The sequence below is a fragment of the Streptomyces sp. NPDC005004 genome (genome assembly GCF_053600675.1).
Genome location: NZ_JBSGAH010000018.1, coordinates 1 through 113,891, shown reverse-complemented (window position 1 = coordinate 113,891; position 113,891 = coordinate 1). Strand labels below are relative to the sequence as shown.

Sequence of the window (113,891 nt, the reverse complement as noted above, 5' to 3'; positions counted from 1 at the left end):
GAGGCGGTGTGGCGGGGTGAGGCCGAGCACGCGGTGAACTTCGCGGGCGGGCTGCACCACGCGATGCCGGGCGGCGCGGCCGGGTTCTGCGTGTACAACGACGCGGCGCTGGCGGTGGCCCGGCTCCTGGAGCTGGGCGCCGAGCGGGTCGCGTACGTGGACGTGGACGTGCATCACGGGGACGGGGTGCAGGCGGCCTTCTGGGAGGACCCCAGGGTGCTGACGATCTCGCTGCACGAGCATCCGCGCACGCTGTTCCCGGCGACGGGCTGGCCGCAGGAGACCGGTGCCGGGGCGGGTGAGGGCGCGGCGGTGAACCTGGCGCTGCCGGCCGGGACCGGGGACGCGGGGTGGCTGCGGGCGTTCCACGCGGTGGTGCCGGAGCTGCTGGCGGACTTCCGGCCGCAGGTGCTGGTCTCGCAGCACGGCGCCGACACGCACTTCGAGGACCCGCTGGCGCATCTCGCGGTGTCGCTGGACGCGCAGCGGGCGGTGCAGGTGGCCTGTCACGAGCTGGCGCACGCGTACGCGGACGGGAAGTGGCTCGCCCTGGGCGGTGGCGGTTACGCGGTGGTGGAGGTCGTACCGCGTTCCTGGACGCATCTGGTGGGGATCGCGGCGGGCCGGGAGATCGATCCGGAGACGGTGATTCCGGAGGGCTGGCGGCAGGAAGTGTACGCGCGGACACGGCAGTTGGGGCCGCAGCGGATGACGGACGGGCGCTGGCCGGTGGGTTACAGGGACTGGTCGGCGGGGTACGACCCGGCCGACCGTCTCGACCAGGCGGTGCTGGCGACTAGGCGGTCCGCCTTTCCGCTGCGAGGGCTGCTGCCGTGATGGGCGGGGGTCGGGCGGGCTCGTCGGCCGTGTCCGGTCTGGGGCGCTCGGCGTTAGGCCGACCGTGCGGTCTTTGGCCGTTCCGGTCGCCGGGGACGCGTTCGTAGGCCACCATCGCTGCCGTGTCGGAAACCGGTGCCCTGCGGGCGCACCTGCTGGCCGCCCGGCTCGCCGGTGAGGTGGCCACCGCGCGCGAGGACAGCCTGCGCCGCTACCGGCTGTTCGCCGCGTGCGACCCGCGCGCGCTGCTCGGGCTCGATCCCGCGCGGTCCTGGGGGCAGCGCGAGGTGCTGGCGCTGATGGCGGAGCGGTGCGGGGTGTCGGCCGACCCGGGGTGTGTCTCGGGCCGGGACGTGATCGACCCGGAGCGGACGCTGGCCGCGCTGGACGCCTTCGCGGGGCGGTTGCGGGCGGCGGTGCGGCGTGGTGTGCCGGTGCTCTTCGGCACCGGGCATCCGGGTGCGCTGCTCGGTTTCTACGCCGGATTGGCGGCGGCGATGTCGGCGGCGGGATGTGTTGTGCTCACCCCGGCGCAGGGTCGTTGTGTCGACATATTGACCCGGTTCGGTCTACGCACGCACCGCCTCGACTACGTACGAGGTGTTGCGTTGGTGCGGGAAGCGGGGGGCGGGCGCCCCGGGCGTGAGCCGGGTGCGCACAGCCATTCCCCGCTGCCGGTTCGGCTCGCGCTGACGGCTCTGGCGGAGGCCGGCGAGCCGTTGCCCGGGCTGGTCGTCGGGGACCACGGATGGGTCTGCGGCGCAGGTCAGCTCGGGTTCGAGGCGATCGGTCTGGCCGACAGCGACGATCCCGCGCCGTTCGTCGGCGAGGCGGAGGGGACGGTGTCCGTCGTCGTTCCGCTTGACGACGCCGTGCGGTCTAGTCACTACCGCCCGCTCACCCGCTACGTACTCAAACGGGCCTGTCTGTCACAGTAGGCCGCCGATGCGTCCACCTCTTCCCCACTCGCATCACCCGCCCCTACATTGGGGAGTGAGCACGCAACGACGAAGAGTCACCGGAAGGGGAAGCCGGTGGCCGTCGAGTGCGGAAGGTTCAGGTGTGTCATGGCAGAGAGGCCTCTGAACGAGGTTCAGTTCCTTACCGTGGCGGAAGTCGCCTCGGTCATGCGAGTCTCGAAGATGACCGTGTACCGGCTGGTGCACAGCGGTCATCTGCCCGCGATCCGGGTGGGGCGGTCCTTCCGCGTCCCGGAGCAGGCGGTCCACGAGTATCTGCGCGAGAGCTATGTGGGGGTGGAAACGGCCTGACGGCGCCCTCGCGATCTTCCCGGAAGACCTCGATTACGACCCTGGCGTCCGGGCGGGTAGGCTGTCCCCTCGTAGGTCGTATGGGCCCATGGCGCCCAGCAACCGAGTCATGAGAAGTGAGCGAGGGTAGTCGTGGGCTCTGTTATCAAGAAGCGGCGCAAGCGGATGGCGAAGAAGAAGCACCGCAAGCTGCTCAAGCGCACGCGCGTTCAGCGTCGCAACAAGAAGTAAGGCGACGCGCCGCGAAAGCGCGGTCGGTGGCCCTTCGTCCCTCTGTGGGCGGAGGGCCACCGGCATGTCCGGAGCCGTTCGGCATGTCCGGTGCCGTGTGGTCATCGTGGCGCAACACCGACCCGATAGGTTGGCCGCACACGGGGAACGCGAGCGGAGAGCCGGGTTTCGCGCGAGGTCGGGAAGGAAGGCGCTGGTCTTGGGGAAGATCGTGCTCGTCACCGGAGTGGCCCGGCAGCTGGGCGGCCGGTTCGTGCGCCGCGTTCAGCGGGACGCCGACGTGGACCGGGTGATCGCGGTCGACGCGGTGCCGCCCGCGCACCATCTCGGCGGTGCCGAGTTCATCCAGGCCGACATCCGGCAGCCGACGATCGCCCGGGTGCTCGCGGAGACCGGCGCGGACACGGTCGTCCACATGGACGTGACCGGCACCGCGCTCGGCGGCGGCAGCCGGGCCACGGTCAAGGAGACCAACGTCATCGGCACCATGCAGTTGCTCGGTGCCTGCCAGAAGTCGCCCACCGTCAAACGGCTCGTGGTGAAGTCCAGCACCAACGTCTACGGCTCCGCCCCGCGCGATCCTGCCGTCTTCACCGAGACCACCCCGGCCAAGTCGCTGCCGAGCGGCGGCTTCGCCAAGGACGCCGTCGAGGTCGAGGGATACGTGCGCGGGTTCGCCCGGCGCCGCCCCGACGTCGCGGTGTGCGTGCTGCGGTTCGCCAACATCCTCGGGCCGACGGCGGACACCCCGCTCGCCTCCTACTTCGCGCTGCCCGTCCTGCCGACGGTGTTCGGCTACGACCCGCGGCTGCAGTTCGTGCACGAGGACGACGTGATCGAGGTGCTGCGGATCGCCTCCCACGAGCCGCGCCGGGGCACGCTCAACAGCGGCACCTTCAACATCGCCGGGGACGGCGTGCTACTGCTCTCCCAGTGCTCGCGCCGGCTCGGGCGGCCCACCGTGCCGCTGCTGCTGCCCGCGGTCACCTGGGCGGGCTCCCTGGTGCGTACGCTCGGTATGACGGACTTCTCGCCGGAGCAGATCCGGCTGCTGACCCACGGCCGGGTGGTGGACACCGGGCAGATGCGCGAGACGCTCGGCTTCGCCCCCAGGTTCACGACCGCGGAGACCTTCGCGGACTTCGCGCGCGGCCAGGGCCCCGGCCTGCTGCCGCCGGAGGCGCTGGCGGGAGCCGTCGACCGGATCGCCGCGCTGACCGCGAGAAGCGGTGGCCCCTTCCCGCAGCCCGGCGCCAACTGAGGAGCGCAGCAACGATGGCGGACGCCAAGGTCATTCCGTTCGACGACGACCGGTCCCGGGGAAGCTCCACAGGCCGCCCGCAGCGGCGCCGGGGCACGAGCGGCCGGCCTGCCGGGGCCGGCGAGAGCGCGCCGGTCCAGCCGCTGCCCACCCGGGCAGTGCCCGAGGAGCCCACCGGGGAACCGGCGGGCGCCCCGCGCGAGGACGACGGCGGGCTCGACCGCCGCATCGCGCGCGGCCTCTCCTTCCTGCGCCGCAGGCTCACCGGGGACTACGAGGTCGACGACTTCGGCTACGACGAGGAGCTGACCGACCAGGTCCTGATGTCGCTGCTGCGGCCGGTGTACGACAACTACTTCCGGGTCGAGGTCAAGGGCATCGAGAACATCCCGGCGGAGGGCGGCGCGCTGATCGTCGCCAACCACTCCGGGACGCTGCCGCTGGACGGCCTGATGATGCAGGTCGCCGTGCACGACCACCATCCGGCCGGGCGCCATCTGCGGCTGCTCGCCGCCGACCTCGTCTTCGTGCTGCCGGTGGTCAACGAGCTGGCCCGCAAGCTCGGTCACACCCTCGCCTGCACCGAGGACGCCGAACGGCTGCTCGGCCAGGGCGAGCTGGTCGGGGTGATGCCGGAGGGCTTCAAGGGCATCGGCAAGCCCTTCGGGGAGCGGTACAAGCTCCAGCGGTTCGGGCGGGGCGGGTTCGTCTCCACCGCGCTGCGGCAGGGGGCGCCGATCATCCCGTGCTCGGTCGTCGGGGCCGAGGAGATCTACCCCATGATCGGCAACGCCAAGACGCTGGCACGGCTGCTCGGCTTCCCGTACTTCCCGCTGACGCCGACCTTCCCCTGGCTCGGCCCGCTCGGCGCGATCCCGCTGCCGACCAAGTGGACCATCCAGTTCGGCGAGCCGATCCCCACGGACGGCTATCCGCCGGAGGCGGCCGAGGACCCGATGCTGATGTTCAACCTCACCGACCAGGTGCGCGAACAGATCCAGCACACGCTGTACAAACTGCTGGTGCAGCGGCGGTCGGTGTTCTTCTGAGGTCGGCGTGCCGCACCCGGGGAAGGGCCGAGCCGCTGGTGCGGCGGCGGTCGGGGTTCTACTGCGTCTCGGCCACGTACGACGGTGGGGCGCCCCCGCTCGGAAAGGGGCGCCCCACCTCGTATCGCATGCGGCTAGTTGGAGTCCTGGCTGTCGATGCCCAGGCCGGGGAGCAGACCCGGCAGGAGCGGGGGCAGGGTGACGTCCGGCTTGGCCGACGGGGACTTCTCGGCGGACGGGGAACCACCTTGCTCGGACCCCGACTTGGGCGGGTCGAGCAGTCCGCCGGTGCTGCCACCGAGCAGGCCCTCGTCGCGGTCGCCGGCCGAGCCGCTGGGGCTGCTGCCGGGGCTCGCGTGCTTGCCCGCCGACGGCGTACTGCCGGGCTTGCTGGGCGCGTCCGGGCGGTGGGAGCCGGAGGAACTGCTCGGGGTGGCGGAGCGCTTCCCGTCCTGCTTGCCGGTGGCCGGAGGCTGCGGGAGCAGCGACTCCAGCGGGGCCACCTCCTGGTCTATGGCGTCGAAGACGGAGGAGACCTGGTCCTTGACGTCCCCGAGCTGCACGGGGAGCTGGTCGCTCAGGGTCGTCCACGCCTCGCGGTGGGAGCGGGAGAAGGACGAGAGGGCCTGGATGGGGCCGAGGGACTGCGGGTCGGCCTCGTAGGCCGCGTGCAGCAGGCGGTGGCCCTCGGTGACGTCCTGGCGCATCCCGGACAGGGTGCGGCGGATCTCGCCGATGGACTCGTGGTCGAGGTGGCCGCCGCGGCCCCGGTCCATCAGCCTGCGGGCCTCGTTGAGCCGGGTGGACGCCTGGTCGAGGTAGGTCTGGCCGCGTTCGCCGTCGCCCTCGCTCAGGTAGTTCAGCCGGAAGTCCTCGATGCCGCGTTTGAGGCCGTACAGATGGTCACCGGGCAGCGCGTCGGAACTGGCGGCGGCCACCCCGCCGAACGCGCTCGCGGTGACACCGAGGCCGAGTCCGCCCGCCGTGAGGCCCTTGGCCAGCCGCGAGCGGGGCCGCAGTCTGCTCAGCGGGCTCGCCCGGTGGGCGCCCCGGCCGGGCGAGCGCTGCTCGGGTACCGACGCGTCCGCCGCTCCGCCCAGGGTGCCCTCCTGGAGCATGGCCTCCATCGCGGCCACCAACTGGGCGCGCTGGACGACCTTGACCTCGGGGTCGAGCTGCGGCTTGGGCAGCGCGCCGAGGCCTCTGGTCAGGGACAGCAACGTTCCCTGCTCGGAGGGGTCCTCGGTCGGCGGTGATCCCGCCCGTGCTGCGGACTGCTCGGCCGCCGTGTCCCGGTCGGACTGCTCCTCCAGGGCCTGGGCGAAGGCGTTCGCCCGCCGGTGCGCCGATACGTTCGCGATCACTGGCGGCACCTCCTCTCGTCATGACGGTCGACTCCTGTATCCCGCACAACGAGCGGCTCGGCACTTCGGTTACGCACGGCGGATGACCGGATCGGAAAGACAACTGACGCTTACAGAACGTGAGTTGATCGGTGTCTATGGTTGCGCAGCGTCAGCGGGCATCGTCCGGGAGGAGCCGGGCGAGGGTGCGTACGGCGCGGTACTGAAGGGTCTTGATGGCGCCCTCGTTCTTTCCCATCACCCGGGCGGTCTCGGCGACCGAGAGGCCCTGGAGGAAGCGGAGCGTGACGCACTCCTGCTGCTGGGGGTTGAGCCGTCGTACGGCGTCGAGGAGGGCGGCGTTGGAGAGGGACTCCAGGACCGAGTCCTCCGGGGAGCGCTCGACCTCGTTGGCGTCGAGCATCTCACCGGTGGTGACCTCCAGGCGGAAGCGGCTGGACTTGAAGTGGTCGGCGACCAGGTTGCGGGCGATCGTCACCAGCCAGGCGCCGAAGTCGCGGCCCTGCCAGGTGAAGGTGCCGATACGGCGCAGCGCGCGGAGGAAGGTCTCGCTGGTGAGGTCCTCGGCGGTGGCCTTGCCGCCCACGCGGTAGTAGATGAACCGGTAGACGGTGTCGCTGTACTGGTCGTACAGCTTGCCGAAGGCTTCCGCCTCGCCCGCCTGGGCGCGCTCGACCAGGTCCATCATGCGGGCGCTGTCGCTGTCCGCGGCGGGGCGGCGGGCGGCGGGCGCGCCGGACGACGCCGTCCGGCCGCGTCTGCCTACGGCGGCGCTGCCCTCGGCCAGTGCGTAGCACGGGCCCAGGGGTGCGCCGGTGGCGAGGGCGGGGACGGTGTGCGCGGTGGGGACGAGGCCGCGCAGCGTCTCTTTGACCGTTGCGACAGTTGCGCGCAGCGTAGCCAGGCCCGAGGCGTCAACCCCGACGTGTGGGTACACGGGACTCCCAGAGGCAGAGCTTCCATCACGTGCAGTGCGGGACCTTTCACCCGTCGTGACGACGGAGGGGTACCGGTTTGCGTCTGAGGAGAATAACGCTTCGTGTAGACCCTGCTACACCCAGTTGTTCAAATCGTCGATTACGTTGCTTCTGTTACCACTTGACGGTCGGCCAGCTTCCGGTTTCTGACCGTTTCCCGACCGAAAACCAGCCGATTCCTGTGAACCTGAGGCGCTTCCGGGGCGGGCACACATAATCGGCCGACTTGAGAAACGATTCAGCGGAAAAGCCCGGTCCTGAAGTGGTCAGGACCGGGCTCTGGGTTCTCGCGCCGGGGGTCGGCGGCTGAGGGGTGGTGGCCGAGGCGGTGGCGACCGCGGGTCAGCGGCGGCGCCGGGTCAGCGCGATGGCCGCCGCCGTGCCGCCCGCCACCGCGCCCACGCCCGCCGCGGCCGGGATGCCGACCTTGGCGGCCTTGCGGCCCGTGCGGTAGTCGCGCAGGCGCCAGTCCTTGTCGCGGGCATGCTTGCGCAGCTTGGCGTCGGGGTTGATGGCGTAGGGGTGACCGACGAGGGAGAGCATCGGGATGTCGTTGTGGCTGTCGCTGTAGGCGGCGCAGCGGGCGAGGTCCAGGCCCTCGGCGACGGCCAGGGCGCGGACCGCTTCCGCCTTGGCCGGGCCGTGGAGGGGCTCGCCCACCAGGCGGCCGGTGTAGACGCCGTCGACGGACTCCGCGACCGTGCCGAGCGCGCCGGTCAGGCCGAGGCGGCGGGCGATGACCTGGGCGATCTCCACCGGGGCCGCCGTCACCAGCCAGACCCGCTGGCCGGCGTCCAGGTGGGCCTGGGCGAGGGCGCGGGTGCCGGGCCAGATGCGGTCGGCCATGTACTCGTCGTAGATCTCCTCGCCGATCGTCTCCAGCTCGGCCACCCGGTGGCCCTTGACGATGGAGAGCGCCGAGTCGCGCGCGTCCTGCATGTGCTCGGGGTCCTCGACCCCGGCCAGCCGGAACCACGCCTGCTGCCAGGCGAACTTGACGAGGTCGCGGGTCTCGAAGAACTTCCGCTTGTACAGGCCGCGCCCGAAGTGGAACAGCGCGGCGCCCTGCATCACGGTGTTGTCGAGGTCGAAGAACGCGGCCGCGCGGTCGTCGCCGAGCACCGGGAACTCCGGCTCGGCGGCCTCGGGTTCCGGCGCGTTCCGGGCGGACTTGCGGGCGGCCTCGGCCGAGGCCTCGCCTGCCAACACGCTCCGCGCCGTGGCGGAGCGCCTACGGGGGGTGAGCCATCCTAGAGCGGCCATGGCGTGAGCATAGCCAGTCCGTGACGCCGCTTCGGAGCCGAGAGGTTCGAAGCGCGTGAACTCCGCGCGACCGCGTTGTTAAGGAGTGTGCGTGAGCGGAGTGAGAATGGGCGGCATGAGTCCCCTCTTCCGCCGCGCGCCCGCGCCCCAGGAGCGCCTGGTCACCCTCATCCGCAAGCCGGGCTGTCACCTCTGCGAGGACGCCCGGCAGGTGATCGAAAAGGTCTGCGGCGACCTCGGCGTGCCGTGGGAGAGCCGGGACATCACCGAGGACCGTGAGTTGTACGACACGTACTGGGAGCAGATCCCCGTCGTCCTCGTCGACGGTGAGCAGCACACCTTCTGGCGCGTGGACGAGAGTCGCCTTCGTAAGGCTCTGACGCGGTAGTCCGCAGGCGTCCCGGAACACCCGGAACGTCGCTTAGGATCGGACGCCTGTTTGGTCTCGGGGGCGGGATTCGCGAGGAGTGTGTAGCTTTGCCCCCAGGTACAGCCCCGGGAAGAGGGCGCGTGACCCCGGTCACGTTGGCCGGGCAAATCGGACACCATCTTTGTGCACACGTTCACAAAGACATAGCCTGCTTTCGACGGGGCGGTCCGGGGACGCATGACCGCCAGCCCCGCTCTACCCGCAGGAGCACCGTGGCAACTGGCCGAACTCACCGACCGGCGACCCGCAGCCGAGGGATTCCCGAGGCCACCGTCGCCCGGCTTCCGCTGTACCTCCGAGCCCTGACCGCGCTGTCCGAGCGTTCGGTCCCCACGGTCTCCTCCGAGGAACTGGCCGCGGCCGCCGGAGTCAACTCCGCCAAGCTGCGCAAGGACTTCTCCTACCTCGGCTCCTACGGCACCCGCGGTGTCGGCTACGACGTCGAGTACCTCGTCTACCAGATCTCCCGCGAGCTGGGCCTCACCCAGGACTGGCCGGTCGTCATCGTCGGCATCGGCAACCTCGGCGCGGCCCTCGCCAACTACGGCGGCTTCGCCTCGCGCGGCTTCCGCGTCGCGGCGTTGATAGACGCCGACCCCGCGATGGCCGGCAAGCCGGTCGCGGGCATCCCGGTGCGGCACACCGACGAACTCGAGCGGATCATCGAGGACAACGGTGTCTCCATCGGCGTGATCGCCACCCCGGCCGGCGCCGCCCAGCAGGTCTGCGACCGGCTCGTGGCCGCCGGGGTCACCTCCATCCTGAACTTCGCGCCGACCGTGCTGACCGTCCCGGACGGCGTCGACGTGCGCAAGGTCGACCTCTCCATCGAGCTGCAGATCCTCGCCTTCCACGAGCAGCGCAAGGCGGGCGAGGAGATCGCCGCGAACGACGGCACGCTCCCCGCTGCCGCCGCGCGCGCCGCCGGGCACTCGGCCGAGCAGGGACCCGACGGGGACGTACCCGCCGTGATGCCCGCATGAGCCTCCTCGTCGTCGGACTGAGCCACCGCAGCGCGCCCGTCAGCGTGCTGGAGCGGGCCGCGCTGAGCACGGACGCCCAGATCAAGCTGGCCCAGGACACGGTCGCCGCCGAACCGGCCGCCGAGGCCGCCGTGCTCGGCACCTGCAACCGCATCGAGCTGTACGCCGACGTGGACAAGTTCCACGCCGGTGTCGCCGAGCTGTCCACGCTGCTCGCCCAGCACTGCGGGGTCGGCCTGGACGAGCTGACGCCGTACCTCTACGTGCACTACGAGGACCGGGCCGTCCACCACCTCTTCTCGGTGGCCTGCGGCCTGGACTCCATGGTCGTCGGCGAGGGCCAGATCCTCGGCCAGATCAAGGACTCCCTCGCCCGCGCCCAGGAGCTGCACACCGCCGGGCGTCTGCTCAACGACCTCTTCCAGCAGGCACTCAGGGTCGGCAAGCGCGCCCACTCCGAGACCGGCATCGACCGCGCCGGGCAGTCCCTGGTCACCTTCGGTCTGGAGCAGCTCTCCGCCGGGCAGGACGTCGAGGCGTGGGCCGAGGGCCGCCGCGCGCTGGTGATCGGCGCCGGTTCGATGTCCTCGCTGGCCGCCGCGACGCTCGCGCGCGCCGGGGTCGCCGAGATCGTCGTCGCCAACCGGACCTTCGAGCGCGCCGAGCGGCTCGCGCAGATCCTCGCCGACGCCGAGGGCGCCACCGCGCGTGCCGTGCGGATGGACGCCGTCTCCGCCGAACTGACACGTGCCGACGTCGTCGTCTCCTGTACCGGCGCCACCGGCCTGGTGCTCACCGCCGACGCGCTCGCCGAGGCCCTGCGGGAGCGCACCGGCGCGGCCGGGGTCGCGGACGGCGGACGTACGCCCGCCGTCGAGGCGCCGCTGCCGCCGGCCACCGCCGGGACCGAGGAGAACTGCCCGCTGGACCTCGCCGCAGTGCAGGGTGCGAGCGGCTTCTCCGTGCACGGCGAGGCCGCCGTGGCCGGGCTCGACGCCGCCGCCCTGGAGCAGCACGCCGCCTGGGTCGCGGGCGGCACCGTGGACCGCCGCGAGCAGGGCACCGGACGCGCGCTCAAGGCCGTCGAGGACACCCGGGCCGAGGCCGGCCTGATCGACGCGCTCGCCCAGCGGGCCGCCACCGTCGGCCGCGTCCCCGAGCACCGCAGGCCCGAGCCCGTCGCGGAGATCCCGCGCCCGGCGCCCGCCGTCTTCCTGCTCGACCTCGCCATGCCCCGCGACATCGACGCGGCCGCGCACCGCCTGGCCGGGGTGCGTCTGGTGGACATCGAGTCGCTGGCCGAGGCATCCGCCGACGCGCCGATGGCGGCCGACGTGGACCAGGTCCGGCGTATCGTCTCCGACGAGGTCGCCGCCTTCGGGGCGGCCCAGCGGGCCCAGCACATCACCCCGACCGTGGTCGCCCTGCGCACCATGGCCGCCGACGTCGTCACCGCCGAGATCGCGCGGCTCGACGGCAGGCTGCCCGGCCTGGACGCCCGCCAGCGCGGCGAGATCCGCCAGGCCGTGCACCGGGTCGTGGACAAGCTGCTGCACGCGCCGACCGTACGGGTCAAGCAGCTCGCGGCCGAACCCGGCGGCGCCGGGTACGCGGACGCGCTGCGCACCCTGTTCGACCTCGACCCCGAGACGGTCGCGGCCGTCTCCCGGGCCGTGGACAACACAGACGAGAAGGACCGACCGGCATGACTGACAACGCACTGAGGCTGGGGACCAGGCGCAGCAAGCTCGCCATGGCCCAGTCCGGGCTGGTGGCCGAGGCCGTGAGCCGGGTGACCGGCCGGCCCGTCGAGCTGGTCGAGATCACCACGTACGGCGACGTCTCCCGCGAGGCGCTCGCGCAGATCGGTGGCACCGGTGTGTTCGTCACCGCGCTGCGCGACGCGCTGGCGCGCGGCGAGGTGGACTTCGCCGTGCACTCGCTCAAGGACCTGCCCACCTCGCAGCCCGAGGAGCTGGCGCTGGCCGCCGTCCCCGCGCGCGAGGACCCGCGTGACGTGATCGTGGCGCGCGACGCGCTGAAGTTCACCGACCTGCCGCGCGGTGCCCGCGTCGGCACCGGTTCGCCGCGCCGCATGGCGCAGTTGAACGCGTACGCCCGCGCCCACGGACTGGACATCGAGACGGTCCCGATCCGCGGCAACATCGACACCCGCGTCGGATACGTGCGCGAGGGACGGCTCGACGCCGTCGTCCTCGCCGCCGCCGGACTCAACCGGATCGGCCGGATCGACGAGGTGACCGACTTCCTGTCGGTCGACACGGTTCTGCCCGCCCCCGGCCAGGGGGCCCTGGCGATCGAGTGTGCCGCGGACAACGCTGCCCTCGTCGCGGCACTCGGCGAGCTCGACGACCCGTCCACGCGGGCCGCCGTCACCGCCGAACGGTCATTGCTCGCCGCCCTGGAGGCCGGCTGCAGCGCCCCTGTGGGCGCGCTGGCCGACCTCCTGGCCGGCGGGTCAACTGTCAAGGAAATGCGCCTGCGCGGCGTCGTCGGTACCACCGACGGCTCGCGGATGGTGCAGTTGTCCACCACCGGTCCCGTGCCCCAGACGCACGAGCAGGCGACGGCGCTCGGTCGCGAGCTCGCCACCGAGATGCTCGCCCAGGGCGCGGCCGGTCTGATGGGGGAGCGAGCACTTTGAGCCCCACCACCCTTCCCGCCGCCCGTCCGGAACACGGTCACGTCACCTTCCTGGGTGCCGGACCCGGAGATCCGGGACTGCTGACTCTGCGCGCCGTGGAGGCGCTCGGGAACGCGGACGTCCTGGTCGCCGAGCCCGATGTGCTCGACATGATCCGGACGCACGCCCGCCCGGGTGTCTCCGTCGTACCGACGGAGGTCTCCTCGGACGCGTCCACGGGCGCGGGCGCACCCCAGTTGACGGTGGTTGACGGCACGTCAACAACCGTTGGGGTCCCGGCCGCTGCCCGGGATGCCGCTCATCTTGTCATGGAGGCCGCGCGTGGCGGCAGGCGGGTCGTGCGTGCGGTTTCCGGTGATCCGGGGCTGGACACGGACGCCGCCGAGGAGATGCTGGCCTGCGCCGCCGCCGGGGTGCCCTTCGAGGTCGTCCCCGGTGTCGCGGCCGCGACCGGTGTGCCCGCGTACGCCGGTGTGCCGCTCCGGGACGCGCAGGGCGCGGACGTGCGCTTCGTGGACGCGCGTACCGCCTCCGCCCGCTGCTGGACCGAGGTCGGTGCCTCGGACGGCACGGTGGTCGTCTCCACCGCGCTGGACTCCGTCGCCGCCGCCGCGGCCGAGCTGGTCTCGGCGGGCCGCAAGCCGGACACCCCGATGACGGTCACCGTCGCCGGTACGACCACCCGGCAGCGGACCTGGTCGGCCACGCTGGGCACGATCGCGCAGACGCTGAAGCAGGCGAAGGTGCTGCCCTCCCCCGAGGGCGGGCGCCCGGTCATAGCCGTGGTGGGTGAGCGTTCCGCCCCCGCCCGCCGCGACCAGCTCTCCTGGTTCGAGTCCAAGCCGCTGTTCGGCTGGAAGGTCCTCGTGCCGCGCACGAAGGAGCAGGCGGCGTCGCTCTCCGACCAGCTCCGCTCCTACGGCGCGGTGCCGCACGAGGTCCCGACCATCGCCGTCGAGCCGCCGCGCACCCCGCAGCAGATGGAGCGCGCGGTCAAGGGCCTGGTCACCGGCCGCTACGAGTGGATCGCGTTCACCTCGGTCAACGCGGTCAAGGCGGTGCGCGAGAAGTTCGAGGAGTACGGGCTCGACGCGCGTGCCTTCGCGGGCATCAAGGTGGCCGCGGTGGGCGAGCAGACCGCGGCCGCGCTCATCGACTTCGGTGTGAAGCCGGACCTGGTGCCGAGCGGCGAGCAGTCGGCGGCGGGGCTTCTCGAGGACTGGCCGCCGTACGACCCGGTCTTCGACCCGATCGACCGTGTCTTCCTGCCGCGCGCCGACATCGCCACCGAGACCCTGGTGGCGGGTCTGATCGAGCTGGGCTGGGAGGTCGACGACGTCACGGCGTACCGCACCGTCCGTGCCTCGCCGCCGCCGCAGGAGACCCGCGAGGCGATCAAGGGCGGCGGTTTCGACGCGGTCCTGTTCACCTCGTCCTCGACCGTCCGCAACCTGGTCGGCATCGCGGGCAAGCCGCACAACGTCACGATCATCGCCTGCATCGGTCCGGCGACGGCCAAGACGGCCGAGGAGCACGGCCTGCGCGTGGACGTGATGGCTCCCGAGCCGTCGGTCCACAAGCTGGCCGAGGCGCTGGCCGCGTTCGGCACCAAGCGGCGTACGGCCGCGCTGGAGGCGGGCGACCCGGTGACGCGGCCGAGCGAGCGGCGGCCGGGTGCGCGGAGGCGTCGTTCGACCACGTGAGGCTGAGCTGAGCTGTGGCGGGGTGTTCCCTTCGGGGGGCACCCCGCCCGCTTTTGCGGACGCCTGAGCCGGCGCGTCCGGTCCCCGTTTCACCAGCGCCCGGAAACCCGTAGGACGGCGGGGCGGGGGCCGGGGCGACGGGAGGTAAAAAGACCAAAGAACCCGGGGAAAGAACCCACCTACCAGGCCAAACCTCGCGTGGATCACTCGGTCGGGTGAAACGGGCCGGAAGGGCTGGCGTGGCGTGGTCGTGGGCGTGCAGGCTCGCCCCGAGGCGCTGACGTGCCCACCTGCTTTGACAAACCCATACATGCTTCGGCCCCCGCCGGGACGGCAATCCCAGTGCGAGGGCCTGACCAAAGAGGAAGCAGAACCTTCCCCATGGCTGAGATGAAGCCTAACTCCGTGCCGCCCCGGATTCATGAGGTTCGGCGTACCGACACCCCATCCGGTGTCACCCACGTACGGGCCGCCCACCCGGACCGGTTCACGGTCGTCGGAAACCACCTGGTCCAGCACCCCGTGCTGTCGCTGACCGCCATCGGCCTCGCGGCGCACATCCTGTCGCTGCCGGAGGGCGCCCCCGTGGACATCCGCAGCCTCGCCGAGCGTTTCCCCGAGGGGCGGGACCGGATCGCCTTCGCCCTGCGGGAGCTGGAGACGCACGGGTATCTGCGGCGGGTGCGCGAGCGTACGGAGAGCGGGCGGATCGTGACGCGTACGTACGCGCATCACCTGCCGGTCCAGGTGCCCGCCGTGCCTGTCGTTCCCGCCGTGCCTGCCGTTCCCGGCCGCGTCGCGGCGGCGCGGGCCCGCGGGCCGGTGCTCCGGCCTTCCCGGCACGAGCCGAGTGCGTCACGGGAGGACGACCAAGGCGCCGACCGGGCGGAACCGCCGCCCGAACGGGTGAGTGCCGGGCCCCCGGTGCCGCCGCCCGTGCCACCTGTGCCACCTGTGTCCGAGGCACCCGTCACGGCGGCCGCGCCGCCCGCCTCCGCGCGGAGGACCGCACGGACGGCGCCTCCCCGGACGCCTGCCGTGGACACCCCGCCCGGCCCCCGCCACGACAAGGCAGTCATGCTCCTCGCGAGCCTGCGCCGCACCGACGACCGGCTCACCCTGTCCGGCAGCGACGTGTACCGGCTCGCGCCCGCCGTCACCGCCTGGTTCGACGTCGGAGCGAGCGCCGCCACCGTGCACCACACCCTGACGGCGAGACTGCCGACGGCCCTGGAGAGCCCGGCGGCGCTGGTCGCCTACCGTCTCCGCAGTCAGCTCCCGTTGCCGCTTCCGGCGTCCGCCGTGTCCGCTCCCACGGGCGTCAGAGCCTTGGCGCGTCCCCATCCCCTCCAGGAATGCGAGGGCGGTTGCGATCGTGTGTTCCGGGCCCCGGAGCCCGGGCGGTGCAGGGACTGCCGTGCGTCCGGGGCGGACGCGGCCTGAGCCGGAGCGCCGCCTCAGCGCGGATTGGCCTCCAGCGCCTCGGGCAGCTCGGTGACCCCGTCGTCCGCCAGGAAGTGGCCCGCGCCGGGGACCACGCGGGCCGTGGTGCCGAGGAGGGCGGCGAGGCGGTCGGTGTGGGGGGTGGGGACCAGGGGGTCGGCGTCGGAGCGGAGGAGCGTGAGGCGGTCGATGTGGGCGGGGAGGGGGGTGGGGTCGCAGCCGCCGGCGATGTACGAGTCCAGTTCGGGTATCGCGGGGAGCGGGGTCACGAAGCCGGAGACGAGAACCAGGGTGCCCAGTCGCCAGTCGCCGCGCAGGGTGCTCAGGTGGCGTAGGACGGTGAGGCAGCCGAGGCTGTGGGCGACGACCGTGGTGTGGGCGTCGGGGGTACCGATGGCCGCGCCCGCGGCGGCCGTCCACCGGTCGGGGTCGGGATTGTCCGTGTCCGGGAGGGCGGGGACCGTCGTGGGGACGCCGTGCTCCTCCAGGCGCTGGGCGAGCCAGGGGAACCAGTGGTCCTTCGGGGTCGCGCCGTAGCCGTGGATGATCGTGGCGCGGGGATGCGTTGCCGGTGTCGTCATGGTCGAGGACGGTACGGGTTCACGCTGGTGTGAAGGTCAAGGCGAGGGAGGGGGCGTGCTGATCGGGGAGCTGGCGGCGCGGACCGGGGTGAGCGCGCGCTCGCTGCGGCACTACGAGGAACAGGGGCTACTGGCGCCGGGACGCGACAGCGGGGGCTACCGGCGGTACACCGAGTCCGATGTCGTACGGGTGCTGCGGATCCGGGCGATGGTCCGGGCGGGCGTGGGGACGGCGACCGTGCGGCGTTATCTCGACTGCGTGCGGGACGGCACGGACGGGGCGCGGCTGGAGATGTGTCCCGGTCTGCGGGCGGAGCTGGACGCGGTGGCGGGGCGGCTGGACGCACGGGAGGCGGAGGTCCGGGAGACGCGGGTGAGGCTGGAGCGGCTGGTGGGGGACGGGTGAGGGGCGCCCCCGAGGGCGCGGCTCGGCGGTGCTCGCAGCGGTCGCGCGTCCGACATCGCGTCGGCAAAGGCGGGGGTCCGGCGGGCGTAGCGTAGGGGATATGTCGAAGTACGGTTCCTTTCCCGGTACGCGTCCGCGGCGCCTGCGGACCTCGCCCGTCATGCGGCGGATGGTCGCGGAGACGCGACTGCATCCGGCCGACTTCATCCTCCCCGCGTTCATCCGCGAGGGCGTGAGCGAGCCGGTGGCGATCGAGGCGATGCCCGGGGTCGTGCAGCACACGCGGGACAGCCTGAAGAAGGCCGCGCTGGAGGCCGTCGAGGCGGGGATCTCCGGGATCATGCTGTTCGGCGTGCCGGAGGACGCGAAGAAGGACGCGCTCGGCACGGCCGGCACCGACCCGGACGGCATCCTGCAGGTCGCCCTGCGCGACGTACGCGCCGAGGTCGGCGACGACCTCATGATCATGTCCGACCTGTGCCTGGACGAGTTCACCGACCACGGCCACTGCGGTGTGCTGGACGCCGAGGGCCGCGTCGACAACGACGCCACCCTGGAGCGGTACGCCGAGATGGCCCAGGTCCAGGCCGACGCGGGCGCCCACATCGTCGGCCCGAGCGGCATGATGGACGGCCAGATCGGCGTCATCCGCGACGCGCTGGACCAGATCGGCCGCGAGGACGTGGCGATCCTCGCGTACACCGCCAAGTACTCCTCCGCCTTCTACGGCCCCTTCCGCGAGGCCGTCGCCTCCTCGCTCCAGGGCGACCGCAAGGCGTACCAGCAGGACCCGGCGAACCTGCGCGAGTCCCTCCGTGAGCTGGAGCTGGACCTCGCCGAGGGCGCGGACATGGTCATGGTCAAGCCGGCCGGTCCGTACCTGGACGTGCTCGCGAAGGTCGCGGACGCGGTGGACGTGCCGGTAGCCGCCTACCAGATCTCCGGCGAGTACTCGATGATCGAGGCCGCCGCCGAGAAGGGCTGGCTGGACCGCGACCGCGCCATCTTCGAGACCCTGACGGGGATCAAGCGGGCGGGGGCGCGGAACATCCTGACGTACTGGGCGGTCGAGGTGGCGCAGAAGCTGCGCTGATGCCTGCGGGGGTCAGTCCGTCGGCGGGTACGGCCACAGCGCGTCGCAGGAGCCCCATTTCGTGCTGTCCTTCACGCGGCACTGCAGGACGCCCGCGCTGGTGAAAGCGGCGGTGGGTGAGAACTTGGCGCCTCCGAGGTTCAGGGAGGCGCCGGGATCGGAGGTCTCCAGCGCGTAGGCGAGGGCCTGGAAGTTCGTCTGACGCTTCAGGTTCGGGACGGAACACAGTCCGAGGCTGCTGTACCAGGTCTTCCCGGGGTCGATCCTGATGTCGTGGGTCGTGTAGCCGCCGCCGGGGCAGTCCTGGGCCGTGCCGTACTGGTACTTGACCGTCATGCCGACGGTGATCTGACTCGTGCCGACGTTCTTCAGCATGACGCCGAACGCCGCGTCGGTGCCGGTGACTTGAGTGCAGGCGCTCGCCTCGAGGTTCGATCCCGCCGGCGAGCCCCGCCACTGTCCGCAATAGACGTGCCCTGCCGTGTACGGGGTGCTGGGCGTCATGCGCCGCGGGGCGGCCTTCGGCTTGTCCGTCCGCGGCGCGGCGGCGTCCTCGGCCTTCGGCGCGCCGGTGGTCTTCTTCGCCGTGGCGGACGGCGAGGACGAGGTGCTCGCGGAGGTGCTCGCGGTGGTGGGGCTCTGGGAGGAGGCGGCCGCGGCTTCCGGCTTCGTACCCGCTCCGCCGCTCACGGCGACATAGGCCAGCGCTCCGACGGCGGCGAGGCCCACGACCGTGAGACCGATCGAGCGGCCGCCGAAGTGCATGTGCTTGGCCTGGTAGGCGTTGCCGCCGATCTGGGCGCCGCCGGAGATCTCGTTGCTGGTGCGGTCGGAGGACGGGGAGGGCGCGGGCACGGTCAGTTGTCCCTGCCCAGCAGGGAGCGGAGGGAGAAGCCGCCGCCCTTGAGGCTGACGTTCTGCCCCTGGACGACGGCGCCGTGGACCGTGCTGCCGGACACCTGGTTGCTGTGCACGAGCTGCGTCACCTGCCCGGCGTTCTGGTTCCCCGCCGACTCCTTCAGCCAGTCCCGCAGGTCCTCGGCGAAGTCGGGGTCGCTCTGGATGTGCCGGTCCAGGGCGGCGACCAGCGGGGCGGGGTCGGCCGACGCGTCGTCGAGGGCCGACAGCGCGGCCTCGTCCCGGCGGAACCGGTGCCGGATCATGCCGAGCAGCGACTCCAGCGCCCTGGCTCCGACGGCGTCCAGCGCGCCCTGGCCTACGGCCGCGGCCACCGACTGTGCGAGCGCCCCGTCCATGCTCCCCCTCCAATGGTGTTGCCGTGCAAGCGACTTGGCCTGTGCCGTCACTCGTCGCGAGATGTCTGTTGTCAGACGCGGTGTCAGATGATGGCAGAAGCGGGGGACTTCCGGCGACCACCTGTGAACCGAGTTGACGCGCCAACTGGTTGACACTGCCGTACCGGTTCGGTCACAGGTTCCGGTGCCTCCCGTGCGGGGGTTGTGAACCGCGCTCACATCGTCTACCCAGGGAGCTTCGCGTTTCCTTGACCCCGACGAGAGTGAGCCCGTGTCCACCGCCCCGCCCCCCGAACGGCCCGACGAGTCCGGCCAGTCCGACGAGCCCGCGGCCATATCCGACGATCAGTGGGACACGTTCCTGCGCGAGACGGTCGAGGGCGGCGGGCCGCCCGCGCCGAAGGAGCCGTCGGCCCGGGCGCGGATGGTGGCGCGGCGGTTGCGCGAGGAGGGGGAGCGGGAGGCCGCCGCCGACCGGCGGTTCGGCCGTCGCCGCAAGGCGGCTCAGCCGGCGGAGCCGCCGGGCTGGCGTACCGGGCCCGCCGTGGGGGAGAAGCGGGGGACACGGCGCAGGCCGCTCTGGTCGGTGCTGGGGGTGCTGCTGGCCGTGGCGGTCTGCCTGGTCGCCGTACGGCCCTCCCTGCTCCTCGACCACATCCCCGGGGTCCGCTCGGCCGCCGATGACGCGCCGCCGTCCAGTGACGCCCCGGGCGCCGTCTCCGGGACGGCGACGCTCGACCACCCCTTCCGGGGGTCACCCGCGCTGATGTGGGACGAGGGCGCGGACGCGATCAAGTTGCCGTCCGCGAAGCCGGTCGCGGGCGTCAGCGAGGCCGATGTGGCGCTCGCGCTGCGGCTCACCAAGGAGTACCTCGTCGACACGAACCTCGACCCGGAGGTTCTGCGCGGCGGGCAGCCCGACAAGGCGCTGGCGCTTCTCGATCCCAAGCAGCCGGGGACGCTCGAGAAGCTCCGGCGCTCGCTGCGTGACCCGGACGCCGAGCACGACCCCGTCCAATACGTCAGCCGCTTCGACTCCGCGCGGGTGCGGCTCGTCGGTGACGTGGTCAAGGTGCGTGGCCACATGTCCTTCGCGGAGGGGCGCGCCGGCGAGGTGAAGGTCCACGCGGACTACACCTTCGTCTACCCGCTCGTACGGCGTGGTTCCGACGACGACCGCGTGGCCCGCTCCATCGTCCGCCGCGATGTGACGATGGAACTGCACGACCCGGCCAGGTGGGCTGCCGCGAAGGGCAAGCTGGCGGTCGGCTCGGTATCGGCGAACACCTACAACAACGAGTGCGGCGTCTCCGACGGCTACCTCCACCCGCTCTTCCCCGGCGACACCCCCGCCGGGACCCCGGCGAGCGGTGATCCCGAGGACCCGTACGACCGCAGCGAGGCCCTGGACAGCTCACGCGACGGCGTCTGCGGGCGGCTCGCGCGCTCCTGAGGCGCGTGCGGGGCGGCCGGCGGTCCTACGGACCACATGCCGGCCGCTGTGGCGTCCAGCACGAGGGTCCAGGTCGGGGTCGAAGTCCTCCGCGATGCCGAAGGGCAGCTCCTACTCCTCGGACGAGGGGATGCCCACTTCGGTGCCGCCTCTCCGCCGTGCGGTCACCACATGCCATCGAGGATTTCCTCGAGCATGATGTTCCACTCCGACTCCTCGTTTTCGAGCGGTGTGGGGTCGAAGCTCGTTACGGCTTCACGAAACCGGTGTACCACCGCTTCCAAGTCGATGCCCGGGCCCCGGGCGTCCAGCAGCTTGCGGAACTCGGTGAGGCAGAAGGCGAGCGACTCCACATCGTGATGCAGGAGCACACTGTCCTCGTCGCCCTCCATATAGGCGTGGACTTCCCCGGACTCCGGATCGATGGCGAGAAGTGTGGTGCGGAGGTAGCCAAGAACCGGCCAGTGGCGGCGCTCGGGGGGGCAGTCGAACTCGTCACCATCGAGGGCGAACAGAGGCCCCAGCTCGATGGGGTCCGGTTCTTCGACGCCTGCATCGGCACGCACCAGGAAGACGCGGTCGCTGGGTAGGCCGACGGTACTGAGGAACGTGGCGGTCCCGGGCTCGAGATCCGAGCCGACGTACTGGGGGAAGTAGACGATGCGGGCCAGCCCGTGTACCCGCACGAGTTCATCGCCGGTCACTGTGTTGTTCATGGTGCCGCGTCTCACTTCTTGCCGTGGGCCAACTTGAGCTTGTCGATGTAGGTGTTGTGCTGGTCGTTCTTGGTCTTCTGGTCGCTCTGGTCGTAGTCAGCCGCATGACTGACGGAGAAATCCGAGCCCCAGAAATAGGAGAGCCACTTGTTGCATCTCGGGTTCAATTGGCATGGCTCCCTCTCCGTGAAGACTTCCTTCAGCCCGGACTTGGCTCCCGCGTTCAGCAGCGGATGGCCGATGTTGCGTTCGGAGTGGAACCTGTCGTCGCTGTAACCGACCAGTATGGACTCGACGCCGCTCTTGGGGTCGAGGTAACGTCCGGCGGCGTAGTTGCCGGCTCCGTAGTCGTCCCGTGCCAGCCGGGCGAGCTGTGTGGCCTGGGCGAGGTCGCTCTCGGACGGATCGACCCTGGTGGAGCGGACGGTCCCCTTGTGCCCTCTGCCCGTGCGCCATTTCCGTAGATCCTGCTGAGTCTGCGGGCGCCAGACAGTACCGTCCGGCTGGATGATGCTGCTCAGGTTGTGATGGTCGCCCGCAGTGAGCCCCTTTGGGTCGACCTTGCCACCGGGCAGGAGCTTGTCGACCGACCCATCCGAATTGAGGATGTACGTCCGTGATGCGGCTCCGCCTTCGCCGTGATCCGTCTTGATCCGCTTCACCCGGTCCTCGACGTCGAGATCCGTCCCCTTGTGCAGGCGGGACGTCGCCTTGACGCGTTCCGGGATGGTGTCCCGGAGGTGTTTGCCGACCTTGACCATGGCTTTTTCGCAGCCGGTCAGGGCGCCGTGGAGCATGGCGTCGAACGGCTGGGTGAAGGCGTCGCGGCCTCGGGTGCGGCCGAAGGCGCCCCTCGCGCGACCGAGGGGGGAGATGCCGGCCAGGCGCAGTTCGCTGCCGTGCGTGGAGAGCCGGCCCGCCCCGTGCTCGAACTCCTCGTGGTCGATGAAGAGGTCGGCGCCCGAGGAACCTCCGCCGGAGGAGGCGAGGTCGAGGCCCGTGTCGCCGCCCGCCGAGGCCAGCTTCATGCCGTGGTGGCCGTGGGCGTTGTCGCCGCCGCCGTCGCCGGTGGGGACGGGCGGGAGAGAGAAGGCGTCGTCCACCATGTTCAGGACCGCGTCCTCGATCATCGCCTCCAGCTTGGCGTTGACCGGTTCGGTGACGCGGGCGATCAGTTCGTCGACGATCCGGTCGACCGCCTCGTCGATGAGGCGTTTGATCACTTGCCGCATCGCCGTGACCTCGGCGGCGCCGATGAGGGCGGACAGGCCGCCCGTGACGACCGCCAGGCCGGCCGAAATGCCCAAAGAGCCCGCCATGACGACGAGTTCGGCCTCGGCCTTGGTCTTCATCCCGAAGATGATGTCCGCGACGACGTCGCACGCGTCGGCGAACAGCCGGGCCAGCTCAGGGATCTTGTCGAGGTGGCCGGCCTTGACCTGGTTCCAGTGTTTCTCCATCGAGTCGACGGCCCAGCCGTGCGAGGAGGCCAGGATGCGCTCCACCGACTTGTGCGCGTCCGCCCCGTGCCCCTCGAACTTGTCGGCGAAGTCCCGCATGGCGTCGGCCATTTCGCGGTAGTCGTCCTCGTCGACGTTCGGGAAGTTGATGCCGATGAAGTCCAGTACGTCGTCCAGCCAGCCAGGCAGCGTGTAGCCCATCCCCGCGACGCCCCCTCATCCCCGTGACGCACTCTCCGTATGCGAAAACCCTAGCGAACTAAGGCAGTTGGGTCGCAAGGGCGTACGGGGTGTTCATGGCGGGGCTGTGACAACCCGCACGGTTCCATCACCGTGCGGGCACAGGCCGTTCAGCGGGGGCGCAGCGCGATCAGCGACTCGTCCGTGCCGACCACGAGCAGACCGGACCCCGTCACCGCCAACGCCCTTACCGCCAGGCCCGGATGGAACACGCGAGGCGGTCCGTCCGAGTCCAGCGTGTGGTGTTCCACCAGCCCGTCGGACCAGGCGACGGCCAGGACCGGGCCGTCCGGTGTGACTCCTGCGGCCAGGGCCGTCACCGGGCAGGGGCGGGCGGCCAGGGGCGTGCCGAGAGGCTCCGCCCGCGGGCCCCAGGCCCGGACCCGGCCGTCCAGGCCGCCGCTGTAGAGGAGGGGGATCGCCCGGCCCTCGGCCTCGGGAGGAACCGGCAGGTCCAGCGCCGCCAGGGCGGTCACCGGTCCCTCGTGCAGCACGGCATCGCGTACGGCGTCGCCCTCCAGGAAGGCGTGCACCTCCCCCGACGCGTCCCCCGTCGCCAGGACCCTCCCGGAAGCCGCCAGTGCCGTGCCCGGATGCTCCCTGAGCCGGGCGTTCACTCGTTCCAGCAGCCCTTCCAGCGGAGCCGGACCGTCGTCCAGCAACGCCTCCAGGCCCCCGCGCTCGCGGACCGCGCCCACCCGCAGGCGCACGGTGCCCTCGGCGTCCAGGCCCAGCACCTCGCCCTCGGGACCGGCGGCGAGAGCCTGGAGGCGGTCGGCGGAGCGTGGCAGGCGGCCGACCGGGGTCGCGCCCGCCTCGGCGAGCACACGGACCGTGCCCTGGTGGTCGGCGACCAGAAGCTGTCCGTCCCGCACCGACAGCGCCCGCGCCGGGCCCGGCCACGGCGGGCGCACGTCGTGGCGCACCCGGCGCCATGCCACCCGCCATCCGGAGCCGCCTGCCAGCGCCGCGAGGGTGTCCGGATGACGCGGGTCGGCCCCGTCGCCCAGGGCGGTGAGGAGGGTCAGGGCCCGCGCCGCGGGATCTCGCGCGTCCGTCAGGGACAGACCCGCCCGCAGCCATGCCTCCCTCAGGCCGCCGTGAGTCTCACCGGAACGTTCGAAGAGCCTCGTCACGTGCCACGGATCGGCCGCGCAGACCGCCGCCGGGTCGTCCAAGTCGACTACTGGAAGCGGGACTTCCGACTCGGAGACCGACTGGCCCGGCGTCCGCTGTGCCGCCCACTCGGCGTACCGTCCAGGGTCCGTCCACTGGTCCTCGTCCAGATTCATCACCGCGGCCCCGGTGGCCCGCAGCCGCGCACCCGCTTCCGGACGCGTCTCCACCACCAGGCGTATGTGGTCCACATCCGCGAGGGTCAGGGCGAGTTCGCTCACCGTCTCCGGGTCCTCCGCTGCGTGCAGGTCCGGCAGCACGAGCACCGTACGGCGCCTGTCCGCGGCCAGCGCGGCCACCAGCTCGCCCGGAGTGCGCGCCGCCATCGAAAGTTGCCGCGCCAGCGTCCAGGTTGCCGTCAGCGCTGACTGCCCGGCCAGCGGTGCGAACCCGTGCACCCGCCGTACCGACCGGGTGTCCGGGCGCGTGCCGTGGCCCACCAGCCAGGCCAGCAACGTCGATTTGCCGCAGCCCGCGCCGCCCGTGACCAGGCACAGCCTCGGCGCGGCCGGGTCCGCCAACCAGGACAGCAGGGCGGCGGCGGCCGGTTCGCGGCCTGCCGCCGGGCGGGACCAGCGGTCCATCGTGCGCTCCCCCTCCCGCGCCGGAGTCAGCCGCGTCCGCCGTGCTCCGCCGCGTACATGATCAGTTCCTTGAGGCCGTCCTCGCGGGACTCGGCGGTGTCGCCGTAGTCGAAGCTGTGCGTGAACTCCGCGTGCGGGAAGGTGGCCTGCAGCCAGACCGCACAGTAGTGGCCCGGCATCATGCAGGGCTCCAACTCGCAGTAAACACGGCGGACTTGGTCCGGGGTGACGCCCTGGGCGTGCAGGGTGTGCCAGACCAGTTCCTCGGGGTGGGGCAGGCCCGGTCCGGTCGAGTCGGTGGCGATCTGCTTGGCGCCGGAGGCGTCGACGTACTCGAAGGCGGCGGAGAAGGGGAAGTTGAGGGTGTGGCGCACGTCGTCCAGCACCTTCGGCCACCAGCTCTCGCGCTCCGCGAAGGCGCCGGGGTCGATCTGCCGCAGCTCGGCGTCGAGTTCGCGGAACGCGGCGGCGGCCACGGGGAGACTCGTCGAGGCGGCGATCACCGGGAGCCTGCGGTCGAGCGCGGCCAGGGCGGCGTCGAACTCCGGGACGCCGGAACTGACGAACATGTCGTCCTCGCCGACTTCGAGGAACACCGCCTGGACCGCGCCGTCCGGCCGCACGCACAGGTGCGCCAGCGGGTCCGTGCCGATCCGCAGCCAGTCCTCCTGCCCGGCGGGCGCGCGCAGCCCCTGGTGCCCGGCGAACATCCCCAGGGTCAGCCCGTCGGTGTCGCCCGCCGCCGTGAAGTACGGCGCCACGTGCACCGGAACCCCGGTGTCCGTCAGCGCCCCACGGGCCGCCTCGGGCAGCCGTATCCCGTACGAACCGGGGATCTGGAACCGGCGCATCCCGTCCGGGCCGAAGTGCTCCGTGGACGGGTCGGGAACGCGCTCGGGCATCGGGCACCTCTCGGTCGGTGGGGAGCGGTCACTCCCCACCGACCTTAAGGGGTCCGGCGTCAGAGCTTCTCGGGCGTGCGGATGCCGAGAAGGGCCATGCCCTGGTGGAGGGTGCGGGCCGTGACGTCGCACAGGAAGAGGCGGTTCTCCACCTGGGCCGGCGTCTCGGCCTTCAGGACCGGGCACTTGTCGTAGAAGGCGGTGTACAGGGAGGCGAGCTGGTACAGGTACGCGGCCAGCTTGTGCGGGGCGTACTCCGCTGCCGCCTCCGCGGCGACCTCGCCGAAGGAGTCGGCGTGCAGACCCAGCGCCCGCTCGGTCTCGGTCAGTTCCAGCTCGGGGTGGGCCACCGGGCGGACCTCGCCCGCCTTGCGCAGGATGGACTGGATACGGGCGTACGCGTACTGGAGGTACACCGAGGTGTCGCCGTTGAGCGAGACCATCTGGTCCAGGTCGAACTTGTAGTCCCGGTTCGCCGAGGTCGACAGGTCCGCGTACTTCACCGCGCCGATGCCCACCTGGGCGCCGCGCTCGGCGATCTCCTCCTCGGAGAGGTCCTGCGCCTTCTCGCGCACGACCGCCGCCGCGCGCTCCACCGCCTCGTCCAGCAGATCCACCAGCCGCACCGTCTCGCCTTCACGCGTCTTGAACGGCTTGCCGTCCTTGCCGAGGACCGTGCCGAAGGCGAGCTGGACCGCGTGGACGTCGTCGCCGAGCCAGCCGGCGCGGCGGGCGGTCTCGAAGACCATCTTGAAGTGGAGGGCCTGGCGGGCGTCCACCACGTAGAGGAGGGTGTTCGCCTTGAGGTTGAAGACGCGGTCGCGGATCGCCGAGAGGTCGGTGGCCGCATAGCCGTAGCCGCCGTCGGACTTCTGGACGATCAGCGGGACGGGCTGGCCGTCGGGGCCCTTGACGTCGTCGAAGAACACGCAGAGCGCGCCCTCGGAGCGGACCGCGACGCCGGACTCCTCCAGGAGGCGGCAGGTCTCGGCCAGCATGTCGTTGTAGCCGGACTCGCCGACCACGTCCGCGTCGTGGATCTCCATGTCCAGCTTGTCGAAGACGGAGTAGAAGTAGATCTTCGACTCGTCGACGAACCGCTGCCACATGGCCAGCGTCGCGGGGTCGCCCGCCTGGAGGTCGACCACCCGGCGGCGGGCCCGCGTCTTGAACTCCTCGTCGGAGTCGAAGAGCACCCGGGCCGCCTTGTAGAGGCGGTTCAGGTTGGACATGGCCTCCTCGCCGGAGACCTCGGTGACCTCGGAGTCCGCGGACTCCTTGTGGTCCAGCTCGTGCGGGTGCTCCTCCAGGTACTGGATGAGCATGCCGAACTGGGTGCCCCAGTCGCCGATGTGGTGGCGGCGTACCACCTTCTCGCCGGTGAACTCCAGCAGCCGGACGACGGAGTCGCCGATGACCGCCGAGCGCAGATGGCCGACGTGCATCTCCTTGGCCACGTTCGGCTGGGCGTAGTCGATCACCGTGGTGCCCGGGTGGGCGGCGAGCGGGACACCGAGGCGGCCCGTGTCGTCCGCGTACCGCGCGGCCAGGTTCTTCGTGATCGCGCCGTCCGCCACGGAGATGTTGAGGAAGCCGGGGCCCGAGACCTCGACGTCCGCGATCACGTCACCCGTGGCGACCCGGGAGACGACCTCGGTCGCCAGCTCGCGCGGGTTCGCCTTCGCCTTCTTGGCGAGCGCCAGGATCCCGTTGGCCTGGTAGTCGGCCCGGTCGCTTCGTCGCAGCAGCGGGTCCGCACCGGCGGCCTCCGGCAGGGCGGCCGAGAGGGCGGAGGCGAGATGCTGCTGGACGGCGTCGCTGAGGGACGTGACCGAGGCCATAGGTAAGGGTGCCGTTCTCCTCGTGGGAATGGATGGTCCCGGCCAGTATCCCACGGGGCGTAAAGCCGTTTTTTCGTGCGCGTGGCCGTCTGGGATTATGAGAGGAGGCCGACGGACGAGCGACCGCCGGACCAACAACACTCCGAACTGAAGGACGTGCCGATCGTGGCTCAGAGCACCGAGACCACCGACTGGGTCTCCCGTTTCGCGGATGACGTCATCCAGGAGTCGGAGCGTCGGGCTCCGGGCAAACCGGTCGTCGTCGCCTCGGGGCTCTCCCCCTCCGGCCCGATCCACCTGGGCAACCTGCGCGAGGTCATGACCCCGCACCTGGTCGCGGACGAGATCCGCCGCCGCGGGTACCAGGTCCGCCACCTGATCTCCTGGGACGACTACGACCGCTACCGCAAGGTGCCGGCCGGCATCGCGGGTGTCGACGAGTCCTGGGCCGAGCACATCGGCAAGCCGCTGACCTCGGTCCCGGCGCCGCAGGGCTCCTCGTTCCCGAACTGGGCCGAGCACTTCAAGGCCGCCATGGTCGAGGCGCTCGCCGAGCTGGGCGTGGAGTTCGACGGGATCAGCCAGACCGCGCAGTACACCTCGGGCGTCTACCGCGAGCAGATCCTGCACGCGATGAAGCACCGCGGTGACATCGACGCGATCCTCGCCCAGTACCGCACGAAGAAGGCGCCGGGCAAGAAGCCGCAGCAGAAGGCGGTCGACGAGGCCGAGCTGGAGGCCGAGGAGGGTTCCGGCGCCGCCGCCGAGGACGACGGCAGCTCCGGCTCCGCCGGGTACTTCCCGTACAAGCCGTACTGCGGCCAGTGCGGCAAGGACCTCACCACCGTCACCTCCTACGACGACGACACCACCGAGCTGGCCTACACCTGCACCGCGTGCGGCTTCGCCGAGACCGTCCGGCTGAGCGAGTTCAACCGCGGCAAGCTGGTCTGGAAGGTCGACTGGCCGATGCGCTGGGCCTACGAGGGCGTGATCTTCGAGCCCTCCGGTGTCGACCACTCCTCGCCGGGCTCCTCCTTCCAGGTCGGCGGCCAGATCGTCGGGATCTTCGACGGCGAGCAGCCCATCGGCCCGATGTACGCGTTCGTCGGCATCTCCGGCATGGCCAAGATGTCGTCCTCGCGCGGTGGCGTGCCCACCCCGGGCGACGCGCTGAAGATCATGGAGCCGCAGCTCCTGCGCTGGCTGTACGCACGCCGCCGCCCCAACCAGTCCTTCAAGATCGCCTTCGACCAGGAGATCCAGCGCCTCTACGACGAGTGGGACAAGCTCGCCGGAAAGGTCCAGGACGGCTCCGCGCTCCCGGGTGACGTCGCCGCGTACACCCGCGCGGTGGGCACCGCCGCCGGTGAGCTGCCGAAGACCCCGCGCCCGCTGCCGTACCGCACGCTGGCCTCGGTCGCGGACATCACCGCGGGTCACCAGGACCAGGCGCTGCGCATCCTGTCCGAGCTGGACCCGGCGAACCCGATCACCGACCTCGCCGACGCCCGCCCCCGGTACGACAAGGCCGAGGCGTGGATCAACACCTACGTCCCCGCCGACCAGCGCACCATCGTGCGCGAGGAGCCGGACGCCGAGCTGCTGAAGTCGCTGGACGAGGAGGGCCGCGAGTCGCTGCGCCTGCTGGTCGACGGGCTCGCGGACAACTGGTCCCTGGACGGCCTGACCCACCTGGTCTACGGCGTCCCGAAGGTGCGCGCCGGCTTCTCCGCCGACGCCACCGCCAAGGAGCTGCCGCCGGAGATCAAGACCGCCCAGCGGACCTTCTTCGCCCTGCTGTACCACCTGCTGGTCGGCCGCGACACCGGCCCGCGTCTGCCCACCCTGCTGCTGGCCGTGGGCCAGGACCGGGTGCGGGCGCTGCTCGGGGAGTAGACCGCGTCGTTACGCGAAGAGGGGGCGCCCGGTGTCGTACCGGGCGCCCCCTCCGCGTATGCCTGTCGCGGGTCAGGCGATGTGGTCCTCTTCCATCTCCTTCATGTGACGCTGCTGGAAGCGCTCGGCCAGCACCTTCGCGTCACCGGAGTCGATGGCCAGGCCGTAGGTGGCCTGTATGTCGTCGGCCAGCATCGGGCCCGTCGGGTAACTGCCGTCTATCGACTGCCGGAAGACCTGGTACAGGTCCTCCTCGTCCGGCTCGGGCACGCCGCCGCCCTCGCCCAGCTCACGGGTGCGGTTCGGGCCGACCGGGATCGGGAAGCTGCCCGTCTCCTCCGGGGAGGGCTGCTGGAACTGCTCCTGCGGCTGCTCCTCGTACCACTCCTCGTACTGCTCGTCGGGCACGTACTGGGGGTCGGGGACCGGCTCGAAGGACGGGTCGTAGCCGCCCTGGTACTCGACCTCGCCCGGCGCCTTCCCCTGGAACCAGGGGCTCTGCTCGTCGCCCTCGGGGCCCATGGGGGCGCCCTGCGGCTGCTGGAACTGCCCGACGGGCGACTGCTGTCGGGGCGGCGCCTGGTCCGGGCCCGGGCCCATCGCGGCCGCCTGGGGCGCCACAGCCGCCTGGAGCTCGACCCGCTGGGACAGCGCCGGCACCGGCGGAGCCATCGTCACCGCCTCGATGCCCGCCGCCGCGAGGCCCGAAGGTGCGGTCTCCGCGAGGGGGACGCCGTAGCGGGCCAGGCGCAGCGGCATCAGGGACTCCACGGGCGCCTTGCGGCGCCAGGCGCGGCCGAAGCGGGAGCGCAGACGCGCCTGGTAGACGAGACGTTCCTGCTCCAGCTTGATGACCTGCTCGTAGGAGCGCAGCTCCCACAGCTTCATCCGCCGCCACAGCAGGAACGTCGGCACCGGGGAGAGCAGCCAGCGCGTGATGCGCACGCCCTCCATGTGCTTGTCCGCCGTGATGTCCGCGATCCGGCCGACCGCGTGCCGCGCCGCCTCCACGGAGACCACGAACAGGATCGGGATCACCGCGTGCATCCCGACGCCCAGCGGGTCCGGCCACGCGGCCGCGCCGTTGAAGGCGATGGTGGCCGCGGTGAGCAGCCAGGCCGTCTGGCGCAGCATCGGGAAGGGGATGCGCATCCAGGTCAGCAGCAGGTCGAGCGCGAGCAGCACGCAGATGCCCGCGTCGATGCCGACCGGGAACACATAGGAGAAGTTCCCGAAGCCCTTCTTGAGGGCCAGTGCGCGGACGGCCGCGTACGAACCGGCGAAGCCGATACCGGCGATGATCAAGGCGCCGGCCACGACCACGCCGATGAGTACGCGGTGCATCCGAGTCAGCTGAAGTGGCGCGGCCACTCGTACTCCCCTCCCGTTACGTGTTGTTGCGCGCAACAGGGTGGCACACGTGTACGCCGAACGTGGTGCCGGTCAGTTCTTCTCGTCGTCCTTCGCGGACGCCGAGGCGCTGGGGGAGGCGGACTTGGAAGCCTTGCCGGAGGGCGAGGCGGACGCCTTTCCGGACGGCTTCTTCGACGGGGAGGTGGAGGATTCGTCGCCCGAACCCGCCGCCTGACCACGGCCGTTGGCGGCGGAGACGGAGGCGATGACTTCCTTCGCGGCCTTCTCGGCGTCCTTCGTCAGGTCGTCGGCGTCCGGCGTCTTCTCGCCCGCCAGGCCCGCGCCGTTGTAGTCGAGCGTGACGACCACATTCTGGACTCGGGCGACCACCGTCTGCTGCTTGAAGGCGCCTTCCTTCTTCTTCAGGTCGTAGCGCACCGCCGTCGCCTCGTCGCCCGTGCCGGTCACCGGCTGCGACTTGGTGCCCTTGGCGCCCGAGACGTGCTGGGCGTCGGTGAGCTGCTGGGTGTAGTACGAGTGCGCCTGGTCGTTGCCGCTGCCGCGGGCCGCGTCGGAGTCGAAGCGCAGCAGGGAGACGCTCAGCCAGCGGAACTGCGAGCCCTTGACGCCGTTGTCGTCCAGGCTGGTCCACGAGCAGGAGGAGCGGGCGGCGGTGTCGTCGCTCTTGCCCTTCTTGCCGGACTTGGACTTCGGCACCAGGTCGCCCAGCGTCTTCTTCGCCAGCACGCCGCAGGGGTCGGGGAGCTTCTGGTACGCGGCCGGGGCGACCGTCGGGGAGGCGTCCGGCGAGGACTTGCCCGCCGTGTCACCGCCCGCGGTCCGCTGGGCGGCCGGGGTGTCCTTGTTCGCGGAGTCGCCGGAGTCCGACGAGCATCCCGCGGTGATCAGCACCGCGGGCACCGCGGCCGCGCACACCAGAACGCGGCTCAGGCGCCCGGCTCGGAGGTGGGCACGGTCGTCTCGCTGTACGGCTCGCTGCATGGTTCCTTCACTCATGACGCTCGGTGTTCGTGCGGGTTCCTGCGGGGTCACCGTACGCGGTGAAGGAGACGTGTGTTTCCGGTTCGCGCGGTGCGCGAAGTGACGGAAGGGTCGGGCGAGGGGGCGTCAGCCGTCCAGCTTGTCGGCCAGTTGAGAGGCCAGATCCCGGGCCCTGTCCTGCATTTCCTTGCTGTCCGGGACCGCTCCGACGACCATCGGCTGCTCCTCGTACTCAAGGGTGACGACGACGTTGGACGTGCGGAACACCACAGTCACGGTGCGCGGTTCGGACGTCGAGCCGGAGGTCGGGAGCTGGTCGTCGAGGTACGCCTCGTCGCCGAGGTCGGGCAGCGTGCGGGGGCGCAGATCGGCGGCGTCGGCGGCGGTCTCCGAGGGGTCGGCGCTTGCGCTCGCGTTTGGGCTCGCCGTGGCGCTGGGGTCGGCGGAGGGGGAGGCGGGTTCGCCGCCCGGGGTGCCGGGGGCGGGGAGATGGGCGGCCTTCTCCATGCCCTGGAACAGCTTGCGGGCCTCGTTGTCGTCGCTGACCGCGTTGTCGAACGACACCACGCGCTCGAAGTCCACCGAGAGGCGGTCGGTCGCGGTGGTGGATTCCACCTTCCAGTGGCAGCCCACCTTGCGGTCGGTGTCGTAGGTCAGCTCCGGCACGCCCCGGTACGCCTTGTCACGCTGGTCGGGGTCGGTGATCTGGCGGATGCCCGGCAGCATCGTGGCGAGGGTGTCGTGGCCGACGGCGCCGCAGGGCTCGGGCAGATTCCGGTACTTGCCGGGCTGGGCGGCGACGGTGGCGGTGCTCGCGTCGCCCGGGTTGGCGTCGTCGGCCGGACTCGCTCCGTCCGAGCCGCTCGTGCAGCCTGTCAGCAGCGCCGCGAGGAGGGCGGCGGTACCGATGACATGGGCCTTCCGCTGCACGGTCGGGCTCCTCTCGACGGGGATGCGGGGCGCGGTGCGCGCGCCGGTGCTCCAGTGTCCCCGCTGGTTATTCGCTTGCCGCGGCGGGGCGCCTGCTGGACACAATGTGTATCGCACGCACCACCGCGGACGCCGGTCCCTTGTCCCTTTTCCCTGACCCTGGCGCCGCTTTTGCGTTCTGCGCCTTTTGAGGCTTTTTCCGTCACCGGGGGAACGAGGAAGAGATGTCGTACGTCGAGATACCGGGCGCCCGTGTGCCCGTCCGCATGTGGGCCGACCCCGCCACCGTCGAGGACGGCGCCCTGCGCCAGCTCCAGAACGTGGCCACGCTCCCCTGGGTGCGCGGACTCGCCGTCATGCCGGACGTCCACTACGGCAAGGGCGCGACGGTCGGCTCGGTCATCGCGATGCGGGACGCGGTGTGTCCGGCGGCGGTGGGGGTGGACATCGGGTGCGGGATGTCGGCGGTGCGGACGTCGCTGACGGCGAACGATCTGCCGGGGGATCTGGCGCGGCTCAGGTCGCGGATCGAGCAGATGATTCCGGTGGGGCGGGGGATGCACGAGGACCCTGTCGAGCCCGGACAGTTCCACGGTCTGGCGACGGCCGGGTGGGCGGAGTTCTGGGGGCGCTTCGACGGGGTCGCCGGAGCGGTGAAGTTCCGTGAGGAGCGCGCCCACAAGCAGATGGGAACGCTAGGCAGCGGCAACCACATGATCGAAGTCTGTCTCGACCAGTCGGATTCGGTCTGGCTCATGCTCCACTCCGGCTCCCGCAACATCGGCAAGGAACTGGCCGAACACCACATCGGCGTCGCGCAGAAACTCCCGCACAACCAGGGCCTGGTGGACCGCGACCTGGCCGTCTTCGTCGCGGACACCCCGCAGATGGCGGCCTACCGCAACGACCTGTTCTGGGCGCAGGAGTACGCCAAGTACAACCGCACGCTCATGATGGCGCTCCTCAAGGACGTCATCCGCAAGGAGTTCAAGAAGGCGAAGCCCGTCTTCGAGCCGGAGATCTCCTGCCACCACAACTACGTGGCGGAGGAGCGGTACGACGGCATGGACCTGCTGGTCACCCGTAAGGGCGCGATCCGGGCCGGTTCCGGCGAGTACGGCATCATCCCCGGCTCCATGGGGACGAGTTCGTACATCGTGAAGGGCCTCGGCAACGAGAAGGCCTTCAACTCCGCCTCCCACGGCGCCGGCCGCCGCATGAGCCGCGGCGCCGCCAAGCGCCACTTCACGCTCAAGGACCTCGAGTACCAGACCCGCGGCGTGGAATGCCGCAAGGACTCCGGCGTCCTGGACGAGATCCCCGGCGCCTACAAGAACATCGACCAGGTGATGGAGCAGCAGCGCGACCTGGTCGAAGTGGTGGCGAAGCTCAAGCAGTTCGTCTGCGTGAAGGGCTGAACTCCGCGCCAAGGCGGCCTACTTGGCGTGCCTGACCGCGTAGATCATGACGAACGCGAACACGTGGATGCCGAAGAGGAAGTACGCCAGGAAGTACCAGACCTGGCGTTCGTCCTTGGTCTCCTGGGCGAGGCGGCGTTGTTCGGGGGAGTCGTCGTCGGCCGGCATCACAGTTCCCGGTGGACCTTGGTGTTGGATGCCTGGGCGCGGGGGCGGAGGACCAGGAGGTCCACGTTGACGTGGCTGGGGCGGGTGACCGCCCAGGTGATCGTCTCGGCCACGTCGTCGGCGGTGAGGGGGGCGGCGACGCCCTCGTAGACCTTGGCGGCCTTGGCGGCGTCGCCGTCGAAGCGGGTCAGGGCGAACTCGTCGGTCTTGACCATGCCGGGGGCGATCTCCACGACGCGGACCGGCTTGCCGACGATCTCCAGGCGGAGGGTCTCGGCGAGGACGTGCTCACCGTGCTTGGCGGCGACGTAGCCCGCGCCGCCCTCGTACGTGCCGAGCCCGGCGGTGGAGGAGACGACGACCACCACGCCGTCGCCGCCGGCCTCCAGCTTGGGGAGCAGGGCCTGGGTGACGTTCAGGGTGCCGATGACGTTCGTCTCGTACATCGTGCGCCAGTGCTCCGGGTCGCCGGTCGCCACCGGGTCCGCGCCGAGCGCGCCGCCCGCGTTGTTGACCAGCACGCCGATCGTGCGGAAGGCGGTGGCGAACTCGTCCACCGCCGCGCGGTCCGTCACGTCCAGCGGGTACGCCGTCGCCGCGTGGCCGGCAGCGTTCAGCTCCTCCGCGAGCGCCTCGATGCGGTCCTTGCGGCGCGCGGTGAGGACGACCCGGTACCCGGCCTCGGCCAGGCTGCGGGCGGTGGCCGCGCCGATCCCGCTGCTCGCGCCCGTGACGACGGCGATACGGGCGGCGGCGGACGGGGCTGCGGGGGCCATGGGCTGCTCCTGTGCGGTCAAGGGGACACGGGGTCATGGAATCGGGGCGCTGCCCGTCCAGCGTAGGCGAGCGGGGGCGGCGGCTCTCCGGGGGTCGCGTGCTGGTGGCCGCCCCGCTCCTCAGCCACCGTTCCTCGGCGCCCACATGATCAGCGCCATCCCCGCCAGACACACCAGCGCGCCCGCGAGGTCCCACCGGTCGGGGCGGTAGCCGTCCGCGACCACGCCCCACAGGATCGACCCCGCCACGAAGATGCCGCCGTACGCGGCCAGGATGCGGCCGAAGTGGGCGTCCGGCTGGAAGGTGGCGACGAAGCCGTACGCGCCGAGGGCCAGGACCCCGCCCGCCATCCACAGCCAGCCGCGGTGCTCGCGCACGCCCTGCCAGACCAGCCACGCGCCGCCGATCTCGAAGAGCGCGGCGACGACGAAGAGGGCGGCGGAGCGGAGGATCAGCATGGGGGCAGGGTGTCATCCCCCCTCCGGGGTGTTCACCTGATGGACGGCGCCTGTCCTGCCGCTTGCGTGGCATACATCCCCTGGGCCCCGGTACGACCGCGCGCCACGGCCCCTCGGTACGGCAGCGGTACGGCAGCGGGCTGGAAGGGGTGAGCGGCGTGGGCGTGCGGGCCAGGACGTGGGTGCTGCTGGGTGTGTGCGGGGGCGCGGCGCTGGGCTTCGGGGGGACGGCGGGGGCGGCGGAGAGCGGTTTCCCGGCGGCGAGGGTGCCCGGGACCGCCGTGTCCGCGGGAAGTGCGGCGAGTGCGGCGCGATCCGGCAGTGCGCCGGTCATGGCATCCCGGACCGCCCTCCGTTCCGTCACGGCATCCCGCCCCACCTCCCGCTCCGCCACGCCACCCCACGCCGATCTCTCCTTTCACGGGCACGCCGCTCTCGCCGGGAATCGGGTCGAGGTCCGGCTCACTCCCCGGGACGCGGGTCCTTCTGCCGTGCCGGACGCGAGTGTGCGGTTGCGGTGGTCGGTGGCGTTGGCGGACCGGCAGGTGCTTCCGGCGGCCTGTGCGCGGACCGGGGCGCGGACCGTCGTGTGCGGGACCGGCGCGCTGGCCGTGGGCCGGACCGGGCGTGCCCTCACGCTGTCCCTCGCCCTGCGCCGGGCGGCCTCGGAGGTCACCCTGGAGGTGGAGCCCGCCTGGAACGGCGGCGTGAGCGACCCGGACCGCTCGAACGACCGCCTGAAGGTGCTGGTCCTGGACACGGGGGACGCGTACGCGTTCTGAGCGGCCGCAGCCGACGGACAGCACCTACAGGAGGTCCACATGGCCGGGAACGACCCCGCCCGGGCCGGGCTGCTGGCGGAGCTGGACGCGGTGTCCCGGCGGTACATCGCCTCGTACGCCCTGTTCAGCCAGGCCGTCGCCGACCGGATCGGGCTGCACCCCACCGACCTCCAGTGCCTGAACCTGCTCACCCTGGAGCCGGAGCCGGTCACCACCGGACGGGTCGCGGAGCTGACCGGGCTCACCACCGGGTCGGCCACCCGCCTGGTCGACCGGCTGGAGCGGGCCGGATACGTCGTACGGGGGCGGGACGAGGCGGACCGGCGCCGGGTCCTCGTGGTGCCCGTACCGGAGCGGATCGCGGAGTTCCGGCGGGTGTGGGAGACGCTGTCCGGCGACTGGTACCGGATCTTCGACGAGCTGGACGACGCCGAACTCGCCGTGATCCTCAGGCACATGGAGCGCACGGTGGAGTTCTCCGGGGAGCAGGCGGCCCGGCTGCGCGAGGAGCGGGCGGCGGAGGACCGCAGGACGCCGGCGGAGTCCGGCGGCGGGCGTCAGCCCGACGTCAGCGAGGCGTCAGCGAAACGTGGGGACGGGGGCGGAGAGTAGTCGATGTCAGCAGGTCGGGCGGGTTTCACCCGCTTTTCCGGTCACTCCCGGTACGACCTCACGACCTCACGACCTCACGATCTCACGAATCTCACGGGGGAATTCCCATGCGTACGCTCCACCGCTCCACCGCGCTCGCCGCCACCGGCACCGCCGTCCTCGCCGTCGCCCTGACCGCGTGCGGCGGCTCCGACGGCGGCGCGAAGGACGAGGGCGCCGCACGACCCGCCGCCACGGTGGCGGCCCAGCCGTCGAAGGCCGCCCCGGCGGCTTCCGCGGGCACGGCCTCGGCGCGGTCCGGCGGCACGTCGAAGGACGCCGGATCCGGTGACGGGACGACCGTCACGAAGAGCGCCACCGCCAAGCAGGCCGCCACCAAGGCCGGCGGCTCGAAGGACACCGACAGCTACGCCTACACCCACCCCTGCGCGGGCGGCCAGGTGACCGTGCGGGTGACCAGGCGCGCCGCCACCCAGCGGGTCATCGAGGTGCGCAACACCGGCGCGAGCGCCTGCGGCCTGAGCTACCACCCCGCCGTCGACCTGGGCTCCTCCACGGCGGCCGACCAGAGCCACAACATCAGGCCGCTGGTCCCCGGCGGCCTCGGCGGTCCGCCCGCGTACGCGCTCCACGCGGGCCGCACCGCCTACGCCGTGATCGACCTCGACCCGAGCGGCGCCACCACCGGCACCGCGCCCGGCGTCGACGAGATGAACGTGCTGGCCGACGGCGACCACATGCCCGCCGCCGAGACCCGGAACTTCCCGCTCGGCTCCGGGGCGAAGGTCCTCGAGCCGAAGCTGGGCCTGTACAGCGACACGGTCGCGCGGGCGGTCGCCTCGATGCGGCAGGCGGACACGCGCTCCTGACCCGCCGGGCCCCAGGCCGGGCCCGGTGACGGTGAGATCCCGGTAAAAAGGACCACCGTGGATCACCGGGCCCGGCCGAACGCCCGCGCGGCTTGGCAGACTGGTCGGGTGCCCCAGACTGTGCTCCTCGCCGAAGACGACCGCGCCATCCGCCACGCCCTGGAGCGTGCCCTCACCCTGGAGGGCTACGCGGTGACGGCGGTCGCCGACGGTGTCGAGGCGCTGGCGCAGGCCCACCGCACCCCGCCGGACGTGCTGCTGCTCGACGTGATGATGCCCGGCATCGACGGCCTCCAGGTCTGCCGGGTGCTGCGCGCCGAGGGCGACCGCACCCCGATCCTGATGCTCACCGCGCTGGTGGAGACCGCCGACCGCATCGCGGGCCTGGACGCGGGCGCCGACGACTACGTGGTCAAGCCGTTCGACGTGGAGGAGGTCTTCGCCCGGCTGCGCGCCCTCCTGCGCCGTACGACCCCCGCCCCGGCGATCCCGGCCCCCGCCGTCAGCCCGGAGGACCGTCCGGTGGTCTCCGAGCGCCACCAGGTGGGCGCCGCCGGGCTGCGCATGGACCTCCAGGCCCGCCGCTGCTGGCGCGGCGCGCGCGAGCTGGAGCTGACCCGCACCGAGTTCGAGCTGCTGGAACTGCTGGTGCGCAACGCGGGCATCGTGCTGGACCACTCCACGATCTACGACCGCATCTGGGGCTACGACTTCGGCCCCGGCTCCAAGAACCTCGCCGTCTACGTCGGCTATCTGCGCCGCAAGCTGGACGAGCCGGACGCCCCGCAGCTCATCCACACCGTGCGCGGTGTGGGTTACGTGCTGCGGGAGGAGTAGTGGCCCGCCCCTGGCGGACGCCGGGCCCGTCCCGGACGGGCCGGACCAAGCTGGTCTCGCTGCGCACCACCTTCGCGGTGTCCTTCGCCGCCGTCACCGCCGCCGTCACCATCCTGGTCGGCATCCTGTCGTACGGCTCGGCGGCCCGGCTCGTCCGGGTGGACCAGCAGTCGGTGTTCACGCAGGTCGTGCAGGACGTACGGGACGAGGTCCGGCAGCACGACATGACCCCGGACGACTTCTCCTCCTCCCGCCCCGGGCACGATCTCGTACGGCCCGCGCGCACCGACGTGCAGGTGCTGGGCGCGGGCGGCGGCATCGTCGACCACGGCAGCCCGGTGCTGCCGGTGACCGCCGCCGACCGGGCCGTCGCCGGGGCGCGGACGGCCGGGAAACTGGCCGAGCACAAGGACGTACGGGTCGGTGAGGACCTGTTCCGGATCGCCACCGTCTCGCTCGGGGACGGCAAGGGCGCGGTGCAGGTGGCGCAGGAGTTCAGCGACACCGAGGACCTGCTGCGCACGCTCCAGCAGCGGACGCTGATCCTGATGTCGGCGGTCGTGGTGGGCGCGGGGCTGTTCGGCTGGTGGCTGGCCCGCCGCATCACCCGGCGCCTGGTGGTGCTCACGGCGGCCGCCGAGGACGTGGCCCGTACCCGGCGGCTCGGCATCGAGGTGCCCGTCGCCGGGCTGGACGAGGTCGGGCGGCTGGGCCGCGCCTTCGACCGGATGCTCGGGCGGCTCGCGCAGTCCGAGGAGGACCAGCGGCGTCTGGTCCAGGACGCGGGGCACGAGCTGCGCACCCCGCTGACCTCGCTGCGGACGAACATCTCGCTGCTCCGGCGGCTGGACGAGCTGCCGCCCGGCACCCGTGAGGAGCTGGTCGCGGATCTCGGGCAGGAGGCCCGTGAGCTGACCGATCTGGTCAACGAGCTGGTCGACCTCGCCGCCGGGCAGTCCGACTCCGAGCCGCCGCAGCGGGTGGACCTGGCCGACGTCGCGGAGGACGTGGTGGGGCTCGCGGGGCGTCGTACCGGGCGGGAGATCGTGCTGCGGGTCAGCGGCGACACCCGGACCGAGGGGCGGCCCGGGATGCTCCAGCGGGCGATCTCGAACCTGGTCGAGAACGCGGCGAAGTTCGACCGGGACGGCAGCGCCCCCATCGAGGTCCGCGTCACCGGGCCCGTCCGCGCGGGCACCGTCCGTGTGGAGGTCCTCGACCGGGGTCCGGGCATCGCCGAGGGCGACCTCATCCGCATCTTCGACCGCTTCTACCGCGCCGCCGACGCCCGCTCGCTGCCGGGCTCCGGCCTGGGTCTGTCCATCGTCCGCGAGGTGGCGACGGCCCACGGGGGCGCGCCGTTCGCCTACCGGCGCGAGGGCGGCGGCGCGGTGATCGGGTTCACGGTGGGGGGCGGCCCGGCGGGGGAGGGGGCACGGGGGGAGTCGCGGGGTGGCGGGGTCGGGTGACCTCGGGGTCGGACCGCCGGGACGGCCGTACCGTGGGGCGGCGCGTGCCCTGAGTCGCCCCGTGCTCCGGGGTCCGGTCAGTCGCCGCCGGGGGTGTCCCGGCGGGACGTCGCGAGGGTCCAGGCGAGATTGCCCGCCGCCGCTCCGGCCGCGACCGCCGCGACGATCACGCCGCCGGTCGCGAGGCCGTCGCTGAACAGATGCGGACGGCGGTCGAGGCTGTGCAGGCCGAAGCCGCACAGCTCGTACACCCCGACGGCGGCGACGACGAGGCTGATGATCAGCAGGGTCAGCGTGGGGGTGAGGTCGCGCAGATCGGTGCCCGCCGTCGTACCCGGCGTCGCCGGTCCCGTGTCCGGTCGCGTCTCCTGCATGTCTCCCCTGGTGAACTGGATGGTGGCCGGTGGCCGAGGGCGGATGGAAACCCACGGTATGGAGGACGGTCCCGGGGCGGGTCCGGTGCCACGCACACCGGCCGATGTGCGTCACTGGTCGGGGTGACGCCCGCGTCGGCCGGCCGGAGCCGGTGACGCGGCCTTTCCATGATGACCGAGATCGCGGACACCTCCTTACGGGACGCGCGGACCGCCCCGCGCGGGCGCCCCGCCTCACGCCCCCCGGCCGCCCTTGACCCTGCCCCCGGGGGCAGGGTTTAGCGTGCCGTGACATGACGGACGTCGAGAGCGGTGCGGAGGGTACGGCCGGGATGCGGATCGGGGAGCTGGCCCGGCGGGCCGGGACCACGGTCAAGGCGGTTCGCTACTACGAGTCCCTCGGTCTGGTCGCCCCGTCCCGCCGCCCGAACGGCTACCGCAGCTACGACGCGGCCGACCTGCGCCTGGTCCAGGAGATCCGGGCGCTGAAACGCCTCGGCATCCCCGCCGAGCGCACCCGCCCCTTCCTCGACTGCCTGACATCGGGCCGGACCCACGCGGACTGCCCGGCGTCACTGGCGGGATACCGCGACGCGGCTGACGAACTGGCCTCGCGCATCGAGGAGTTGACGGCGAGGAAGGCGGTGCTGCTGGCGCGCCTCGAAGCGGCCGCGAGCGCCCTGCCGACGGCCGCGCGACCCCTGCCGAAGGAGACCCGGGCGATGCACGACGACCACCTCACCCTGCCCTCCGGCCTGCCCGTCCCCCCGGACGACGGCGCCGCCGCCCATCTCCCCGGCGCCCGGATGCCGTCGCTCACCCTGCCGGACACGGCGGGCGGCACGGTCCGGCTCGACGGTCTCGGACCCGGCCGTGCGGTGATCTACGTCTACCCCCTCACCGGCCGCCCCGGCACGGACCTCCCCGAGGGCTGGAACGCCATCCCCGGTGCCCGGGGCTGCACGGTGGAGTCGTGCGGCTTCCGCGACCACTTTGAGGACCTGCGGGCGGCGGGCGCGGAGCGGGTGTACGGGCTGTCCAGCCAGGACACCGGCTATCAGCGCGAGGTCGTGGACCGGCTCCGGCTGCCGTTCCCGATGCTCTCCGACCCCGCTTTCGCGCTCGCCGGGGCGCTGGACCTGCCGACGTTCGAGGCGTCGGGGAGGCGTTTGTACAAGCGGCTCACGCTGGTCGTCCGCGCCGGAGTGGTCGAGCACGTCTTCCACCCGGTCTTCCCGCCCGGCGAGCACGCGGGGCAGGTGCTGGAGTGGCTGCGCGAGCGCCGGGACTCAGTGGCGTAGTGCCGTCGCCACCGTCGCGTGGATGTCGCCGCTCAGCTTGCGGTGGCTGCGGGCGGTGGCCTGGCGGTGGGAGCCCGCGCTGACGTTGTCGATGGTCACGACGACGGTGTCCAGCAGGTTGCCGCTCTTGTCGTCGAAGTTGACCTGCACGACGAAGGACTTGCGGGAGTCGGTGGTGTTCTTCGCGGTCACCGCGACGTTGGCCCGGCCGTCGGAGTCGGTGGTGATCCCGCCCAGCGTCACATCGCTCTTGGCGTTCACCCCGCCCTTGACCTGGTCCAGCTTCCGCTTGGCCTCCGCCGTGGCCGACGCCAGCGAGTCGGACGCCCGGGAGGCGAGGGAGGACGCCGCCGAGGCCGCCTTGCTCGCGCTGTCCGACGGGGTGCTCGACCCGTCCGAGCACCCGGCCGACGCCAGCCCGAGCGCCAGCGCCACCACGGCCCCGGCCGTCCCTCGTATCCAGTAGCCCGCCATGTCCCGCCTCCATGCCTCGCGACGATCACCGCTCCCCAGTCAAGGGGCGCGCGTCCGACCCCGCACGCCGGGTGGGACGCCCGTGCGACCGGTCCACCCGAACGGGTCAGTGACGCCCCCTAGGGTGATCGCACTGAGCGGTTCCCCTCTCCGACAAGGTGTCCCGAATGGGAAGCTGGATCTTCGCGCTCGCCTTCGCCGTCGTCGGTGCGACGTGTCTGCGGTTCCAGAAGGGCAAACGGCTGCGGAGCGCCGCGAGCGCGTTGATCGTCGTCGCGGTGCCGTCGTATCTGTTCGGTGCGTTCGCCGTCCTGTTCGCCGACCCGGCCCGGATGTGCGAACAGCCCGGCGACCCTCTCCCCGAACCCCTTTTGGACCGGTTCGACCAGGGCTTCCTCCCGCTGCGTGCCGACTGCCGCTGGCCGGACGGCCACGTCGACTCCCTCCTCCCGGTCTGGGTGAACCCCCTGATCTGCGCCTGCCTCGGCGCGGCCGCCGTCTGCGTCGTCGCCGCGGTCGTCCTGCGCCACGGCACTCGAACAGCCCACTGTCGCTAGCGCGCGCACCCCGCCCGGGTTCTGCTGCTCACAGGTGTCCGTCCGGCCGGGCCGGGTGGGGCCGGAGTGGAGGAGTACGGGCTATGGCGCAGGAGCAGCCGTCGGAGCGGGAGGACTGGGACGCGTTGCGGGCCCGGGTGGCCGCGCTGGAGGAGCAGCGGCCCCGGCGGACGCGAAGGCACCCCGGGCGGGCCGTTGTCGCCTTCGTGCTGATCGTGCTCGGCTGTCTCCTCGCGCCGCTCGGGATCGTCGCCGCCTGGACCGCCGATCTCGCGGACGACACCGACCGGTACGTCGCCACCGTCGCCCCGCTGGCCCGCGACCCCGCCGTGCAGGACGCGGTGGCCAACCGGGTCACCGACGCGCTGATGGACCGCCTGGACATCCCCCGGCTGCTGGAGAAGGTGGCGCCGAAGGACCGGCCGCTCGTCGAGAAGGCGCTCGGCGGCATCGGCAACTCGCTCCAGGGAGCGGTGCGCAGTTTCGTCGACGACAAGACGAGGGAGGTCGTCGCCTCCGACCGGTTCGCCACGTTCTGGACCAACGCCAACCGCCAGATCCACACCAGCGTGGACAAGGCACTCACCGGCAGCGGAGGCGGCGCGGTCCAGCTGCAGGGCGACAAGGTGCAGATCGACCTCGCCCCCGTCATCGAGCAGGTCAAGGACCGGCTGGTCGGCGCGGGGCTCGGCCTCGCCGGCAAGATCCCCGAGGTGCACACCAGCTTCACCGTGCTCCAGGCGGAGGAGGTGGGCAAGCTCAAGACGTACTTCCGGCTGCTGGACCTGGCCGGTCTGTGGGTGCCGGTCATCGCCGCCGTCCTGCTGATCGCGGGCGTGCTGACCGCCGTCCGGCGCCGCCGGGCGCTCGTCGCCGCCGCGCTCGGCTTCGCCTTCACCGCCCTGCTGCTCGGCATCGGCCTCACCGTCTTCCGGGTGATCTACCTGGACGCGCTCCCCGCCGACGTGTCCCAGCCCGCCGCCGAGGCCGTATACGACACTCTCACCCGGTTCCTGCGCACCGCCGTACGGGCCGTGATCACCCTCGGCGTGGTCGTCGCCCTCGCCGCCTGGCTCTCCGGGCCCGGCCGGTACGCGCGCGGCGCACGGCAGTTGTGGCACACCGGCATCCACGCCGTACGCGGCCAGGCCGACCGGTTCGGGATGCGGACCGGGCCGGTCGGGCCGTTCGTGCACCGGTTCCGGGTGTGGATCGAGTGGCTGCTGGTGGCGGGCGCGATCGTGGCGTACGTCCTCTGGGACCGCCCGACCGGGTGGGTGGTGGTCGGGCTGGCGCTCGCGCTGCTGTTCGCGCTGGCGGTGGTGGACTTCCTGGCGGAGGCGCCGGACGACGGGGGAGGCGACGCGGCAGCCGTGGTCAGTCCGCCCGGTCGTCCTTGAGCCGTCCCGCGCCGCCCTCCTCAAGCCGCTCCGTCCCCAGCCACCGGTTCAGCGGCGGCTCCTGCGCCAGCACCGCCCCGATCGTCACCGCGAAGGTGATCGCCGCGCTGAGCACGATCAGCCAGGACAGCAGCACCAGCACCAGACCGAGGGATCCGTACTCGCGCAGGGAGCGGTTGAGCGCCTGCGGCATGTAGATCCGCGCGGTCAGGCTCAGCGCGGTCGAGGCGGCCGAGGCCAGCAGCGCGCCCGGCAGCAGCGCGATCCACCGCACCCGCCCCGCGAGCAGCAGCCGCTGCGTCCACAGCCAGAGGCACGTGGCGACCAGGAAGAGCAGTGGGGTGCCGAGCCACAGCCCGACGCCGAAGCCGTCACGCACCGGCGCCTGGAAGAGGAGCACCAGCACCAGTACGAGGAGCCACACCACCCACCGCCAGGCCGCGATCCGCGTGCCCGCCCTCGGCAGCCCCCACGCCCGCTCGCACACCCGCTCCATCGCCCGGCTGAAACTGGTCGCCGAGGCCAGTGTGATCACCAGCCCGATGATCCCGGTGGTCTCCCGCGACTCGGGGTCGGTGGACTCGTTCAGCACCCGGTCGAGCTGCTGGCTGGAGCCCCCGGTCAGCCCGAACACGGCCCGCAACGAGTCCTGCAACTGCTCCCGCATCCCCTCCGGCGCGAACGCGGCGAACGCGAAGAGCAGCGGCACGGCGGCCAGGAACGCCTGCGCGGCGAGCCGGGTGGCCGCGTCCAGCAGGTTGGCGGAGAGCAGGCGGCCGGTGAGCGCGGTGACGACGGGGAAGCGCCGTTCGGCCTCCGCGCGCAGCCCCGCCAGCCGCGCCTTCCACGCCATACCGCCTCCCGACCCGCACGGCCCTCGGACACCCAGTCAACGGGTCGGTCGGCGCGGGCGGCGAGCGGTACGCGTCCGATCGGGCGCGCGGTGGTCCGTACCCGCGCTGCCCTGTACGGCGTACGCCCGCTCGTGCGCGCTCCCGCGCCGGGCGAGGCCGGCAGAGCCGGGTCCGCGCGCGGGCCGTCGTACGGTTCGCAGCCCGGGGGAGTACGAGACGGCGTTCAGCAGCGACGGCAGCGGACCCACCGAGCCCGCCATCGCCGAGGCCAACGCGGAGGTCGCCCGCCGACCGCCGTTCCAGGACACCCGGGACCTTGCGGACGCGCGGCGCGGCTTCATGGGCACGGCGGCCGAGCACCTGATCAAGGACGCCGACGGGCGCACGGTGTGGGACCTGGACGCCTACGGCTTCCTCGACCTTGAGTGCCCGCCCACCGCCGACCCGAGCCTGTGGCGGCAGAGCCGGCTGTGCTCCGAGCACGGGATGTTCGAGGTGACCGAGGGCATCTACCAGGTGCGCGGCTTCGACCTGTCCAACATGACGATCGTGGAGGGGCCGACGCCCTCGAACAGCTCGGCTACGGCGCGGAGAACGGCGCCTGGCGCAACTTCTACCTCATGGGCGCGCTGGAACTCCGGCACGGCTCCGTCGGAACCGCGCGTGGGACGCGGACCTCACCCTCCCGGCGCCCGACCTGCGCGCCCTGCTCCTCGGCACACTCACCCCGGCGCAACCGACGTCGCGTCCGGGGGTGTCACTGACGGGCGACGCCTCGACACTGCCGAGGCTGCTCTCCCATCTCACCGAACCCGAACCGGACTTCGCGATCGTCACGCCGTGAGCGGAGCGGGAGCACGCACCCTTGTCCCTGAGCCGTAGCGCCCCTAACGTCAAGATCGTTTAGGTCAACGACTCACCAAGACAAGGGAATCATGCGAAGACTGTGTCTTCTTCTGGCGACCGTGCTGGCCGCCCTCACCGGCGTGGTGGCACTGCCCGCCACGTCCGCGCTCGCCGCCTCGGCCCCGCCGTCGTCCACCGGTCAGCGCTGGGCCCTCAAGGTCAACGGGGTGTACGTCTCCGCCGAGGTCAACGACTCCGGCGACCAGAACGGCAAATTGCGGGCCCGCTCGACCTCCGTGGGGAGCTGGGAGACCTTCACGCTGCACACCGACAACATCAAGGGCGTCGGTTACGGCACGACCGTCTCGCTCCGGAACGAGGAGAACGGTCTCTACGTCACCTCGGAGGTCGACACCACCGGCACCCAGAGCGGGATGCTGCGCGCCCGGGGTACCAACAGCGGCTCCTGGGAGCGCTTTTACGTCGTCCCGCAGGGCGGAGGCCAGTTCGCGCTGAAGTCCGCCGCCAACGGCCTCTACGTCACCGCCGAGTTCAACTACACCGGCGGCGACCAGGGTCTGCTGCGCGCCCGTTCCTCCTCGGTCGGCAGCTGGGAGCGCTTCACCTTCGAGGCGGTCGGCGGCACCGGCGACACGGGCGCACCCCCGCAGTCGGCCGTGACGGCCTCCGGGCGGCACGACATCGCCTCGTGGAACGTGTGCGCCAACAACAACGACAGCGCGGCGTGCAAGCTGCAGTACGCCGACGGTGACACCGTCGGCACCAACGTCGCCTCCGGCGTGGCCGGTTACCTCAACCACCGCCCCGAGGCGATCTTCTTCCAGGAGATCTGCGAGAAGGCCGCCAAGCCGCTGGAGCTCCAGTTGGAGAGCCGGCTCGGCGGTGGCTGGGACGTACGGTTCGCGCCCACGTACTACAAGGTCGTCGCCGCCGACGGCACCACAGGCACCGGTCTCATGGCCCAGAAGACCTGCTCCGACAGCGCCAGCGGCACGGACCGGGGTTCCTTCGGCATCGCGCTGGCGGTCAAGGACACCAACACCTGGTACCGCGGCTACACCCTGCCCTCGCCCGACAAGAAGGAACAGCGTCCCGCCCTGTGCGCCACCGTCCCCGAAGCCGGGACCGTCTACTGCAACGCGCACTTCAGCAGCGGCTCGTACTTCGTCGACGGCAATCAGGCCGGTGACGACCCCGACGGCACGTACCGCCGCCAGCAGTCCGACGCCCTCAAGGGCATCGTCGACGGCCTCCAGGGCCGCGGCTACACCCCCTTCCTCGGCGGCGACCTCAACACCACCACCGCCGACGTCTCCGTGCTGTCGAGCCTGTACGCCTCCCACCAGGAGTGCGCCCAGCCCACCCCCGCCTCCCCCCAGACCGGCGCTCCCACCGACGGCAACAACAAGATCGACTACCTCTTCGGCCCCACCGGCGCCACCTACGCCTGCGAGGTCGTCGACCCGTCCCTCTCGGACCACCGCATGATCCACGCGACGATCACGCTCTGACGCGGCGCCCTGCGGCCGGGCGGGGTGCGTGCGACCCGGCCGCAGGTGACCTCGTCCGTCACTCCCCCCGCCCCTGATCCCACCGGAACCTCCGCACCGCCACCACCGCGCCCGCCGCCCCCCACAGCGCCAGTACGCCGAAGTCGCTCCAGGGGAGGGTCGCGGGGCCCGGGGTGAAGGCATGGAGGAGGGCGTCGTTGAAGGGTTTCACCGGGAGGGCGGAGGCGAGGGAGTTCAGGGCGGGGGAGTGGATCGGCATGTAGGTGCCCGACATGAACACCAGCGGGAACAGGACCAGTTGGACCACCGCAGGGGCCGCTTCCGCGTTGCGGATCAGGGCGGCGACCGCGACGCCGAGGGCGCAGAAGGCGGCGGCGCCGAGGAGGAGGGCGCTGGTGAGGGCGGGCCAGTGGGAGGGGGCGGGCAGGGGAACGGTCGTGTACGGCACCCGCCTCCGGCTCCCCGGCACCCGACTCTCGGAGGGTCGGTCCCCGCGGCAGCCGGTCGGCGCCTTCGCCGCGATCGGTCACCTCGGCCGGCCGGCCTACCCCGCGCACCGACGCGCGCGTACCGCACCCGGGCAGGGCTGTCGGCCACGACGCGCGGTCGACGGACCGACGCCCCGACCGGCCGTCAGGGCCAGACCAGGCAGTACGGCTGATGCCCCGCCTCATGCAGACGGTGACTGAAGTCCTGCCACTCGTGCAGCAGTTGGTACACGTTGAACGCGTCCCGCGGTCCGCCCCGGTCCGGGACCGTCGACCAGATGAACGCCGCCGCGCCCACCGCTTCCTCGCCTATGTCGCGGAGGGGGTCCACCACGGTCATGGGGAGTTTGACCACCGCGTAGTCCGGGTGCAGGACGACGAGTTCGAGTGGCGGCACCTTGTGCAGGGGGACGCCCTCGATGCCCGTCAGCACCATCGCCGCCATCGTCTCCGGCTTGATCTTGGTGAACATGCCGTTCATGCCCAGCTCGTCGCCGCCGAGTTCCTCGGGACGCATCGAGATGGGGACGCGGGCCGCGGTCGCACCGTCCGGCGCACCGAAGTACTTGTACGTCACCCCCACCCGACCACCATTCCTGCTCCCCAACCGGAGGCTCTCGGCCCGGTCGTCGGGCCGGCGGTCGATCTGCCGGTCGTGCCGCTCGGGCTCACTCGGTACACCCTGTGTCTGACGTGCGTCAGCCTGACGTGCTTCGGTCGCTTCCTCCGCTTCGCGCCGGTGCCTTCCCCGCCGGGCTCGCCGAGGACCCAGGTCATCAGTCCCCTCGCCCAGTCCGCCACCGCGATGCATATCTCCACCCGAGTGCTTTTCTAGGACGCGTGGCCCCCGCCGCGCAACCCGATCATCGTGTCAGTGACCTCCCCCACGGCCGCCCGCCGAAACGTGCGGTGAATCTTCAGTCCGCAGGAAAACCCCCGGTCCCCGATCACTACGTGCCGCATGAGGTGTGTGTATCAGGTGTCAGTCTCGCAGATCGTCAAAGATCGGCCAGGGGTTCCGGAAGGAAGGCCAGGCGGACCCCGATCGAAAGATTCGAACCCCCCGTCCGAACCCCCGTCCGCGCCGTCGCACCCGCACTTTCACCCCCACCCCGCACCCGCAGCGCGCCCCCCGCTCCCCCTCTCCCTCCCGCCCCACCGCCTACTCTGAGGGAGTCACCCCGCAACCGGAGTCCGAGAAGCCGGAGTAGTCGCACGCCATGAGTGCCCAGAGCGAAACGCCCTATCCCTACGACGCGCCCGCATCCCAGGCGCTCTTCGACCGTGCCTCCGCCGTCACCCCGGGCGGGGTGAACTCCCCGGTGCGCGCCTTCCGCGCCGTCGGCGGCACGCCCCGGTTCATGGTCTCCGGCAGCGGTCCGTACCTGACGGACGCCGACGGGCGCGAGTACGTGGACCTGGTGTGCTCCTGGGGTCCGATGATCCTCGGGCACTCGCACCCCGAGGTCATCGCCGCCGTGCAGGAGGCGGTCGCGCGCGGCACGTCCTTCGGCACGCCCGGCGAGGGCGAGGTCGCGCTCGCCGAGGAGATCGTGGCCCGGATCGCCCCCGTGGACCAGGTGCGCCTGGTCAGCAGCGGCACCGAGGCGACCATGAGCGCGATCCGGCTGGCCCGCGGCTTCACCCGCCGCGCCAAGGTGATCAAGTTCGCCGGCTGCTACCACGGCCACGTCGACTCCCTGCTCGCCGCCGCCGGTTCCGGTGTCGCCACCTTCGCGCTGCCCGACACCCCCGGTGTCACGGGCGCGCAGGCCGGGGACACGATCGTGCTGCCGTACAACGACCTGGAGGCCGTGCAGGAGGCGTTCCACCGGCACCCGGGCGAGATCGCCTGTGTGATCACCGAGGCGTCGCCGGGCAACATGGGCGTCGTCCCCCCGGACCCCGGGTTCAACCAGGGTCTGAAGGACGCCTGCGCCAAGAACGGCGCGCTGTTCATCTCCGACGAGGTGATGACCGGCTTCCGCACCTCCCGCGCGGGCTGGTTCGGCGTCGACGGCGTCGTCCCGGACCTGATGACCTTCGGCAAGGTGATGGGCGGCGGCTTCCCCGCCGCCGCGTTCGGCGGCCGCGCCGACGTCATGGCCCACCTCGCCCCGGCGGGCCCGGTCTACCAGGCGGGCACCCTCTCCGGTAACCCGGTCGCCACCGCCGCCGGTCTCGCCCAGCTCCGGCTGCTCGACGACGCGGCGTACGACAAGGTGAACGCGGTCTCCGCGCAGATCCAGGCCCTGGTCACCGAGGCGCTGAGCAAGGAGGGCGTGACGCACCGGCTGCAGACCGCGTCCAACATGTTCTCGGTGTTCTTCACCGACCGCCAGGTGCGTACCTACGAGGACGCCAAGCGGCAGGAGTCGTTCCGCTTCAACGCGTTCTTCCACTCGATGCTGTCGGACGGCGTGTACCTCCCGCCGTCGTCCTTCGAGTCCTGGTTCGTGTCCACGGCCCACGACGAGCGGGCCATCCAGAAGATCGCCGACGCCCTCCCGGCGGCGGCCCGAGCCGCCGCGGAGGCGACCGCGTGAGCACCCACACCGGTGACAACGGGACGAACGAGCAGGACATCACGGTCGTCCACGTCATGCGGCACGGCGAGGTCGACAACCCCGCAGGTGTCCTCTACGGCCGTCTGCCCGACTACCACCTCTCCGAGCTGGGGCGCCGGATGGCCGAGCGGGTCGCCGAGCACCTCGCCCCGCGCGACATCACCTACGTCGTCTCCTCGCCGCTGGAGCGCGCGCAGGAGACCGCCACCCCGATCGCCAAGGCGCACGGGCTCGACCTCGCCACCGACGAGCGGCTGATCGAGGCCGAGAACGTCTTCCAGGGCAAGACCTTCGGTGTCGGCGACGGCGCGCTGCGCAAGCCGGAGAACTGGAAGCACCTGGTCAACCCGTTCAAGCCGTCCTGGGGCGAGCCGTACATCGACCAGGTCGTGCGCATGACGGGCGCGCTGAACGCGGCCAAGGACCGGGCCCGGGGGCACGAGGCGGTGCTGGTCAGCCACCAGCTCCCGATCTGGATCCTGCGCTCCTACGTCGAGCGGCGCCGGCTCTGGCACGACCCGCGCAAGCGGCAGTGCACCCTCGCCTCGCTGACGAGCTTCACCTTCCGGGGTGACAAGATCGTCTCCGTCGGCTACAGCGAGCCCGCCATCGACCTGGTCCCGGCCCACCTCCACGCGGGTGCCAAGCCCGCCAAGGGTGCCGGACAGGGCAAGGCGTTCGGGGCCTGAACGAGCCGGGGCGGAGCCGGGACCGGGATATCGCGGTCCTGAATCCGCCCATAAGGCGTAGTTCGCGTGTCTTTGTCGTGTCCGCCGCGAAAATGACGGTGGATCACGGAACCTACCCGTTCGTCACGCCCTCTGACTGAGTGACACCAGCGGGCGTGACGGATCGGGGAACCCATGCACACCATCTCCCGGAGGGGAATACTCGGGCTCGGCGCGGGCGCGGCGGCGGCCGCGGGACTCGCGGGCTGCGGGACCGTGAAGTCCGCCCACTCCCCGGACGCCGGCGGCCATGGGCCCGGTTCCGGGAAGCACGCGGGAGACGGCAAGAGTCATCCCGCCCGCCCCAAGGCCCGCCCCATCGGCGACGGCTCCACCTCCTTCACCGGTGCGCAGCCCCACCAGCCCGCCCGCCCCGAACCGCTGGAGCCGGGCCAGACCCCGCCCCAGTTCGTGGTCTTCTCCTGGGACGGCGCCGGAGAGGTCGGCAACGGCCTCTTCCCGCGCTTCCTGGATCTGGCCAAGGAGCACGGGGCGAGCATGACCTTCTTCCTCTCGGGGCTCTATCTGCTCCCGGAGTCGAAGAAGCGGCTCTACAACCCGCCGAACAACCCGCGCGGCGCCTCCGACATCGGCTACCTCACCGACGCGCACGTCAAGGCCACGCTGGCCAACGTCCACCGGGCGTGGCTGGAGGGCCACGAGATCGGCACCCACTTCAACGGCCACTTCTGCGGCGGTTACGGCACGGTCGCCAACTGGACGCCCCGTCAGTGGAAGAGCGAGATCGAGCAGGCCAAGTCCTTCGTCAAGGAGTGGCGCACCAACACGGGCTGGACCGACCTGCCCTCGCTCCCCTTCGACTACGACAAGGAGCTGACCGGCGGCCGTACGCCCTGTCTGCTCGGCCAGAACAACCTGCTGCCCACCGCCCGCGAGCTGGGCTGGCGCTACGACGCCTCCTCGCCCGGCGGCCGCCAGGTCTGGCCGTCCAAGCGGCTGGGCGTCTGGGATCTGCCCCTTCAGCAGATACCTTTCCCCGGACACTCCTTCGAGGTCCTGTCCATGGACTACAACATGCTCGCCAACCAGTCCGTGAACTCGACCAACGCCCCCGCCTACAACTACCCGGGGTGGCGCAAGCAGTCCGCGCAGGCGTACATATCCGGCTTCCAGCGGGCCTACGAGACCAACCGCGCGCCCTTCTTCATCGGCAACCACTTCGAGCAGTGGAACGGCGGTCTCTACATGGACGCGGTCGAGGAGGCGTTCAAGCACATCGCGCGCGAGAAGGAGAAGGGCGCCGACGTGCGTCTCGTCTCCTTCCGCCAGTTCACCGACTGGCTCGACGTGCAGAAGCCCGAGGTCCTCGCCGGGCTGCGCACGCTGGACGTGGGGCAGAAGCCCGCCGGGGGCTGGAAGGGATTCCATGCCAAGGCGTGACGGCGTGTCCGTTTTGCCCGGTGTAAATACCGGCTGAAATGGGGTTTTCCGCCAGCAGGGGGGCGCGCGAAAGCCCCGGAACAGCCATGCGAAACTTTTCACATGAGTACCCGTAGCCGCGCCGCTCTGCTCGGTGCCGTGACCGCCCTCGCGGCCCTGGGCCTGTCCGCGTGCGGCAACGGCGGAATCTCCGGCGGGGGCGGCGACACCAACTTCGTCACCGGCGACAACGGCGTCGACACCGTCGCCCCGGCCCGCCGCGTCAAGGCACCGGACCTGTCCGGGAAGACCATCGACGGCAAGAGCCTGGACGTCGCCGACTACCGGGGCAAGGTCGTCGTCATCAACGTCTGGGGCTCCTGGTGCGGTCCCTGCCGCGCGGAGGCGAAGTACTTCTCCAAGGTCTCCAAGGAGTACGCGGACAAGGGCGTGCAGTTCGTCGGGATCAACACCCGCGACTCCAACACCACCCAGCCCCGCAACTTCGAAAAGGCCAACGGCATCACGTACCCCAGCCTGTACGACCCCACGGGCAAGCTCATGCTCCGCTTCAAGAAGGGCACGCTCAACCCGCAGCTCATTCCCTCCACCCTGATCATCGACAGGCACGGGAAGATCGCCGCGCGCGCCCTGGAGCAGCTCGACGACCTCGCGCTGCGGGAGATGCTCAAGCCGGTCGCGGCGGAGAAGTGACGTGAGTCCGCTCCTCACGCTCGCCGCCGGCGGGCAGAACCAGACCGTGCTCAACGGCGCCCTGCTGCTCGCCCTGCCCGTCGCGGTGCTCGGCGGGCTCGTCTCCTTCTTCTCGCCCTGCGTCCTGCCGCTGGTGCCGGGCTACCTCTCCTACGTGACCGGCGTCACCGGCACCGACCTGGCCGACGCCCGGCGCGGCCGGATGGCGACCGGCGCCGCCCTGTTCGTGCTCGGCTTCACCGTCGTGTTCGTCTCCGGCGGCGCCCTCTTCGGGTTCTTCGGCCAGACCCTGCAGAGCTACAAGGACGTCCTGACCCGGGTGCTCGGCGTGCTCATGATCCTGCTCGGTGTCTTCTTCATGGGCCTGATGCCCTGGCTGACCCAGCGCGAGTTCCGCTTCCACCGGCGCCCGGCCACCGGACTTCTCGGCGCGCCCCTGCTCGGCGCCCTCTTCGGGATCGGCTGGACGCCCTGCATCGGCCCGACCCTCGCCTCCGTCGTCGCCCTCTCCTCCCAGCAGGCGAGCGCGGGCCGGGGCGCGATACTCACCGTCGCGTACTGCCTGGGGCTCGGCGTGCCCTTCGTGCTCACCGCCGTCGCCTTCCGCAAGGCGCTCGGCGCGTTCGGCTGGGTCAAACGCCACTATGTCTGGGTGATGCGCATCGGCGGCACGATGATGATCGTGACCGGTGTGCTGCTGCTGACCGGGGCCTGGGACCACCTGGTGCGGGAGATGCAGACCTGGTCCGACGGCTTCTCTGTGGGGATCTGATGAGCAAGACCACTACCGACACCTCCCCGGAGGGCCTGGGCGCGGCCGGCTCCCAGTTGTCCACCGCGCCCCAGGAGGACCTGTCGACGCCGCCCTCGCTGGGCGTGATCGGCTGGGCCCGCTGGTTCTGGCGGCAGCTCACCTCCATGCGGGTCGCGCTGCTGCTGCTCCTGCTGCTCTCGCTCGGCGCGATCCCCGGCTCGCTGATCCCGCAGACCGGCGCCGACGCCAACAAGGTCGACGACTTCCGCAAGGCGCACACCACGCTCGCGCCCGTCTACGACAAGCTCGGGCTCTTCCACGTCTACAGCTCGGTGTGGTTCTCCGCGATCTACATCCTGCTGTTCGTCTCCCTCATCGGCTGCATCGTCCCGCGCACCTGGCAGTTCGTCGGCCAGCTCCGCGGCCGCCCGCCGGGCGCGCCGAAGCGGCTGGACCGGCTCCCGGCGTACACCACCTGGCGCACCACCGCCGACCCCGAGCAGGTCCGCGAGACGGCGCTCGCGCTGCTGAGGAAGCGCCGCTTCCGCGCCCACCGGGTGGGCGACGCGGTCGCCGCCGAGAAGGGCTACGTGCGCGAGCTGGGCAACCTGGTCTTCCACGTCGCCCTCATCGTGCTGCTCGTCGCCTTCGCCTCGGGCCAGATGTTCAAGTCCGACGGCACCAAGCTGATGGTCGAGGGCGACGGCTTCTCCAACGCGCTGCCGATGTACGACGACTTCAAGTCCGGCAGCATGTTCCAGGGCGACGACCTGGTGCCCTTCAGTTTCGACCTGAAGGACTTCACCGGCACCTACGAGATGACCGGACCCAACCGCGGCACCCCGCGCACCTTCCAGGCGCGGATCGCCTACAGCGAGGGCGCGTACGGAAAGCAGCGCACCACCACCGTCAAGGTCAACGAGCCGCTGAAGATCGGCGACTCCAAGGTCTACCTCGTCAGCCACGGCTACGCCCCCGTGATCACCGTCCGCGACGGCAAGGGCAACGTCGTCTACCACGACGCCGTGCCCCTGCTCCCGCTCGACGGCAACGTCACCTCGCAGGGCGTCATCAAGGTCATGGACGGCTACCGCGACGCCAAGGGCACCAAGGAGCAGCTCGGCATCCGCGCCTTCTTCCTGCCGACCTACGGCGGCGGCGCCTCCGTCCTCTCCCAGTTCCCGGCGCTGCTCAACCCGGTCCTCAACCTGGAGCCGTACCACGGCGACCTCGGCGTGGACGCGGGGCTCTCGCAGAGCGTCTACCAGCTCGACCAGCGGCACATGAAGGGCTTCAAGGACCCCAAGGGCGCCCAGCTCAGGGACAACCTCAAGCCCGGCCAGACCATGAAGCTGCCGAACGGCGCGGGGTCCGTCACCTTCGAGAAGAACGTGAAGGAATGGGCGGGCTTCGAGATCGTCCAGGAGCCCGGCGCCGGCTGGGCCCTCGCGGGCGCGCTCGGCGCGATCTTCGGTCTCGCCGCGTCCCTGTTCATCCAGCGCCGCCGCGTGTGGGTCCGGGCGGTGACGGGCCCCGACGGCGTGACCGTCGTGGAGATGGCCGGCCTCGGCCGCAGCGAGTCCGCGAAGGTCCCCGAGGAACTCTCCGACCTCGCCGGAAGGCTCTACGACACCGCGCCGGGCGCCCCCGAAAGCGCCGCCCCCGCCGACGACGACACCAACGACGACACCGGCGCATCCCGCGCCGTACCTGCCGAAGGGGCTGAGCAGTGATTCTCGCCGCCGCCACCAACGAACACCTCGCGAGTGTCAGCAACACGCTGATCTACTCGTCGATGGCCGTCTACACCCTGGCCTTCTTCGCGTACATCGCCGAATGGCTCTTCGGCAGCCGCAGCAAGGTCGGCCGCACCGCCGCCGCGCTCACGGCCGAGGGCGGGGCGGCTAGGGCCGAGGGGCCCGCCGTCACCGTCAAGAAGGCGGGCGGGACAGCCGTTCTGGAGCGGCCCCAGGTCGTCGTCCGCCAGGCGGCCGGCGCCCGGGACGTGCCGGACGGCCCCGGCGCCCACGGCGGCGACGCCCAGGGCGACCTGTACGGCCGGATCGCCATCTCCCTGACCGTCCTCGCGTTCCTCGTGGAGCTGGCCGGTGTGGTCGCCCGCGCGGCCTCCGTGCAGCGTGCCCCCTGGGGCAACATGTACGAGTTCAACATCACCTTCTCCACGGTCGCCGTCGGCGTGTACCTCGGGCTGCTCGCGCTGAAGAAGAACGTGCGCTGGCTCGGCCTGTTCCTGATCACCACGGTCCTGCTCGACCTCGGCCTCGCGGTCACCGTGCTCTACACGGCCAGCGACCAGCTCGTCCCGGCCCTGCACTCGTACTGGCTGTACATCCACGTCTCCACCGCGATCTTCTGCGGCGCGGTGTTCTACGTCGGCGCGGTCGCCACGATCCTGTACCTGTTCAAGGACTCCTACGAGAACAAGCTCCAGACCGGCGGCAAGCCGGGCGCCTTCGCGACCTCGGTCCTGGAGCGGCTGCCCGCCTCCGCCTCGCTGGACAAGTTCGCCTACCGGGTCAACGCGGCCGTCTTCCCGCTGTGGACATTCACGATCATCGCGGGCGCGATCTGGGCGGGCGACGCCTGGGGCCGCTACTGGAACTGGGACCCCAAGGAGACCTGGTCCTTCATCACCTGGATCGGCTACGCCTGCTACCTGCACGCCCGCGCCACCGCAGGGTGGAAGGGCCGCAAGGCCGCCTACCTGGCGATGCTCGCCTTCGCGTGCTGGCTGTTCAACTACTACGGCGTCAACATCTTCGTGAGCGGCAAGCACTCCTACGCGGGCGTGTGACCGGCCGGTACGGGACACTGGTGCCATGAGCGGTTCCATCGAACAGGGCACCAGTCAGACCCACGGGAACACGCACATACTCCATCTCCTGGTGCGTGTCCCGCGGTCCATGGAGGACATCTGGCCCGCGCTGGCCACCGCCGAGGGCCTGACCGGCTGGTGCACCCCGGTGGACGTCCTCGAACCCCGCCTCGACGGCACCGTCGCCCTGCGCGGCCTGGGCGCGGGCCGCATCACCGCCTGGGACGTGGACCGCGTCGCCGAGTACACCGTCGAGGGTGGCGGCCGCATCCGCTTCCACCTCGAGCGCGACGGCGAGAACGGCAGCGCGCTGCGCTTCACCCACGAGTTCCAGGGCGAGGGCGCGACGGAGACGGACTGGCGCGAGCGCTTCGAACGGCTGCTCACGGCACTGGACTGACCGCCGCACCGACCTGCCCCGCCGCATCGCGCAGCCTCGGCCCGGCAGGGCCCGTCCGCTCGCGCCCCGAGCGCTGGGGCTTGCCCGGCAGGGCCGCGGGCCCGTCCCCGTGGCCCGGCAGCTCACCCGGCAGGGACGCGCGCTCGGCTCCGCAGGTCCGTGCCTCAGCCCGACGAGCCCGCCCGCTCACCCCGGCGAACTCTCTCCTCCCCACGCCGGCGGCGCCCCGGTCAGCCCGGGAGGGTCGACATCAGGTCGCGCAGGCGCTCCACGTACAGCCGCATGTTCTTCGTCGCCACGTCCGTGTCGGGGTGGCGGCTGGCCAGCCAGAGACCGTCGTGGAGGCGGCTGACCCAGACGCAGACCTGGTCGCCGTAGGAGACCCGGAGCAGGGCGTGGGCCTTCTGGTCGGTCCAGCGGTCGGCGCCCGCGATGCCCCGGGTGTCGACGTACGACACGATCGAGTACAGGTCCGGCGAGGTGGGGCGGAAGTCGGCGCCGAGCAGGCGCAGGACGCGGGCCAGCGGCATCCGGGACAGCGCGCGGTTCGCCTGCAGCTCGGCGCGGACCGTGCGCAGCGTGGCCGTGAGGTCGGGGGTGTGGGACACCGGGACCTCGATGGGGGCACCGCCGACGTACCAGCCGACCGAGTCGGTCCAGCGGGACTTCACCCGGGTGTGGAAGGGCACCACCGTGCGGTACACCGGCTGCTCGCCCAGCTCGTGCACGATCAGCGCGGTGGCCGCGAGCAGCCCGACCAGGCTCCCGCCGTAGGGGCGGCAGTACGCCTCGAACGCGGCCGCCGTCTCCGCGTCCACCAGCGGCTCGCAGATCATCTTCTGCCTCGGCAGCGGGCCGCCCGGCTCCACGCCGAGGTCCACCGGGAACGAGGGCAGCGTGCCGTCGCAGCGCTGGATGAACTCCCGCCAGCGGGAGACGATCGCGTGGTCGCCGCCGAGCCGGTCCGCGTCCGCGCGCTCGATCTCGCAGAAGTCCACGTAACTCGCCGCCGGGGTGCGCACCACCGGGCCGCGCCCCTGGAGCCCGGCCGTGTACAGCTCCTCGATCTCGGCCGGGATGCCGTGCAGCGAGTAGGCGTCCACGTTGCTGTGGTCGAAGGCGAGGAAGACGGTGGCCGAGTCGTCGCGGACGACCGCCGCGTAGATCAGGTTCGGCCAGCGCAGCGCGTCCGCCACCGTGTCGAACCGGTCCTGGAGGTGCCCGGCCAGCGCCTCGCCGTCCGGGAAGTCGCCGACCGTCTCCCGGTGCAGGGTGACGTCGTCCGCGTCCAGCGTGAACCGGCGCAGCTCCGCGTCGTTCTCGCCCGCCCAGCGGAAGCCGCTGCGCAGCGTCTCGTGCCGTACGGTCCAGGAGCGCAGCGCCTCCTGGAGCACGTCGAGATCGACCGGGCCCGGCAGGTCGAAGGAGGCGCCCAGCCAGGTCGGCACGAACAGGCCGTCCTCCCGGACGGACCTCGCGGTCCTGATGTGCGACTCCTGGATGTAGGCCGGGGGCCGGGAGTCCTCCGGCAGGCTCGCCGCCGCCGCGACGGTCGCCGGACTCAGCGTCCACTCGACGAGCCGTCCCGGCCGGACCTCGCAGCGCTGGATGTCAGTGATTCGCACGCGTCTCCGATCGCAGAGGGGGCCCACTGGACGGGCCCCCGCTCAAGGGAATGCCGTCCCGAGCGGTGGAGACATGCCCGCGCCGGTCATTTCAGCGGAACGGATGGCGAGCCGAACGCGGAAGTGATTAACCGACCGTGACCTTCACCGGGGCCGGAGCGGGGGCGGCACCCGGCGCGTCCTCACACCCCGATGTCCTCGAACCACAGCTCCGGCCGCTCCTCGACGAACCCCCGCATCAGCGCCACGCACTCCGGATCGTCCAGCAGCACGATCTCCACCCCGTGCGAGGCGAGCCACTCGTGCCCGCCGGAGAACGTCTCCGCCTCCCCGATCACCACCCGCGAGATCCCGAACTGCCGCACCAGACCGGAGCAGTACCAGCACGGCGAGAGCGTGGTGACCATGGTCGTCCCCCGGTACGACCGCTGCCGCCCCGCCGCCCGGAACGCGTCCGTCTCGCCGTGCACCGAGGGGTCGTCGTGCTGCACCCGCCGGTTCCGCCCGCGCCCGAGCAGCTCGCCGTCCGGGCCGTACAGCGCGGCCCCGACCGGCACCCCGCCCTCGGCACGCCCGGTATGGGCCTCTTCCAGGGCGGTGGCGAGCCAGGCCCGCGCCAACTCCGTGTCCATGCGGGCACTGTGCCCGGCCGGGGGCGACGGGGAAACGTGCCGTCAGCGGGGCCGGTACGCGGTAGCCGGCACGGACACGGTGACCCGGCGGGGGAGCACCGCCTCCGGGCCGGTGTGACGGGCGGTCGGGGTCATGCCCAGCAGGTCGCGCGCGCCCTCAGTCCCGGTCGGGGTCGTCCTTCTCCAGGGACTTCAGGAACTCCGGGTTGTCGTCCGGGGCGACCCAGGTGGTCGCGGGGGCGGGCCGGTGTCGCACCTTGCCCGCGAGCAGCCAGGCCACGGGGCCGACCAGGATCTCGCCGAAGAGGAGGATGACGACGACCCAGGCGAGCTTGGGGAGATGGCGGACCTCGTCCTCGGGGGTGTTCAGACAGTCCACGAAGGCGTAGATCCACAGGGCCAGGACCAGCAGGAACGGCAGATACCTGAGCATGGGCGCGCGTTCTCCCGACGGTGTGTACGGCCCCGGTGACCGAGCCAGCGTATCCGGTGGCCGATACTGGGACACATGGCTTATGACGATCTTCGCTCCCTGCTGCGGGCGCTGGAGCGCGAGGGCGACCTCAAGCGCATCAAGGCCGAGGTCGACCCGTACCTGGAGGTCGGTGAGATCGTCGACCGGGTGCAGAAGGCCGGCGGACCGGCACTGCTCTTCGAGAACGTCAAGGGCTCCGCGATGCCCCTGGCGATGAACGTCTTCGGCACCGACCGCCGCCTGCTCAAGGCGCTCGGTCTGAAGTCGTACGCGGAGATCTCCGACAAGATCGGCGGACTGCTGCGGCCCGAGCTGCCGCACGGTTTCGTCGGTGTCCGCGAGGCGTTCGGCAAGCTCGGCGCGATGGCGCACGTCCCGCCGAAGAAGGTCAAGGGCGACAACGCGCCCGTCCAGGAGGTCGTCCTCACCGGCGACGACGTGGACCTCGACGCGCTGCCCGCCCTGTTCACCTGGCCCAAGGACGGCGGCTCCTTCTTCAACCTCGGGCTCACCCACACCAAGGACCCCGAGTCCGGCGTGCGCAACCTCGGCCTGTACCGGCTCCAGCGGCACGACAGGCGCACCATCGGCATGCACTGGCAGATCCACAAGGACAGCCGCAACCACTACCAGGTCGCCGCCCGCCGGGGTGAGCGGCTCCCGGTCGCCATCGCCTTCGGCTGCCCGCCCGCCGTCACCTACGCCTCCACCGCCCCGCTCCCCGGCGACATCGACGAGTACATGTTCGCCGGGTTCATCGCGGGGAAGCGGATCGAGATGGTCGACTGCAAGACCGTGCCGCTCCAGGTCCCGGCCAACGCCGAGGTCGTCCTCGAAGGCTGGCTGGAGCCCGGCGAGATGCTGCCCGAGGGACCCTTCGGCGACCACACCGGGTTCTACACCCCGCAGGAACCGTTCCCCGCGCTGAGGATCGACTGCGTGACGATGCGGAAGCGGCCGCTGCTCCAGTCCATCGTGGTCGGCCGCCCGCCGACGGAGGACGGTCCGCTGGGCCGCGCCACCGAGCGCTTCTTCCTGCCGCTGCTGAAGATCATCGTCCCGGACATCGTGGACTACCACCTCCCCGAGGCCGGCGGCTTCCACAACTGCGCGATCGTCTCGATCGACAAGAAGTACCCGAAGCACGCGCAGAAGGTGATGTCCGCGATCTGGGGGGCTCACATGATGTCCCTGACCAAGCTGATCGTGGTCGTCGACTCCGACTGCGACGTGCACGATCTGCACGAGGTCGCGTGGCGGGCGCTCGGCAACACCGACTACGCGCGGGACCTGGTGGTCGCCGAAGGTCCCGTCGACCACCTCGACCACGCCTCCTACCAGCAGTTCTGGGGCGGCAAGGCGGGCATCGACGCGACGAAGAAGCTGCCCGAGGAGGGCTACACGAGGGACGGGGGCTGGCCGGACATGGTCCTGTCCGACCCGGCCACGGCGGCGCTGGTGGACCGGCGCTGGAAGGAGTACGGGCTGTGAGCACCTCGTCCGCCGCCGCGATCCCCCAGCCGGGGCGCACCAAAGCCTTCCTGCGCCTGGTGATGATCGAGCACTCGGTCTTCGCGCTGCCCTTCGCCTACATCGCCTCGCTCACCGCGATGTACCAGTGGGACAGGAACGTCCACTGGGCCCGGCTGCTCCTGGTCACCATCTGCATGGTCGGCCTGCGCACCTTCGCGATGGCCGTCAACCGGATCATCGACCGCGAGATCGACGCCCGTAACCCGCGCACCGCCCACCGCGAGCTGGTCACCGGCGCGATGTCGGTACGGCACGCCTGGACCGGCGCGCTGGTGGCGCTGATCGTCTTCCTCGGCTCGGCCGCCCTGCTGAACCCGCTGTGCCTGGCGCTCGCGCCGGTCGCGGTGATCCCGATGGTGGTCTATCCCTACGGCAAGCGCTTCACCAACTTCCCGCAGGCCATCCTGGGTCTCGCCCAGGCGATGGGTCCGGTCGGCGGCTGGCTGGCGATCTCCGGCACCTGGTCCTGGGAGGCGGTGATCCTCGGGCTCGCGGTCGGCATCTGGATCGGCGGATTCGACCTGATCTACGCCTGCCAGGACGTCGAGACCGACCGGGAGATCGGCGTGAAGTCGGTCCCGGCCCGCTTCGGCATCCCGGCGGCGATCTGGGGCGCGCGCGTCTGCCACGCCCTGACGATGGCCCTCTTCGTCTGGTACGCCCTCGCCACCCACGCGGGCGCGTTCTTCTGGCTGGGCCTGGTGATCGTGGGGTCGGCGTTCGTGTACGAGCACCGGATCGTGCGGCCGCACGACCTGTCCCGCCTGAACAGGGCGTTCTTCAGCGTGAACGGCTTCATCGGGATCGCCCTTTTCGTGTGCGCGCTGCTGGACCTGCTGGTGCGGGGTCTGACGGTCTGACTCGATCGAGTGATCGAGCGGTGAGGGCATGAACCCAGGTCGGCAGCCGGACTGGTTTCGTGGCAGTCCCCGCCCCAGCGGGGGTGGTCCACCGTTTGTCGACAAGAAGGCGCTGTTCAGCCGGTTGTCCCCGCCGACGCGGGGTTCGGTCCGGCACCCCAGCAACACCTGCCGGGGTGCCGGACCTTCGCTCTCGCGTGGGTACGAAGCCCCAAGGCCCCCACCCGGCCTGAGCACAGCCCGTCACGCCGGTACTCTCAAGGTGTGAACGCAGGAGAATCGCAGCGCGTGCCTTGGATCGTGGGGGTTTCCGGAGCTTCCGGGACGCCGTACGCGGCTGCCGTGCTGCGGGCGCTGCTGGACGCCGGTGAGGCGGTGGACCTGGTGGTCAGCCGGGCCTCGCGGCTGACGCTGCTGGACGAGACGGGCATCTCGTTCCGCGACGCGCACTGGCAGGAGGACCTGCGGGAGTGGCTGGGGCGCGGCGCGGACGGCAAGCCCGGCACCTTCGCGGCGGACGTGAGCGGCGTGCGGTACTGGAGCGCGGGGGACCTGGCTGCGGGGCCGTCCTCGGGGTCGTACCCCGTCAAGGGGATGCTGATCGTCCCCGCGTCCACCGCGTGCGTCGCCGGAGTCGCCCTCGGGCTGTCCAAGGACCTGCTCCAGCGCGCGGCGAGCGTCACGCTCAAGGAGCGCCGCCCGCTGGTCGTGGCCGTACGGGAGACCCCGCTGAACGGCCAGACCCTGCGCCACCTCGTCGCCCTGGACGACGCGGGCGCGAGCGTCGTCCCCGCCTCGCCCGCCTTCTACGCGGGCGCCACCCACATCCAGGACCTGGTGGACTTCGTGGCCGGGCGGGTGCTGGACGCGGCGGGCGTCGGGCACGGGCTGTACCGGCGCTGGAAGGGCGAACTGGGCGGCGGGGCGCAGAGCACGTAGCGGTCCTTCTCCATCGGCAGTACTTCTCACTCCACTTGGCAATTTCAGACCGGAAGGCTTCGATCGCATGGACGCGGTGGACAGGCAGCTCATCCAGGCCCTGAGGGAGAACGGCCGGGCCTCGTACGCGGAGCTGGGCCGCCTGGTCGGTCTGTCGGGGCCGAGCGTCACGGACCGGATCAACCGGCTGGAGGCGGCCGGGGTCATCACCGGTTACCGCGCGACCGTGGACGCGGCCTCTCTCGGTCTCGGTGTGACGGCGCTGATCGGCATCTCGCTGTCGGACGCCGCCGACCACGAGGACGTGGCGCGCCGGCTCAAGGACCTGCCGGAGATCGAGGACTGCTGGTTCATCGCCGGTGACGACTCCTTCATGCTGAAGGTCCGTTCCTCGGACGTGGACGGTCTGGAGAAGACGATCCGCAGACTCAGCGGCACCAAGGGCGTCTCGCGCACCCGCACCACGATCGTCCTCTCCACCAAGTGGGAGAACCGCGTGGGCGAGCTGCCCGAAGAGGTGTAGCGGTCCGGGGGCAGGTGTTCGGGGGAGTACGGTTGGCCAGGTTGTCGGCGAAAGGTGTTGGTATGGACGTCGGGCTCAAGCGCGAGCTGGAGGAGAAGGTCCGCTCCGGTGAGCGGCTGACCCGTGAGGACGGCATCGCACTCTACGAGTCGGACGACCTGGCCTGGCTCGGCGGCCTCGCGCACGAGGTGCGCACGCGCAAGAACGGCGACGTGGTCCACTTCAACGTCAACCGTCACCTCAACATGACCAACGTGTGCACGGCGTCCTGCGCCTACTGCTCGTTCCAGCGCAAGCCGGGCGAGAAGGACGCGTACACGATGCGCATCGAGGAGGCCGTGAAGCTGGCCAAGGCGATGGAGTCGGAGAACCTGACGGAGCTGCACATCGTCAACGGCCTCCACCCGAACCTCCCGTGGCGCTACTACCCGCGCTCCCTGCGGGAGTTGAAGGCCGCGCTGCCGCAGGTCTCGCTGAAGGCGTTCACGGCGACGGAGATCCACCACTTCGAGACCATCTCGGGGCTGAGCGCGAGCGAGATCCTCGACGAACTCATCGACGCGGGCCTGGAGTCGCTGACCGGCGGCGGCGCCGAGATCTTCGACTGGGAGGTCCGCCAGCACATCGTGGACCACCGCACGCACTGGGAAGACTGGTCGCGTATTCACCGCCTGGCGCACGAGAAGGGTCTGAAGACCCCGGCCACGATGCTGTACGGCCACATCGAGGAGCCGCGCCACCGCGTGGACCACGTGCTGCGGCTGCGGGAACTCCAGGACGAGACGAACGGCTTCCAGGTCTTCATCCCGCTGCGCTACCAGCACGACTTCGTGGACATGAAGGACGGCAAGGTCCGCAACCGCCTCCAGGCGCGCACCCAGATGGCGACGGGCGCCGAGGCGCTGAAGACCTTCGCGGTCTCCCGGCTGCTGTTCGACAACGTGCCGCACGTGAAGGTGTTCTGGGTGATGCACGGTGTGCAGACCGCCCAGCTCGCCCTCCAGCACGGCGCGGACGACATGGACGGCTCGGTCGTCGAGTACAAGATCACGCACGACGCGGACAACTACGGCACGCCGAACAAGCTGACCCGCGACGACCTGCTCGACCTGATCCGCGACGCGGGCTTCCGCCCGGTCGAGCGCAACACGCGCTACGAGATCATCCGCGAGTACGACGGGCCGGACCCGCTGCGCCGGGAGACGCCGCAGGCGATGCGCGTCTGAGGCGGAGGCGGGCGGCGGCGGGACTCCCGTACCGCCCACTGGAACGCTGTCGCCACGGGGCCGGGGTAATGACTACCTTGGCCCCGTGGCTCTTACCTTCACCCTGGACCCCGCCGTCACTCCCGAGCTGCGCGACGGTCTGCTCGACCTGTGGGCGGAGGTCACCAACGCGGGCGGCGCCGTCGGCTTCGTGGCGCCCGTGACCCCGGAGGAGGTACGCCCGGAGCTGGTCCGCACCCTGGCACGGCTGGCCGAGGGGCACAGCAGGCTGCTGGTCGGGCACGACGAGGAGGGGCGGGTCGCGGCGACCGCGTTCCTCACCTTCAACACCCACCGGCTGATGACGCACTGGCTGTGGCTGTACACGGTGATGGTCCACCCCGAGCACCAGGGCCGGGGTCACGGCCGCGAGCTGCTCGCGGCCGCCGCCGACGCGGCCCGCGGCTTCGACGGCATAGAGGCGATCCGGCTCGGCTGCCGGGGCGGCCTGGGCCTGGAGCGCTTCTACGCCTCCTGCGGCTACCAGGAGGTCGGCCGGGTGCCCGGCGCCATCCGCGTCGCCCCCGGCGACCACCGCGACGACATCACCATGCTGCTGCCCCTGCGCTGAGCCCCGCCGCCAAGATCGACCAGTTGGCGTGCTTCACTGGGCGATGCCCCTTTGGGGGCTTCGAACCGTACGAACGGAAGTGGATGGACATGCTCCGCTACACGCTGATGCGTCTCGGCGTCTTCGCCGGCTGCCTCGTGGTCGCCTGGGGAGCCGTCTACTCGGGTCTCTTCCCGCGCGGCTTCGGTGACTCCAACTTCTTCTGGGTCGTGCTCCTCGCGCTGGTCCTCTCCGCGCCGATCAGCTGGATCGTGCTGCGCAAGGAACGCGAGCGCGCCTCCGTCCAGATCGTCGGCCGCGTCGACCGCATGAAGGCCAACCTGGACGCCAACCGCAACCAGGAGGACGCGGTGGACGAGAGCGCGCGCACCCAGGGCCAGCCGGGCTGACCGCACCTTCACCGTCGCCTTCCCGTACCTGGCGCGAAGGCTACCGGCGGCGCATCGCCGCACGTCAGGCCCCGATACCCTGATACGCGATCCGTGCCCCGCCCCGGGCGCGACCCGCCTTCGAAGGGAAGTCGCCCGTGGAGTTCCGGCTGCTCGGGACGGTCTCCGTCGACACCTTCACCGGGCCCCTGCCGCTCGGTCCCGCCAAGCGCCGCAGCCTGCTGGCCGCGCTGCTGCTGGCGGCCAACACCCCCGTCTCGGTGGCCCGGCTGACCGAGTCGCTGTGGGACGAGGCGCCCCCCTCGCAGGCCCGGAGCGTCATCCAGGGGCATGTGTCCCGGCTGCGCGCCCTGCTCACCGGGGCGGACGCGGCGGCGTACGGGGTCGAGCTGGTCACGCTCACCGACGCCTACCTCCTGAGGGTGCCCGAATCCCTGCTGGACGCGCAGCGGTTCGAGGAGCTGCTGATGATGGCCCGGCAGCAGCGCGAGGCGGCCGACGCGGCCATGATGCTCACCGAGGCGCTGTCGCTGTGGCAGGGTCCCGCGCTCGGCGGCGCCTTCACCGGACCGCCGCTCCAGGCCGCCGCGCACACCCTGGAGGAGTCACGGCTCGCCACCGTCGAGGAACTGGCGCGCACCTACACCGTGCTCGGGGAGCACCACCGCGCCGCCGCCGTACTGCGCCCGGAGGCGGTCGCGCATCCGATGCGGGAGTCGCTGGCCGCCGCGCTGATCAAGGCGCTGTACGGCGCGGGGCGCCAGGCGGAGGCGCTGGACTGGTTCCACCGCACCAGGCGGCTGCTCGCCGACGAGCTGGGCATCGACCCCGGACGGGAACTGGCCGACGCCTACGCGCTGATCCTGCGGGGCGGCGAGGTCGCGGACGATCCGGTCGCGCCCGCGCCCGCCCCGGCGCCGGAAGCCCCGGTGGCGGCGGTCGCCGTCGCCGCCGATCCTCTGGTCCGGCTGCCCGCGCCCGCCGTGTCCGTCGTGCCGCCCGCCGAGCTGCTGCCCCGCGCGCCCCGGGGCTTCCAGGGGCGTACGGAGGAGCTGGCCGCGCTCAGCCGCGCGGCGGCGGGCGAGGCGCCCGTGTGCCTGATCACCGGTCCCGCCGGGGTGGGCAAGACGGCGCTGGCCCTCCAGTGGGCGCACCACAAGGCGGCCGTCTTCCCGGACGGGCGGCTCTACGCCGACCTGCGCGGCTTCAGCGAGACCGGCGAGCCCACGCTGACCGACGTGCTGCGCGAGTTCCTGCCCGCGCTCGGGGTGCCGCCGCGCCGGGTGCCGGAGTCGGCGTCGGCCGCCGCCGCGCTGTTCCGCACGCTGACCGAGCGGCGCAGGCTGCTGGTCATCCTGGACAACGCCCGTGACTCCGCGACCGTACGGGCCCTGCTGCCCGGCGGACCCGACTGCGTCACGCTCGTCACCAGCCGCCACCGTCTCGAAGGGCTCATCGCGTCCGACGCGGCCCGGCCCGTGCCGCTGGACGTGCTCGAACCGCAGGACGGCATGGCCCTGCTCGCCGGAGTGCTCGGCGAGGAGCGCGTGCTCGCGGAACCGGTGGCGGCCCAGCGGCTCGCCGAACTCTGCGGTGGGCTCCCGCTGGCCCTGCGGGTGGTCGCCGCGCGCCTCGCCGGACGCCCCGGCCGGCCGCTGGCCGCGCTGGCGGCGGAACTGGCCGACGAGCGGGGCCGGCTGGCCCGCCTCGCCGTGGACGACACCGGGGTGGCGGCCGCCCTGCGGCTGACCGTGCAGCACCTCCCGCCGGACGCCGTACGGTTGCTGGCCCGGCTCGGCCATCACCCGGGCGGCCATGTCGACGCGTACGCGTGCGGGGCGCTCCTGGACACCGGTTCCGCCGCCGCGCAGGCGACGCTGGAGCGGCTCGGCGCGGCCCACCTCGTCGCGGAGACGGCGCCGGGACGCTGGACGCTGCACGACCTGGTCCGGCTGTACGCCCGGGACATGGAGCCGGAGGCGGGGCCCGAGGCGCTCGTCCGTGCCCTGGACCACCTGACCGCGACCGCGCTCGCCGCGACCGACACCGCCGAACCGGGCGGCGGCGCCTGCTTCGGACTGCCGGACGACTTCCATCAGCCCCGCGCGGTACGGGAGTTCGCGGACCGGGCCGAGGCGCTCGGCTGGTTCACGGCCGAACGCGACGACCTGGCCCGCGCGGTGGCCGCCGCGCGCTTTGCCGGGTACCACGACCGGGCCTGGCGGCTCGTCCTGCTCCACTGGCCGCAGGTGGTGCTGCGGGTGCGCGACGGCTGGGTGCCGCTGCTGGAGTCGGCCCTGGACTCCGCACGGGTGCGGCAGGACGCGTACGCCGAGGCGCGGGTGCTCAGCCTGCTCGGCTGGGTGCTGACGGAGGAGGGCCGCACCGGCGAGGCCGTGGCCCTGCTGGAGACCGCGCCCGCGCTGGCACGCAGGGCCGGGGACGGGCCGGGCGAGGTGACCGCCACCATCAACCTGGCCGTGGCCCGCGCCGAGCACGGCGACCTCGACATCGCGCTGGAGGACTGCGAGCGGGCCGCAGGACTGGCCCGCGCGGCGGGCGACCGGCACACCGAGATGCTCGCGCTCCAGCACCTGGCCCGCACCCTCCTGACGGCGGGCCACGCGGACCGGTCCCTGGACACCGTCCGCACCGCCCTCGCCCTCGGTCCCGAACACGAGGAGACCGCCCGCCGCGCCCTCCTCCTCACCACCGCGGGCGAGGCCCACCTCTCCCTCGCCGCCCACGAGGAGGGCGTCCACCTCCTGGAGCGCGCGGCGGACGAGGCGGAGCGCGAGGGCTACGACGAGGGCGCGGCCCGGGCGCTGGAGTGCCTGCTGCGGGTGGCGGAGAAACCGGAGTACCGCACCCGGTACGAACGCGCGGTACGGCGCCTGGCGCGGGAGGCGTGAGCCACCTCCCCGAGGGCTGACGTCGCAGGTCGGAGTGCGTCAGCCGGACGTCAGCGGGACGGCGACGGAACGTCAGTGCGACCGCACAGACTCCTCGGTGTCAGCAGCTCTGCCGGCGCCGCGCCCCTGACCGGGCGGGCCGCCCTTCTTTCCCTGGGGGGAATCTCCATGCGCACCCACCGCAGCCGTCTCGCCGTCCTCACCACCGTGACCACCGCCGCACTCGCCCTGACGCTCACCGCGTGCGGCGGCGACGACACCGGCGCCGGCTCCGGTGCCAAGGCTTCGGGCGCGGCGAGCGCGTCCTCGCCCTCCGCCTCCGCCTCCGCCGTCGAGCAGAGCGGTGACAAGGGCCAGGGCGGCGTGGACCAGAGCGGTGACAAGGACCAGGGCGGGGCCGACCAGACCGGCGACGCCGACCAGGGCAAGCAGGTCGTCGGCGGTACCGGCTCGGCGACCGCGCCCGCCTGCACCACCAAGGGGCTGCGGATCAGCGCGGAGACGCAGGACGGTCCGCCGTACACCCACCTGGTGCTCACCGCGAAGAACACCTCGGGCCGTACCTGCCGCATGACCGGCTTCCCCGAGATCCGCTTCCTGGACAACGCCCGGGGCACGGTTCCCTCCGTAGCCAAGAGCAAGCCGCTCACCCCGGTCGTCCTGGAGCCCGGCGTCTCCGCGTACGCGGCCGTGCGGATCTCCGACGGGGGACGCAAGGAGAGCACCGAGACGGCGAAGGACTTCTCCGTCACCCTGCCGAGCGGCGCCGGCATGGCGATCGTGCAGGCCCCGGGTGCCGAGGGCATCGCCGTCGACCCGGCGCGGTGGGCCACGGGCTACTGGACGCAGGAACTGCGCAACGGCGCCGACGACTTCTGAGCCGGGGAGCACTCGCCCGGACCGCCTGCCCCGAGGTGCCGCTCCCGCGCCTCGGGTGCGAAAGCAGAACACTCCTCACGAAATCCCCGAGACTGCACAGGCCCGGCGCCGGACCACCGCGCGATCCGCACACGCCCCCCACAGCCGCCTCGTACGATCGCCAGCCGGACCGGCGGTGCCGAGAGCACGCACCTGACGCCGCCCCGCCCGCCCTTGGGACGGACGACGGGAAGGTGACGACAGGCCCCGGGACCGCCCGCCGGTGAACGCCTCGGTGTGCGAGGCGCGTATGTCATGCAGCAAGCAGTCTTCGCTGCACGCCCGAGGAGCCGCCCGTGACCGCCCCGTACCCGAACGCCCCCGTCGTCTCCGTCCCCCCGGTCTCGGCCCTCGACTACGACGGCCGTCCCGTCCTGGTGGAGCCCGAGATCCGGCGGCTGGACGGAGCGGTACGGGAGGTCGCCGTACCGCCGTTCGCGCCCAGGGTGACGCACGGCTCGCTCGCGGACCTGCCGTTCGAGAACGCCGAGGCGGAGCCCGGGGCGATCGTGCTCAGCCGCCGGGGCGCGGACGGAGCGTGGGAGGACGTGACGGCCGAGCGGTTCGCCGCCGAGGTCCTCGCGGTCGCCAAGGGGCTGATCTCGGAGGGCCTGATGCCGGGTGACCGGATCGCGGTGATGGCCCGCACCCGCTACGAGTGGACCTTGCTGGACTTCGCCGCCTGGGCGGCGGGGCTCGTCACCGTGCCCGTCTACCCCACCTCGTCGGTCTACCAGACCAGTTGGATGCTCGGGGACTGCGGCGCCGTCGCCCTGATCACCGAGACCCGCGAGCAGGCCGCCGCGATGGCCCCCGAGCTGGACCGGCTGCCGGGGCTGCGGCACGTGTGGGTGATCGACGACGGGCACGTGGACCTGCTGGCGGAGGTCGGCGACCGGGCGGCGGACAGCGAAGTCGCCGTATGCCGGGGCATGTTGGGACCCGACACCCTCGCCACCCTGATCTACACCTCCGGCACCACCGGGCGCCCCAAGGGCTGCGCTCTCTCGCACGGCAACTTCTTCGCCGAGGTCGACAACGCCATCGAACTCCTCCACCCGGTCTTCAAGGCGACGACCGGGGAGGAGGCGTCGGTGCTGCTGTTCCTGCCGATGTCCCACGTCTTCGGCCGCATGGTGGCCATCGCCTGCGTCCGCGCCCGCGTACGCCTCGGCCACGCGCCCAGCCTCAAGCCCGAGCATCTGCTCCCGGACCTGGCCGCGTTCCGCCCGACCTGCCTGCTGACCATCCCGTACATGCTGGAGAAGGTCTACAACACCGCCCGCGCCAAGGCCGAGTCGACGGGCAAGGCCGCCGGCTTCGACCGCGCCGCCGCCACCGCCGTCCGCTACGGCGAGGCACTGGAGGCCCGCCGCAGCGGCACCGGGAGCGGCCCCGGCGCCTCCCTGAAGGCCAGCCGCTCGCTGTACGACCCGCTCGCCTACCGCAAGCTGCGCGCCGCCATGGGCGGCAAGGTCCGCTACGCCATCTGCGGCGGCTCTCCGCTCGGCCGCCGCCTGGCCGCGTTCTACGCCGGGGCCGGAATCGAGATCTTCGAGGGGTACGGCCTCACCGAGACCACCGGCGCCACCACGGTCACCCCGCCGCTCAAGCCCCGCATCGGCACGGTCGGCTGGCCGCTGCCCGGCACCCGGATCAGGATCGCGGCCGACGGCGAGATCCTCATCGCCGGGGACCACGTGCTGCGCGGCTACTGGGACGTGAGCGCGGGCGGCGTCGTCCCCGCCACCCGAGACGGCTGGCTGCCGACCGGCGACCTGGGCGAGCTGGACGACGACGGTTACCTCACCATCACCGGCCGCAAGAAGGAGCTGCTGATCACGGCGGGCGGCAAGTCGGTCGCCCCGGCCCCGCTGGAGAACTGGCTGCGCCAGCACCCGCTGATCTCCCACTGTCTCCTCGTCGGCGACGGCCGCCCCTACATCGGCGCCCTGCTCACCCTGGACCCCGACGGCCTCGACCACTGGCGCCGGATGAACGGCAAGCACCCGGTCCCCGGCGAACTCCTGCTGAGCGACCCCGAGCTGACGGCGATCCTCCAGGACGCCATCGACCAGGCCAACCAGCTCGTCTCCCGCCCCGAGTCCATCCGCCGCTTCACCGTCCTCCCCGGCGACTTCACCGAGCACGAGGGCCACCTCACCCCCTCGATGAAACTCCGCCGCGCCCGCATCCTCCGCGACTTCGCGGACGAGGTGGAGGGGCTCTACTCGGGCGCGGGGCAGGTCACCGGGCCGTAGCGAAGAGGAACGCCTGGGCCACCGGCTCCCCGAGGTTCTCGTCGGGCTCACGGACCGTGCGGGAGGCGAGGGCGAATCCGGAGTCCTTGAGCAGGGCCGCCATGTGCTCGGGGTCGCGGCGCAGGAAGTCGAGGGCGACCGGGTGGCCCCAGGGCTGGTCGTGGCGGCGCGGGTGGTCGCCCGCCTGGAAGGCGAGGAGGAGGTGTCCGCCCGGGGTCAGCACCCGCCGGTACTCGCGGAAGAGGGCGGGCAGCCGGTCCCCGGGGGTGTGGATGCTGGAGTACCAGGAGACGACCCCCGCCAGGGCGCCGTCCGGCAGCGGAAGTTCCAGCATCGAGCCCTGTTCGAAGCGCAGCCCCGGCTGCTCGCGGCGGGCGATCTCCACCATGGCGGGGGAGAGGTCGAGCCCGTACACGTCGAGCCCGAGGGAGGCGAGGAGGGCGGTCACCTCTCCGGGGCCACAGCCGAGGTCCGCCACCGGCCGGCCGGGCCCCACCAGTTCGGCGTACGCGTGCAGCAGCGCCCGGTCGAGCGGCCGGCCGGCGTAGGAGTCCCGGAACGTCGCGGCGTAGTCCTCGGCGATCGCGTCGTAGAACGTGCGCGTGGCGGTGAGGAAGCCTGGGGCGGTGGGGGAGTCGGTCATGCGGACGGACCCTACGGGGCGAACGCGCCGCGCCGCGGGGGCGGCGGAGAAGTTTCGGCCACGGCCGCGGCGCGCCCGGAATCCCGGCCGATTCCCCCGGTCGCACGCGTCCGTCGGAGTGAGGGCGCCCGAGGGAGCGCGGGGCGGATTCCGCGCGCGGAATCCGTACGCCGGGCGCGTGAGGGGAATGCGGCGGGCGGGAATTCACGGGGAATTCATCCGGGCGCCCCGGGAAAGGCAGGAGCCCCGTTGCCGGGAAGGCACGGGGCTCCTTGGGTACTGCACTCAGGTTCTGCGATCAGGCAGTGATCACGCGGGGGTGACGTTCTCCGCCTGCGGACCCTTCGGGCCCTGCGTCACGTCGAAGGTCACCTGCTGGTTCTCCTCGAGCGAACGGAAACCGTTGGCGTTGATCGCGGAGTAGTGAACGAAGACGTCGGGGCCGCCGCCCTCCTGGGCGATGAAGCCAAAGCCCTTTTCGGCGTTGAACCACTTCACGGTTCCGGTAGCCATAAGCCCTCCTTGGGCTCAAAAGGGTTGCCCTGCTCCAGAACCTGCAAGTGCGAAACGATGCTGCACGACTGCATTCGTCTGAAAACGACGAGAGCCCGCGGTCACATGCTCCGCAGGCTCTGTACTGCAAGGGAAACCAAACTGCAACTTGCGGCGAGCCTAGCACGCAGGCCGCCGAATGCAATAGAGGTCAAGATCACGTCACCCGAATGTTTGAACCTTCGGACGGACGCGCTGACGCCGGGCCGGTCCCTGACCCCCGTCGGGCGGGGTCTAGTCTCGCGATGTGGACAATTCTCGCACCCGGCCGCGCGTCGGCCACATCCAGTTCCTGAACTGCCTGCCCCTCTACTGGGGGCTCGCGAGAACCGGCACCCTCCTCGACTTCGAGCTGACCAAGGACACGCCGGAGAAGCTCAGCGAGCAGCTTGTGCGCGGCGATCTGGACATCGGTCCGATCACCCTCGTCGAGTTCCTGCGCAACGCGGGCGACCTGGTCGCCTTCCCGGACATCGCCGTGGGCTGCGACGGCCCCGTGATGTCCTGCGTGATCGTCTCGCAGCTCCCCCTCGACCGGCTGGACGGCGCCCGTGTCGCCCTCGGCTCGACCTCGCGCACCTCGGTGCGCCTGGCCCAGTTGCTGCTGGCCGAGCGCTTCGGCGTGACCCCGGACTACTACACGTGCCCGCCCGACCTGAGCCTGATGATGCAGGAGGCGGACGCCGCCGTCCTCATCGGCGACGCGGCCCTGCGCGCCAACCTGCTCGACGGTCCCCGCTACGGCCTCGAGGTGCACGACCTCGGCGCGCTGTGGAAGGAGTGGACCGGCCTGCCGTTCGTCTTCGCGGTGTGGGCGGCCCGGCGCGAGTACGCCGAGCGCGAGCCGGAGATCACGCGCAAGGTGCACGAGGCGTTCCTCGCCTCCCGCAACCTCTCCCTGGAGGAGGTCGGCAAGGTGGCCGAGCAGGCCGCCCGCTGGGAGGCGTTCGACGAGGCGACCCTGGAGCAGTACTTCACCACCCTCGACTTCAGCTTCGGCGCCCCGCAGCTCGCGGCGGTCACCGAGTTCGCGAGCCGCGTCGGCCCCACGACCGGGTTCGCGGCCGACGTGAAGGTGGATCTCCTGAGGCCGTAATCACTACGCTGCGGACGGTAGGCGTAGCGGGCCCGCGCGGGAACCCGGGGGCGCCATCGGGGGAGGGGTGGACGCCATGCAGCCGCTCGAAGCGGACGAACCGGCCGCCGTCGGGCCCTACCGGCTGCTCGGCCGGCTCGGCTCCGGCGGCATGGGCCGCGTCTACCTCGGCCGCAGCCCGGGCGGCCGCACGGTCGCCGTCAAGATCGTCCACCCGCACTTCGCGCTGGACGAGGAGTTCCGGGCCAGGTTCCGGCGCGAGGTCGCGGCCGCGCGCCGGGTCGGCGGCGCCTGGACGGCCCCCGTCCTGGACGCCGACCCCGACGCCCCGGTCCCCTGGGTGGCCACGGCCTACGCGGCGGGCCCGTCCCTGGCCGCCGCAGTCGCCGAGCGCGGCCCGTTGCCGGAGCCGACGGTACGGGCGCTGGGCGCGGGCCTCGCCGAGGCGCTGGCCGCCGTCCACGCCCTCGGCCTGGTCCACCGCGACGTCAAGCCGTCCAACATCCTGCTGACCCTCGACGGCCCCCTCCTCATCGACTTCGGCATCGCCCGGGCCACCGACGGCACCGCCTCCCTCACCTCCACCGGCGTCTCCGTCGGCTCGCCCGGCTACATGTCCCCCGAGCAGATCCTCGGCCGCCCGGTGACCGGAGCGGCCGACGTCTTCCCCCTCGGCGCCGTCCTCGCCTACGCGGCGACGGGCACGGCCCCCTTCTCCGGCGACTCCTCGGCGGTGCTGCTCTACAAGGTCGTCCACGAGGAGCCCGAACTCCACCGTCTCACCGGAGACTTGCGCGACCTCGCGGCCGCCTGCCTCGCCAAGGACCCGGCGTCCCGCCCCAACCCCGCCGAGGTCGCCCACCGCCTGGCGCCCGAGGGCGCGGCCACGCTGATGACCTCCGGCTGGCTCCCGACCGCCCTCCTGGAACAGGTGAGCCGCAGCGCGGTGAGCCTGCTGAACCTGGAGGCGACGCCCGAACCGCCGTCCGGCCCGGTCCCGTTCGCGAGCCCGGCCGAACGCCCGCTTGAAGAGGAGCCCGCCGCGGGCGAGTTCGGCCCGGCACCGGTGATGTCCGCGCCCGACACGGACAGGGCGCCGCTCGACGGCGCCCCGCCCCCGCCCGAGCCGGTCCCGGACACCCCCGGACGGCTCACCCTCGGCGTCGTGGCGGCCTCCGAGCCCGGCGAGTCCGGCCGGGGGCGCCGGGTGAGCTGCACGGTCGCGGTGGCCGTGGCGACGGCCCTGGTCGGCGTCTCCGTGGGCCTGGGCGCCCTGCTCGGTCCCTGGAGCGGGAGCCATGACACGGCGGGCGGCAAACCGGCCTCCTCCGGCGACGCGGCGGAACCCCCGGACCCCGGCGGCACCCCGAGCGCCTCCGCCACGGCCGTGCCGGACCGCTACCTGGGCACCTGGGAGGGCGAGGCCACCGGCCTGGGCGGCACACTGCCCATGGGGACCTTCCGGCTCACCGTCCACCAGGCTGCCGTGGGCCAGGAGCTGGGGCGGATGCGGCAGACGGACGAGCTGGGCGGGGTCTGCGCGGACGTGCTCACACTGAAGCAGGTGACCCGGACCAAGATCCTCGCCACCTCGAAGGGCGCCGACGACAACCACGCCGGCTGCAACCCCACTCCGCACCCGGTGGAGTTGACCCCGGCCGGCGACAAGCTGACGTACGCCTCGGACAGTTCGGCCGAGGGCAACCCCGTGGCCCACTTGTCGAAGGCGGACCGATGACGGAGGACCTGCTCCCGGTGGCCGTGGCGGCACTCTGGGGCGCCGGGGCGGGCGCTCTGCTCCCGCGTGCCGCCTACCGCCTCACCGTCCCCGAGGGCGAACCCTGGCGCTCCCGCTGCCCGAACGGACACACCCTCAGAGGCTGGCTCGGCCCTCGTCCCTGCACGGACTGCACCCCGTCCACGCCCGCCCGGCTCTCCCTGCTCACGGCGGCGGTCTGCGCGCTCCTGGCCCTGGCCACCGGCAGCCGCCCCGAAGTGGCCGTATGGCTCCTCCTGGCCCCCGCGGCGGTCCTCCTCGCGGCGGTGGACCTCCAGGTACGCCGCCTCCCCGACCCCCTGACCCTCCCGCTGGCCGCCGCCACCCTCACCCTCCTCGCCCTGGCCGCGCTGCTCCCGGAACACGCGGGCCACTGGCTCACCGCCCTCTACGGCGCCCTGGCCCTCGGCGCCGGCCACCTCCTCCTCCACCTCCTCAACCCCTCCGGCATGGGCTTCGGCGACGTGAAACTGGCTCCGGCCCTCGGCGCCGCCCTCGGCTGGTACGGCTGGGCCACCCTGATGCTCGGCACCCTCGCCGCCTTCGCCTCCGGCGCCCTCTACGGCCTCACCCTGGTCGCCCTGCGCCGAGCCGACCGCAAGTCCACGATCCCCTTCGGCCCCTTCCTTCTGACCGGCACGTTCCTGGGGTTGCTGGCGGGCGCGTACAGCGCCTGAAGTCGGGCGGGATGCCGCGCTGGCGTAGGCTGACCGAGTCCGTCCACAACCCTTGACGAAAGGGACGCCCGGTGACCGAGAAGGCCGAACTCGCTTCTTTGGATGTCGCAGCCGTGCTGGACCGAGCGGCAGCGGGCGGACGCATCACGCCCGAGGAAGCGCTCGTCCTGTACCGCGACGCCCCCCTGCACGCGCTGGGCGCCGCCGCCGACGCCGTACGCCGCCGCAAGTACGCGGGCATCGAGCACATCGCGACGTACATCATCGAGCGGAACATCAACTACACGAACGTGTGCGTCACGGCGTGCAAGTTCTGCGCGTTCTACGCGGCCCCGAAGGACACCAAGAAGGGCTGGACGCGCGACCTCGACGACATCCTGCGCCGCTGCGCGGAGACGGTCGAGCTGGGCGGGACCCAGATCATGTTCCAGGGCGGCCACCACCCGGACTACGGGGTGGAGTACTACGAGTCGCACTTCAAGGCGATCAAGGACGCGTTCCCCCAGCTGGTCATCCACTCCCTCGGCGCGTCCGAGGTCGAGCACATGGCCAGGATCTCCAAGGTGTCGGTGGAAGAGGCCATCACCCGCATCCACCAGGCGGGTCTGGACTCCTTCGCGGGCGCCGGCGCGGAACTCCTCCCGGAGCGCCCCCGCAAGGCCATCGCCCCGCTCAAGGAGAGCGGCGAGCGCTGGCTGGAGATCATGGAGACGGCCCACAACCTGGGTGTGGAGTCCACCTCCACCATGCTGATGGGTACCGGCGAGACCAACGCCGAGCGCATCGAGCACCTGCGCATGATCCGTGACGTGCAGGACCGTACGGGCGGCTTCCGCGCCTTCATCCCGTACACCTACCAGCCGGAGAACAACCACCTGAAGGGCCGCACCCAGGCGACGCTCTTCGAGTACCTCCGCATGATCGCCATCGCCCGCCTGTTCCTGGACAACGTCCAGCACATCCAGGGCTCCTGGCTCACCACCGGCAAGGAGGTCGGCCAGCTCTCGCTGCACTACGGCGCGGACGACCTGGGCTCGATCATGCTGGAGGAGAACGTGGTCTCCTCGGCGGGCGCCAAGCACCGCTCCAACCGCCTGGAGATCATCGACCTGATCCGCAAGGCGGGCCGCACCCCCGCCCAGCGCGCGACCACGTACGAGCACCTCGTGGTCCACGACGACCCGGCGAACGACCCGGTCGACGACCGCGTGGTCTCCCACATCTCCTCGACGGCGATCGAGGGCGGCACGGCCCACCCGGAACTCAAGCTGATCGCCTCCAACTGAGCGCGCGATGCCGACACTCCACGTCGCCGAGCACACCCCCGAGGCGGCGGTCCTGATCGACGGCGCGACCGTCGTGGCCGTAGCCCCGTACGAAGAGCTGACCAGCGCCGCACCCGAAGCCAGGGTGCGGCGCTGGCCCGGCATCCTCACCCCCGGCCTCCTGAACCCGTACGCCCCGGAACTCCTGGAGTCCACCTACCACCCGGACCCCAGGGAAGCGGCCGAACTGGGCACAGCCCCGATCACGGGAGAACGCGCCCGCGACCTCTTCCGCACCGACCCCACCCGCCTGGGCGCCAGCGCCCGCAGAGGCGTCCAGCGCATGTTGGCCCACGGCACGGTGGCAGTGGCAGGCGAACTCCGCTCCAGAGCCGCAGCCGACGCCGTACGCAGAGCGGGCCTGGCCGTAGGCCGGCGCCCGCCCCGCCTCCCCGGCCCCCCGTCCCTCTCCCCGACCCCGCTGATCCTCCTGCCACCCCTCACCGCGGGCGGACCGGCCCGCTTCGCGGTGTTCGACGTGGAGGACCGAGCAGCCCTCGTGGCGCAGGGCGCGGCAACGTGCGTGGCAACGGTGCTGGCGGGCCGCCTGCTCTACCGTCGCCGCTGACACGGCAGTTGCCCGCCACGTCCCCGCACCGCACCGCACGCGGGCGCGACGGAGGCGACCACGGCCGGTGGACGGACGACGCCTCCGCCGCCCACACCGCACGAAGCACCACCGGGGCTGCAACAATGACCGGGTGACCCGCGCCTCCCTGAACAAGCAGCCGCACGAAGTCGCCTCGATGTTCGACGACGTGGCGGAACGGTACGACCTGACGAACGACGTGCTGTCACTCGGCCAGGACCGCCGCTGGCGCAAGGAGGTGGCGAGAGCGGTGGACGCGCGCCCCGCGCAGAAGGTCCTCGACCTCGCGGCGGGCACGGCGACCTCCTCGCTCCCCTTCGCGCGGACGGGCGCCTACGTCGTCCCCTGCGACTTCTCCCTGGGGATGCTCCAGGTGGGCAAGAAGAAGAACCCCTGGCTCCCCTTCACGGCGGGCGACGCCACCCGGCTCCCGTTCAAGGACGACACCTTCGACGCCGTCACGATCTCCTTCGGCCTGCGCAACGTGCAGGACACGGACGCCGCGCTGCGCGAGATGTACCGCGTGACCAAGCCCGGCGGCCGCGTGGTGATCTGCGAGTTCTCGCACCCGACGTGGGCGCCGTTCCGGACGGTGTACACGGAGTACCTGATGCGCGCGCTGCCTCCGGTGGCCCGCTCGGTGTCGTCGAACCCGGACGCGTACGTGTACCTGGCGGAGTCGATCCGCGCGTGGCCCGACCAGCCGCGGCTGGCGGAGAAGCTGCGCAAGGCGGGCTGGTCGCGCGTGGCGTGGCGGAACCTGACGGGCGGAGTGGTGGCGCTGCACCGGGGCTTCAAGGAGAGCTGAGAGCGCACCCGCCCAGCTCACCGCACCCCGGCCCGGCACGCACCGCGCCCCCGGGACGGGCACCTCAGCTCCCGACCACCGAGAACGCATCCCCCGGCTCCCCCAACTCCCTTTGCAGTCCACCGGATGGCGGCTGGGGCAGCCGGGGCTCCCGCACACCCCCGCCCCCCTCGCCCTCCCCGAAGTCGAACCAGACGTACACCATGGAGTCCGGCGGCACCTCGGCCCCGGGCGCCGGGTACTGGCGTACGACGTAGTCGACGACGGTGCGGGCGAAGTCCGGCCGGTCGGGGGCGTTGAGGAACAGCCCTCGCGCTCTGGCCGTCTCCCGCGCGTCCACGGCCATCAGCCCGACCAGACGAGGGACGCGCACCTCGGATGTTTTGGGTGGTATTCGCACAGATGTCACCCCCAGCGGTACTGGAAGGGTAACTCCGTGAGAGGGCGCCCGGAAGCGAGAAGTGTCTTTCTGTAACAATCAGTTACTCTACGTCACGACCCCCGGTCACAGCTCCAGCCGGTAGCAGTGCCCCTGCCGTTCCGAGGCCGGAGTCGTGAACGTCTCCACGAGCCGCATCCCCAGCCGCTCCGTCACCGCGACGGACCGCGCGTTCTCCGCGTCGACCATGGCGACCACCCGCGCCACACCGGCGGCCCGCAACCGTTCCAGCGTCGCCTCGGCGGCAGCCGTCGCGTACCCCCGCCCCCAGTGGGCGCGGCCGAGCCGCCAGCCGATCTCGATCTCGCCGGCCGGTCCCCAGGCGTACGGCCAGGGCTGTGCGCCGGTGAAGCCGACGACGTCTCCGGCGGAGTCCAGCACGGACCAGAGACAGAACCCCAGCTCCGCGTCGTGCCGCCGCTGCCGCGCGGTCAGCTCCTCGTACACCGACAACTCGGCGGCGCGGCCCCCGTGGAACTCCATGACGTCGGGGTCGTCGAACACCCGGTGCCAGACGAAGGCGTCCTCGTCGGTGGGCACACGCAGCCGTACCACGGGGTGAGTTCGGTTCACGGATCAGCCCTTCAGCCGGTTGATCAATTCTGCTGAATAGACTGCCCATGTCCAGTGCCGGTCGGCACGAAGATTCCGAACCTTGGGGAGATCCCGCCGTGACCGAGCCCCTCTCCGACCACTCCGCCGATGTGATCGTCGTGGGCGCGGGCCCAGCCGGCGCCACCACCGCCTACCACCTCGCCCGGGCCGGACTCGACGTACTCCTGCTGGAGAAGACCGAGTTCCCGCGCGAGAAGGTGTGCGGCGACGGTCTCACCCCGCGCGCGGTGAAGCAGCTCGTCGCCATGGGCATCGACATCTCCGAGGAGGCCGGCTGGCTGCGCAACAAGGGTCTGCGCATCATCGGCGGCGGCTCCCGGCTGCAGCTCGACTGGCCGGACCTCGCGTCGTACCCGAACTACGGCCTGGTCCGCAAGCGCGACGACTTCGACGAGCAGTTGGCGCGCAACGCGCAGAAGGCGGGCGCGCGGCTGTACGAGCGCTGCAACGTCACCGGCCCGGTCCTGGACGACCGTACGGGCCGGATCACGGGTGTGACGGCCAAGCTGGGCGAGGAGAAGCGCGAGGTCACCTTCCACGCGCCGCTCGTCGTGGCCGCCGACGGCAACTCCACGCGGCTCTCGGTCGCGATGGGGCTGCACCGCCGGGAGGACCGTCCGATGGGCGTGGCGGTGCGGACGTACTTCAACTCGCCGCGGCACGAGGACGACTACCTGGAGTCCTGGCTGGAGCTGTGGGACCGGCGGGGCGCGCAGGACCGGCTGCTGCCGGGCTACGGCTGGATCTTCGGCATGGGCGACGGCACGTCCAACGTGGGTCTCGGCGTGCTGAACACCTCGGAGTCCTTCAAGGAACTGGACTGGCGCGAGGTGCTGAAGGCGTGGTGCGCGTCCATGCCGGAGGACTGGGGCTACACCCCGGAGAACATGACCGGCCCGATCCGTGGCGCGGCGCTGCCCATGGCCTTCAACCGCAAGCCGCACTACACGCGCGGCCTGCTGCTCGTCGGCGACGCCGGCGGCCTGGTGAACCCCTTCAACGGCGAGGGCATCGCCTACGCCATGGAGTCCGGCCAGCTCGCCGCCGACGTCATCGTGCAGGCCCACGCCCGGGCGACCCCGGCCCAGCGCGAGATCGCCCTCCAGCGCTACCCGCAGATCCTCAAGGACACCTACGGCGGCTACTACACCCTCGGCCGCGGCTTCGTGAAGCTCATCGGCAACCCGAAGATCATGCAGATCGGCGCCCAGCGCGGTCTGACCCACCCGATGCTGATGAAGTTCGTCCTCAAACTCCTGGCGAACCTCACCGACCCCACGGGCGGCGACGTCATGGACCGCGTCATCAACGGCCTGACGAAGGTGGCGCCGAGCGCCTGACCTTCTCCGACTCCGTTGTCGTTGCGGCCCGGTGCGCGAAGATCTCGTCGCGCCGGGCCGCGGCGTGCCGCGGCGCGTTCCTGCGCTCGCGCCAGGAGACGCACGAGGGCCGCTGCCCCCCGCGTGGCAGCGGCCCTTCGTGTGATCGGGTGCCGGTCGGGTCAGAGGACCCGGACCGCGCCGGTGGGCGGGTCGTAGGAGAGGGGCTTCTCCGCGACGCCCGTGGAGGGGTTCTGGGCGCCGACGAACATGCCGTCGCCGACGTAGACCGCCACGTGGTACGCGCTGCCCGCGCTGCCCCAGTAGAGGATGTCGCCGGGCTGGAGGTTGCTCAGGGAGACCTGGGTGCCCGCGGTGGACTGGTCCTGGGAGACGCGCGGCAGGCTGATGCCGACCTGCTTGAAGGCGGTCTGCACGAGGCCCGAGCAGTCGTAGGCCGAGGGACCGGTGGCGCCGGAGACGTACGCCTTGCCGACCTGCGACTTGACGAAGTTGATGACCGCGGCGGCCGAACCCGTCGCCGAGGAGGAGCCCGTGATGGTGCTCGCGTCGGCGCTGCTGCCGGAGGCGGACGCGGTGAGCACCGTGCGCTCGGCGTTGCGGGTGGCGCGGGCGGCGGCCTCCTTGCGGGCCTCCTGCTGCGCCTTCTTCTTCGCCTCGGCCTTCTGCTTGGCGTCGGCGAGGTCGGCCTTGGCCTGCTTGGCGGCGTTGGCCGCGGCCGCGTCACGCTCGGCCTGCAGCTCGTAGTTGGCGGCCGCCTGCTGGGTGGCGTCGGCGGACTGGGCGACCTGGGAGGCCACGTCGGCCGTCAGGGTGGGGAGTTCGAGCGTCTGCGTCGCGGGCGCGGCGTCGGCCGCGTTCGCGTAGCCGGCCGCTCCTGCGACCGCCAGGGTGCTGAGGACGCCGACGGCGGCACCGGAGCGCACGGCGATCGACGACGCGCTGCGGCGGGGCTTCCGGTGGCTGCGTATGTGAGCGGTGTGGGACATGGGAACAACCGGTACCAGGGGCTCCTTCATATCTTCAAGAAACGTGTGCTGCGCCACAATTGTTCAACGGCGGCGCCGAAAACCTTTCGCGGCACTCTTTATTGACGCCGTAACGGACATTGCGGGCGCCTGCCATAGGCCCGTTGATCACGGTCTTTGATCATTACGCCCGAATTGCCCCCGGCCTACCATCGGTTGGGGTGGTTGGCCAAGCCCGGTTACGGAATGATCACTACCGGCGTGACGGAGGTCACGAAACCGGCTCGTGAACGCGCGCACGTTCGCCACCGCGTCCACTCCGTGCGTCCCGCTTCCCCCGGACGCGTGAACGCGCACCCCTAGCACCGCACATCGCCCAGCACCAATTTGCATGTAAGGGAACTCTCTTGATATGGAGACGCCCCCTCGGACCTGCGGTAACAGGCGAGATTGTCACTTCTGGTGATCAACTGAACGCTTCGCGTGTGAAGATCACCCATCATCCGACTTCATGATCCTTCGTCAGGTGGTGGAGATCACAAAGCTTGTGCAATACCCCGTGTCGCAGATCACAGAGCGTCGGGCATAAGATGCGGAGCAGTTGGGCTTGTGACCTGCTTCACATGTTCTCGATCTTCGCCGGGACAGGTGGGGTTCATGGGACGCGTGCGGCGGAAGTGAGCCCTTGAACCGCCACCAGTCAATGCCGACTGAGAGGAGCGAGGAGCGGTGAACGCGTATGCGCCCATCCTCGTACTGGGAGCCCTCGGGGCAGGCTTTGCGATCTTCTCCGTGATCATGGCCGCGCTGATCGGCCCGAAGCGCTACAACCGCGCGAAGCTGGAAGCCTACGAGTGCGGCATCGAGCCGACCCCCACGCCGGCCGGCGGCGGGCGCTTCCCCATCAAGTACTACCTGACGGCGATGCTCTTCATCGTCTTCGACATCGAGATCGTCTTCCTCTACCCCTGGGCCGTCACCTTCGACGCGCTCGGGGTCTTCGGGCTCGTGGAGATGCTGCTCTTCGTGCTCACCGTCTTCGTCGCGTACGCGTACGTATGGCGGCGCGGCGGCCTGGAATGGGACTGAGGGGCCACACGACATGGGACTCGAAGAAAAGCTGCCGAGCGGCTTCCTGCTGACCACCGTCGAACAGGCCGCGGGGTGGGTGCGCAAGGCGTCCGTCTTCCCGGCCACCTTCGGACTGGCCTGCTGCGCCATCGAGATGATGACCACGGGAGCCGGACGCTACGACCTCGCCCGCTTCGGCATGGAGGTCTTCCGCGGTTCGCCGCGCCAGGCCGACCTGATGATCGTCGCGGGCCGGGTCAGCCAGAAGATGGCGCCGGTGCTGCGCCAGGTCTACGACCAGATGCCCAACCCCAAGTGGGTGATCTCCATGGGCGTCTGCGCCTCCTCGGGCGGCATGTTCAACAACTACGCGATCGTCCAGGGCGTCGACCACATCGTGCCGGTCGACATCTATCTCCCCGGCTGCCCGCCCCGCCCCGAGATGCTGATCGACGCGATCCTCAAGCTCCACCAGAAGATCCAGGGCGGCAAGCTCGGCGTCAACGCCGAGGAGGCCGCCCGCGAGGCGGAGGAAGCCGCGCTGCAGGCCCTGCCCACGATCGAGATGAAGGGGCTGCTGCGGTGAGCGACGCAGAGGGCACCAACCCCGAGAAGGACCTCTCGGCCTCCAACCTCCCCGGCCAGCGCGGCCAGGGCGGCGAGGAGATCCGCGTCCAGCGCGGCATGTTCGGCGCGAACAACGGCGGCGACACCTCCGGTTACGGCGGCCTGGTCCGCTCGGTCCGGCTCCCGGGACCGTCGAGCCGGCCCTACGGCGGCTGGTTCGACGAGGTCGCCGATGAACTCGAAGGCGCCCTGGAGGAACAGGGACTCCTCCCGGAGAACGCCGTCGAGAAGACGGTCGTCGACCGCGGCGAGATCACCTTCCACATCGAGCGCGAGCACCTGGTCCGCGTCGCCCGCACGCTGCGCGACGACCCGGCGCTCCGCTTCGAGCTGTGCACCGGCGTCAGCGGCGTCCACTACCCGCACGACAAGGGCCGCGAGCTGCACGCCGTCTACCACCTGCGCTCGATCACCCACAACCGGCTGATCCGGCTGGAGGTCTCCGTCTCCGACGCCGACCGGCACATCCCGTCCCTGGTCTCCGTCTACCCGACCAACGACTGGCACGAGCGCGAGACCTGGGACTTCTTCGGGATCGTCTTCGACGGTCACCCGGCTCTGACCCGGATCATGATGCCGGACGACTGGCAGGGCCACCCGCAGCGCAAGGACTACCCCCTCGGCGGCATCGCCGTCGAGTACAAGGGCGCCCAGATCCCGGCTCCGGACCAGCGGAGGTCGTACTCGTGAGCACTCCCCCCGTAAGCGGCCGCGAGACCACCGAGGGAACCGTCTACACGGTCACCGGTGGCGACTGGGACGAGGTCGTCCGGTCCGCGGCCAAGGCGGACGACGAACGCATCGTCGTCAACATGGGTCCGCAGCACCCCTCCACCCATGGAGTGCTCCGCCTCATCCTGGAGATCGAGGGCGAGACGGTCACCGAGGCCCGCTGCGGCATCGGCTATCTCCACACCGGTATCGAGAAGAACCTCGAGTTCCGCACGTGGACGCAGGGCACCACCTTCGTCACGCGCATGGACTACCTGACGTCCTTCTTCAACGAGACCGCCTACTGCCTCGCCGTCGAGAAGCTCCTCGGCATCGAGGACCAGATCAGCGAACGGGCCAGCATCATCCGGGTGCTCCTCATGGAGCTGAACCGGCTCTCCTCGCACCTGGTGTGCATCGCCACCGGCGGCATGGAGCTGGGCTCCACCACCATCATGATCTACGGCTTCCGCGACCGGGAGATGATCCTCGACCTCTACGAGCTGATCACCGGTCTGCGGATGAACCACGCCTACATCCGCCCCGGCGGACTCGCCCAGGACCTGCCCCCCGGCGCGGTCGACCGCATCCGCGAGTTCGTCAAGACGATGCGGAAGAACCTCCCGGAGTACGACAAGCTCGCCACCGGGAACCCCATCTTCAAGGCCCGTATGCGGGACGTCGGCTATCTCGACCTGGCCGGCTGCATGGCGCTCGGCGCCACCGGCCCGATCCTGCGCTCCACCGGCCTGCCGCACGACCTGCGCAAGGCGCAGCCGTACTGCGGCTACGAGACGTACGACTTCGAGGTGCCGACCGCCGACACCTGCGACTCCTACGGCCGTTTCCTCATCCGTCTGGAGGAGATGCGCCAGTCGCTCGGGATCGTCGAGCAGTGCCTGGACCGGCTCCAGCCCGGGCCCGTCATGGTCGCCGACAAGAAGATCGCCTGGCCCGCGCAGCTCGCGCTCGGTCCGGACGGACTCGGCAACTCCCTCGACCACATCAAGAAGATCATGGGCACCTCCATGGAGGCCCTGATCCACCACTTCAAGCTGGTCACCGAGGGCTTCCGGGTCCCGCCCGGCCAGGCCTACGCGGCCGTCGAGTCCCCCAAGGGCGAACTCGGCGTGCACGCCGTCTCCGACGGCGGCACCCGCCCCTACCGGGTCCACTTCCGCGACCCGTCCTTCACCAACCTTCAGGCCATGGCGGCGATGTGCGAGGGCGGCCAGGTCGCCGACGTGATCGTCGCCGTGGCCTCCATCGACCCCGTGATGGGAGGCGTCGACCGGTGACCACCTCTTCCTCCGAGCGGGGCGTCGGCCTCGGGATGCCCGAGCTGCCCCCGCCCGCCTACCCGGACGACGTCCGGGCCCGGCTGGAGCGGGACGCGCGCGAGGTGATCGCGCGCTATCCGGACTCCCGCTCCGCCCTGCTGCCCCTGCTCCACCTCGTGCAGTCCGAGGAGGGCTACGTCACGCGCACCGGGATGCGGTTCTGCGCGGACATGCTGGACCTCACCACGGCCGAGGTCACCGCCGTGGCCACCTTCTACACGATGTACCGGCGCCGCCCCTCCGGCGACTACCAGGTGGGCGTCTGCACCAACACCCTGTGCGCGGTCATGGGCGGCGACGCCATCTTCGAGACCCTCCAGGAACACCTCGGCGTCGGCAACGGCGAGACCACCGGCGACGGCAAGGTCACCCTGGAGCACATCGAGTGCAACGCGGCCTGCGACTACGCGCCCGTCGTGATGGTCAACTGGGAGTTCTTCGACAACCAGACCCCGGCCAGCGCCACCCGCCTCGTCGACGACCTGCGCGCCGGACAGCCCGTCGAGCCCACCCGAGGCGCCCGGCTGTGCACCTTCAAGGAGACCGCCCGCATCCTGGCCGGCTTCCCCGACGACCGGCCCGGCGCCGTCGCCGAGGGCGGCAGCGCGGGCCCCGCCTCCCTGGTGGGGCTCCGCCTCGCCAAGGGCGAGACGCACCCCGCGCGCGTGGTCCACCCGCGCGACGGCGGACCGCACGAGGAGGAGCCGGTCCACGAACCGTCGCCCACCGAGCACCTCAGCTCCCACGACGCGCCGCAGGACACCTCGGCCTCCGACCCGGCGCACCCGGCGGGTCCGACCGCAGAGGAGGGGGAGTGATGACCGTGGTACCCGACGTGAAGGACACCAGCCCCGAGAAGCTGCTGGCACCCGTGCTGTCGGCCTTCTGGGACGAGGACCGCTCCTGGTCGCTGGACGTCTACCGGCGCCACGAGGGCTACGAGGGCCTGCGCAAGGCGCTCGCGATGACCCCGGACGACCTGATCGCCTACGTCAAGGAATCCGGACTGCGCGGCCGCGGCGGCGCCGGATTCCCCACCGGCATGAAGTGGCAGTTCATCCCGCAGGGCGACGGCAAGCCGCACTACCTCGTCGTCAACGCCGACGAGTCCGAGCCCGGCACCTGCAAGGACATCCCCCTTCTCTACGCCAACCCGCACAGCCTCATCGAGGGCATCGTGATCGCCTGCTACGCGATCCGCTCCTCGCACGCCTTCATCTATCTGCGCGGCGAGGTCGTCCCCGTCCTGCGCAGGCTGCACGAGGCCGTCCGCGAGGCGTACGCCGCCGGGTTCCTCGGCAAGGACATCCTCGGCACCGGGCTCGACCTCGAACTCACCGTGCACGCGGGCGCGGGCGCCTACATCTGCGGCGAGGAGACCGCGCTCCTCGACTCCCTCGAAGGGCGCCGCGGCCAGCCCCGGCTGCGCCCGCCCTTCCCGGCCGTCGAGGGTCTGTACGCCTGCCCCACCGTCGTGAACAACGTGGAGTCCATCGCCTCGGTTCCCGCGATCCTCCAGCACGGCAAGGACTGGTTCCGGTCCATGGGCAGCGAGAAGTCCCCCGGCTTCACGCTCTACTCGCTCAGCGGGCATGTCGCCGGCCCCGGCCAGTACGAGGCCCCGCTCGGCATCACCCTGCGCCAACTGCTCGACATGAGCGGCGGGATGCGCCCCGGGCACCGGCTGAAGTTCTGGACCCCGGGCGGCTCCTCCACACCGATGTTCACCGACGAACACCTCGACGTCCCCCTCGACTACGAGGGCGTCGGCGCCGCCGGCTCCATGCTCGGCACCAAGGCGCTCCAGTGCTTCGACGAGACCACCTGCGTGGTCCGCGCCGTCACCCGCTGGACCGAGTTCTACGCCCACGAGTCCTGCGGCAAGTGCACCCCCTGCCGCGAAGGGACGTACTGGCTCGTGCAGTTGCTGCGGGACATCGAGGCGGGCAAGGGCGTGATGTCCGACCTCGACAAGCTGAACGACATCGCCGACAACATCAACGGCAAGTCCTTCTGCGCCCTCGGCGACGGCGCGGCATCCCCGATCTTCTCCTCGCTGAAGTACTTCCGCGAGGAGTACGAGCAGCACATCACGGGCCGGGGCTGCCCCTTCGACCCGGCCAAGTCGACGGCCTGGGCGGACCGCCCGGAGGTGAACGCATGACCGTGACCACCAATGCGCCCACGGGCGGGGGAGGCGCGGCGATCCCGCCGGAGGACCTCGTCACGCTGACGATCGACGGCATCGAGATCAGCGTGCCCAAGGGCACCCTGGTCATCCGGGCCGCCGAACAGCTCGGCATCGAGATCCCGCGCTTCTGCGACCACCCGCTGCTCGCCCCGGCCGGCGCCTGCCGCCAGTGCATCGTGGAGGTGGAGGGCCAGCGCAAGCCGATGGCCTCCTGCACCATCACCTGCACCGACGGCATGGTCGTACGCACCCAGCTCACCTCGCCGGTCGCGGAGAAGGCCCAGAAGGGTGTGATGGAGCTGCTGCTCATCAACCACCCGCTGGACTGCCCGGTCTGCGACAAGGGCGGCGAGTGCCCGCTGCAGAACCAGGCGATGTCGCACGGCAACGCCGACTCCCGCTTCGAGGGCCGCAAGCGCACCTACCCCAAGCCCCTCGCCATCTCCACCCAGGTGCTGCTCGACCGCGAGCGGTGCGTGCTGTGCGCCCGCTGCACCCGCTTCTCCAACCAGGTCGCGGGCGACCCGATGATCGAGCTGATCGAGCGCGGCGCGCTCCAGCAGGTCGGCACCGGCGAGGGCGACCCGTTCGAGTCGTACTTCTCCGGCAACACCATCCAGATCTGCCCGGTCGGCGCGCTCACCTCGGCGGCGTACCGGTTCCGCTCCCGCCCCTTCGACCTCATCTCCTCGCCCTCCGTGTGCGAGCACTGCTCCGGCGGCTGCGCCACCCGCACCGACCACCGGCGCGGCAAGGTCATGCGGCGCCTCGCGGCCGACGACCCCGAGGTCAACGAGGAGTGGATCTGCGACAAGGGGCGCTTCGCGTTCCGGTACGCGCAGCTGCGGGACCGGCTCGACACCCCGATGGTGCGCAACGCCGACGGTGTCCTGGAGCCCGCCTCCTGGCCCGAGGCGCTGGACGTGGCCGCGCGCGGACTCGGCGCCGCCCGCTCCCGCGCCGGTGTCCTCACCGGCGGCCGGCTCACCGTCGAGGACGCCTACGCGTACAGCAAGTTCGCGCGCGTCGCGCTCGACACCAACGACATCGACTTCCGCGCCCGCGTGCACAGCGGCGAGGAGGCCGACTTCCTGGCCGCGCGGGTGGCGGGCCGGGGCCGTGACCTCGACGGCACGGGCGTCACGTACACCGCCCTCGAACAGGCTCCCGCCGTGCTGCTCGTCGGCTTCGAGGCGGAGGAGGAGGCGCCCGGCGTCTTCCTGCGGCTGCGCAAGGCGTGGCGCAAGCACGGCCAGCGGGTGTTCGCGCTGGCCACCCACGCCACCCGCGGCCTGGAGAAGGCGGGCGGCACCCTGCTCCCCGCCGCCCCCGGCACCGAGCCCGAGTGGCTGGACGCCCTCGCGAGCGGCACCGGTCTGGAGGCGCCCGGCACCGAGGCCGCCGGGGCGCTGCGCGCCGAGGGCGCGGTGATCGTCGTGGGCGAGCGGCTCGCGGGCGTGGAGGGCGGCCTGACCGCCGCCGTGCGCGCGGCCGCCGCGACCGGCGCCCAGCTGGTGTGGATCCCGCGCCGGGCGGGGGAGCGGGGCGCCGTCGAGGCGGGCGCGCTGCCCTCGCTGCTGCCGGGCGGCCGCCCGGCGACCGACCCGCGCGCGCGGGACGAGGTCGCCGCCGCCTGGGGCCTGGCCGAACTGCCGGGCCGCTACGGCCGCGACACCCAGCAGATCGTGGAGGCCGCCGCGACCGGCGAGCTGTCCGCGCTGCTGGTGGCCGGGGTGGAGGTCGACGACCTGCCCGACCCGGCCCGCGCCCGGGACGCGCTCGACGCGGTCGGCTTCCTGGTCTCGCTCGAGCTGCGGCCCAGCGAGGTCACCGAGCGCGCCGACGTCGTCCTGCCGGTCGCCGCGGTGGCCGAGAAGGGCGGCACCTTCCTCAACTGGGAGGGCAGGGTGCGCTTCTTCGAGGCCGCGCTCAAGCCCGACCAGATGACCCGCCGCCTCGCCCCGACCGACGGCCGGGTGCTTCAGATGCTCGCCGACGCCATGGACGTCCACCTCGGACTGCCGGACCTCGCCACCACGCGCGCGGAGATCGACCGGCTCGGCGCCTGGAACGGCCCCGCGGCCGCCGACCCGCTGGCCACCGCCGGGGTGCTGCCCCGCCCGGCCGCCGGCGAGGCCGTGCTCGCCGGACACCGGCTCCTGCTCGACCTCGGCGTCCTCCAGCAGGGCGACGACGCGCTCGCCGGCACCCGCCACGCCGCCGTCGCGCGCGTGTCGGCCGCGACGGCCGCCGAGGCGGGCGTCGAGGACGGCTCCCCGATCGCCGTGACCGGCCCGGCCGGAACCACCGAACTCCCGCTCCGGATCACGGAGATGCCCGACCGGGTGGTCTGGCTCCCGCTGGACTCCACCGGCGCGGGCGTCGCCTCCGACACCGGAGCGCGGCCCGGCTCCCTCGTCCGTATCGGCCCGGCGGTGTCCGGTGGCCTGGACCTCAAGGAGGACCGAGGATGAGCCCGTTCCTCGCCGCCGAAGACCTCTCGCTGTTCGGCCACGACCCCTGGTGGCTGGTCGTCGTCAAGGCCGTGTTCTGCTTCGCGTTCCTGATGCTGACCGTGCTGCTCTCCATCGTCTGGGAGCGCAAGGTCGTCGCCTGGATGCAGTTGCGCATCGGTCCCAACCGGCACGGCCCCTGGGGGATGCTCCAGTCGCTCGCCGACGGCGTGAAGCTCATGCTCAAGGAGGACGTGGTCGTCAAACGCGCGGACAAGCTGATCTACGTCCTCGCACCGATCGTCGCGACCGTCCCGGCCTGCATGGCGATCGCGGTGATCCCGTTCGGTCCCGCCGACAACGAGATCTCGATCTTCGGCCACCGCACCACCATGCAGCTCACCGACCTGCCGATCGCGATGCTCTACATCCTCGCGGTCGCCTCCGTCGGCATCTACGGCATCGTGCTCGCGGGCTGGAGCTCCGGCTCGACCTATCCGCTCCTCGGCGGTCTGCGCTCCTGCGCGCAGATGATCTCGTACGAGATCGCCATGGGCGCCGCGTTCGCCTCGGTGTTCCTCTACTCGGGCTCCATGTCGACCTCGACGATCGTCGAGCAGCAGCACGACCGCTGGTACATCCTGCTGCTGCCGGTCTCCTTCATCCTCTACATCGTCACCATGGTGGGCGAGACCAACCGCGCCCCCTTCGACATGCCGGAGTCCGAGGGCGACCTGGTCGGCGGGTTCAACACCGAGTACTCGTCCATCAAGTTCGCGCTGTTCATGCTCGCCGAGTACATGAACATGGTGACGGTCTCGGCCGTCTCGGCCACCCTCTTCCTCGGCGGCTGGCGGGCCCCCTGGCCGATCAGCACCTTCTGGGAGGGCGCGAACCACGGCTGGTGGCCGATGCTCTGGTTCGTCATCAAGGTCCAGTTGCTGCTGTTCTTCTTCATCTGGCTGCGCGGCACGCTGCCCCGCGTCCGCTACGACCAGCTCATGAAGCTCGGCTGGAAGGTCCTCATCCCGGTCTCGGTGGTGTGGCTGATGCTCGTCGCCACCGTCCGGGTCCTGCGCAACGAGAACTACGACTTCGCCGACATCGCCCTCTACGTCGGCGGCGGAGTGCTCGCCCTGCTGCTGCTCTCCTTCGTCGCCGACCTGTTCCGCGAGAAGGCCAGGAGTGCCGAAACCCCGGCCGAGCGGCCCGCATTCGACCCCCTGGCGGGCGGCTTCCCCGTCCCGCCGCTGCCCGGCCAGGAGCTGCCGCCGGTGCCCAGGCGCCGCCCGCGCCGCGCCGAGCGGGAGCTGATTGTCAGTGGTGGACCGGACACTGTCAGTGACGGAACCACGGATGGAAAGGAGGCGTCCGATGGCTGAGGAGCCGAAGGAGACCGCACCCGGTTTCCAGAACCCCGTGGCCGGCTTCGCCGTGACCTTCAAGGCCATGTTCAAGAAGCGGCTCACCGAGCAGTACCCGGAGCAGAAGAAGACCACGGCTCCCCGCTTCCACGGACGGCACCAGCTCAACCGCCATCCGGACGGCCTGGAGAAGTGCGTCGGCTGCGAACTGTGCGCCTGGGCCTGCCCGGCGGACGCCATCTACGTGGAGGGCGCCGACAACACCGACGAGGAGCGCTACTCCCCGGGCGAGCGGTACGGCCGCGTCTACCAGATCAACTACGCCCGCTGCATCCTGTGCGGGCTGTGCATCGAGGCGTGCCCCACGCGCGCGCTGACGATGACCAACGAGTTCGAACTGGCCGACTCCAGCCGCGCCAACCTCATCTACACCAAGGAGCAGTTGCTCGCCGGTCTGGAGGAGGGGATGGTCGACAGCCCGCACGCGATCTTCCCCGGCACCGACGAACAGGACTACTACCGGGGCCTGGTGACCGAGGCCGCCCCCGGCACGGTCCGCCAGGTCGCCACCTCCAAGGGAGAAAAGGCCGAGGACGAGGAGGTGGAGGCATGAGCACCGAACTCGCCGCCTACACCACCTCCACCGGTGAGGCCGTCCAGTTCTGGATCCTCGGCACCGTCGCGGTGATCGGCGCCCTGTGCACCGTCCTGATGAAGCGGGCCGTGCACAGCGCGCTCTCGCTCGCCGGGACCATGATCGTCCTGGCGGTGTTCTACCTCGCCAACGGCGCCTACTTCCTGGGCGTCGTGCAGATCATCGTCTACACCGGCGCCATCATGATGCTGTTCCTCTTCGTGGTGATGCTCGTCGGCGTGACGGCCGCGGACTCGCTGAAGGAGACCATCAAGGGCCAGCGCTGGCTGGCCCTGCTGTGCGGGCTCGGCTTCGGCGTCCTGCTGATCGGCGGCATCGCGAACGCCTCCCTGGAGCAGTTCGACGGCACCGGTCAGGCGAACGCGAACGGCAACGTCCAGGGCCTGGCGGCCCTCATCTTCACCAAGTACGTCTTCGCCTTCGAACTCACCGGCGCCCTGCTGATCACGGCCGCCGTCGGCGCCATGGTCCTCACCCACCGCGAGCGCACCGAACGCGCCAGGACCCAGCGCGAGCTGGCCGAGCAGCGCGTCCGCGAGGGCAGGCACGTGCCCCCGCTGCCCGCCCCCGGTGTCTACGCCCGGCACAACGCCGTCGACATCGCGGGCCTGCTGCCCGACGGCACCCCCTCCGAGCTGACCGTGAGCGCCACCCTGCGCGAGCGCGGCCAGATCCGGGACGTGTCCGCGCGGGCGCTCGGTGACCTCAAGGCACTCGAACAGCGCGCGCAGGACCGCCTGGAGCGCACGGAGAGCAAACCGGTGAACCTCAAGCGGACGGAGGACGCGTCGAAGTGAACCCCGTCAACTACCTCTATCTCGCGGCCCTGTTGTTCACCATCGGCGCGACCGGCGTGCTCATCAGGCGCAACGCGATCGTCTTGTTCATGTGCGTCGAGCTGATGCTCAACGCCTGCAACCTCGCGTTCGTCGTCTTCTCCCGGATGCACGGCAACCTCGACGGCCAGATCATCGCCTTCTTCACGATGGTGGTCGCCGCGGCGGAGGTCGTGGTCGGCCTCGCGATCATCGTGTCGCTGTTCCGCGCCCGCCACTCGGCCTCGGTCGACGACGCCGGCCTGATGAAGCTGTAAGGGGTCGGAAGAATCGTGGAGAACCTGATCGCGCCGCTCATCGCGGCGCCCCTGCTCGGAGCCGCCGTGCTCCTGCTCGGCGGCCGGCGCCTGGACCGCGTCGGCCACTGGATCGGCACCCTGCTGTCCACCGCCTCCTTCGTCATCGGTCTGGTCCTGTTCACCGGGCTGCTCGGCAAGGACGCCGAACACCGGACGCTGATCCAGCACCTGTGGACCTGGATCTCGGTGGGCGACTTCCACGCGGACGTCACCTTCCGGCTCGACCAGCTGTCGATGACGTTCGTGCTGCTGATCACCGGCGTCGGCTCGCTGATCCACCTCTACTCCATCGGGTACATGGAGCACGACGAGCGGCGCCGCCGCTTCTTCGGCTACCTCAACCTGTTCCTCGCGGCGATGCTCCTGCTGGTCCTCGCCGACAACTACCTGCTGCTGTACGTCGGCTGGGAGGGCGTCGGTCTCGCCTCGTACCTCCTGATCGGCTTCTGGCAGCACAAGCCCAGCGCCGCGACCGCCGCGAAGAAGGCGTTCCTGGTCAACCGGGTCGGCGACATGGGCCTGTCCGTCGCGATCATGCTGATGTTCACCACCTTCGGCACCTTCGCCTTCGGACCGGTCTTCGACCACGCGAAGGACGCCTCCGAGGGCAGGCTCACCGCCATCGCGCTGACGCTGCTGCTCGCCGCGTGCGGCAAGTCCGCCCAGGTGCCGCTGCAGTCCTGGCTCGGGGACGCCATGGAGGGTCCGACCCCGGTCTCGGCCCTGATCCACGCGGCCACCATGGTGACCGCGGGCGTCTACCTCATCGTCCGCTCCGCCGCGATCTTCAACGGCGCCCCGGACGCGCAGCTCGTGGTCACCGTGGTCGGCGCGGTCACGCTGCTGTTCGGTGCGATCGTCGGTTGCGCCAAGGACGACATCAAGAAGGCGCTGGCCGGCTCGACCATGTCGCAGATCGGCTACATGGTCCTCGCGGCGGGCCTCGGCCCCATCGGCTACGTCTTCGCGATCATGCACCTGGTCACGCACGGCTTCTTCAAGGCCGGGCTGTTCCTCGGCGCCGGTTCGGTCATGCACGGCATGAACGACGAGGTCGACATGCGCAAGTACGGCGGCCTGCGGAAGTACATGCCGATCACGTTCGTCACCTTCGGGCTCGGCTACCTCGCGATCATCGGCTTCCCGGGACTGTCCGGCTTCTTCTCCAAGGACAAGATCATCGAGGCGGCCTTCGCCAAGGGCGGCACCGAGGGCTGGATCCTCGGCGGCGCGGCCCTCCTGGGCGCGGCGATCACCGCGTTCTACATGACGCGCGTGATGCTGATGACGTTCTTCGGCGAGCCGCGCTGGAAGAAGGAGCCCACCCGCTCGCCGGAGGCACCGAGCGCCGAGCCCGCCGCCGAGCACCGGGGCGAGCACGCCGAGCCCCATCCGCACGAGTCCCCGCGCACCATGACGATCCCGATGATCGTGCTGGCGATCGGCTCGGTCGCGGGCGGTGCGTTCTTCGACGTCGGCGACCGCTTCCTGCACTGGCTGGAGCCGGTCACCGGGCACGCCGAGGGCGACTCCCCGCTGAGCGCGCTCACCGTCACCGGCGCCACCATGGTCTGCCTGGTGATCGGCGTGGGCCTGGCCTGGGCGCAGTACGGCCGCAAGCCCGTCCCGGCGCTCGCCCCGCGCGGCTCGCTGCTCACCCGGGCCGCCCGCCGCGACCTGTACCAGGACGACTTCAACCACGTCGTCCTCGTACGCGGCGGCGAGCACCTGACGCGATCCCTGGTCTACCTCGACCACACCCTGGTGGACGGCGTGGTCAACGGCACGGCGGCCGGGTTCGGCGGTCTGTCCGGGCGGTTGCGCCGGGTCCAGAACGGCTTCGCCCGCTCCTACGCGGTCTCGATGTTCGGCGGCGCGGCCCTGCTGGTCGCCGCGACCCTGCTGATGAGGGCGGTCTGATACCGATGTCCTTTCCCCTGTTGACAGCGACGGCGGTGCTCCCGGCCCTCGGGGCCGTGGCCACGGCCGCCGTACCGGCCCGGCGGCGCACCGCCGCCAAGTGGCTGGCGCTGCTCGTCTCGCTGGCCACGCTCGCGCTGGCGATCGTCGTCCTGGTCCGCTTCGACCCGGGCGGCGCGCGGTACCAGCTCACCGAGTCCCACGCCTGGATCAAGGACTTCGGGGTCCGCTACGACCTGGGCGTCGACGGCATCGCGGTGGCGCTGATCGCGCTGACCGCGCTGCTGATGCCGTTCATCGTGCTGGCCGGCTGGAACGACGCCGACCCCCTGGAGACCGGCAGCAAGCGGTGGCGGCCCACCCAGGGCTTCTTCGCGCTGATCCTGGCCGTCGAGGCGATGGTGATCATCTCGTTCGAGGCCACCGACGTCTTCGTCTTCTACATCTTCTTCGAGGCCATGCTCATCCCGATGTACTTCCTCATCGGCGGCTTCGGGGACCGTGCGCACCAGCACGGTGAGGTGGCGGCGTCCGCGCAGCGCTCGTACGCGGCCGTGAAGTTCCTGCTCTACAACCTGGCCGGCGGTCTGATCATGCTGGCCGCGGTGATCGGGCTGTACGTGGTCGCCGGGAGCTTCAGCCTCCAGGAGATCGTGCAGGCCCGCGCCAACGGCTCGCTGCACATGGCGACGAACACCGAGCGCTGGCTGTTCCTCGGCTTCTTCTTCGCCTTCGCGGTGAAGGCGCCGCTGTGGCCGCTGCACACCTGGCTGCCCAACGCCATGCAGGAGTCCACCGCCCCGGTCGCCGTCCTCATCACGGCGGTCGTCGACAAGGTGGGCACCTTCGCGATGCTCCGCTTCTGCCTCCAGCTCTTCCCGGAGGCGTCGAAGTGGGCGACGCCGGTGATCCTGGTCCTGGCCCTGGTCAGCATCGTCTACGGCGCGCTGCTCGCGGTCGGGCAGCGCGACATCAAGCGGCTGGTGGCGTACGCGTCGATCTCGCACTTCGGCTTCATCGTGCTCGGCATCTTCGCGATGACCAGCCAGGGCCAGTCCGGCGCGACGCTCTACATGGTCAACCACGGCATCTCGACGGCCGCGCTGATGCTGGTCGCCGGGTTCCTGATCTCCCGGCGCGGCTCGCGGCTCATCGCGGACTACGGCGGCGTGCAGAAGGTCGCCCCGGTGCTCGCGGGCACCTTCCTGATCGGCGGCCTGGCGACCCTGTCGCTGCCCGGACTCGCGCCGTTCGTCAGCGAGTTCCTGGTCCTGGTCGGCACGTTCACGCGCTACCCGGTGATCGGGATCATCGCCACCTTCGGCATCGTCCTGGCCGCGCTGTACACGCTGGTGCTCTACCAGCGGACGATGACGGGCCCGGTGAAGCCCGAGGTCTCCGCGATGCCCGACCTGCGGGTGCGCGAGGTGCTGGTCGTGGCCCCGCTGATCGTGCTGCTGGTCTTCCTGGGCGTCTATCCCAAGCCCCTGACGGACGTCGTCAACCCGGCGGTCAAGCAGACCCTGTCCGACGTACACAAGAAGGACCCCAAGCCCGCGGTGGAGGCGGCCAAGTGAGTGCGACAGCCGTCCACAGCCTGTGGACAATGGCGGCGGACCCGATCCCGAAGATCGAGGCGCCGAAGATCGAATACGGACAATTGTCGCCGACGCTCATCGTGCTCGGCGCCGCCCTGGTCGGCGTGCTGATCGAGGCGTTCGTGCCGCGCCGCTCGCGCTACTACGCCCAGGTGTTCGTCTCGGCCGTCGCGCTGTGCGCCGCCTTCGCGGCGGTCGTCGCGCTCGCGGCCGGGGGGTACGGCACCACGAAGGCGCATGTCGCCGCCATGGGCGCGATCGCGGTCGACGGACCGGCCCTCTTCCTGGAGGGCACGATCGTGCTGGCCGGGCTGGTCGGCCTGTTCACCTTCGCGGAACGGCGTCTGGACCCGGCGGCGCACGGCAACCGGGTCGACTCCTTCGCGGCGCAGGCGGCGGCCGTGCCGGGCGGCGAGGGCGAGAAGGCGGCCGTGAAGGCCGGGTTCACCACCACCGAGGTGTTCCCGCTGCTGCTCTTCGCGATCTCCGGGATGCTGGTCTTCCCGGCGGCCAACGACCTGCTGACGCTGTTCGTGGCCCTGGAGGTCCTCTCCCTTCCGCTGTACCTGCTGTGCGCGCTGGCCCGCCGCAAGCGGCTGCTGTCGCAGGAGGCCGCGGTCAAGTACTTCCTACTCGGCGCCTTCGCCTCCGCGTTCACGCTGTTCGGCATCGCCCTGCTCTACGGCTACGCGGGCTCGGTGTCGTACACCCGCATCGCGCAGGTCGTCGACGGCACGGTCAGCGGGGTGGACCCGGCGCTCGCGGACACCATGGGCAACGACGCGCTGCTCCTGATCGGCATGGCGCTCCTTGTGATGGGCCTGCTGTTCAAGGTGGGCGCGGTGCCGTTCCACATGTGGACGCCCGACGTGTACCAGGGCGCGCCGACCCCGGTCACCGGCTTCATGGCGGCCGCGACCAAGGTCGCCGCCTTCGGCGCGCTGCTGCGGCTGCTCTACGTGGTCCTGCCGGGACTGCGCTGGGACTGGCGCCCGGTGATGTTCGGCGTGGCCATCGTCACGATGCTGGGCGGCGCGATCATCGCCATCACCCAGACCGACATCAAGCGCCTGCTCGCCTACTCGTCCATCGCGCACGCGGGCTTCATCCTCGCGGGTGTGATCGCCACGTCGCAGAACGGCGTGTCGTCGGTGCTGTTCTATCTGGCCGGGTACTCCTTCGTGACGATCGGCGCCTTCGCCGTGGTCACCCTGGTGCGCGACGCGGGCGGCGAGGCGACCCACCTGTCCCAGTGGGCGGGGCTCGGGCGCCGTTCGCCGCTGGTGGCGGCGGTCTTCGCGGTCTTCCTGCTCGCCTTCGCCGGCATCCCGCTGACCAGCGGCTTCGCCGGTAAGTTCGCGGTCTTCCGGGCGGCGGCCGAGGGCGGCGCGGCCCCGCTGGTGGTCATCGGTGTCCTCTCCTCCGCCATCGCGGCCTTCTTCTACATCCGCGTGATCGTCCTCATGTTCTTCAGCGCCCCGAAGCCGGACGGCCCCACGGTCGCCGTCCCCTCCCCGCTGACGACCACGGCGATCGCGATCGGTGTGGCGGTCACGGTGGTCCTCGGTGTGGCACCGCAGTACTTCCTGACCCTGGCGAACCAGGCGAGCGTGTTCGTCCGCTGATCCGGCACACCGCTGCCCGGCGCCCCCGTGCGGGGTGCCGGGCAGTCGTGTGAGCGGGGGAACCTGTGGACAACTTCCGGGGCTGTCGGCGCGGGCGCCTATGGTGGATGCGGTGGTCGGGACGCGGCGCACGGGGGACAGGCGATGAGTGGGACAGGCGGGATCAGCGAGATGACGACGGCGACCGAGAGGCCGGGCGCGGCCGGGAGCGAGGCGCTGGCCGCGCTGCACCGGGTCTTCGGGTACGAGGCGTTCCGGGGCGAGCAGGAAGCGATCATCGAGCATGTGGTGGCGGGCGGCGACGCCCTGGTCCTCATGCCGACCGGTGGCGGCAAGTCGCTGTGCTACCAGATCCCGGCGCTGGTCAGGCCGGGCACCGGTGTCGTGGTCTCGCCGCTGATCGCGCTCATGCAGGACCAGGTGGACGCGCTGCGCGCCCTCGGTGTGCGGGCCGGGTTCATCAACTCCACGCAGGACTTCGACCAGCGCCGCACGGTCGAGGCCGAGTTCCTCGCCGGTGAGCTGGACCTGCTCTATCTCGCCCCGGAGCGGCTGCGCGTGGAGGCCACGCTCGACCTGCTCTCCCGGGGCAAGATCTCCGTGTTCGCGATCGACGAGGCGCACTGTGTCTCCCAGTGGGGCCACGACTTCCGCCCGGACTACCTGAACCTCTCGCTGCTCGGCGAGCGCTGGCCGGACGTGCCCCGGATCGCCCTGACGGCCACGGCCACCCGGGCGACCCACGAGGAGATCACCCAGCGGCTGAACCTTCCCCGGGCCCGCCACTTCGTCGCCAGCTTCGACCGGCCCAACATCCAGTACCGGATCGTCCCCAAGGCCGACCCCAAGAAGCAGCTCCTCGCCTTCCTGCGCGAGGAGCACCCCGGAGACGCGGGCATCGTCTACTGCCTCTCACGCAACTCCGTCGAGCGCACCGCCGAGTTCCTCACCGCCAACGGCATCGCCGCGGTGCCGTACCACGCGGGTCTGGACGCGGCCACGCGCGCCGCCCACCAGTCCCGCTTCCTACGCGAGGACGGCCTGATCGTCGTCGCCACCATCGCCTTCGGCATGGGCATCGACAAGCCGGACGTCCGCTTCGTCGCCCACCTCGACCTGCCCAAGTCCATCGAGGGCTACTACCAGGAGACCGGCCGCGCCGGCCGCGACGGACTGCCCTCCACCGCCTGGATGGCGTACGGCCTGGGCGACGTCGTGCAGCAGCGCAAGCTGATCCAGTCCGGCGAGGGCGACGAGAACTTCCGCCGCCGTGCCGCCGCCCACCTGGACGCGATGCTCGCTCTGTGCGAGACCGCCCGGTGCCGGCGCGGCCAGCTCCTCGCCTACTTCGGCCAGGTGCCCGGCGCCGAGGCGTGCGGCAACTGCGACACCTGCCTGACCCCGCCGGAGACCTGGGACGGCACCATCGCCGCGCAGAAGGTCCTCTCCACGGTGGTGCGGCTCCAGCGCGAGCGGGGCCAGAAGTTCGGCACCGTGCAGATCGTGGACATCCTGCTCGGCAAGCGCAGCGCCAAGGTGATCCAGTTCGACCACGACCAGCTCTCCGTCTTCGGTATCGGCGAGGACCTGAGCGAGGGCGAATGGCGCGGCGTCGTCCGCCAGTTGCTCGCACAGGGGCTGCTGGCGGTCGAGGGCGAGTACGGCACGCTGGTGCTCACCGAGGAGAGCGGCGCGGTGCTGCGGCGCGAGCGGGAGGTGCTGCTGCGCAAGGAGCCGAAGCGGCCCACCACGGCCCGTTCCTCCGGCGGCCGGGGCGAGCGCAAGGGCAGGACCGCGGCGGCCGAGCTGCCCGCCGAACTGGTCCCCGTCTTCGAGGCCCTGCGCGCCTGGCGCGCCGAGCAGGCGAAGGAACAGGGCGTCCCGGCGTACGTCATCTTCCACGACGCCACCCTCCGCGAGATCGCCATGGCCCGCCCGGCCTCGGTGCGCGAGCTCGGCACGATCGGCGGGGTGGGCGAGAAGAAGCTCGCGACGTACGGAGAGGGGGTGCTGGCGGTGCTCGACGGACAGCCGGAAGCGGCGACTTCGGCCCCCGCCGGGTCCGCACAGCCCGCCGGGTCCGCTGAGCCCGCTGCGGCGACCGGCCACGACGAGCACTGGCCCGGCGACGACGAAGAGCCCTACTGGGACTAGCCGTTCGCGCTCACGCCAGTGCCGTCAGCCCCGGTGCGAAGGTGATCAGCAGGGGCAGCAGCGGGATCAGCGCGGCCACCGCCGTGGTCAGCGCGCGCTGCCTGCGCAGCAGCCGGGGCGGCGGCTCCAGGAGCCGGTCGACGCGCTCGCCGAGCAGGCGGCGGCTGGAGGCGCAGGACAGCACCCCCCGGTGCTGGTTCAGCTCGATCAGGGCCAGCGCGGTGGTGAGGTGACCGCAGCGCCGGGAGGCGGTGTCGTCGGCGGCGAGTTCCACCAACCGGTGCGTCTGGTCGCGGAAGTGCGCGAAGAGCGGCACGCGCGGGAAGCCCGTCGCGAGCGCGCTCGACAGATGCAGCAGCCAGTCGTGGTGGGCGCGGGCGTGACCGCGTTCATGGGTGAGCACCGCGTCGAGCTGGTGGTCGGTGAGCCGGTGCAGCGCCCCGGTGGTCACGACCAGGCGGGGCGGATGACCGGGCAGCCACCAGGCGTCCGGGTACTCGTCCTCGAGGACCAGCAGCGGCCCGCGCCCCGAGGGCAGCCCGGCGGGCAGCTCCGGGGCCCGCTCGTCCAGATGCGCCCGGGTCACCCCGCGCCGCCGCCGCACCTCGGTCAGCTCGCGCGCCAGCATGGCGGTGGTCCAGGCGGCTCCCGAGGCCAGCAGCACCGTGAGCACGGCGGCCCAGGGCGGCGCGGCCGAGAGGTCGTAGGCGGCGGTGACGGCGGGCGGCGCGGGCGCGAACACATGGTCGCGGACGGTGTGGAAGACGGCCGCCGCGCCCAGCACCAGCGCGGTCAGACAGCACAGCAGCACGGTGGCGACCAGGCACTGCCACACCCACAGCGCCACCACGGGCTCCCGGTCGGGCCAGGCGGCCCGGGTGAGCGCGCGGGGCGCGGGCAGGGCGGCCGTCAGCGCGACGGCGCTCAGCAGGAGCAGGCAGACGGTCATGCCGGGGCTCCGGTTCCTGGTGGCCAAGGGTGCGGGGCGGTGGTGCGTGTTACGCCAGTATGACGCGAGGAGGGCCGTCCGTCAGTTGTCCCGGGGGCCGAACGGGTAAGCGGAACGGTCCGGTTGGGACTTCCGCATCGCCGCCCCCGTCTCGGCACCCCTGGCCGCCCCCGCTCAACTCCCCACGACGCGCCCGCTCACCTCGCCCAGCCCGACCCGGGTCCCGTCCGCGCCCGGCGCCCACGCCGTCAGTGTCACCACGTCGCCGTCCTCCAGGAACGCCCGCTTGCCGTCCGGGAGTTCCAGCGGGTCGCGGCCGTTCCAGGTCAGCTCCAGCAGGGAGCCGCGCTGGTTCTCGGCGGGGCCGCTCACCGTGCCGGAGGCGTAGAGGTCGCCGGTGCGCAGGGAGGCGCCGTTGACCGTGAGGTGGGCGAGCTGCTGCGCGGCGGTCCAGTACATGGTGGAGAAGGGGGGCTCGGAGACGACCTGGCCGTTGACGGCGACCGAGATGCGGAGGTCGTAGCCGGCCGGCTCGGTGCCGGAGTCGTCGAGGTAGGGGAGCAGGGGGTGCGTGCGCTCGGGCGGCGCCACGCGGGCGTGCTCCAGCGCCGCCAGCGGGGTGATCCACGCCGACACCGAGGTGGCGAAGGACTTGCCGAGGAAGGGACCGAGCGGGACGTACTCCCAGGCCTGGATGTCGCGCGCGGACCAGTCGTTGAGGAGGCACAGCCCGAAGACGTGCTCGCGGAAGTCGGTCAGCGGTACCGGGGTGCCCTGCGCGGACGGCGTGCCGACCACGAAACCGACCTCCGCCTCGATGTCCAGCCGGATCGAGGGCCCGAAGACGGGCTCGGGGTCCCCGGGGCCCTTGCGCTGCCCCGAGGGGCGTACGACATCGGTGCCGGAGACGACGACCGTGCCCGCCCGACCGTGGTAACCGATGGGCAGATGCTTCCAGTTGGGGGTGAGCGAGTCCGCGGCGTCGGGGCGGAAGATGCGGCCGACGTTGCGGGCGTGGTTCTCCGAGGCGTAGAAGTCGACGTAATCGGCCACCTCGAAGGGGAGATGGAGCCGGACCTCCGCGAGCGGGTGGAGATGGGCCGCCACGGCGGCGCGGTGGGCGGGGTCGGAGCCGGCGACCCACGTGGTCAGCGCGGTGCGCACCCGCGACCACGCCTGCGGTCCGGCGGCGAGCAGCGGGTTCAGTGTGGGCCGCGCGAGCAGGTCCGCGTCCGGGGGGCCGAGCGCCGCGGCGACCGCGCCCACGTCGAGCACCCGGTCGCCGAGCCGGACCCCGACCCTCCGTTCGGCGTCGGCGGAGGGCGAGAACACGCCATAGGGAAGGTTGTGCGGACCGAAGGGGTCGCCCTCGGGGACGTCGAAGGGGGGCATGGGTGCCGCCTCGCTCTCATCCGGGCCGTGCCTGATGTGGCCAACCATGTGGTCGGCCCACACGTTACGGCCGGGACCGCTGTCTTGGCAGCACTGTGCTGTGCGTTGACGAGCGGATCCGTGGCCGTTTCGGGCGGCCGCCATGGAGTTGTCCGCCCCATGGCTAAAGAGTTCGCAATGTCCGAATAGCACTTGTCGGAGGGAAGTGTTCCGGCTTAGCGTCCTTGGGGGACACGGGCGGGGTGGGTCCGGTCCAAAGGGGGGACACGTGGGGGGACGACCCGTGGCCGGAAGCCGCGCCGGGGCGCCGGTCCAGGCGGACCGTGAAGTGCCAGGTCTCATAGTCAAGTTCGGCGGCTATCCGCTGCACCACGGCGGGGTCGGCGCGATCCGCAGTCTCGGCAGGCTCGGCGTGCCGATGTACGCGATCACCGAGGACGCCTACACCCCGGCCGCCGCCTCCCGTTATCTGAAGCGTGCCTTCGTCTGGCCGACCACGGGGGCCGAGGAGCCGGAGCACCTGGTCGAGGGTCTGCTGCGGATCGGCCGCCGGATCGGGCGCCCCACGGTCCTGATCCCGACCGACGAGGAAGCCGCCGTCCTCATCGCGGAGCACCAGGACGCGCTGGCCGGACCGTTCCTCTTCCCGCGCGTGGACCCCGCGCTGCCGCGCCGTCTGGCCAGCAAGCAGGGGCTGCACGAGCTGTGCCGGGAGCACGGGATCGCGGCCCCGGTGACGGTGTTCCCGCGCTCGTACGCCGAGATAGCCGAGTTCGCGGAACGGGCCCGCTTCCCGGTGGTGGCCAAGAACCGCGAGGCGTTCGTCCGGCGCAGCCGGCCCGCCGTGGGCGGCACGACCCGCATCGCCACCCGCGCGGGCCTGCTCGACCTCGCCCGCGACTGGGGCGAGGACCCCGGCGTCATCCTCCAGGAGTATCTGCCGAGGGAGTCCGCCGAGGACTGGATCGTGCACGCCTGCTTCGACGCCGACGCGAGCCCGCTCGCCCTCTTCACCGGCGTCAAGGTCCGCTCCTGGCCGCCTCATGCGGGGATGACGGCGCACGCGTACGTGGTGGACAACCCCGAACTCGCGGACCTCGCAGCGCGGTTCATCAAGGAGATCGGCTTCAGCGGGGTCGTCGACCTGGATCTGCGCTTCGACCGGCGCGACGGGCAGTACAAGCTCCTGGACTTCAACCCCCGCATGGGCGCGCAGTTCCGGCTCTTCGAGAGCGAGTCCGGCATCGACGTCGTCCGCGCCCTGCATCTGAACCTCACCGGGCGGCCGGTGCCCGAGGGCGCGCAGCGCTCCGGGAACCGGTACGTGGTGGAGAACATCGACCTGCCCGCGCTCCTCGCCTACCGCCGCAGCGGCTACACCACGCCGCACGCCCCGGCGCGGGCGAGCGGCACCGAGCTGGCGTGGCTCGCGGCGGACGACCCCATGCCGTTCGTCACCATGCTGGCCCGCTTCGTGCGTCCGGGCGCGAAGCACCTCTACGCGCTGTGGCGGACCAACCGCCGCGGCGGCACCACCTGACCCCCGCGGCGGCGATTCCACACGGCGGGAAGGTGGCCCGAGGGGATCTCCACGCGGCGGCAGCGCGAGAGCAAGACGAAGCGGCAAGGCCACGAGGGTGGCGCGAGAGCGTCCTGGGAGGGACTTCGTGATTCGACCGGTTGCAGTCGTAGGGGCAGGGCCGTTCGGTCTGTCCACCGCGGCCCATCTGCGGGCACGGGGGCTGCCCGTCCGCGTCTTCGGCGACCCCATGGTGAGCTGGCGCGACCACATGCCCGAGGGGATGCTGCTGAAGTCGACGCCCGCCGCCTCCAGCCTGGACTGCCCCCAGCCGGGGCACACCCTCGCGGACTACTGCGACGCGGCGGGCATCCGGCGGCTGGTCACCGACGAGGACATCATCCCGGTGGAGACCTTCATCGCCTACGGGGAGTGGTTCCAGCGCAAGCTGGTCCCCGGTCTGGAGCAGGTCCGGGTGGTCTCCGTCGAGCGGGCGCAGGGCAGCGGGGACTTCGAGCTGAAGCTGGACTCGGGGGAGGCGTTCCAGGCGCGCGCGGTGGTGGTCGCGACCGGTCTCTCCGGGCTCGCCCATCTGCCACCCGAACTCGAACCGGGACCGGAAACCGGCGGCCTCGGCCCCACCGCCCCCGTCTCGCACGTCTACGAGCACCACGACCTCGGCCGGTTCTCGGGCAAGGAGCTGATCGTCGTCGGCGCGGGACAGTCCGCGCTGGAGACGGCCGCGCTCGCCGCCGAGGCCGGCGCCCAGGTACGGGTGGTCTCGCGCGGCCGGGGCCGGGTCGCCTTCGGCGCGCCGCCCTGGGCGCAGCCCCGCTTCCGGCCCGAGTCGCCCTTCGGCCGCGCCTGGTCCCTGTGGGCGCTCAGCTACCACGCCGACCCCTACCGCTTCCTCCCCGACTCCGTCCGTCACCACCTCGTCCGCCGGGTCCTCGGTCCGCTCGGCGCGTGGTGGCTCCGCGACCGCTTCGAGGGCAAGGTGCAGGTGAAGGAGGTCGAACGGGTCCTCTCCACCGAGATCTCGGACGGCGCCCCGGTCCTGAAGGTCCGCACCCACGGCGGCCGCGCCGAACACCTCACCGCCGACCACGTCATCGCCGCCACCGGCTACCGCGTCAACGTCTCCGCGATGGACTTCCTCGGCCCCACCCTCCGCGCCCGCCTCACCACCACCCGAGGCACTCCCCGCCTCGGCCCCGGCTACGTCTCCTCCATCCCCGGCCTCTATTTCACCGGCCTCCCCGCCGCCTCCTCCTACGGCCCGGTGATGCGCTTCGTCTGCGGCACCGAATTCGCCTCCCCACGCCTGGCGAAGCACCTGGCGTCGGCACACGGGTAGGCGCCGCGGGGCCACGAGCCTCGCCGCTTCCCGGAGCGCGCCTTGGCCGCACCGGGCGGCCCATGGACGCCGCCCCGGGCCGTCCCCGGCCGCGCCGGGGCCGTCCCTGAGGCGCGTCTCGGCCGTGCCGGGCCGCTCCTGGGCCGCGCCGCGCCCTGTCCACAGCGGACCCCATCCTGGGGAGCCGCCGGCCGCACCGGGCTGTGTCACCGGGGGTCACCGGCTGCACCCCGGGCAGTGCCCGGGATCCTGGGCCCGACCATGTCGCTCGCCGCGCCGGGTCGTGCCCCGGCAGCGCTGTGGTCGGGGATGTCCCGGCCGGGGGGCAGCGGCCCGCGCCCCGGGGCAACCCGCGCGACCACCGCCCCCTGCGCGCGCAACTCCCCCACCCCGAAGCTGAGTCGGAGGCCATCGCCGTCCGTATTCTCTGATCATGGCCGCACCTCCCCTTCCCGCACTCATCGCCACCGACCTGGACGGGACGCTGTTGCGCGGTGACGACACCGTTTCGGCGCGGTCGCGGGCCGCTCTCGAGGGGGCCGGGAGACAAGGGGCGCGGCATCTGGTGGTGACCGGGCGACCGGTGCCGAGGGTGCGGGCGCTGCTGGCGTCGCTGGGGTCGACGGGGCTCGCGGTGTGCGGGCAGGGGGCGCAGGTGTACGACGCGGGGGCCGGGCGGATGCTGTGGTCCGTGCGGCTGGACCGGGAGCTGGCCGAGACCGCGCTCGGGAAGATCGAGGCGGAGGTCGGCCAGGTGTACGCCGCCGTCGACCAGGACGGCGTGGACGGACTCACGCTGATCGAGCCGGGCTATCTGATGCCCCACCCCACGCTGCCCGCCGTACGGGTGGACCGGCGCGAGGACCTCTGGCGCGCACCCATCAGCAAGGTGCTGCTGCGCCACCCTGGCCTGTCCGACGACGAACTCACCGAGACCGCCCGCTCGGTCGTGGGCTCGCTGGCCACGGTCACCATGTCCGGACCCGGCACCGTCGAGCTCCAGCCCTGCGGCATCACCAAGGCCACCGGACTCGCCCTGGCCGCCGAGCACCTGGGCCTCGGTCGCGCCGACACCATCGCCTTCGGCGACATGCCGAACGACATCCCCATGTTCCAGTGGGCCGCCCACGGCGTGGCCATGGCCAACGCCCACCGTGAACTGCGCGCGGTCGCGGACGAGATCACCCTCTCCAACGAGGACGACGGCATCGCGGTCGTCCTGGAGAGGGTGTACGGGCTCCGGCCCGCAGGACGGGAGAAGCGGGAGAGACAGGAGAAAGGGGCGGGGCGCCCGTAGGTGATTCACCTACGGGCGCCCCGCCCCGAGAACGTCCTTCGAGAGCGCCTTACGGCCTAGTACGCGCTGTTGACGTTGTCGATGGAGCCGTAGCGGTGCCAGGCGTAGTTGCACGCGGCCGTGATGTTCGCGACCGGGTCGTACGGGTCGAGGGAGGTGCCCGCCACGTGGTACGCGGTGAAGGTCGGGTCGATGACCTGGAGCAGGCCCTTGGACGGGGTGCCGTTGACGGCGTTGATGTCCCAGTCGTTGATGGCGCGGGGGTTGCCCGAGGACTCGCGCATCACGTTGCGGTAGATGCCGTCGTAGGTGCCCGGGATGCCCTTCTGGCTCATGATCGCGAGGGACTCGCGGATCCAGCCGTCGAGGTTGTTCGCGTGACCGGCCGAGGTGGTCACGGCGGCCGGCGCGGCGGCGGGGGCGGCGGAGGCGCTGGTGGCGCCGATGAACGGAAGGGCGAGCACGGCGGCACCGGTACCGGTGACGGCGAGCGTACGGACGATGCGCTTTGCGCGGGCACGGCGTGGCTGAGCGGCAGCAGGCATGACACGTTCCTCTCCGGCGCCTGCGAGGTGAGCTGTCGGGTTCGGGCGGGGAGGTGCCCGGCCGCTCACATCCGTGTCCGTGGGACACGAAGTCGCGGCTTCACCCCTAGCCGGTGCGGGGTCGACGCGCGTCGACCCGTCCCGGCGGCCTACCTGGTTCCCCCGCTCCTGCCGTACGAAATGAGTTCGTCGAGTGGGTGTGTCGGGCCCGGCAGGATTCGGCGTCGCCCGACTGGCCGGAACGTATGTGAGAGCACATGTCGGGAACAAGTGCCGGATTCACATAAAGCCATGGTTGATCTTGACTTGTCCCGAATGGGGTACTTGATCCTTTGTGCTCGTCAAGCCTCAACTGGCCCATGAAGCAAGGCGAACGGGGTACTTGGGACCTGTCGGTCGCCACAGGGGGTCTGGTGACCCAACTCACTGAGCCGCAAAATACGCAAAGTCAGACATAAGCGATTAGGTAGATTTAATCCATCTGTGGGCATTAGGGAGTGTTGGTCCGGTCGGATGCGGAACCTCTGGGGTGGTCCCGTTCGTTGGAGAGACGGCCCCCTCCGCATGGGGGTCGGACGGGTGTCCGCCCGGCGCGCCGAGCTCCGGCAGCAGGCACATCGTCCTGTTAAGTCAATGAATGTCCGTCCATGTCCGCCAAAGAAGAAGTAGACCGTTGTGAGCCGATACCTCCCGTGCTGGGCCGGTGGGTGATAACGGTGATGGAAACGCGACCGGATACGCTGATCCGAGTGATGGCAGCGACCTATCGACAAACCGTGTAGTCGCCAGCAGACACCAGCAGACAGGAGACCCCTCGTGACCGTCGGCGAGCCGTTCGGGCTGAGCGTGCGGGACCAGGCACTGGAAGCCGATGTCCAGGCCGGATTGACGGCTGTCGAGGAGGGCCTGCTAGAGGCCACCAAGAGCGAGGTCCCCTTCATCACCGGAGCCGCGCAGCACCTCGTGCGGGCCGGCGGCAAGCGGTTCCGTCCCCTGCTCGTGCTCCTCTCCGCCCAGTTCGGCGACAAGTACGCCCCGGGCATCGTGCCCTCCGCCGTCGTCGTGGAGCTGACCCACCTGGCCACGCTCTACCACGACGACGTGATGGACGAGGCCGCCGTGCGCCGCGGCGTCGACAGCGCCAACACCCGCTGGGGCAACTCGGTCGCGGTCCTCACCGGAGACTTCCTCTTCGCCCGCGCCACGCAGATACTGGCCGACCTCGGCCCCGAGGCCGTCCGCGTCCAGGCCCTCGCGTTCGAGCGGCTGGTCACCGGTCAGATAATGGAGACCGCGGGTCCCATGGACGGCCGCGACCCGGTCGAGCACTATCTGGACGTGCTCTCCGGCAAGACGGGCTCCCTCGTCGCCGTCTCGTGCCGGTTCGGCGCGATGATGTCCGGCGCGGACGAGACCGTGGTGGACGTGCTCACGCAGTACGGCGAGCGCCTCGGCGTCGCCTTCCAGCTCTGCGACGACGTCCTCGACATCGCCTCCGACACCCGGGAGTCCGGCAAGACCCCGGGTACCGACCTGCGCGAGGGCATCCCCACGATGCCCGTGCTCCGGCTGCGCGAGCGCGTCGCCCGCCTCGGCGAGGCCGAGGACGTCGCGCTGTGCGAGCTGCTCGACTCCGACCTCACCGACGACGACCGGCACGCCGAGGCGCTGGCCGCGCTGCGCGTCCACCCCGCCCTTGAGCTGGCCCGCCGCGACGCCGTGCGCTACGCGGAGGAGGCCCGCGCCGCGCTGGCCCCCCTCAAGGAGTGCACGGCCAAGTCGGCCCTGCTCGAACTGTGCGACGCGGTGGTGCACCGCACCGGCTGACCGGGCAGACGTACGACACGGGGCGGTACGGCCCGTACGACCCCTACGGGTCGGGCGGGAGGTACCGCCCCGTGCGTCATACCGCAGGTGTACGCCGAGTTGGCTCCGTGGACTGACGTGTTCACGCGGCCGGTTTGGTCTGATGGTGACCACGGAAACCACCACACCTCACCGATTCGGGTGAGAATGGCGGCTGGGTGGACCATACGAGGGGCAGCCGCCGCCGACCACGGAGGTAAGGCACACATGGCACCGTACGCATCCGACGACACCAGGGGCACCGCACCGGACGAGAATCCGCGCCCCGGCCGTCGCAAGGCCGTCCGGTACGTCGTCCCGGTCGCGGTGACGGGGGTGGCCGCGGCCACGATCGGCCTGGTCCCGGCACTCGCCAGCACCGGTGACCCCGATCTGCCGAAGATCAGCGCACAGCGGCTCGTGGAGAAGATCGCCCGCTCGGACGTCCAGCAGTTCTCCGGCACGGTGAAGATCAGCACCGACCTCGGCCTGCCCGACCTGGGCGGCCTGGAGAGCGGTCTGGGCGGCTCCGGCGGCCACGACGGCGGCTCCTCCGCCGACCCGAGCAGCAAGGTCACCGAGCTGGCCTCCGGCACCCACACCCTGCGTGTGGCCGCCGACGGCCCGGACAGGCAGAAGCTCTCGCTGCGCGAGCGCGGCGCCGAGTACAGCCTGATCCACGACGGCAAGGACGTCTGGAGCTACGACAGCGGCAGCAACGAGGTCTTCCACGGCACCGCCGAGCAGCACGAACACGGCAAGCAGCGCGAGGACGAGCGGCAGGGAACCCCGCAGGACTTCGCCAAGGAGGCCCTGAAGGCGGTGGACGACACCACCTCCGTGACCGTGGCCGGCACCGAGCGGGTCGCCGGGCGCGACGCCTACAAGCTGCAGATCAAGCCCAAGCAGCAGGGCAGCACGGTCGGCGCGGTCACCATCGCGGTGGACGCGAAGACGGGGACGCCGCTGAAGTTCACGCTCACCGCCAAGAGCGGCGGCAAGCCCGTCGTCGACACCGGTTTCACCCAGGTCTCCTTCGCCAAGCCGCCCGCCTCCACCTTCGACTTCACCCCGCCCAAGGGCGCGAAGGTCACCGAGGAGAAGGACTCCGGGAAGCGGGAGCACACCGCGGGTCCGGGCGCGCTGTTCGGCGGGGCGGCCGACGGCGGCAAGGTCGTCGGCAAGGGCTGGACCAGCGTCGCCACCTTCGACACCGGCGCGGAGGGAGACATGCCCTCCGGCTCGGCGGGCGGCTTCCTCGGCTCGCTCGGCGACCAGGTCACCGGCGACTTCGGCAAGGGCACGGTGTTCTCCACCCGCCTGGTCAACGCCCTCGTCACCGACGACGGCAAGGTCTACGCGGGCGCGGTCACCAAGCAGACCCTGCTGAAGACGGCCGACGCCGAACACTGACCCGGCCCACCGGCCCACCGGCCCACCGCGGAGGACGAGATGCCAGGAGAACCGGCGGACGAACGGTCCTCCGCGGAGCGGGCCGGGGAAGCGGGGTCCGAGGAAGCCGGGAGAGCCGGGTCAGGCCCGCTGACCCGGCCCGACGCCGAGCCGGTGATCGCCACCCGTGGCCTCACCAAGCGCTACGGCGCTCAGCTCGCCGTGGACGGGCTCGATCTGAGCGTCCCGGCGGGCAGTGTGTTCGGGTTTCTCGGACCCAACGGGTCGGGCAAGACCACCACCATCCGCATGTTGATGGGCCTGATCGAGCCGACCTCGGGCACCGCCCGGGTTCTCGGCCGCCCCATGCCCGGCTCCACCCGCGCCGTGCTGCCGCAGGTCGGCGCGCTCATCGAGGGACCGGCCCTCTACGGCTTCCTCTCCGGCCGCGACAACCTCCTGCGTTACGACGCGGCCGACCCCACCGCCGACCCCCGCACCCGGCGGGCCCGCGTCGCCGCCGCGCTGGAGCGGGTCGGTCTCGCCGCCGCCTCCGGCAAGAAGTCGAAGGCGTACTCCCTCGGTATGAAGCAGCGCCTCGGTCTGGCCGCCGCCCTGCTCCAGCCGCGCCGTCTGCTGGTCCTGGACGAGCCGACCAACGGCCTCGACCCCCAGGGCATGAGGGAGATCCGCACCCTCGTGCGCGAGCTGGCCTCCGACGGCACCACCGTGTTCCTCTCCTCCCACCTCCTCGACGAGATCGAGCAGGTCTGCACGCACGCCGCCGTGATGAACCGGGGCCGTCTGGTCGTCCAGGGGGCGGTGGCCGAGCTGGCCGCCGGGGCGCACGGGCGGCTCGTGGTGCTCACGCCGGACCCGGCCGACGCGGCCCGGGTGCTGAAGGAACAGGGCGTCGCGGACGTCGCCGTCGAGGGCGAGAGGGTGACCGGCGCGCCGCCCGCGCGGGACCTCGCCGAGGTCAGCGCCGCCCTGGTGACGGCGGGCGTCCGGGTCCGCGGCTTCACCCTCGAACGCGCCTCGCTGGAGGACGCGTTCGTCGCACTGACCGGAGAGGGCTTCGATGTCGCGGGCTGAACCGACGTACCGGGTCACGCACCCCTTGTGGACGCTCGGGCTGCTCCGCAGCGAGCTGGTGATCACGGTGCGCCGCTGGCGGACCCTCGCGCTGCTCGCCGTCCTGGCGGCCGTGCCCGTGCTGATCGGGATCGCGGTCAAGGCCGAGACCAGCGATGGCGGATCGGCCGGGGGAGGCGGCGGCGGACCGGCCTTCCTGTCGCAGATCACCAACAACGGACTGTTCCTGGTGTTCACGGCGCTGGCCGCGACGCTGCCGTTCTTCCTGCCGATGGCCGTCGGCGTCGTCGCCGGGGACGCCATCGCGGGCGAGGCGAGCGCGGGCACCCTGCGCTATCTGCTGGTCGCCCCGGCCGGCCGCACCCGGCTGCTGCTGACCAAGTACGCCACCGTCGTCGCCTTCTGTCTGCTCGCCACGCTCGTCGTCGCCGTCACCGCGCTGATCGTCGGCGCCCTGCTCTTCCCGCTGGGCGACGTCACCACCATCTCCGGCACCCGGATCTCCTTCGCCGACGGCATCGGCCGCGCCCTGCTGATCGCGCTGGTCGTCGCCGCGTCCCTGACCGGCGTGGCGGCGCTCGGTCTGTTCGTGTCGACGCTGACCAACAGCGGCATCGCGGCGATGGCGACCACGGTCGGCCTGCTCATCACCGTTCAGATCCTCGACCAGTTGCCCCAGTTGCACGCCCTCCAGCCGTACCTCTTCTCCCACTACTGGCTGTCCTTCGCCGACGTGCTGCGCGACCCCGTCCCCTGGGAGGACGTGTGGCGCAACCTCGGCCTCCAGGGGCTGTACGTGGCGGTGTTCGGCGCGGCGGCGTGGGCACGGTTCACCTCGCGGGACATCGAGGCGTAAGGGGTGTCACCCCCCCCGTTACCGTTTTCGTGGCTCCGCAATGGGGCCTCCGGCCTTCGGGCCCGGCATGGCTTCCCCCTCCTGTTGTTGATGATCCGGGGGGT

106 protein-coding genes, 2 pseudogenes and 1 riboswitch (1 of these 109 running past the window's edge) are annotated in these 113,891 nt (G+C 71.6%); of the genes and pseudogenes, 75 read left to right on the top strand and 33 right to left on the bottom strand.

The genetic code is table 11. The features are described from left to right. The 6 genes from ACWEEU_RS24360 to ACWEEU_RS24335 form a co-directional block, all read left to right on the top strand. Positions 1-837 carry the 3' portion of an acetoin utilization protein AcuC gene (locus ACWEEU_RS24360; RefSeq protein WP_385751260.1) on the top strand. 336 nt of this gene lie to the left of the window's left edge, so only the last 837 of its 1,173 coding nucleotides appear in the window; the start codon falls outside the window, past its left edge; its stop codon occupies positions 835-837. Between the two features lie 122 nt (positions 838-959). Then, entirely contained in the window at positions 960-1,775 is an 816-nt protein-coding gene (locus ACWEEU_RS24355) for a phosphatase (protein ID WP_385751262.1), read from the top strand. Positions 1,776-1,904: 129 nt separating this feature from the next. Further along, positions 1,905-2,108 (top strand): helix-turn-helix domain-containing protein, encoded by a 204-nt coding sequence (locus tag ACWEEU_RS24350; protein WP_199587125.1) that lies wholly within the window; start codon positions 1,905-1,907, stop codon positions 2,106-2,108. Positions 2,109-2,240: 132 nt separating this feature from the next. After that, complete coding sequence (locus ACWEEU_RS24345) at positions 2,241-2,339, top strand: 30S ribosomal protein bS22 (RefSeq protein WP_003948845.1); 99 nt, start codon at positions 2,241-2,243, stop codon at positions 2,337-2,339. 199 nt (positions 2,340-2,538) lie between these two features. After that, positions 2,539-3,600, top strand: a complete 1,062-nt coding sequence (locus ACWEEU_RS24340; protein WP_385739268.1) for an NAD-dependent epimerase/dehydratase family protein — start codon at positions 2,539-2,541, stop codon at positions 3,598-3,600. 14 nt (positions 3,601-3,614) lie between these two features. Beyond that, positions 3,615-4,649, top strand: a complete 1,035-nt coding sequence (locus ACWEEU_RS24335) for a lysophospholipid acyltransferase family protein (protein ID WP_385739271.1) — start codon at positions 3,615-3,617, stop codon at positions 4,647-4,649. Positions 4,650-4,783: 134 nt separating this feature from the next. Here ACWEEU_RS24335 and ACWEEU_RS24330 read toward each other — a convergent pair whose 3' ends face one another. The 3 genes from ACWEEU_RS24330 to ACWEEU_RS24320 form a co-directional block, all read right to left on the bottom strand. Beyond that, entirely contained in the window at positions 4,784-6,013 is a 1,230-nt protein-coding gene (locus ACWEEU_RS24330) for a DUF5667 domain-containing protein (RefSeq protein ID WP_385739274.1), read from the bottom strand. 151 nt (positions 6,014-6,164) lie between these two features. Then, positions 6,165-6,950: an ECF subfamily RNA polymerase sigma factor, BldN family gene (locus tag ACWEEU_RS24325; RefSeq protein ID WP_385739277.1), complete on the bottom strand. Its 786-nt coding sequence runs from the start codon at positions 6,948-6,950 to the stop codon at positions 6,165-6,167. Between the two features lie 382 nt (positions 6,951-7,332). Further along, complete coding sequence (locus tag ACWEEU_RS24320; RefSeq protein ID WP_385739280.1) at positions 7,333-8,253, bottom strand: HAD family hydrolase; 921 nt, start codon at positions 8,251-8,253, stop codon at positions 7,333-7,335. Between the two features lie 106 nt (positions 8,254-8,359). On the opposite strand from ACWEEU_RS24320, the gene ACWEEU_RS24315 reads away from it, so the two are divergent. The 6 genes from ACWEEU_RS24315 to ACWEEU_RS24290 all read left to right on the top strand — a co-directional run bounded on the left by ACWEEU_RS24315 (position 8,360) and on the right by ACWEEU_RS24290 (position 15,477). Then, a complete protein-coding gene (locus tag ACWEEU_RS24315; protein ID WP_385739486.1) occupies positions 8,360-8,641 on the top strand; it encodes a glutaredoxin family protein in 282 nt (93 codons plus the stop codon). 254 nt (positions 8,642-8,895) lie between these two features. After that, the gene (locus tag ACWEEU_RS24310) at positions 8,896-9,666 is read left to right on the top strand and encodes a redox-sensing transcriptional repressor Rex (RefSeq protein WP_385739283.1); all 771 of its coding nucleotides are present in this window, start codon (positions 8,896-8,898) and stop codon (positions 9,664-9,666) included. Continuing rightward, complete coding sequence (locus ACWEEU_RS24305) at positions 9,663-11,375, top strand: glutamyl-tRNA reductase (protein ID WP_385739286.1); 1,713 nt, start codon at positions 9,663-9,665, stop codon at positions 11,373-11,375. Before ACWEEU_RS24310 ends, ACWEEU_RS24305 begins: the two co-directional genes overlap by 4 nt. Beyond that, positions 11,372-12,331, top strand: coding sequence for a hydroxymethylbilane synthase (hemC, locus tag ACWEEU_RS24300; protein WP_385739289.1), 960 nt, complete (start codon positions 11,372-11,374; stop codon positions 12,329-12,331). Before ACWEEU_RS24305 ends, hemC begins: the two co-directional genes overlap by 4 nt. After that, entirely contained in the window at positions 12,328-14,034 is a 1,707-nt protein-coding gene (locus tag ACWEEU_RS24295; RefSeq protein WP_451734929.1) for a uroporphyrinogen-III synthase, read from the top strand. The genes hemC and ACWEEU_RS24295 overlap by 4 nt, the downstream gene beginning before the upstream one ends. Positions 14,035-14,415: 381 nt before the next feature. After that, positions 14,416-15,477, top strand: a complete 1,062-nt coding sequence (locus ACWEEU_RS24290) for a helix-turn-helix domain-containing protein (protein WP_451734927.1) — start codon at positions 14,416-14,418, stop codon at positions 15,475-15,477. A 14-nt stretch (positions 15,478-15,491) separates the two neighbouring features. On the opposite strand, the gene ACWEEU_RS24285 is transcribed toward ACWEEU_RS24290, so the two are convergent. Next, positions 15,492-16,058, bottom strand: a complete 567-nt coding sequence (locus ACWEEU_RS24285; protein ID WP_451734925.1) for an RBBP9/YdeN family alpha/beta hydrolase — start codon at positions 16,056-16,058, stop codon at positions 15,492-15,494. 55 nt (positions 16,059-16,113) lie between these two features. On the opposite strand from ACWEEU_RS24285, the gene ACWEEU_RS24280 reads away from it, so the two are divergent. Both ACWEEU_RS24280 and hemB read left to right on the top strand, forming a co-directional pair. Next, complete coding sequence (locus tag ACWEEU_RS24280) at positions 16,114-16,464, top strand: MerR family transcriptional regulator (protein WP_385739301.1); 351 nt, start codon at positions 16,114-16,116, stop codon at positions 16,462-16,464. A 100-nt stretch (positions 16,465-16,564) separates the two neighbouring features. Further along, positions 16,565-17,557, top strand: a complete 993-nt coding sequence (hemB, locus tag ACWEEU_RS24275) for a porphobilinogen synthase (RefSeq protein ID WP_385739304.1) — start codon at positions 16,565-16,567, stop codon at positions 17,555-17,557. A 12-nt stretch (positions 17,558-17,569) separates the two neighbouring features. Here hemB and ACWEEU_RS24270 read toward each other — a convergent pair whose 3' ends face one another. Both ACWEEU_RS24270 and ACWEEU_RS24265 read right to left on the bottom strand, forming a co-directional pair. Then, positions 17,570-18,412, bottom strand: a complete 843-nt coding sequence (locus tag ACWEEU_RS24270; RefSeq protein WP_451734922.1) for a hypothetical protein — start codon at positions 18,410-18,412, stop codon at positions 17,570-17,572. 2 nt (positions 18,413-18,414) lie between these two features. Continuing rightward, positions 18,415-18,813, bottom strand: a complete 399-nt coding sequence (locus ACWEEU_RS24265) for a hypothetical protein (RefSeq protein ID WP_385739310.1) — start codon at positions 18,811-18,813, stop codon at positions 18,415-18,417. A gap of 271 nt (positions 18,814-19,084) precedes the next feature. Here ACWEEU_RS24265 and ACWEEU_RS24260 point away from each other — a divergent pair, with 271 nt between their 5' ends. Continuing rightward, positions 19,085-20,266 carry a hypothetical protein gene (locus ACWEEU_RS24260; RefSeq protein ID WP_451734920.1) on the top strand — a complete coding sequence of 394 codons (1,182 nt, stop codon included), beginning with the start codon at positions 19,085-19,087 and terminating at the stop codon, positions 20,264-20,266. Between the two features lie 164 nt (positions 20,267-20,430). Here the strand turns inward: ACWEEU_RS24260 and ACWEEU_RS24255 are convergent, their stop codons facing one another. The 5 genes from ACWEEU_RS24255 to argS form a co-directional block, all read right to left on the bottom strand. Then, positions 20,431-20,982 carry an SUKH-4 family immunity protein gene (locus ACWEEU_RS24255; RefSeq protein ID WP_385739316.1) on the bottom strand — a complete coding sequence of 184 codons (552 nt, stop codon included), beginning with the start codon at positions 20,980-20,982 and terminating at the stop codon, positions 20,431-20,433. An 11-nt stretch (positions 20,983-20,993) separates the two neighbouring features. After that, positions 20,994-22,643 (bottom strand): nucleic acid/nucleotide deaminase domain-containing protein, encoded by a 1,650-nt coding sequence (locus ACWEEU_RS24250; RefSeq protein WP_451734918.1) that lies wholly within the window; start codon positions 22,641-22,643, stop codon positions 20,994-20,996. Positions 22,644-22,792: 149 nt separating this feature from the next. After that, positions 22,793-24,442, bottom strand: coding sequence for a WD40 repeat domain-containing protein (locus tag ACWEEU_RS24245; RefSeq protein ID WP_451734916.1), 1,650 nt, complete (start codon positions 24,440-24,442; stop codon positions 22,793-22,795). A gap of 26 nt (positions 24,443-24,468) precedes the next feature. Then, positions 24,469-25,344, bottom strand: a complete 876-nt coding sequence (locus tag ACWEEU_RS24240) for an SUKH-4 family immunity protein (RefSeq protein ID WP_451734914.1) — start codon at positions 25,342-25,344, stop codon at positions 24,469-24,471. 59 nt (positions 25,345-25,403) lie between these two features. Further along, the gene (gene argS, locus ACWEEU_RS24235) at positions 25,404-27,185 is read right to left on the bottom strand and encodes an arginine--tRNA ligase (RefSeq protein WP_451734912.1); all 1,782 of its coding nucleotides are present in this window, start codon (positions 27,183-27,185) and stop codon (positions 25,404-25,406) included. Positions 27,186-27,341: 156 nt separating this feature from the next. Between argS and lysS the strand changes: the two genes are divergently transcribed. Next, positions 27,342-29,084 carry a lysine--tRNA ligase gene (lysS, locus tag ACWEEU_RS24230; protein WP_385739331.1) on the top strand — a complete coding sequence of 581 codons (1,743 nt, stop codon included), beginning with the start codon at positions 27,342-27,344 and terminating at the stop codon, positions 29,082-29,084. Between the two features lie 72 nt (positions 29,085-29,156). Here the strand turns inward: lysS and ACWEEU_RS24225 are convergent, their stop codons facing one another. The 3 genes from ACWEEU_RS24225 to ACWEEU_RS24215 all read right to left on the bottom strand — a co-directional run bounded on the left by ACWEEU_RS24225 (position 29,157) and on the right by ACWEEU_RS24215 (position 32,369). Continuing rightward, positions 29,157-30,428 (bottom strand): DUF2637 domain-containing protein, encoded by a 1,272-nt coding sequence (locus ACWEEU_RS24225; protein WP_385739334.1) that lies wholly within the window; start codon positions 30,426-30,428, stop codon positions 29,157-29,159. Positions 30,429-30,527: 99 nt separating this feature from the next. After that, complete coding sequence (locus tag ACWEEU_RS24220; RefSeq protein WP_451734910.1) at positions 30,528-31,439, bottom strand: DUF3558 domain-containing protein; 912 nt, start codon at positions 31,437-31,439, stop codon at positions 30,528-30,530. Between the two features lie 126 nt (positions 31,440-31,565). Further along, a complete protein-coding gene (locus ACWEEU_RS24215) occupies positions 31,566-32,369 on the bottom strand; it encodes a DUF3558 domain-containing protein (protein WP_451734908.1) in 804 nt (267 codons plus the stop codon). Between the two features lie 224 nt (positions 32,370-32,593). Between ACWEEU_RS24215 and ACWEEU_RS24210 the strand changes: the two genes are divergently transcribed. Next, positions 32,594-33,787 (top strand): RtcB family protein, encoded by a 1,194-nt coding sequence (locus tag ACWEEU_RS24210; protein ID WP_385739343.1) that lies wholly within the window; start codon positions 32,594-32,596, stop codon positions 33,785-33,787. Between the two features lie 18 nt (positions 33,788-33,805). Here ACWEEU_RS24210 and ACWEEU_RS24205 read toward each other — a convergent pair whose 3' ends face one another. The 3 genes from ACWEEU_RS24205 to ACWEEU_RS24195 all read right to left on the bottom strand — a co-directional run bounded on the left by ACWEEU_RS24205 (position 33,806) and on the right by ACWEEU_RS24195 (position 35,190). Then, entirely contained in the window at positions 33,806-33,955 is a 150-nt protein-coding gene (locus ACWEEU_RS24205) for a hypothetical protein (RefSeq protein ID WP_385739346.1), read from the bottom strand. Beyond that, the gene (locus tag ACWEEU_RS24200; protein ID WP_451734906.1) at positions 33,955-34,731 is read right to left on the bottom strand and encodes an SDR family NAD(P)-dependent oxidoreductase; all 777 of its coding nucleotides are present in this window, start codon (positions 34,729-34,731) and stop codon (positions 33,955-33,957) included. The genes ACWEEU_RS24205 and ACWEEU_RS24200 overlap by 1 nt, the downstream gene beginning before the upstream one ends. A gap of 120 nt (positions 34,732-34,851) precedes the next feature. Then, positions 34,852-35,190 (bottom strand): YnfA family protein, encoded by a 339-nt coding sequence (locus ACWEEU_RS24195; protein ID WP_385739352.1) that lies wholly within the window; start codon positions 35,188-35,190, stop codon positions 34,852-34,854. Between the two features lie 491 nt (positions 35,191-35,681). Between ACWEEU_RS24195 and ACWEEU_RS24190 the strand changes: the two genes are divergently transcribed. From ACWEEU_RS24190 to ACWEEU_RS24170, 5 genes are all read left to right on the top strand, one after another. Further along, on the top strand, positions 35,682-35,972 hold the full coding sequence (locus ACWEEU_RS24190) for a hypothetical protein (RefSeq protein ID WP_451734904.1): 291 nt from the start codon (positions 35,682-35,684) through the stop codon (positions 35,970-35,972). 39 nt (positions 35,973-36,011) lie between these two features. Beyond that, the gene (locus tag ACWEEU_RS24185) at positions 36,012-36,584 is read left to right on the top strand and encodes a MarR family winged helix-turn-helix transcriptional regulator (protein ID WP_385739358.1); all 573 of its coding nucleotides are present in this window, start codon (positions 36,012-36,014) and stop codon (positions 36,582-36,584) included. Between the two features lie 107 nt (positions 36,585-36,691). Further along, positions 36,692-37,453, top strand: a complete 762-nt coding sequence (locus ACWEEU_RS24180) for a DUF4232 domain-containing protein (RefSeq protein ID WP_451734901.1) — start codon at positions 36,692-36,694, stop codon at positions 37,451-37,453. A gap of 108 nt (positions 37,454-37,561) precedes the next feature. Further along, positions 37,562-38,290 (top strand): response regulator transcription factor, encoded by a 729-nt coding sequence (locus ACWEEU_RS24175; RefSeq protein ID WP_385739364.1) that lies wholly within the window; start codon positions 37,562-37,564, stop codon positions 38,288-38,290. After that, complete coding sequence (locus tag ACWEEU_RS24170) at positions 38,290-39,759, top strand: HAMP domain-containing sensor histidine kinase (RefSeq protein WP_451734899.1); 1,470 nt, start codon at positions 38,290-38,292, stop codon at positions 39,757-39,759. The genes ACWEEU_RS24175 and ACWEEU_RS24170 overlap by 1 nt, the downstream gene beginning before the upstream one ends. Before the next feature lie 77 nt (positions 39,760-39,836). On the opposite strand, the gene ACWEEU_RS24165 is transcribed toward ACWEEU_RS24170, so the two are convergent. Then, positions 39,837-40,133, bottom strand: coding sequence for a hypothetical protein (locus ACWEEU_RS24165; protein WP_385739370.1), 297 nt, complete (start codon positions 40,131-40,133; stop codon positions 39,837-39,839). 332 nt (positions 40,134-40,465) lie between these two features. Here ACWEEU_RS24165 and ACWEEU_RS24160 point away from each other — a divergent pair, with 332 nt between their 5' ends. Beyond that, positions 40,466-41,434, top strand: a complete 969-nt coding sequence (locus ACWEEU_RS24160; RefSeq protein ID WP_451734939.1) for a MerR family transcriptional regulator — start codon at positions 40,466-40,468, stop codon at positions 41,432-41,434. On the opposite strand, the gene ACWEEU_RS24155 is transcribed toward ACWEEU_RS24160, so the two are convergent. Further along, entirely contained in the window at positions 41,423-41,908 is a 486-nt protein-coding gene (locus tag ACWEEU_RS24155; RefSeq protein ID WP_451734897.1) for a hypothetical protein, read from the bottom strand. The genes ACWEEU_RS24160 and ACWEEU_RS24155 overlap by 12 nt on opposite strands. 167 nt (positions 41,909-42,075) lie before the next feature. Between ACWEEU_RS24155 and ACWEEU_RS24150 the strand changes: the two genes are divergently transcribed. Next, on the top strand, positions 42,076-42,465 hold the full coding sequence (locus ACWEEU_RS24150; protein ID WP_451734895.1) for a hypothetical protein: 390 nt from the start codon (positions 42,076-42,078) through the stop codon (positions 42,463-42,465). An 83-nt stretch (positions 42,466-42,548) separates the two neighbouring features. Next, positions 42,549-43,865 carry a hypothetical protein gene (locus ACWEEU_RS24145; RefSeq protein WP_451734893.1) on the top strand — a complete coding sequence of 439 codons (1,317 nt, stop codon included), beginning with the start codon at positions 42,549-42,551 and terminating at the stop codon, positions 43,863-43,865. On the opposite strand, the gene ACWEEU_RS24140 is transcribed toward ACWEEU_RS24145, so the two are convergent. Continuing rightward, entirely contained in the window at positions 43,843-44,718 is an 876-nt protein-coding gene (locus ACWEEU_RS24140; protein WP_451734891.1) for a YhjD/YihY/BrkB family envelope integrity protein, read from the bottom strand. The two genes, ACWEEU_RS24145 and ACWEEU_RS24140, sit on opposite strands and share 23 nt — an antisense overlap. 259 nt (positions 44,719-44,977) lie before the next feature. Between ACWEEU_RS24140 and ACWEEU_RS24135 the strand changes: the two are divergent. From ACWEEU_RS24135 to ACWEEU_RS24125, 3 genes and pseudogenes are all read left to right on the top strand, one after another. After that, positions 44,978-45,277, top strand: a pseudogene (locus ACWEEU_RS24135) (MBL fold metallo-hydrolase); the annotation flags it as partial. 112 nt (positions 45,278-45,389) lie between these two features. Continuing rightward, positions 45,390-45,563: pseudogene (locus tag ACWEEU_RS24130) on the top strand (alkyl sulfatase C-terminal domain-containing protein); the annotation flags it as partial. Positions 45,564-45,654: 91 nt separating this feature from the next. Next, a complete protein-coding gene (locus tag ACWEEU_RS24125; RefSeq protein ID WP_385739385.1) occupies positions 45,655-47,097 on the top strand; it encodes a fascin domain-containing protein in 1,443 nt (480 codons plus the stop codon). Positions 47,098-47,155: 58 nt separating this feature from the next. On the opposite strand, the gene ACWEEU_RS24120 is transcribed toward ACWEEU_RS24125, so the two are convergent. After that, positions 47,156-47,545 carry an ABC transporter permease gene (locus ACWEEU_RS24120; RefSeq protein WP_451734889.1) on the bottom strand — a complete coding sequence of 130 codons (390 nt, stop codon included), beginning with the start codon at positions 47,543-47,545 and terminating at the stop codon, positions 47,156-47,158. Positions 47,546-47,730: 185 nt separating this feature from the next. Further along, positions 47,731-48,396 carry a hypothetical protein gene (locus ACWEEU_RS24115; protein ID WP_385739391.1) on the bottom strand — a complete coding sequence of 222 codons (666 nt, stop codon included), beginning with the start codon at positions 48,394-48,396 and terminating at the stop codon, positions 47,731-47,733. A gap of 409 nt (positions 48,397-48,805) precedes the next feature. Between ACWEEU_RS24115 and hemL the strand changes: the two genes are divergently transcribed. The 8 genes from hemL (at position 48,806) to ACWEEU_RS24075 (ending at position 56,964) form a co-directional block, all read left to right on the top strand. Then, positions 48,806-50,131, top strand: a complete 1,326-nt coding sequence (gene hemL / locus ACWEEU_RS24110) for a glutamate-1-semialdehyde 2,1-aminomutase (protein ID WP_385739394.1) — start codon at positions 48,806-48,808, stop codon at positions 50,129-50,131. A gap of 56 nt (positions 50,132-50,187) precedes the next feature. Further along, positions 50,188-50,841: a histidine phosphatase family protein gene (locus ACWEEU_RS24105; protein ID WP_385739492.1), complete on the top strand. Its 654-nt coding sequence runs from the start codon at positions 50,188-50,190 to the stop codon at positions 50,839-50,841. A gap of 174 nt (positions 50,842-51,015) precedes the next feature. Then, the gene (locus ACWEEU_RS24100; protein WP_385739397.1) at positions 51,016-52,281 is read left to right on the top strand and encodes a polysaccharide deacetylase family protein; all 1,266 of its coding nucleotides are present in this window, start codon (positions 51,016-51,018) and stop codon (positions 52,279-52,281) included. A gap of 102 nt (positions 52,282-52,383) precedes the next feature. Continuing rightward, positions 52,384-52,974, top strand: coding sequence for a TlpA family protein disulfide reductase (locus ACWEEU_RS24095; protein WP_451734886.1), 591 nt, complete (start codon positions 52,384-52,386; stop codon positions 52,972-52,974). A 1-nt stretch (position 52,975) separates the two neighbouring features. Beyond that, on the top strand, positions 52,976-53,746 hold the full coding sequence (locus tag ACWEEU_RS24090) for a cytochrome c biogenesis CcdA family protein (RefSeq protein WP_385739402.1): 771 nt from the start codon (positions 52,976-52,978) through the stop codon (positions 53,744-53,746). Then, entirely contained in the window at positions 53,746-55,461 is a 1,716-nt protein-coding gene (gene resB, locus ACWEEU_RS24085) for a cytochrome c biogenesis protein ResB (protein WP_451734884.1), read from the top strand. Before ACWEEU_RS24090 ends, resB begins: the two co-directional genes overlap by 1 nt. Continuing rightward, positions 55,458-56,543 carry a c-type cytochrome biogenesis protein CcsB gene (ccsB, locus tag ACWEEU_RS24080; protein WP_385739408.1) on the top strand — a complete coding sequence of 362 codons (1,086 nt, stop codon included), beginning with the start codon at positions 55,458-55,460 and terminating at the stop codon, positions 56,541-56,543. The genes resB and ccsB overlap by 4 nt, the downstream gene beginning before the upstream one ends. A gap of 25 nt (positions 56,544-56,568) precedes the next feature. After that, the gene (locus ACWEEU_RS24075; RefSeq protein WP_451734882.1) at positions 56,569-56,964 is read left to right on the top strand and encodes a hypothetical protein; all 396 of its coding nucleotides are present in this window, start codon (positions 56,569-56,571) and stop codon (positions 56,962-56,964) included. A gap of 230 nt (positions 56,965-57,194) precedes the next feature. Here the strand turns inward: ACWEEU_RS24075 and ACWEEU_RS24070 are convergent, their stop codons facing one another. From ACWEEU_RS24070 to ACWEEU_RS24060, 3 genes are all read right to left on the bottom strand, one after another. After that, the gene (locus ACWEEU_RS24070) at positions 57,195-58,589 is read right to left on the bottom strand and encodes a condensation domain-containing protein (protein ID WP_385739414.1); all 1,395 of its coding nucleotides are present in this window, start codon (positions 58,587-58,589) and stop codon (positions 57,195-57,197) included. Positions 58,590-58,771: 182 nt separating this feature from the next. Then, the gene (locus ACWEEU_RS24065; protein WP_451734880.1) at positions 58,772-59,221 is read right to left on the bottom strand and encodes a nucleoside deaminase; all 450 of its coding nucleotides are present in this window, start codon (positions 59,219-59,221) and stop codon (positions 58,772-58,774) included. 157 nt (positions 59,222-59,378) lie between these two features. Continuing rightward, the gene (locus tag ACWEEU_RS24060) at positions 59,379-59,654 is read right to left on the bottom strand and encodes a PLD nuclease N-terminal domain-containing protein (RefSeq protein ID WP_385739420.1); all 276 of its coding nucleotides are present in this window, start codon (positions 59,652-59,654) and stop codon (positions 59,379-59,381) included. A 75-nt stretch (positions 59,655-59,729) separates the two neighbouring features. Between ACWEEU_RS24060 and ACWEEU_RS24055 the strand changes: the two genes are divergently transcribed. The 10 genes from ACWEEU_RS24055 to ACWEEU_RS24010 all read left to right on the top strand — a co-directional run bounded on the left by ACWEEU_RS24055 (position 59,730) and on the right by ACWEEU_RS24010 (position 71,867). After that, a complete protein-coding gene (locus ACWEEU_RS24055; RefSeq protein ID WP_451734878.1) occupies positions 59,730-61,187 on the top strand; it encodes a menaquinone biosynthesis decarboxylase in 1,458 nt (485 codons plus the stop codon). Beyond that, complete coding sequence (gene mqnP, locus ACWEEU_RS24050; protein WP_451734876.1) at positions 61,184-62,089, top strand: menaquinone biosynthesis prenyltransferase MqnP; 906 nt, start codon at positions 61,184-61,186, stop codon at positions 62,087-62,089. Before ACWEEU_RS24055 ends, mqnP begins: the two co-directional genes overlap by 4 nt. Before the next feature lie 288 nt (positions 62,090-62,377). Beyond that, positions 62,378-63,028, top strand: coding sequence for a UbiX family flavin prenyltransferase (locus ACWEEU_RS24045; RefSeq protein WP_385739495.1), 651 nt, complete (start codon positions 62,378-62,380; stop codon positions 63,026-63,028). A gap of 67 nt (positions 63,029-63,095) precedes the next feature. Further along, entirely contained in the window at positions 63,096-63,551 is a 456-nt protein-coding gene (locus tag ACWEEU_RS24040; protein WP_385739430.1) for an Lrp/AsnC family transcriptional regulator, read from the top strand. A 62-nt stretch (positions 63,552-63,613) separates the two neighbouring features. Then, positions 63,614-64,777: an aminofutalosine synthase MqnE gene (gene mqnE / locus ACWEEU_RS24035; protein ID WP_451734874.1), complete on the top strand. Its 1,164-nt coding sequence runs from the start codon at positions 63,614-63,616 to the stop codon at positions 64,775-64,777. A gap of 85 nt (positions 64,778-64,862) precedes the next feature. Further along, positions 64,863-65,387 carry an N-acetyltransferase family protein gene (locus ACWEEU_RS24030; RefSeq protein ID WP_451734872.1) on the top strand — a complete coding sequence of 175 codons (525 nt, stop codon included), beginning with the start codon at positions 64,863-64,865 and terminating at the stop codon, positions 65,385-65,387. Between the two features lie 89 nt (positions 65,388-65,476). Further along, on the top strand, positions 65,477-65,776 hold the full coding sequence (locus ACWEEU_RS24025) for a DUF4229 domain-containing protein (protein WP_385739439.1): 300 nt from the start codon (positions 65,477-65,479) through the stop codon (positions 65,774-65,776). Positions 65,777-65,913: 137 nt separating this feature from the next. Next, on the top strand, positions 65,914-68,688 hold the full coding sequence (locus ACWEEU_RS24020; RefSeq protein ID WP_451734870.1) for an AfsR/SARP family transcriptional regulator: 2,775 nt from the start codon (positions 65,914-65,916) through the stop codon (positions 68,686-68,688). A gap of 168 nt (positions 68,689-68,856) precedes the next feature. Next, positions 68,857-69,567 carry a DUF4232 domain-containing protein gene (locus tag ACWEEU_RS24015; protein ID WP_451734868.1) on the top strand — a complete coding sequence of 237 codons (711 nt, stop codon included), beginning with the start codon at positions 68,857-68,859 and terminating at the stop codon, positions 69,565-69,567. Positions 69,568-69,902: 335 nt separating this feature from the next. Further along, entirely contained in the window at positions 69,903-71,867 is a 1,965-nt protein-coding gene (locus ACWEEU_RS24010) for an AMP-dependent synthetase/ligase (protein ID WP_451734866.1), read from the top strand. On the opposite strand, the gene ACWEEU_RS24005 is transcribed toward ACWEEU_RS24010, so the two are convergent. Together ACWEEU_RS24005 and ACWEEU_RS24000 are read right to left on the bottom strand one after the other, a co-directional pair. After that, the gene (locus ACWEEU_RS24005; protein WP_451734864.1) at positions 71,854-72,510 is read right to left on the bottom strand and encodes a class I SAM-dependent methyltransferase; all 657 of its coding nucleotides are present in this window, start codon (positions 72,508-72,510) and stop codon (positions 71,854-71,856) included. The two genes, ACWEEU_RS24010 and ACWEEU_RS24005, sit on opposite strands and share 14 nt — an antisense overlap. A gap of 309 nt (positions 72,511-72,819) precedes the next feature. Continuing rightward, complete coding sequence (locus tag ACWEEU_RS24000; protein ID WP_023547521.1) at positions 72,820-73,023, bottom strand: cold-shock protein; 204 nt, start codon at positions 73,021-73,023, stop codon at positions 72,820-72,822. A 286-nt stretch (positions 73,024-73,309) separates the two neighbouring features. Between ACWEEU_RS24000 and ACWEEU_RS23995 the strand changes: the two genes are divergently transcribed. From ACWEEU_RS23995 to ACWEEU_RS23970, 6 genes are all read left to right on the top strand, one after another. After that, positions 73,310-74,158: a menaquinone biosynthetic enzyme MqnA/MqnD family protein gene (locus ACWEEU_RS23995; protein WP_385739454.1), complete on the top strand. Its 849-nt coding sequence runs from the start codon at positions 73,310-73,312 to the stop codon at positions 74,156-74,158. Positions 74,159-74,234: 76 nt separating this feature from the next. Beyond that, on the top strand, positions 74,235-75,896 hold the full coding sequence (locus tag ACWEEU_RS23990; protein WP_451734861.1) for a serine/threonine-protein kinase: 1,662 nt from the start codon (positions 74,235-74,237) through the stop codon (positions 75,894-75,896). Then, on the top strand, positions 75,893-76,612 hold the full coding sequence (locus ACWEEU_RS23985; RefSeq protein WP_451734859.1) for a prepilin peptidase: 720 nt from the start codon (positions 75,893-75,895) through the stop codon (positions 76,610-76,612). Before ACWEEU_RS23990 ends, ACWEEU_RS23985 begins: the two co-directional genes overlap by 4 nt. 71 nt (positions 76,613-76,683) lie before the next feature. Continuing rightward, a complete protein-coding gene (gene mqnC, locus ACWEEU_RS23980; protein WP_385739463.1) occupies positions 76,684-77,898 on the top strand; it encodes a cyclic dehypoxanthinyl futalosine synthase in 1,215 nt (404 codons plus the stop codon). 7 nt (positions 77,899-77,905) lie between these two features. Further along, positions 77,906-78,505, top strand: coding sequence for an imidazolonepropionase-like domain-containing protein (locus ACWEEU_RS23975; protein ID WP_385739466.1), 600 nt, complete (start codon positions 77,906-77,908; stop codon positions 78,503-78,505). Positions 78,506-78,638: 133 nt separating this feature from the next. After that, positions 78,639-79,334 (top strand): demethylmenaquinone methyltransferase, encoded by a 696-nt coding sequence (locus ACWEEU_RS23970; protein WP_451734857.1) that lies wholly within the window; start codon positions 78,639-78,641, stop codon positions 79,332-79,334. A 64-nt stretch (positions 79,335-79,398) separates the two neighbouring features. On the opposite strand, the gene ACWEEU_RS23965 is transcribed toward ACWEEU_RS23970, so the two are convergent. Both ACWEEU_RS23965 and ACWEEU_RS23960 read right to left on the bottom strand, forming a co-directional pair. Beyond that, on the bottom strand, positions 79,399-79,707 hold the full coding sequence (locus tag ACWEEU_RS23965) for a PASTA domain-containing protein (RefSeq protein ID WP_199587056.1): 309 nt from the start codon (positions 79,705-79,707) through the stop codon (positions 79,399-79,401). Between the two features lie 132 nt (positions 79,708-79,839). After that, positions 79,840-80,346, bottom strand: a complete 507-nt coding sequence (locus tag ACWEEU_RS23960; protein ID WP_385739475.1) for a GNAT family N-acetyltransferase — start codon at positions 80,344-80,346, stop codon at positions 79,840-79,842. A gap of 47 nt (positions 80,347-80,393) precedes the next feature. On the opposite strand from ACWEEU_RS23960, the gene ACWEEU_RS23955 reads away from it, so the two are divergent. Next, positions 80,394-81,728 (top strand): geranylgeranyl reductase family protein, encoded by a 1,335-nt coding sequence (locus tag ACWEEU_RS23955; RefSeq protein WP_385739478.1) that lies wholly within the window; start codon positions 80,394-80,396, stop codon positions 81,726-81,728. Between the two features lie 161 nt (positions 81,729-81,889). On the opposite strand, the gene ACWEEU_RS23950 is transcribed toward ACWEEU_RS23955, so the two are convergent. After that, entirely contained in the window at positions 81,890-82,717 is an 828-nt protein-coding gene (locus ACWEEU_RS23950) for a C40 family peptidase (RefSeq protein ID WP_356096551.1), read from the bottom strand. 708 nt (positions 82,718-83,425) lie between these two features. On the opposite strand from ACWEEU_RS23950, the gene ACWEEU_RS23945 reads away from it, so the two are divergent. The 15 genes from ACWEEU_RS23945 (at position 83,426) to recQ (ending at position 101,540) form a co-directional block, all read left to right on the top strand. Next, on the top strand, positions 83,426-83,785 hold the full coding sequence (locus ACWEEU_RS23945) for an NADH-quinone oxidoreductase subunit A (protein WP_018543830.1): 360 nt from the start codon (positions 83,426-83,428) through the stop codon (positions 83,783-83,785). A gap of 13 nt (positions 83,786-83,798) precedes the next feature. Beyond that, on the top strand, positions 83,799-84,353 hold the full coding sequence (locus ACWEEU_RS23940) for a NuoB/complex I 20 kDa subunit family protein (RefSeq protein WP_451734853.1): 555 nt from the start codon (positions 83,799-83,801) through the stop codon (positions 84,351-84,353). Next, entirely contained in the window at positions 84,350-85,084 is a 735-nt protein-coding gene (locus tag ACWEEU_RS23935) for an NADH-quinone oxidoreductase subunit C (RefSeq protein ID WP_451734852.1), read from the top strand. Before ACWEEU_RS23940 ends, ACWEEU_RS23935 begins: the two co-directional genes overlap by 4 nt. Next, positions 85,081-86,403, top strand: a complete 1,323-nt coding sequence (locus ACWEEU_RS23930) for an NADH-quinone oxidoreductase subunit D (RefSeq protein ID WP_385748288.1) — start codon at positions 85,081-85,083, stop codon at positions 86,401-86,403. Before ACWEEU_RS23935 ends, ACWEEU_RS23930 begins: the two co-directional genes overlap by 4 nt. After that, on the top strand, positions 86,400-87,263 hold the full coding sequence (gene nuoE / locus ACWEEU_RS23925; RefSeq protein WP_385748286.1) for an NADH-quinone oxidoreductase subunit NuoE: 864 nt from the start codon (positions 86,400-86,402) through the stop codon (positions 87,261-87,263). Before ACWEEU_RS23930 ends, nuoE begins: the two co-directional genes overlap by 4 nt. Continuing rightward, positions 87,263-88,609: an NADH-quinone oxidoreductase subunit NuoF gene (gene nuoF, locus ACWEEU_RS23920; protein WP_385748283.1), complete on the top strand. Its 1,347-nt coding sequence runs from the start codon at positions 87,263-87,265 to the stop codon at positions 88,607-88,609. Before nuoE ends, nuoF begins: the two co-directional genes overlap by 1 nt. Beyond that, positions 88,606-91,110, top strand: a complete 2,505-nt coding sequence (locus tag ACWEEU_RS23915; RefSeq protein ID WP_451734849.1) for an NADH-quinone oxidoreductase subunit G — start codon at positions 88,606-88,608, stop codon at positions 91,108-91,110. Before nuoF ends, ACWEEU_RS23915 begins: the two co-directional genes overlap by 4 nt. Beyond that, positions 91,107-92,471 carry an NADH-quinone oxidoreductase subunit NuoH gene (gene nuoH / locus ACWEEU_RS23910; protein ID WP_451734847.1) on the top strand — a complete coding sequence of 455 codons (1,365 nt, stop codon included), beginning with the start codon at positions 91,107-91,109 and terminating at the stop codon, positions 92,469-92,471. The genes ACWEEU_RS23915 and nuoH overlap by 4 nt, the downstream gene beginning before the upstream one ends. Continuing rightward, positions 92,464-93,066, top strand: coding sequence for an NADH-quinone oxidoreductase subunit NuoI (gene nuoI, locus ACWEEU_RS23905; RefSeq protein ID WP_385748277.1), 603 nt, complete (start codon positions 92,464-92,466; stop codon positions 93,064-93,066). The genes nuoH and nuoI overlap by 8 nt, the downstream gene beginning before the upstream one ends. Beyond that, complete coding sequence (locus ACWEEU_RS23900) at positions 93,063-93,905, top strand: NADH-quinone oxidoreductase subunit J (RefSeq protein ID WP_451734845.1); 843 nt, start codon at positions 93,063-93,065, stop codon at positions 93,903-93,905. Before nuoI ends, ACWEEU_RS23900 begins: the two co-directional genes overlap by 4 nt. Continuing rightward, entirely contained in the window at positions 93,902-94,201 is a 300-nt protein-coding gene (gene nuoK, locus ACWEEU_RS23895; RefSeq protein WP_199587041.1) for an NADH-quinone oxidoreductase subunit NuoK, read from the top strand. Before ACWEEU_RS23900 ends, nuoK begins: the two co-directional genes overlap by 4 nt. 15 nt (positions 94,202-94,216) lie before the next feature. Continuing rightward, positions 94,217-96,163 carry an NADH-quinone oxidoreductase subunit L gene (nuoL, locus tag ACWEEU_RS23890; protein ID WP_385748272.1) on the top strand — a complete coding sequence of 649 codons (1,947 nt, stop codon included), beginning with the start codon at positions 94,217-94,219 and terminating at the stop codon, positions 96,161-96,163. 5 nt (positions 96,164-96,168) lie between these two features. Then, positions 96,169-97,740, top strand: a complete 1,572-nt coding sequence (locus ACWEEU_RS23885; protein WP_385748270.1) for an NADH-quinone oxidoreductase subunit M — start codon at positions 96,169-96,171, stop codon at positions 97,738-97,740. Beyond that, the gene (gene nuoN, locus ACWEEU_RS23880) at positions 97,737-99,386 is read left to right on the top strand and encodes an NADH-quinone oxidoreductase subunit NuoN (RefSeq protein ID WP_451734842.1); all 1,650 of its coding nucleotides are present in this window, start codon (positions 97,737-97,739) and stop codon (positions 99,384-99,386) included. Before ACWEEU_RS23885 ends, nuoN begins: the two co-directional genes overlap by 4 nt. 144 nt (positions 99,387-99,530) lie before the next feature. After that, complete coding sequence (recQ, locus tag ACWEEU_RS23875; protein WP_451734840.1) at positions 99,531-101,540, top strand: DNA helicase RecQ; 2,010 nt, start codon at positions 99,531-99,533, stop codon at positions 101,538-101,540. A gap of 10 nt (positions 101,541-101,550) precedes the next feature. Here the strand turns inward: recQ and ACWEEU_RS23870 are convergent, their stop codons facing one another. Both ACWEEU_RS23870 and fahA read right to left on the bottom strand, forming a co-directional pair. Beyond that, positions 101,551-102,489, bottom strand: a complete 939-nt coding sequence (locus ACWEEU_RS23870; protein ID WP_385748265.1) for a M56 family metallopeptidase — start codon at positions 102,487-102,489, stop codon at positions 101,551-101,553. A 174-nt stretch (positions 102,490-102,663) separates the two neighbouring features. Beyond that, on the bottom strand, positions 102,664-103,881 hold the full coding sequence (gene fahA / locus ACWEEU_RS23865; RefSeq protein WP_451734838.1) for a fumarylacetoacetase: 1,218 nt from the start codon (positions 103,879-103,881) through the stop codon (positions 102,664-102,666). 283 nt (positions 103,882-104,164) lie between these two features. Between fahA and ACWEEU_RS23860 the strand changes: the two genes are divergently transcribed. From ACWEEU_RS23860 to ACWEEU_RS23850, 3 genes are all read left to right on the top strand, one after another. Beyond that, the gene (locus tag ACWEEU_RS23860) at positions 104,165-105,421 is read left to right on the top strand and encodes a carboxylate--amine ligase (protein ID WP_451734836.1); all 1,257 of its coding nucleotides are present in this window, start codon (positions 104,165-104,167) and stop codon (positions 105,419-105,421) included. Positions 105,422-105,548: 127 nt separating this feature from the next. Continuing rightward, positions 105,549-106,757 carry an FAD-dependent oxidoreductase gene (locus ACWEEU_RS23855; protein ID WP_385748259.1) on the top strand — a complete coding sequence of 403 codons (1,209 nt, stop codon included), beginning with the start codon at positions 105,549-105,551 and terminating at the stop codon, positions 106,755-106,757. Between the two features lie 433 nt (positions 106,758-107,190). Further along, the gene (locus ACWEEU_RS23850) at positions 107,191-108,054 is read left to right on the top strand and encodes an HAD family hydrolase (protein ID WP_451734834.1); all 864 of its coding nucleotides are present in this window, start codon (positions 107,191-107,193) and stop codon (positions 108,052-108,054) included. Between the two features lie 56 nt (positions 108,055-108,110). Here ACWEEU_RS23850 and ACWEEU_RS23845 read toward each other — a convergent pair whose 3' ends face one another. After that, entirely contained in the window at positions 108,111-108,599 is a 489-nt protein-coding gene (locus ACWEEU_RS23845; protein WP_385747633.1) for a transglycosylase SLT domain-containing protein, read from the bottom strand. A gap of 2 nt (positions 108,600-108,601) precedes the next feature. Continuing rightward, a riboswitch (cyclic di-AMP (ydaO/yuaA leader) is annotated at positions 108,602-108,801 on the bottom strand. Between the two features lie 614 nt (positions 108,802-109,415). Between ACWEEU_RS23845 and ACWEEU_RS23840 the strand changes: the two genes are divergently transcribed. The 4 genes from ACWEEU_RS23840 (at position 109,416) to ACWEEU_RS23825 (ending at position 113,787) form a co-directional block, all read left to right on the top strand. Then, the gene (locus ACWEEU_RS23840) at positions 109,416-110,426 is read left to right on the top strand and encodes a polyprenyl synthetase family protein (protein ID WP_385747631.1); all 1,011 of its coding nucleotides are present in this window, start codon (positions 109,416-109,418) and stop codon (positions 110,424-110,426) included. Positions 110,427-110,672: 246 nt separating this feature from the next. Further along, positions 110,673-111,857 carry a LolA family protein gene (locus ACWEEU_RS23835; RefSeq protein WP_451734832.1) on the top strand — a complete coding sequence of 395 codons (1,185 nt, stop codon included), beginning with the start codon at positions 110,673-110,675 and terminating at the stop codon, positions 111,855-111,857. Between the two features lie 39 nt (positions 111,858-111,896). Further along, positions 111,897-112,931: an ABC transporter ATP-binding protein gene (locus tag ACWEEU_RS23830; RefSeq protein WP_451734830.1), complete on the top strand. Its 1,035-nt coding sequence runs from the start codon at positions 111,897-111,899 to the stop codon at positions 112,929-112,931. Beyond that, positions 112,918-113,787: an ABC transporter permease gene (locus ACWEEU_RS23825; RefSeq protein WP_385747625.1), complete on the top strand. Its 870-nt coding sequence runs from the start codon at positions 112,918-112,920 to the stop codon at positions 113,785-113,787. The genes ACWEEU_RS23830 and ACWEEU_RS23825 overlap by 14 nt, the downstream gene beginning before the upstream one ends. Positions 113,788-113,891 lie beyond the last annotated feature (104 nt).

Coding starts and splice junctions, on each gene's coding strand:
- ACWEEU_RS24290 (WP_451734927.1), top strand. CDS start 14,416: ATGGCTGAGATGAAGCCTAACTCCGTGCCGCCCCGGATTCATGAGGTT.
- ACWEEU_RS24125 (WP_385739385.1), top strand. CDS start 45,655: ATGCGAAGACTGTGTCTTCTTCTGGCGACCGTGCTGGCCGCCCTCACC.
- ACWEEU_RS23915 (WP_451734849.1), top strand. CDS start 88,606: ATGACCGTGACCACCAATGCGCCCACGGGCGGGGGAGGCGCGGCGATC.
- ACWEEU_RS24335 (WP_385739271.1), top strand. CDS start 3,615: ATGGCGGACGCCAAGGTCATTCCGTTCGACGACGACCGGTCCCGGGGA.
- resB (WP_451734884.1), top strand. CDS start 53,746: ATGAGCAAGACCACTACCGACACCTCCCCGGAGGGCCTGGGCGCGGCC.
- ACWEEU_RS24040 (WP_385739430.1), top strand. CDS start 63,096: ATGGACGCGGTGGACAGGCAGCTCATCCAGGCCCTGAGGGAGAACGGC.
- ACWEEU_RS24250 (WP_451734918.1), bottom strand. CDS start 22,643: ATGGGCTACACGCTGCCTGGCTGGCTGGACGACGTACTGGACTTCATC.
- ACWEEU_RS24180 (WP_451734901.1), top strand. CDS start 36,692: ATGCGTACGCTCCACCGCTCCACCGCGCTCGCCGCCACCGGCACCGCC.
- ACWEEU_RS24165 (WP_385739370.1), bottom strand. CDS start 40,133: ATGCAGGAGACGCGACCGGACACGGGACCGGCGACGCCGGGTACGACG.
- ACWEEU_RS23835 (WP_451734832.1), top strand. CDS start 110,673: ATGGCACCGTACGCATCCGACGACACCAGGGGCACCGCACCGGACGAG.
- ACWEEU_RS24195 (WP_385739352.1), bottom strand. CDS start 35,190: ATGCTGATCCTCCGCTCCGCCGCCCTCTTCGTCGTCGCCGCGCTCTTC.
- ACWEEU_RS23985 (WP_451734859.1), top strand. CDS start 75,893: ATGACGGAGGACCTGCTCCCGGTGGCCGTGGCGGCACTCTGGGGCGCC.
- ACWEEU_RS24350 (WP_199587125.1), top strand. CDS start 1,905: ATGGCAGAGAGGCCTCTGAACGAGGTTCAGTTCCTTACCGTGGCGGAA.
- ACWEEU_RS24240 (WP_451734914.1), bottom strand. CDS start 25,344: ATGCCCGAGCGCGTTCCCGACCCGTCCACGGAGCACTTCGGCCCGGAC.
- ACWEEU_RS24150 (WP_451734895.1), top strand. CDS start 42,076: ATGGGAAGCTGGATCTTCGCGCTCGCCTTCGCCGTCGTCGGTGCGACG.
- ACWEEU_RS23975 (WP_385739466.1), top strand. CDS start 77,906: ATGCCGACACTCCACGTCGCCGAGCACACCCCCGAGGCGGCGGTCCTG.
- ACWEEU_RS24115 (WP_385739391.1), bottom strand. CDS start 48,396: ATGCATCGCGGTGGCGGACTGGGCGAGGGGACTGATGACCTGGGTCCT.
- hemB (WP_385739304.1), top strand. CDS start 16,565: ATGTCGAAGTACGGTTCCTTTCCCGGTACGCGTCCGCGGCGCCTGCGG.
- ACWEEU_RS24205 (WP_385739346.1), bottom strand. CDS start 33,955: ATGCCGGCCGACGACGACTCCCCCGAACAACGCCGCCTCGCCCAGGAG.
- mqnE (WP_451734874.1), top strand. CDS start 63,614: ATGGACGTCGGGCTCAAGCGCGAGCTGGAGGAGAAGGTCCGCTCCGGT.
- ACWEEU_RS23940 (WP_451734853.1), top strand. CDS start 83,799: ATGGGACTCGAAGAAAAGCTGCCGAGCGGCTTCCTGCTGACCACCGTC.
- fahA (WP_451734838.1), bottom strand. CDS start 103,881: ATGCCCCCCTTCGACGTCCCCGAGGGCGACCCCTTCGGTCCGCACAAC.
- ACWEEU_RS24095 (WP_451734886.1), top strand. CDS start 52,384: ATGAGTACCCGTAGCCGCGCCGCTCTGCTCGGTGCCGTGACCGCCCTC.
- ACWEEU_RS23990 (WP_451734861.1), top strand. CDS start 74,235: ATGCAGCCGCTCGAAGCGGACGAACCGGCCGCCGTCGGGCCCTACCGG.
- ACWEEU_RS24225 (WP_385739334.1), bottom strand. CDS start 30,428: ATGCACCGCGTACTCATCGGCGTGGTCGTGGCCGGCGCCTTGATCATC.
- recQ (WP_451734840.1), top strand. CDS start 99,531: ATGAGTGGGACAGGCGGGATCAGCGAGATGACGACGGCGACCGAGAGG.
- ACWEEU_RS24025 (WP_385739439.1), top strand. CDS start 65,477: ATGCTCCGCTACACGCTGATGCGTCTCGGCGTCTTCGCCGGCTGCCTC.
- ACWEEU_RS23825 (WP_385747625.1), top strand. CDS start 112,918: ATGTCGCGGGCTGAACCGACGTACCGGGTCACGCACCCCTTGTGGACG.
- ACWEEU_RS24285 (WP_451734925.1), bottom strand. CDS start 16,058: ATGACGACACCGGCAACGCATCCCCGCGCCACGATCATCCACGGCTAC.
- ACWEEU_RS24075 (WP_451734882.1), top strand. CDS start 56,569: ATGAGCGGTTCCATCGAACAGGGCACCAGTCAGACCCACGGGAACACG.
- hemC (WP_385739289.1), top strand. CDS start 11,372: ATGACTGACAACGCACTGAGGCTGGGGACCAGGCGCAGCAAGCTCGCC.
- ACWEEU_RS24200 (WP_451734906.1), bottom strand. CDS start 34,731: ATGGCCCCCGCAGCCCCGTCCGCCGCCGCCCGTATCGCCGTCGTCACG.
- ACWEEU_RS24005 (WP_451734864.1), bottom strand. CDS start 72,510: ATGACCGACTCCCCCACCGCCCCAGGCTTCCTCACCGCCACGCGCACG.
- ACWEEU_RS24060 (WP_385739420.1), bottom strand. CDS start 59,654: ATGCTCAGGTATCTGCCGTTCCTGCTGGTCCTGGCCCTGTGGATCTAC.
- ACWEEU_RS24220 (WP_451734910.1), bottom strand. CDS start 31,439: ATGCAGCGAGCCGTACAGCGAGACGACCGTGCCCACCTCCGAGCCGGG.
- ACWEEU_RS24000 (WP_023547521.1), bottom strand. CDS start 73,023: ATGGCTACCGGAACCGTGAAGTGGTTCAACGCCGAAAAGGGCTTTGGC.
- ACWEEU_RS24315 (WP_385739486.1), top strand. CDS start 8,360: ATGGGCGGCATGAGTCCCCTCTTCCGCCGCGCGCCCGCGCCCCAGGAG.
- nuoH (WP_451734847.1), top strand. CDS start 91,107: ATGAGCCCGTTCCTCGCCGCCGAAGACCTCTCGCTGTTCGGCCACGAC.
- ACWEEU_RS24145 (WP_451734893.1), top strand. CDS start 42,549: ATGGCGCAGGAGCAGCCGTCGGAGCGGGAGGACTGGGACGCGTTGCGG.
- ACWEEU_RS24065 (WP_451734880.1), bottom strand. CDS start 59,221: ATGGACACGGAGTTGGCGCGGGCCTGGCTCGCCACCGCCCTGGAAGAG.
- ACWEEU_RS23870 (WP_385748265.1), bottom strand. CDS start 102,489: ATGACCGTCTGCCTGCTCCTGCTGAGCGCCGTCGCGCTGACGGCCGCC.
- ACWEEU_RS24105 (WP_385739492.1), top strand. CDS start 50,188: ATGCGGCACGGCGAGGTCGACAACCCCGCAGGTGTCCTCTACGGCCGT.
- ACWEEU_RS24265 (WP_385739310.1), bottom strand. CDS start 18,813: ATGGACGGGGCGCTCGCACAGTCGGTGGCCGCGGCCGTAGGCCAGGGC.
- ACWEEU_RS24160 (WP_451734939.1), top strand. CDS start 40,466: ATGCGGATCGGGGAGCTGGCCCGGCGGGCCGGGACCACGGTCAAGGCG.
- nuoF (WP_385748283.1), top strand. CDS start 87,263: ATGACCGTGGTACCCGACGTGAAGGACACCAGCCCCGAGAAGCTGCTG.
- ACWEEU_RS23830 (WP_451734830.1), top strand. CDS start 111,897: ATGCCAGGAGAACCGGCGGACGAACGGTCCTCCGCGGAGCGGGCCGGG.
- ACWEEU_RS23845 (WP_385747633.1), bottom strand. CDS start 108,599: ATGCCTGCTGCCGCTCAGCCACGCCGTGCCCGCGCAAAGCGCATCGTC.
- argS (WP_451734912.1), bottom strand. CDS start 27,185: ATGGCCTCGGTCACGTCCCTCAGCGACGCCGTCCAGCAGCATCTCGCC.
- ACWEEU_RS23955 (WP_385739478.1), top strand. CDS start 80,394: ATGTCCAGTGCCGGTCGGCACGAAGATTCCGAACCTTGGGGAGATCCC.
- ACWEEU_RS24185 (WP_385739358.1), top strand. CDS start 36,012: ATGGCCGGGAACGACCCCGCCCGGGCCGGGCTGCTGGCGGAGCTGGAC.
- ACWEEU_RS23885 (WP_385748270.1), top strand. CDS start 96,169: ATGTCCTTTCCCCTGTTGACAGCGACGGCGGTGCTCCCGGCCCTCGGG.
- ACWEEU_RS23850 (WP_451734834.1), top strand. CDS start 107,191: ATGGCCGCACCTCCCCTTCCCGCACTCATCGCCACCGACCTGGACGGG.
- ACWEEU_RS24140 (WP_451734891.1), bottom strand. CDS start 44,718: ATGGCGTGGAAGGCGCGGCTGGCGGGGCTGCGCGCGGAGGCCGAACGG.
- ACWEEU_RS24055 (WP_451734878.1), top strand. CDS start 59,730: ATGGCTTATGACGATCTTCGCTCCCTGCTGCGGGCGCTGGAGCGCGAG.
- ACWEEU_RS24155 (WP_451734897.1), bottom strand. CDS start 41,908: ATGGCGGGCTACTGGATACGAGGGACGGCCGGGGCCGTGGTGGCGCTG.
- ACWEEU_RS24100 (WP_385739397.1), top strand. CDS start 51,016: ATGCACACCATCTCCCGGAGGGGAATACTCGGGCTCGGCGCGGGCGCG.
- ACWEEU_RS24210 (WP_385739343.1), top strand. CDS start 32,594: ATGTCGTACGTCGAGATACCGGGCGCCCGTGTGCCCGTCCGCATGTGG.
- ACWEEU_RS24305 (WP_385739286.1), top strand. CDS start 9,663: ATGAGCCTCCTCGTCGTCGGACTGAGCCACCGCAGCGCGCCCGTCAGC.
- hemL (WP_385739394.1), top strand. CDS start 48,806: ATGAGTGCCCAGAGCGAAACGCCCTATCCCTACGACGCGCCCGCATCC.
- ACWEEU_RS23950 (WP_356096551.1), bottom strand. CDS start 82,717: ATGTCCCACACCGCTCACATACGCAGCCACCGGAAGCCCCGCCGCAGC.
- ACWEEU_RS24015 (WP_451734868.1), top strand. CDS start 68,857: ATGCGCACCCACCGCAGCCGTCTCGCCGTCCTCACCACCGTGACCACC.
- ACWEEU_RS24320 (WP_385739280.1), bottom strand. CDS start 8,253: ATGGCCGCTCTAGGATGGCTCACCCCCCGTAGGCGCTCCGCCACGGCG.
- ACWEEU_RS24255 (WP_385739316.1), bottom strand. CDS start 20,982: ATGAACAACACAGTGACCGGCGATGAACTCGTGCGGGTACACGGGCTG.
- nuoI (WP_385748277.1), top strand. CDS start 92,464: ATGGCTGAGGAGCCGAAGGAGACCGCACCCGGTTTCCAGAACCCCGTG.
- ACWEEU_RS24245 (WP_451734916.1), bottom strand. CDS start 24,442: ATGGACCGCTGGTCCCGCCCGGCGGCAGGCCGCGAACCGGCCGCCGCC.
- ACWEEU_RS23900 (WP_451734845.1), top strand. CDS start 93,063: ATGAGCACCGAACTCGCCGCCTACACCACCTCCACCGGTGAGGCCGTC.